The organism is Aeromonas sp. Marseille-Q7275 (genome assembly GCF_965119515.1).
The window spans coordinates 1-105,373 of the sequence record NZ_CBCPLW010000017.1; the positions used below are offsets into that span (position 1 = coordinate 1).

At 62.9% G+C, this 105,373-nt stretch carries 93 protein-coding genes, 3 pseudogenes and 1 riboswitch; of the genes and pseudogenes, 43 read left to right on the forward strand and 53 right to left on the reverse strand.

All coding sequences use genetic code 11. From position 1 onward, the window contains the following. Positions 1-81: 81 nt before the first annotated feature. On the reverse strand, positions 82-2,175 hold the full coding sequence (locus ACWPWQ_RS15580) for a TonB-dependent hemoglobin/transferrin/lactoferrin family receptor (RefSeq protein WP_429109331.1): 2,094 nt from the start codon (positions 2,173-2,175) through the stop codon (positions 82-84). A gap of 201 nt (positions 2,176-2,376) precedes the next feature. Between ACWPWQ_RS15580 and ACWPWQ_RS15585 the strand changes: the two genes are divergently transcribed. The 3 genes from ACWPWQ_RS15585 to ACWPWQ_RS15595 are packed head-to-tail and all read left to right on the forward strand — an operon-like array spanning position 2,377 to position 4,375. Continuing rightward, entirely contained in the window at positions 2,377-3,351 is a 975-nt protein-coding gene (locus tag ACWPWQ_RS15585; RefSeq protein ID WP_454010212.1) for a ChaN family lipoprotein, read from the forward strand. Positions 3,352-3,376: 25 nt separating this feature from the next. Continuing rightward, positions 3,377-3,931, forward strand: coding sequence for a cysteine hydrolase family protein (locus ACWPWQ_RS15590; RefSeq protein WP_139434982.1), 555 nt, complete (start codon positions 3,377-3,379; stop codon positions 3,929-3,931). Between the two features lie 39 nt (positions 3,932-3,970). Continuing rightward, positions 3,971-4,375: a hypothetical protein gene (locus ACWPWQ_RS15595; RefSeq protein WP_025328092.1), complete on the forward strand. Its 405-nt coding sequence runs from the start codon at positions 3,971-3,973 to the stop codon at positions 4,373-4,375. A gap of 70 nt (positions 4,376-4,445) precedes the next feature. Here the strand turns inward: ACWPWQ_RS15595 and hutZ are convergent, their stop codons facing one another. Continuing rightward, positions 4,446-5,003 carry a heme utilization protein HutZ gene (hutZ, locus tag ACWPWQ_RS15600; protein ID WP_005329149.1) on the reverse strand — a complete coding sequence of 186 codons (558 nt, stop codon included), beginning with the start codon at positions 5,001-5,003 and terminating at the stop codon, positions 4,446-4,448. After that, the gene (hutX, locus tag ACWPWQ_RS15605) at positions 5,000-5,512 is read right to left on the reverse strand and encodes a heme utilization cystosolic carrier protein HutX (protein WP_005329147.1); all 513 of its coding nucleotides are present in this window, start codon (positions 5,510-5,512) and stop codon (positions 5,000-5,002) included. The genes hutZ and hutX overlap by 4 nt, the downstream gene beginning before the upstream one ends. A gap of 168 nt (positions 5,513-5,680) precedes the next feature. Here hutX and ACWPWQ_RS15610 point away from each other — a divergent pair, with 168 nt between their 5' ends. From ACWPWQ_RS15610 to ACWPWQ_RS15620, 3 genes are read left to right on the forward strand one after another with little or no spacing between them, the layout of a single operon-like run. After that, positions 5,681-6,520, forward strand: a complete 840-nt coding sequence (locus ACWPWQ_RS15610) for a heme/hemin ABC transporter substrate-binding protein (RefSeq protein WP_265435972.1) — start codon at positions 5,681-5,683, stop codon at positions 6,518-6,520. Next, a complete protein-coding gene (locus ACWPWQ_RS15615; RefSeq protein WP_454010213.1) occupies positions 6,517-7,548 on the forward strand; it encodes a FecCD family ABC transporter permease in 1,032 nt (343 codons plus the stop codon). The genes ACWPWQ_RS15610 and ACWPWQ_RS15615 overlap by 4 nt, the downstream gene beginning before the upstream one ends. A gap of 15 nt (positions 7,549-7,563) precedes the next feature. Then, complete coding sequence (locus ACWPWQ_RS15620; protein WP_454010214.1) at positions 7,564-8,370, forward strand: heme ABC transporter ATP-binding protein; 807 nt, start codon at positions 7,564-7,566, stop codon at positions 8,368-8,370. A gap of 156 nt (positions 8,371-8,526) precedes the next feature. On the opposite strand, the gene ACWPWQ_RS15625 is transcribed toward ACWPWQ_RS15620, so the two are convergent. Next, entirely contained in the window at positions 8,527-9,135 is a 609-nt protein-coding gene (locus tag ACWPWQ_RS15625; RefSeq protein WP_454010215.1) for a YitT family protein, read from the reverse strand. Positions 9,136-9,448: 313 nt separating this feature from the next. Here ACWPWQ_RS15625 and ACWPWQ_RS15630 point away from each other — a divergent pair, with 313 nt between their 5' ends. Together ACWPWQ_RS15630 and ACWPWQ_RS15635 are read left to right on the forward strand one after the other, a co-directional pair. Continuing rightward, on the forward strand, positions 9,449-10,810 hold the full coding sequence (locus ACWPWQ_RS15630; protein WP_454010216.1) for a UDP-glucose dehydrogenase family protein: 1,362 nt from the start codon (positions 9,449-9,451) through the stop codon (positions 10,808-10,810). Next, positions 10,807-11,805 (forward strand): NAD-dependent epimerase, encoded by a 999-nt coding sequence (locus ACWPWQ_RS15635; RefSeq protein ID WP_454010217.1) that lies wholly within the window; start codon positions 10,807-10,809, stop codon positions 11,803-11,805. The genes ACWPWQ_RS15630 and ACWPWQ_RS15635 overlap by 4 nt, the downstream gene beginning before the upstream one ends. Positions 11,806-11,859: 54 nt before the next feature. Here the strand turns inward: ACWPWQ_RS15635 and ACWPWQ_RS15640 are convergent, their stop codons facing one another. The 3 genes from ACWPWQ_RS15640 to ACWPWQ_RS15650 form a co-directional block, all read right to left on the reverse strand. Next, positions 11,860-13,548 (reverse strand): ArnT family glycosyltransferase, encoded by a 1,689-nt coding sequence (locus ACWPWQ_RS15640; protein ID WP_454010218.1) that lies wholly within the window; start codon positions 13,546-13,548, stop codon positions 11,860-11,862. Beyond that, on the reverse strand, positions 13,538-13,936 hold the full coding sequence (locus ACWPWQ_RS15645) for a lipid-A-disaccharide synthase N-terminal domain-containing protein (protein ID WP_319917069.1): 399 nt from the start codon (positions 13,934-13,936) through the stop codon (positions 13,538-13,540). Before ACWPWQ_RS15645 ends, ACWPWQ_RS15640 begins: the two co-directional genes overlap by 11 nt. An 88-nt stretch (positions 13,937-14,024) precedes the next feature. Further along, positions 14,025-14,765 (reverse strand): glycosyltransferase, encoded by a 741-nt coding sequence (locus ACWPWQ_RS15650; protein ID WP_319917068.1) that lies wholly within the window; start codon positions 14,763-14,765, stop codon positions 14,025-14,027. Positions 14,766-15,123: 358 nt separating this feature from the next. Between ACWPWQ_RS15650 and ACWPWQ_RS15655 the strand changes: the two genes are divergently transcribed. The 4 genes from ACWPWQ_RS15655 (at position 15,124) to ACWPWQ_RS15670 (ending at position 20,040) form a co-directional block, all read left to right on the forward strand. Continuing rightward, positions 15,124-15,966 carry a lytic transglycosylase domain-containing protein gene (locus ACWPWQ_RS15655; protein WP_247627183.1) on the forward strand — a complete coding sequence of 281 codons (843 nt, stop codon included), beginning with the start codon at positions 15,124-15,126 and terminating at the stop codon, positions 15,964-15,966. A 319-nt stretch (positions 15,967-16,285) separates the two neighbouring features. Further along, positions 16,286-17,953 (forward strand): energy-dependent translational throttle protein EttA, encoded by a 1,668-nt coding sequence (ettA, locus tag ACWPWQ_RS15660; RefSeq protein WP_005329110.1) that lies wholly within the window; start codon positions 16,286-16,288, stop codon positions 17,951-17,953. A gap of 133 nt (positions 17,954-18,086) precedes the next feature. After that, a complete protein-coding gene (locus ACWPWQ_RS15665; protein ID WP_454010219.1) occupies positions 18,087-18,422 on the forward strand; it encodes a hypothetical protein in 336 nt (111 codons plus the stop codon). Positions 18,423-18,684: 262 nt separating this feature from the next. Beyond that, entirely contained in the window at positions 18,685-20,040 is a 1,356-nt protein-coding gene (locus ACWPWQ_RS15670; protein ID WP_171272518.1) for an NCS2 family permease, read from the forward strand. A 68-nt stretch (positions 20,041-20,108) separates the two neighbouring features. On the opposite strand, the gene djlA is transcribed toward ACWPWQ_RS15670, so the two are convergent. From djlA to ACWPWQ_RS15685, 3 genes are read right to left on the reverse strand one after another with little or no spacing between them, the layout of a single operon-like run. Next, positions 20,109-20,927 (reverse strand): co-chaperone DjlA, encoded by an 819-nt coding sequence (gene djlA, locus ACWPWQ_RS15675; protein ID WP_139435008.1) that lies wholly within the window; start codon positions 20,925-20,927, stop codon positions 20,109-20,111. A gap of 19 nt (positions 20,928-20,946) precedes the next feature. Then, positions 20,947-21,615 carry an N-acetylmuramate alpha-1-phosphate uridylyltransferase MurU gene (gene murU / locus ACWPWQ_RS15680; RefSeq protein ID WP_139435010.1) on the reverse strand — a complete coding sequence of 223 codons (669 nt, stop codon included), beginning with the start codon at positions 21,613-21,615 and terminating at the stop codon, positions 20,947-20,949. Continuing rightward, positions 21,612-22,640 carry an aminoglycoside phosphotransferase family protein gene (locus ACWPWQ_RS15685; protein WP_454010220.1) on the reverse strand — a complete coding sequence of 343 codons (1,029 nt, stop codon included), beginning with the start codon at positions 22,638-22,640 and terminating at the stop codon, positions 21,612-21,614. The genes murU and ACWPWQ_RS15685 overlap by 4 nt, the downstream gene beginning before the upstream one ends. A gap of 174 nt (positions 22,641-22,814) precedes the next feature. Here ACWPWQ_RS15685 and lptD point away from each other — a divergent pair, with 174 nt between their 5' ends. Genes lptD through ACWPWQ_RS15715 form a run of 6 tightly spaced genes read left to right on the forward strand, consistent with a single transcriptional unit; the run spans position 22,815 to position 29,589 of the window. Next, the gene (lptD, locus tag ACWPWQ_RS15690) at positions 22,815-25,247 is read left to right on the forward strand and encodes an LPS assembly protein LptD (protein WP_454010221.1); all 2,433 of its coding nucleotides are present in this window, start codon (positions 22,815-22,817) and stop codon (positions 25,245-25,247) included. Between the two features lie 30 nt (positions 25,248-25,277). Next, positions 25,278-26,570 (forward strand): peptidylprolyl isomerase SurA, encoded by a 1,293-nt coding sequence (gene surA, locus ACWPWQ_RS15695; RefSeq protein WP_139435016.1) that lies wholly within the window; start codon positions 25,278-25,280, stop codon positions 26,568-26,570. Positions 26,571-26,584: 14 nt separating this feature from the next. Continuing rightward, positions 26,585-27,580: a 4-hydroxythreonine-4-phosphate dehydrogenase PdxA gene (pdxA, locus tag ACWPWQ_RS15700; protein WP_454010222.1), complete on the forward strand. Its 996-nt coding sequence runs from the start codon at positions 26,585-26,587 to the stop codon at positions 27,578-27,580. Beyond that, positions 27,570-28,397 carry a 16S rRNA (adenine(1518)-N(6)/adenine(1519)-N(6))-dimethyltransferase RsmA gene (rsmA, locus tag ACWPWQ_RS15705; protein ID WP_162519146.1) on the forward strand — a complete coding sequence of 276 codons (828 nt, stop codon included), beginning with the start codon at positions 27,570-27,572 and terminating at the stop codon, positions 28,395-28,397. The genes pdxA and rsmA overlap by 11 nt, the downstream gene beginning before the upstream one ends. Positions 28,398-28,401: 4 nt before the next feature. Continuing rightward, positions 28,402-28,761 (forward strand): Co2+/Mg2+ efflux protein ApaG, encoded by a 360-nt coding sequence (gene apaG, locus ACWPWQ_RS15710; RefSeq protein WP_429109358.1) that lies wholly within the window; start codon positions 28,402-28,404, stop codon positions 28,759-28,761. A 6-nt stretch (positions 28,762-28,767) separates the two neighbouring features. Beyond that, complete coding sequence (locus ACWPWQ_RS15715; RefSeq protein ID WP_342058822.1) at positions 28,768-29,589, forward strand: symmetrical bis(5'-nucleosyl)-tetraphosphatase; 822 nt, start codon at positions 28,768-28,770, stop codon at positions 29,587-29,589. A 114-nt stretch (positions 29,590-29,703) separates the two neighbouring features. Here the strand turns inward: ACWPWQ_RS15715 and ACWPWQ_RS15720 are convergent, their stop codons facing one another. After that, positions 29,704-30,189: a 2TM domain-containing protein gene (locus ACWPWQ_RS15720; RefSeq protein ID WP_454010223.1), complete on the reverse strand. Its 486-nt coding sequence runs from the start codon at positions 30,187-30,189 to the stop codon at positions 29,704-29,706. Between the two features lie 170 nt (positions 30,190-30,359). Beyond that, entirely contained in the window at positions 30,360-31,349 is a 990-nt protein-coding gene (locus ACWPWQ_RS15725; protein ID WP_342058824.1) for a luciferase-like monooxygenase, read from the reverse strand. A gap of 232 nt (positions 31,350-31,581) precedes the next feature. Between ACWPWQ_RS15725 and ACWPWQ_RS15730 the strand changes: the two genes are divergently transcribed. Next, complete coding sequence (locus ACWPWQ_RS15730; RefSeq protein WP_454010224.1) at positions 31,582-34,467, forward strand: HD domain-containing phosphohydrolase; 2,886 nt, start codon at positions 31,582-31,584, stop codon at positions 34,465-34,467. 72 nt (positions 34,468-34,539) lie between these two features. Here ACWPWQ_RS15730 and ACWPWQ_RS15735 read toward each other — a convergent pair whose 3' ends face one another. The 4 genes from ACWPWQ_RS15735 to rplU all read right to left on the reverse strand — a co-directional run bounded on the left by ACWPWQ_RS15735 (position 34,540) and on the right by rplU (position 38,272). Further along, positions 34,540-35,910: a YjiH family protein gene (locus ACWPWQ_RS15735; protein ID WP_139435027.1), complete on the reverse strand. Its 1,371-nt coding sequence runs from the start codon at positions 35,908-35,910 to the stop codon at positions 34,540-34,542. Positions 35,911-36,278: 368 nt separating this feature from the next. Then, positions 36,279-37,484 (reverse strand): Obg family GTPase CgtA, encoded by a 1,206-nt coding sequence (gene cgtA / locus ACWPWQ_RS15740; RefSeq protein ID WP_025328121.1) that lies wholly within the window; start codon positions 37,482-37,484, stop codon positions 36,279-36,281. Between the two features lie 201 nt (positions 37,485-37,685). Further along, complete coding sequence (gene rpmA, locus ACWPWQ_RS15745) at positions 37,686-37,943, reverse strand: 50S ribosomal protein L27 (protein ID WP_005311678.1); 258 nt, start codon at positions 37,941-37,943, stop codon at positions 37,686-37,688. Between the two features lie 17 nt (positions 37,944-37,960). Further along, the gene (gene rplU, locus ACWPWQ_RS15750) at positions 37,961-38,272 is read right to left on the reverse strand and encodes a 50S ribosomal protein L21 (RefSeq protein ID WP_005304210.1); all 312 of its coding nucleotides are present in this window, start codon (positions 38,270-38,272) and stop codon (positions 37,961-37,963) included. Between the two features lie 242 nt (positions 38,273-38,514). Between rplU and ispB the strand changes: the two genes are divergently transcribed. Then, positions 38,515-39,486, forward strand: a complete 972-nt coding sequence (ispB, locus tag ACWPWQ_RS15755; protein WP_265435995.1) for an octaprenyl diphosphate synthase — start codon at positions 38,515-38,517, stop codon at positions 39,484-39,486. 90 nt (positions 39,487-39,576) lie between these two features. Here ispB and ACWPWQ_RS15760 read toward each other — a convergent pair whose 3' ends face one another. The 11 genes and pseudogenes from ACWPWQ_RS15760 to ACWPWQ_RS15810 all read right to left on the reverse strand — a co-directional run bounded on the left by ACWPWQ_RS15760 (position 39,577) and on the right by ACWPWQ_RS15810 (position 50,350). After that, positions 39,577-39,765 carry a DUF2065 domain-containing protein gene (locus ACWPWQ_RS15760; protein WP_025328123.1) on the reverse strand — a complete coding sequence of 63 codons (189 nt, stop codon included), beginning with the start codon at positions 39,763-39,765 and terminating at the stop codon, positions 39,577-39,579. Positions 39,766-39,849: 84 nt separating this feature from the next. Further along, positions 39,850-40,734, reverse strand: a complete 885-nt coding sequence (gene hflC / locus ACWPWQ_RS15765; protein ID WP_043130464.1) for a protease modulator HflC — start codon at positions 40,732-40,734, stop codon at positions 39,850-39,852. A 3-nt stretch (positions 40,735-40,737) separates the two neighbouring features. Next, positions 40,738-41,886 carry an FtsH protease activity modulator HflK gene (hflK, locus tag ACWPWQ_RS15770; protein ID WP_025328125.1) on the reverse strand — a complete coding sequence of 383 codons (1,149 nt, stop codon included), beginning with the start codon at positions 41,884-41,886 and terminating at the stop codon, positions 40,738-40,740. Positions 41,887-41,968: 82 nt separating this feature from the next. Then, complete coding sequence (gene hflX, locus ACWPWQ_RS15775) at positions 41,969-43,255, reverse strand: ribosome rescue GTPase HflX (protein WP_106885926.1); 1,287 nt, start codon at positions 43,253-43,255, stop codon at positions 41,969-41,971. Between the two features lie 63 nt (positions 43,256-43,318). After that, a complete protein-coding gene (gene hfq, locus ACWPWQ_RS15780; RefSeq protein WP_011704864.1) occupies positions 43,319-43,582 on the reverse strand; it encodes an RNA chaperone Hfq in 264 nt (87 codons plus the stop codon). Positions 43,583-43,654: 72 nt separating this feature from the next. Beyond that, positions 43,655-44,587 carry a tRNA (adenosine(37)-N6)-dimethylallyltransferase MiaA gene (gene miaA, locus ACWPWQ_RS15785; RefSeq protein ID WP_202047099.1) on the reverse strand — a complete coding sequence of 311 codons (933 nt, stop codon included), beginning with the start codon at positions 44,585-44,587 and terminating at the stop codon, positions 43,655-43,657. An 81-nt stretch (positions 44,588-44,668) separates the two neighbouring features. Continuing rightward, on the reverse strand, positions 44,669-46,540 hold the full coding sequence (mutL, locus tag ACWPWQ_RS15790) for a DNA mismatch repair endonuclease MutL (protein ID WP_454010225.1): 1,872 nt from the start codon (positions 46,538-46,540) through the stop codon (positions 44,669-44,671). Between the two features lie 3 nt (positions 46,541-46,543). Continuing rightward, positions 46,544-46,666, reverse strand: coding sequence for a hypothetical protein (locus tag ACWPWQ_RS15795; protein ID WP_265436001.1), 123 nt, complete (start codon positions 46,664-46,666; stop codon positions 46,544-46,546). Positions 46,667-46,832: 166 nt separating this feature from the next. Continuing rightward, a complete protein-coding gene (locus ACWPWQ_RS15800) occupies positions 46,833-48,368 on the reverse strand; it encodes an N-acetylmuramoyl-L-alanine amidase (RefSeq protein ID WP_319913039.1) in 1,536 nt (511 codons plus the stop codon). Then, entirely contained in the window at positions 48,359-48,832 is a 474-nt protein-coding gene (tsaE, locus tag ACWPWQ_RS15805; RefSeq protein WP_041206351.1) for a tRNA (adenosine(37)-N6)-threonylcarbamoyltransferase complex ATPase subunit type 1 TsaE, read from the reverse strand. Before tsaE ends, ACWPWQ_RS15800 begins: the two co-directional genes overlap by 10 nt. A 17-nt stretch (positions 48,833-48,849) precedes the next feature. Next, positions 48,850-50,350 (reverse strand): annotated as a pseudogene (locus ACWPWQ_RS15810) (NAD(P)H-hydrate dehydratase). A gap of 132 nt (positions 50,351-50,482) precedes the next feature. Between ACWPWQ_RS15810 and queG the strand changes: the two are divergent. Then, positions 50,483-51,637, forward strand: a complete 1,155-nt coding sequence (gene queG, locus ACWPWQ_RS15815; protein ID WP_454010226.1) for a tRNA epoxyqueuosine(34) reductase QueG — start codon at positions 50,483-50,485, stop codon at positions 51,635-51,637. 83 nt (positions 51,638-51,720) lie between these two features. Next, positions 51,721-52,464: a polyphosphate--glucose phosphotransferase gene (gene ppgK / locus ACWPWQ_RS15820; protein ID WP_139435042.1), complete on the forward strand. Its 744-nt coding sequence runs from the start codon at positions 51,721-51,723 to the stop codon at positions 52,462-52,464. 118 nt (positions 52,465-52,582) lie between these two features. Here the strand turns inward: ppgK and ACWPWQ_RS15825 are convergent, their stop codons facing one another. Beyond that, positions 52,583-53,038 (reverse strand): hypothetical protein, encoded by a 456-nt coding sequence (locus ACWPWQ_RS15825; protein ID WP_454010227.1) that lies wholly within the window; start codon positions 53,036-53,038, stop codon positions 52,583-52,585. A 482-nt stretch (positions 53,039-53,520) separates the two neighbouring features. Between ACWPWQ_RS15825 and metN the strand changes: the two genes are divergently transcribed. The 5 genes and pseudogenes from metN to ACWPWQ_RS15850 all read left to right on the forward strand — a co-directional run. Next, complete coding sequence (metN, locus tag ACWPWQ_RS15830) at positions 53,521-54,564, forward strand: methionine ABC transporter ATP-binding protein MetN (protein WP_139435046.1); 1,044 nt, start codon at positions 53,521-53,523, stop codon at positions 54,562-54,564. 58 nt (positions 54,565-54,622) lie between these two features. Further along, positions 54,623-55,276 carry a methionine ABC transporter permease gene (locus tag ACWPWQ_RS15835; RefSeq protein WP_025328136.1) on the forward strand — a complete coding sequence of 218 codons (654 nt, stop codon included), beginning with the start codon at positions 54,623-54,625 and terminating at the stop codon, positions 55,274-55,276. A gap of 26 nt (positions 55,277-55,302) precedes the next feature. Continuing rightward, a complete protein-coding gene (gene metQ, locus ACWPWQ_RS15840; RefSeq protein ID WP_005327312.1) occupies positions 55,303-56,103 on the forward strand; it encodes a methionine ABC transporter substrate-binding lipoprotein MetQ in 801 nt (266 codons plus the stop codon). A gap of 98 nt (positions 56,104-56,201) precedes the next feature. After that, positions 56,202-56,702: a transcription/translation regulatory transformer protein RfaH gene (gene rfaH, locus ACWPWQ_RS15845; protein ID WP_139435048.1), complete on the forward strand. Its 501-nt coding sequence runs from the start codon at positions 56,202-56,204 to the stop codon at positions 56,700-56,702. Positions 56,703-56,821: 119 nt separating this feature from the next. Continuing rightward, a pseudogene (locus ACWPWQ_RS15850) lies at positions 56,822-56,896 on the forward strand (transcription/translation regulatory transformer protein RfaH); the annotation flags it as partial. 148 nt (positions 56,897-57,044) lie between these two features. Here the strand turns inward: ACWPWQ_RS15850 and ACWPWQ_RS15855 are convergent. From ACWPWQ_RS15855 to arcB, 6 genes are all read right to left on the reverse strand, one after another. Continuing rightward, a complete protein-coding gene (locus ACWPWQ_RS15855) occupies positions 57,045-59,021 on the reverse strand; it encodes a methyl-accepting chemotaxis protein (protein WP_454010228.1) in 1,977 nt (658 codons plus the stop codon). A gap of 36 nt (positions 59,022-59,057) precedes the next feature. Further along, positions 59,058-60,269 carry an EAL domain-containing response regulator gene (locus ACWPWQ_RS15860; RefSeq protein ID WP_139435051.1) on the reverse strand — a complete coding sequence of 404 codons (1,212 nt, stop codon included), beginning with the start codon at positions 60,267-60,269 and terminating at the stop codon, positions 59,058-59,060. Continuing rightward, positions 60,262-64,515 (reverse strand): transporter substrate-binding domain-containing protein, encoded by a 4,254-nt coding sequence (locus tag ACWPWQ_RS15865; protein ID WP_454010229.1) that lies wholly within the window; start codon positions 64,513-64,515, stop codon positions 60,262-60,264. The genes ACWPWQ_RS15860 and ACWPWQ_RS15865 overlap by 8 nt, the downstream gene beginning before the upstream one ends. Positions 64,516-64,658: 143 nt before the next feature. After that, positions 64,659-64,862 carry a hypothetical protein gene (locus tag ACWPWQ_RS15870; protein WP_342059863.1) on the reverse strand — a complete coding sequence of 68 codons (204 nt, stop codon included), beginning with the start codon at positions 64,860-64,862 and terminating at the stop codon, positions 64,659-64,661. 291 nt (positions 64,863-65,153) lie between these two features. Continuing rightward, entirely contained in the window at positions 65,154-66,524 is a 1,371-nt protein-coding gene (gene dgt, locus ACWPWQ_RS15875; RefSeq protein ID WP_454010230.1) for a dGTPase, read from the reverse strand. A gap of 33 nt (positions 66,525-66,557) precedes the next feature. Beyond that, positions 66,558-68,870 carry an aerobic respiration two-component sensor histidine kinase ArcB gene (gene arcB, locus ACWPWQ_RS15880; RefSeq protein WP_319917047.1) on the reverse strand — a complete coding sequence of 771 codons (2,313 nt, stop codon included), beginning with the start codon at positions 68,868-68,870 and terminating at the stop codon, positions 66,558-66,560. 201 nt (positions 68,871-69,071) lie between these two features. Here arcB and ACWPWQ_RS15885 point away from each other — a divergent pair, with 201 nt between their 5' ends. Beyond that, positions 69,072-70,070: a DUF2860 family protein gene (locus ACWPWQ_RS15885; protein WP_454010231.1), complete on the forward strand. Its 999-nt coding sequence runs from the start codon at positions 69,072-69,074 to the stop codon at positions 70,068-70,070. A 68-nt stretch (positions 70,071-70,138) separates the two neighbouring features. Here ACWPWQ_RS15885 and ACWPWQ_RS15890 read toward each other — a convergent pair whose 3' ends face one another. The 4 genes from ACWPWQ_RS15890 to ACWPWQ_RS15905 all read right to left on the reverse strand — a co-directional run bounded on the left by ACWPWQ_RS15890 (position 70,139) and on the right by ACWPWQ_RS15905 (position 73,076). Then, a complete protein-coding gene (locus ACWPWQ_RS15890; RefSeq protein ID WP_202047112.1) occupies positions 70,139-70,834 on the reverse strand; it encodes a DUF3334 family protein in 696 nt (231 codons plus the stop codon). A gap of 118 nt (positions 70,835-70,952) precedes the next feature. Continuing rightward, positions 70,953-71,399: an HIT domain-containing protein gene (locus ACWPWQ_RS15895; RefSeq protein WP_454010232.1), complete on the reverse strand. Its 447-nt coding sequence runs from the start codon at positions 71,397-71,399 to the stop codon at positions 70,953-70,955. A gap of 70 nt (positions 71,400-71,469) precedes the next feature. After that, the gene (locus ACWPWQ_RS15900) at positions 71,470-72,099 is read right to left on the reverse strand and encodes a DUF2057 domain-containing protein (protein WP_454010233.1); all 630 of its coding nucleotides are present in this window, start codon (positions 72,097-72,099) and stop codon (positions 71,470-71,472) included. A 77-nt stretch (positions 72,100-72,176) separates the two neighbouring features. Further along, on the reverse strand, positions 72,177-73,076 hold the full coding sequence (locus tag ACWPWQ_RS15905; RefSeq protein WP_454010234.1) for a LysR family transcriptional regulator: 900 nt from the start codon (positions 73,074-73,076) through the stop codon (positions 72,177-72,179). Positions 73,077-73,174: 98 nt separating this feature from the next. Here ACWPWQ_RS15905 and ACWPWQ_RS15910 point away from each other — a divergent pair, with 98 nt between their 5' ends. Beyond that, positions 73,175-73,777, forward strand: coding sequence for a short chain dehydrogenase (locus ACWPWQ_RS15910; RefSeq protein WP_454010235.1), 603 nt, complete (start codon positions 73,175-73,177; stop codon positions 73,775-73,777). 128 nt (positions 73,778-73,905) lie between these two features. Here the strand turns inward: ACWPWQ_RS15910 and ACWPWQ_RS15915 are convergent, their stop codons facing one another. From ACWPWQ_RS15915 to dapA, 3 genes are all read right to left on the reverse strand, one after another. Beyond that, positions 73,906-75,009: a phosphoribosylaminoimidazolesuccinocarboxamide synthase gene (locus tag ACWPWQ_RS15915; protein ID WP_454010236.1), complete on the reverse strand. Its 1,104-nt coding sequence runs from the start codon at positions 75,007-75,009 to the stop codon at positions 73,906-73,908. A gap of 170 nt (positions 75,010-75,179) precedes the next feature. Then, positions 75,180-76,304 (reverse strand): outer membrane protein assembly factor BamC, encoded by a 1,125-nt coding sequence (gene bamC / locus ACWPWQ_RS15920; protein WP_025328152.1) that lies wholly within the window; start codon positions 76,302-76,304, stop codon positions 75,180-75,182. Beyond that, a complete protein-coding gene (gene dapA, locus ACWPWQ_RS15925; RefSeq protein WP_139435074.1) occupies positions 76,297-77,184 on the reverse strand; it encodes a 4-hydroxy-tetrahydrodipicolinate synthase in 888 nt (295 codons plus the stop codon). Before dapA ends, bamC begins: the two co-directional genes overlap by 8 nt. A 199-nt stretch (positions 77,185-77,383) precedes the next feature. Here dapA and ACWPWQ_RS15930 point away from each other — a divergent pair, with 199 nt between their 5' ends. From ACWPWQ_RS15930 to ACWPWQ_RS15940, 3 genes are all read left to right on the forward strand, one after another. After that, positions 77,384-77,917 carry a glycine cleavage system protein R gene (locus tag ACWPWQ_RS15930; RefSeq protein WP_025328154.1) on the forward strand — a complete coding sequence of 178 codons (534 nt, stop codon included), beginning with the start codon at positions 77,384-77,386 and terminating at the stop codon, positions 77,915-77,917. Positions 77,918-77,940: 23 nt separating this feature from the next. Continuing rightward, on the forward strand, positions 77,941-78,405 hold the full coding sequence (gene bcp, locus ACWPWQ_RS15935; protein WP_454010237.1) for a thioredoxin-dependent thiol peroxidase: 465 nt from the start codon (positions 77,941-77,943) through the stop codon (positions 78,403-78,405). 219 nt (positions 78,406-78,624) lie between these two features. Further along, positions 78,625-79,125, forward strand: a complete 501-nt coding sequence (locus ACWPWQ_RS15940) for a YfbU family protein (protein WP_005323826.1) — start codon at positions 78,625-78,627, stop codon at positions 79,123-79,125. 45 nt (positions 79,126-79,170) lie between these two features. On the opposite strand, the gene yfbV is transcribed toward ACWPWQ_RS15940, so the two are convergent. Further along, positions 79,171-79,611 carry a terminus macrodomain insulation protein YfbV gene (gene yfbV / locus ACWPWQ_RS15945; RefSeq protein ID WP_025328157.1) on the reverse strand — a complete coding sequence of 147 codons (441 nt, stop codon included), beginning with the start codon at positions 79,609-79,611 and terminating at the stop codon, positions 79,171-79,173. 302 nt (positions 79,612-79,913) lie between these two features. On the opposite strand from yfbV, the gene ACWPWQ_RS15950 reads away from it, so the two are divergent. Beyond that, on the forward strand, positions 79,914-81,116 hold the full coding sequence (locus ACWPWQ_RS15950; RefSeq protein WP_025328158.1) for an acetate kinase: 1,203 nt from the start codon (positions 79,914-79,916) through the stop codon (positions 81,114-81,116). A 69-nt stretch (positions 81,117-81,185) separates the two neighbouring features. Then, a complete protein-coding gene (gene pta, locus ACWPWQ_RS15955; protein ID WP_025328159.1) occupies positions 81,186-83,339 on the forward strand; it encodes a phosphate acetyltransferase in 2,154 nt (717 codons plus the stop codon). A gap of 640 nt (positions 83,340-83,979) precedes the next feature. Here pta and ilvN read toward each other — a convergent pair. The 6 genes from ilvN to ACWPWQ_RS15985 all read right to left on the reverse strand — a co-directional run bounded on the left by ilvN (position 83,980) and on the right by ACWPWQ_RS15985 (position 89,223). After that, positions 83,980-84,474: an acetolactate synthase small subunit gene (gene ilvN, locus ACWPWQ_RS15960; RefSeq protein ID WP_025328160.1), complete on the reverse strand. Its 495-nt coding sequence runs from the start codon at positions 84,472-84,474 to the stop codon at positions 83,980-83,982. 79 nt (positions 84,475-84,553) lie between these two features. Further along, positions 84,554-86,272, reverse strand: coding sequence for an acetolactate synthase 3 large subunit (locus tag ACWPWQ_RS15965; RefSeq protein WP_202047121.1), 1,719 nt, complete (start codon positions 86,270-86,272; stop codon positions 84,554-84,556). 389 nt (positions 86,273-86,661) lie between these two features. After that, entirely contained in the window at positions 86,662-86,814 is a 153-nt protein-coding gene (locus tag ACWPWQ_RS15970; protein WP_005323837.1) for a hypothetical protein, read from the reverse strand. 35 nt (positions 86,815-86,849) lie between these two features. Continuing rightward, positions 86,850-87,959, reverse strand: a complete 1,110-nt coding sequence (locus ACWPWQ_RS15975) for an MJ1255/VC2487 family glycosyltransferase (RefSeq protein WP_454010238.1) — start codon at positions 87,957-87,959, stop codon at positions 86,850-86,852. Beyond that, positions 87,956-88,459 carry a phosphatase PAP2 family protein gene (locus tag ACWPWQ_RS15980; RefSeq protein ID WP_265436349.1) on the reverse strand — a complete coding sequence of 168 codons (504 nt, stop codon included), beginning with the start codon at positions 88,457-88,459 and terminating at the stop codon, positions 87,956-87,958. The genes ACWPWQ_RS15975 and ACWPWQ_RS15980 overlap by 4 nt, the downstream gene beginning before the upstream one ends. 140 nt (positions 88,460-88,599) lie before the next feature. After that, on the reverse strand, positions 88,600-89,223 hold the full coding sequence (locus tag ACWPWQ_RS15985) for a TetR/AcrR family transcriptional regulator (protein WP_005323843.1): 624 nt from the start codon (positions 89,221-89,223) through the stop codon (positions 88,600-88,602). Positions 89,224-89,629: 406 nt separating this feature from the next. Here ACWPWQ_RS15985 and leuA point away from each other — a divergent pair, with 406 nt between their 5' ends. From leuA to ACWPWQ_RS16010, 5 genes are all read left to right on the forward strand, one after another. After that, positions 89,630-91,192, forward strand: coding sequence for a 2-isopropylmalate synthase (gene leuA, locus ACWPWQ_RS15990; RefSeq protein ID WP_005323845.1), 1,563 nt, complete (start codon positions 89,630-89,632; stop codon positions 91,190-91,192). 209 nt (positions 91,193-91,401) lie between these two features. Continuing rightward, on the forward strand, positions 91,402-92,487 hold the full coding sequence (gene leuB / locus ACWPWQ_RS15995; protein ID WP_454010239.1) for a 3-isopropylmalate dehydrogenase: 1,086 nt from the start codon (positions 91,402-91,404) through the stop codon (positions 92,485-92,487). A 32-nt stretch (positions 92,488-92,519) separates the two neighbouring features. Beyond that, entirely contained in the window at positions 92,520-93,917 is a 1,398-nt protein-coding gene (gene leuC / locus ACWPWQ_RS16000; RefSeq protein ID WP_454010240.1) for a 3-isopropylmalate dehydratase large subunit, read from the forward strand. A gap of 16 nt (positions 93,918-93,933) precedes the next feature. Further along, positions 93,934-94,533: a 3-isopropylmalate dehydratase small subunit gene (gene leuD, locus ACWPWQ_RS16005; protein ID WP_454010241.1), complete on the forward strand. Its 600-nt coding sequence runs from the start codon at positions 93,934-93,936 to the stop codon at positions 94,531-94,533. Positions 94,534-94,649: 116 nt separating this feature from the next. Next, positions 94,650-95,579: a transglutaminase domain-containing protein gene (locus ACWPWQ_RS16010; RefSeq protein ID WP_454010242.1), complete on the forward strand. Its 930-nt coding sequence runs from the start codon at positions 94,650-94,652 to the stop codon at positions 95,577-95,579. A gap of 104 nt (positions 95,580-95,683) precedes the next feature. Here the strand turns inward: ACWPWQ_RS16010 and ACWPWQ_RS16015 are convergent, their stop codons facing one another. After that, positions 95,684-95,974, reverse strand: a complete 291-nt coding sequence (locus ACWPWQ_RS16015; RefSeq protein ID WP_005323856.1) for a PilZ domain-containing protein — start codon at positions 95,972-95,974, stop codon at positions 95,684-95,686. A gap of 91 nt (positions 95,975-96,065) precedes the next feature. Next, positions 96,066-96,156: riboswitch (TPP riboswitch) on the forward strand. Between the two features lie 100 nt (positions 96,157-96,256). Between ACWPWQ_RS16015 and thiB the strand changes: the two genes are divergently transcribed. From thiB to ACWPWQ_RS16035, 4 genes and pseudogenes are all read left to right on the forward strand, one after another. After that, entirely contained in the window at positions 96,257-97,237 is a 981-nt protein-coding gene (gene thiB, locus ACWPWQ_RS16020; protein WP_265436344.1) for a thiamine ABC transporter substrate binding subunit, read from the forward strand. Further along, on the forward strand, positions 97,213-98,841 hold the full coding sequence (gene thiP / locus ACWPWQ_RS16025; RefSeq protein ID WP_454010243.1) for a thiamine/thiamine pyrophosphate ABC transporter permease: 1,629 nt from the start codon (positions 97,213-97,215) through the stop codon (positions 98,839-98,841). The genes thiB and thiP overlap by 25 nt, the downstream gene beginning before the upstream one ends. A 70-nt stretch (positions 98,842-98,911) precedes the next feature. Then, a complete protein-coding gene (gene thiQ / locus ACWPWQ_RS16030) occupies positions 98,912-99,619 on the forward strand; it encodes a thiamine ABC transporter ATP-binding protein (RefSeq protein WP_454010244.1) in 708 nt (235 codons plus the stop codon). A 40-nt stretch (positions 99,620-99,659) separates the two neighbouring features. Then, positions 99,660-99,800: pseudogene (locus ACWPWQ_RS16035) on the forward strand (thiamine ABC transporter ATP-binding protein); the annotation flags it as partial. Between the two features lie 247 nt (positions 99,801-100,047). On the opposite strand, the gene ACWPWQ_RS16040 reads toward ACWPWQ_RS16035, so the two are convergent. The 4 genes from ACWPWQ_RS16040 to ACWPWQ_RS16055 form a co-directional block, all read right to left on the reverse strand. Further along, on the reverse strand, positions 100,048-101,418 hold the full coding sequence (locus ACWPWQ_RS16040) for a PhoH family protein (protein WP_139435097.1): 1,371 nt from the start codon (positions 101,416-101,418) through the stop codon (positions 100,048-100,050). 220 nt (positions 101,419-101,638) lie between these two features. Next, positions 101,639-102,322, reverse strand: a complete 684-nt coding sequence (locus ACWPWQ_RS16045) for a TSCPD domain-containing protein (protein WP_247627224.1) — start codon at positions 102,320-102,322, stop codon at positions 101,639-101,641. A gap of 9 nt (positions 102,323-102,331) precedes the next feature. Continuing rightward, positions 102,332-104,479, reverse strand: coding sequence for an adenosylcobalamin-dependent ribonucleoside-diphosphate reductase (locus tag ACWPWQ_RS16050; RefSeq protein WP_454010245.1), 2,148 nt, complete (start codon positions 104,477-104,479; stop codon positions 102,332-102,334). 207 nt (positions 104,480-104,686) lie between these two features. After that, positions 104,687-105,136, reverse strand: a complete 450-nt coding sequence (locus ACWPWQ_RS16055) for a pullulanase (protein ID WP_025328176.1) — start codon at positions 105,134-105,136, stop codon at positions 104,687-104,689. Positions 105,137-105,373: the final 237 nt, after the last annotated feature.

Below are 105,373 nucleotides of genomic sequence, written 5' to 3' on the forward strand. Positions count from 1 at the left end.
TTCTTTTTGGGGCCGATTTGGGCCGCCAGACGCAGAGAAGGGGCCCAAGGGCCCCTTCATCATCATCGTCACTGGCAAGTATCAGAACACGTACTTGACCCTTGCGCTCAGGTTGCGACCCGGCTCGGTCTGGTTGCTGGTGTCTGAGCTCGCCGCAAGGCCCGTGATGCTCTCGTAGCTCACGTACTCCTTGTCAAACAGGTTGAAGACGCCGACGTTGAGCTGCAGATCCTGCATCGGCTTGAACTGGGCGTAGATATCCACCACGCCCCAGCCGGCACTCTTGATGTTGTCGTTGCCTCTGGCGTCCTTGCCCACCTTGTCCATGTCGTCGGCGAAGCGCAGGGCGGTGTTGATGTTCCAGTTCGGCTGCTCCAGACGCACCCCAAGGCTGCCGTTGAACGGGCTCAGGCTGTTGATGTAGTTGCCGTCGCCGTCCTTGCCCTCGATGTAGGCCAGGTTGCCCCAGACGTTCACCAGCTCATTCAGCCAGTAGTCCGCCTTGACCTCGGCCCCCTTGGTGGTCGCCTTGTCCAGGTTCTGGTACTGATAGATGGCGGTGCGCCCTTCTGTCCCCACGGCGGTCAGCTCGATGAAGTCGTCAAACTGGTTGTAGAAAGTCGCCACCTCGTAGCTGAAGCCGCCGCTGCTGCCGCGCACCCCGAGATCGATGCCGTCGCTGCTCTCGGGCTTGAGGTTAGGGTTCGGCTCGATGCGATAGCCGTAGGCCTGGTGGTTCAGGGTGGAGAAGGCGTTGTCATACATGGGCACCTTGAAGCCGTGGCTGTACTGGGCGAACAGGTTGGCCGCCTCGTGTGCCTTGAACACCAGCCCCAGCTTGGGAGAGAACTCCCCTTCGGAGATCTTCTGCATGTTCTCGCCGGTGTAGGCGGGATCCTCATCCGGGGTCATCTTGTAGTAGTCGTAACGGGCACCCGGGGTCAGCACCCAGCGCTCGCCAAACTTGATCTCGTCGAAGGCCCAGAGCGCGCTGCGCTCGCTGGTGGTGGATGGGAAGCTCAGCTCGCTGTAACCGACGAAGTCGCCCGGTACGGTCGGCGCCTTGAAACGGGTACGCTCGTTGTCGGTGTGCTCATACTCGACACCCCAGGCAAGGCGCTGGCTCTCCAGCGCCTTGCTGAACTTCACCTGGGCCCCCAGACTCTCCTGCTCGAAGCCGTTGTGATCCAGGGAGTTCTTGGTCACATAGGGGTTGCGCGGGTTGACCGGATACTTGGAGGAGGCGTACTGATCCAGAGTCTGCTTGGTGCGGGTGTAGTAAATCTTGCTGTCCACCCGATCCGCCCAAGGGGCGTTCAGGGCCAGGCCGTGATCCAGCACCAGGGAGAGGTTGTCGGTGTCTTTATCGGTGATCGGCTGATTGAAGACGGAGCCCGCCTTGGTCAGATCGATGGCATCCGGATCCTGCCCCTCGGTGAAGTAGTCGACCGTCAGCTTCAGGAACTGATCATCGGAGAGGTTCCACTTGCTCTTGAGCAGCACCGCCTGGCTGACGATGTCGAACTCGTCCTTGTCGCTGTCGTAGTTCTGGGTCACCCCGCCGTCGCGCCAGGTGTAGCGCAACAGGTTCTCGAACTCGCCGGTGCGCAGCGCCCCCGTGATGCCGGCCATCTTCTGGTGGCTGCTGGAGGCATAGCCGGTGGTCGCGTCCAGGTAGCTGTCCTTCCCCTTGAGGAAGTCGCCGGCATCCTTGGTGGTGATGGCGATGACGCCCCCCAGGGCATCGGAGCCGTAGGCTGCAGACGCCGGCCCCTTGGCCACTTCCACCTGCTTGATCATGTCGGTGTCGAAGTAGGTCTGGCCCACACCGCCATTCTTGTAGGCGTCGTTCTGGCGCACCCCGTCCTGCACCACCTTGACCCGGTTCTCGCTCATGCCGCGAATGGTGAAGGTCTGGGCATCCCCCGCCCCGCCCTGCACGCTCACGCCCGGCTCATAACGGAACAGATCGGCGACATTGCTGACGACCTGCTCTTCGATCTGCTCCGAGGTGATGACGGCGATGGGGCCGGAGACGTCTTCCAGCTTCTGCTCCATGCGGGAGCCGCTGACGACCATGACTTCATCCGTTTTCTTGTCTGCGGCGAAAGCAGGGGATACCAGCCCGGCCGCCACGGCGAGGGCAATCAGAGAGGGGGTGTTGTTGTGCGCCACTGCAAAGTCCTTATTGAGAATCATTATCAACCGAACGGCATCTTACCCAGCTCGCGACAAAGATCAATAATAAAGTGAATCATTCTCATTTTCTTTTACTTCTGAACGGTTTTACACTAGCGCCTCTTTTTTCCTGCTCGCCATGCTGCCATCGTATGGTGCTGTACCTTTGCCAATCTCTGCCTTTGTGAGTGAGATGCCATGACTCGACGACTCCCCCTGCTCGCCCTGCCCCTGCTGCTGGGCGCCTGTGCCACCCCGCCGCAGAGCCAGCCTCCCCAGACCCTCTATCACTACCAGCTTGGCGAGGGGACGGACGACAGGCCCCTCAGCCTCGCCCAGGCGGTGGACAAGGTCAGGGATGCCGACATAGTGCTGGTGGGCGAGCTTCACAGCCACCCGGCCGTGCACCTGTTGCAGGCAAACCTGCTGGCACAGCTTGCCGGCATGTCGCGCGTCGATGGCCGGGCCCTGGTGCTCTCCATGGAGCAGTTCACCCGCGCCGATCAACCGGTGCTGGATGCCTACCTGGCCGGGCGCATCGGCGAATCCACGCTGATCCGCGAGGGCCATGCCTGGCCCAACTACCCGAGCGACTACCGCCCCCTGGTGGAATTTGCCAAGGCGCAGCAGCTGACGGTGATCGCCGCCAATGCCCCCAAGCCGCTGGTGAGCTGTGTCGGTCAGGAAGGCCCCGAGTGGCTCGACAAGCTGCCTGCCAGCCGCCGCAGCCAGCTCGCCCGCGAGCTCACCCTGGGGGAGGATCCCTATCGCCAGAAGTTCATGGCCTCCATGCATCATGGGGATGCGGACGGCAATGCCCGCCGCTTCGCCGCCCAGACCAGCTGGGACGACACCATGGCCGAGAGCATGGTCGATTATCTCGAGCAGCATCCCGGCCGGCGCATCATGCACATCGCCGGCAACTTCCACGTGGAGGGGGGGCTGGGTATTGCGAGCCGCATCGCCAGCCGCAATCCGGCGCTGAGAGTCGCCCTGGTGGTGCCTGAGACTGGCTCCCAGGATGGCAAGGCCGCCCCCGGACGGAGTGCCGACGTGCGGGTGCACATAGCCCCCCTGCCGGAACGCTGGCTAAATGCAGCGGAAATGAAGCAAGATATGGGCGCGCTGCATCAATCCCGCAGCCGTGACTGCAGCCAGTGGCTGCAACCCTAATCTTCCAGGATACGGCGGGTAAAATATGGACGTGTTACTGATCATCGATGTGCAGCAAGGGGTCATGAAAGCGACCCATCACCAACAGCCACAGGTACTGGCCAACATCAACCGGGCCGCGGCCCATGTCAGACAGCATCATGGCCGGGTCATCTACATCCAGCATGACGAGCTGCCAGGGGGCGAGCTGGAGCCCGGTACCCCGGGCTGGCAACTGCACCCGGCCCTGCAACCCGCCAAGGGGGATAGCCGGGTACGCAAGACGGCGTGCGACAGCTTCCTCGAGACCGAGCTGGCCTTCCTGTTGGCCGAGCAGTCCGTCGACCGGCTGATCCTCTGTGGCAGCAACACCGATTTTTGCGTCGATACCACGGTACGCAGCGCCGCGGCCCATGGCTTTGAGGTGCTGGTGTTGCAGGATGGTCACACCACAGCCGATCGTCCCCACCTGAGCGCCGAGCAGATCATCGAGCACCACAACTGGATGTGGCAGCGTCTGGACCTGCCCGAGGGCAGACGCATAACCCTGCTCACCACGGATCAGCTGCTCGAGGCGGCTCAACCCGCGCTGGCGTGCTAATCTGCCTGCCTTGAAGTGATCACCTGATTGGAGTCTTGCGTGCGTCTATTCTCTGCCGTTGCCCTTGTGCTGTTGTTACCGGCGATCACGGCCTGCTCCGGAATGCCGGGCACCACGCCCGACGGCCCGGCCCCCCTGTTTCATACCAACATCAACGAAGAGGGAAGCAAGCGCTTCACCTTCGAAGCCGCGCCCCTCGACGTCCTGCCGAGTCGGTTGCAGGAGGATGACAGCCGGCTGAGCCGCAACAGCAAGAGCCTGCTGGAGCGCCGCGAGGCCCTGCAGGACGAGCAACTGACCGAGACGCTGGCGGCACGCAACTATTGCCGCACCGGCTACATAGTCCTCAGCCAGACCTCCTGGAAGATCCGGGGGGAGTGCAACGAGACCGCCACCCAGGCCGATCGCGACGCCTTCCCCAACAAGGCCTCCTGGCAGGAGTGATCCCGATTGGGGGACAGGTAACAAAACGGGCAGCCCAGGCTGCCCGTTTTTCATCTCATGACCCCGCGCCTCAGACAGGTGCGTCCGTCTCGCTGGTCAACTCGGCGCCGTTGTCGACGCGCTTGTGCCCTTCCACCAGATGGACGAAGTCCACCAGCTCGTCACCCGAGACCCGGAACGCCTGGCCGAAGCCCTTGACGAACAGTCCCTGCTCGGGCTTGAGGCGAAACAGCACGAAGTCCTTGAGGTTGGAGAGCCCTTTGACGATGTCGCCGAAACGCCCCTCCAGCGCCGCTATCGCCTTGCCCCAGCGCTCGTCATCCCGTGCCACCACCTCGGCCACGGCGTCAAAGGTGAGTCGCTTGCGGGCGAACAGTTCGCGGGCGCCGGTCTCGTCCTCGATCAGCATCAGGGAGACCTTGGGAACCTGTTGCAGGTTGCGGGCATGACGGGCTATCTCGGAGATCAGCACATAGTAGCCATCTTCCTGCAGCACGAAGGGGGCGTAGCTGGCATTGGGGTTGCCTTCGCCATCCACGGTCGCGAGCTGCAGGGTGCGGCAACCGTCACGAAATTCGCGGATCTCCGGTTGCAGACGGTTCTGCAGACGCTCCTGACGTTCACTCATGCTTTCACTTCCTCTTGATACTGGTGGCGCAGGGCCTTGAAACGCTCCACCTGGTCAGGCAGCAGCTGACGCTGCTCGTCACGGCCCAGGTAGATCTTGAAAATGCAGCGACCGCTGTGGCCGAAGAACTGGAAGGAGTGCCCCTCCTTGCCCATGAACAGCTTGCTGACCAGGGCAATGCCGACCACGTTGTCGAGCTTGAGGTGGCCATGCATCTCGCCGTCCCGACCCATCAGGTTGTAGTAGCCACGGGCCGTCTTGCCCTTGGGGAAGGGGGCCTTCACCTCGAAGATGGAGCCGTCGGACTCCACAATGGTGGTCACCTGACCCCAACTGGCCAGATCCGCCAGCAGGGCTTCGGCCTGATCGCTCGGCACCAGCGTCATCAGCTCGGCGGGCAGGTGGCGCACCACCTCCCACTCGCTGACGGCCAGCTCGGTGGCGATGCTGGAAGGATGGGCGCTGGGATCTTGTTCCAGCAGCGCATGAATGCGTTGTGCAATGCTCATCGGTTCTCCCTGGATGATCTGGCGATGGTACTCGGTCTCGCGGCGGATACTGTAATAAAGCAGCCCTCTTAACGCAATTGATAATCGCTTTCATTATCAGTGCATTTTTTTCACGAGCTTGATATTCTCGGCGGCAATCCCACTCTCATACACCCTTCGGAGGTTCGCATGGGCCGTCGTTTTGCCCTCGCACTCAGCCTGCTCGGCTGTTCAGCCCTTTCCCTGCCTGCTGTCGCGCAGGAACGTATCGTCAGCATAGGCCCAGCCACCACAGAGCTCATAATGGCCCTGGGGGGCGAGCAGAGCCTGATTGCCACCGACGTCAGCAGCCCTGAACCCAAGGGGCTGCCAAGAGTCGGCTACCACCGCGCCCTGGCTGCCGAAGGGATATTGAGCCTGGCTCCGACCCGACTGGTCGGCAGCGACGAGATGGGGCCGCCCCCGGCCTTGGACCAGCTGCGCCGGGCCGGCGTCGAGGTGACAGTGCTGCCGACGGCGCCCACCCTGGCCAACCTCAACGAGCGGATCGACGCCCTGGCCGGCTTGCTGGGCAATCAGGCCGCCGGCACCAGGCTGAAGGCCGAGATCGCCGTCCAGAGCGACAAGCTGGCGGCCCAGGCGAAACAGAACAAACCCCTCAGGGTCGCCTTCCTGCTGCTGCACAAGGGCCAGCCCACCAGCATCGCCGGCGGCAATACCACCGCCAGCGCCCTGGTGACCCTGGCTGGCGGCGTCAACCCGGTCGCCCGCTTGCACGACTACAAGCCCGTCTCCACCGAATCCCTGATCGAACTGCAGCCGGATCTGGTGCTGGTGAGCGGTCGTGACTGGCAGCAATACCAGAGCGTCGACAGCGTGCTGGCCCAGGTGCCGGCCCTGGCCGCCACGCCGGCAGGCAAGAACAGGGCCATCCACGCCATCGACGGTCACGCCCTGCAGGGGGGGCTCAGCCTGAGATCCTTGCAGCAGGCCAACCAGATAGCCCAGTGGATCAAGCAGGGTTCATGATGCGCCTGCCGCTGCCCTGGCTGCTCGCGCTCACCGGCTGCACGCTCGCCCTGCTGCTGGTCGGCTCCCTCGCCACCGGCCCCATGTCGCTCTCCTTCGGCGAGAGTCTGCAGGCCCTGTTTGCCGGCAAAGAGAGCGGGATAGAAGCACACAAGCTGCTGATAGTGCAGGAGATCCGCCTGCCACGCACCCTGCTGTGCATCGCCGTGGGGGGCATTCTCGGCCTCTGCGGCGCCGTGATGCAGGGGCTGTTTCGCAACCCCCTGGCCGACCCCGGCATCATAGGGGTCTCCGGTGGTGCGGCGCTCGGGGCCGCCCTGGCCATAGTGCTGCTGGCCCCCCTCGGCCAGCAGTTGCAGAGCCTGCTCGGCCTCGGTCTGCTGCCCCTGCTCGCCTTCCTCGGCGGGGCGCTCACCACCACCCTTGTCTACTTGCTGGGCACCCGTGAGGGGGGCACCTCGGTCACCGTCATGCTGCTGGCGGGCGTTGCCATCACGGCGCTGTCAGGGGCCGTGATCGGGCTCCTCACCTACCTCGCTGACGATCAGATGCTGCGTAACCTGAGCCTGTGGCAGATGGGCTCCCTGGCCGCCGGCAAGCCGGTGGATGTGGGGCTGGCTCTGCTGACCCTGGTCGCCCTGCTGTGGCTCTTCATGCGCGATGCCAACCCCCTCAACGCCCTGCTGCTGGGGGAAGGTGAGGCCCGTCATCTGGGGGTCAATGTGCAATGCCTCAAGCGGCGCCTCATCCTGCTCACTGCCGCCGGGGTCGGCGTGGCGGTGGCGGTGGCCGGCATGATCGGCTTCGTCGGCCTGGTGGTGCCGCACCTGGTGCGGCTGCTGGCCGGGCCCAATCACGTCAGGCTGCTGCCGCTCAGCGCCCTGCTCGGTGCCGCCCTGCTGCTGGGGGCCGACATGCTGGCCCGCACCCTGCTGGCACCGGCCGAGATGCCGGTGGGCATCATCACCGCCCTGCTGGGTGCCCCTTTCTTCATCTGGCTCTTGGTCAAGAGTCGCCAGACGCTGTAACAGGAGAACGCCACCTTGCCTGGATCCCCCTCCCCCCTGCTCGCCTGCCGCGGTCTCAACCTCACCCGGGGCAATCGCCTCATCCTGGACAACCTGGATCTCGACCTGCATGGGGGCAGCCTGACCGCCCTGCTCGGCCCGAACGGGGCGGGCAAGAGCTCGCTGCTCAAGTGCCTGACCGGCGAGCTGGCCTATGACGGCAGCATCTCCCTGTTCGGTCGCAAGCGGCAAGAGTGGGCCGGCGATGCCCTGGCCCACAGAGTCGGGGTGCTGCCCCAGAGCTCGTCCCTGAGCTTCCCCTTCCTGTGCGAGGAGGTGGTGGCCATGGGGCGACTGCCCCACAGCGAACCCGTCAGCCGCCGCGACCAGATAGTGCGGGCCGCCATGACCCATGCCGGCGTCGAGCACCTGGCCGGCCGCCTCTACCCCGGCCTCTCCGGCGGAGAGCGCCAGCGGGTGCAGTTCGCCCGGGTACTGGCCCAGATCTGGCAGGAGCCGTCACCGGAACGGCTGCCCGATCCCGAGCAGCCGCGACTGCTGCTGCTCGACGAGCCCACCTCGGCCCTCGATCTCAAGTACCAGCATCAGCTGCTCACCATGGCCCGCGCCCTGGCCGCCCGCAATACCGCCGTGCTGGTGGTGCTGCACGACCTCAACCTGGCGGCGCGCTACGCCGACCGGCTGGTGATGCTGGAGCAGGGCAGGCTGATGGCGGACGGCTCCCCGACAGAGGTGCTGACCCCCGAACTGATCGCCCGCCTCTACGACTACCCCGCCCAGGTGCTCCATCACCCTGAGACGGGACAGCCCATGGTGGTGTGATAACGAGCGCATCGCCCTCCCTTCCCGCGATTATCCCGTCCGGCTCCATCCATCACCCCGACACAAGGCAACCCATGGTGGTGTGGATCAAGTCAGGATCCCGAATAGCAAAAGAGCGCCATCAGGCGCTCTTTGGTTTGCAAAGTGGAGGGAGGCTCAGGCGATCTGGTAGCGGCCCGGCTTGTGATTGAGTGTCAACACCAGGTTACAGATGATGGCCGCGACCACGGAGAGCGCCAGCAGCCAGGGGGAGACCACGAAGAAGGAGGCGATGACGATGGCGCAATCCAGCCCCATTTGCAGCTTTCCAGCGCGGATGCCGAACTTGTCCTGAATAAACAGCGCCAGGATATTGAAGCCCCCCAGGCTCGCCTTGTGGCGGAACATGATGAGCAGCCCCATGCCGATCAGGGTGCCGCCGATCAGGGCCGCATAGACGGGCTCTATCTTGCCTATCTGCAGCACGGCGTTGAGGTGATCCGTCATGAAGGCGACGGTGGCCACGGCGGCGAAGGTGTTGAGGGTGAAGCGCGGCCCCATCCTGAGCCAGGCCAGGGCGTAGAACGGCAGGTTCATGGTGAAGAACAGCAGGCCGAAGCTCAGGCCGGTCACCTGCTGCAGCAGCAGTGCCAGCCCGGCGGTACCGCCGGTGAGCAGACCGACCTGATGAAACAGGAAGATGCCGAGGGATACAAAGCCTGCCGCAGTCAGCAGGGCGAGCACATCCTCATAGAGCGGATGGGCCGAGCGGGGGGTGTTGTCCATAACCTTATGTCCAGTAGCGAAGTGAGAAGAGTGTCTGAGACCCGATGAGGGGCGCGAGCCCCGTGAGTCGGGACTTCGTTATGGTCACAGTGTCCGTTTTGAGTGACCCGGATCACAAGTACGGGATCGCATGCGCCGAAATGGTGCGCGTCAGCGCCGCGTTACAACCCTTGCACCAAAATATGTCACGCCCTTCCCCTCCCAGGCTGAAGCCAGCCTGAAGCGCGTCTGAAAAACCCGGGCTATCTCGCTGCCAGCAGGCGGGAATCGTTCTAAAATGACCCCCTTGCCACAGGCTGCGGAGCGACAGCAGATGAGAGTCAGCGTATTCGGGATAGGTTATGTGGGGCTGGTTCAAGCCGCCGTGCTTGCCGAGATGGGTCACAGGGTAACCTGTGTGGACGTGGACGCCGCCAAGGTCGAGCGCCTCAAAGAGGGGATGATCCCCATCTTCGAGCCCGGTCTCGCCCCCCTGGTGCAGGCCAATCATCAGGCCGGTCGCCTGCACTTCACCACGGACGTGGCCGAGGGGGTGGCGTTCGCCGAGCTCATCTTCATCGCGGTCGGCACCCCGCCCGATGAAGACGGCTCGGCCGATCTGCAGCACGTGCTGGCGGTGGCCGACACCATAGGGCGGCTGATGCAAGGCGGCAAGGTGGTGGTCAACAAGAGCACGGTGCCGGTCGGCACAGCCAACCGGGTGCACCGTCATATCGCCGCCATCCTGCGCGATCGCGGGGTCGACTTGCCCCTCGAGGTGGTCTCCAACCCGGAGTTTCTCAAGGAGGGGGCCGCGGTGGCCGACTGCCTGCGACCTGATCGCATCATCATAGGCACAGACTCGGCCCACGCCCTCTCCCTGCTCGAAGAGCTCTATGCCCCCTTCAACCGCAACCGGGATCGCATCATCCAGATGGACGCCCGCAGCGCCGAGCTGACCAAGTACGCCGCCAACGCCATGCTGGCCACCAAGATCTCCTTCATGAACGAGATGGCCACCCTGGCGGAGAGGCTCGGGGCCGACATCGAAGCAGTGCGCAAGGGCATAGGCGCCGATCCGCGCATCGGCCATCACTTCATCTATCCCGGCTGCGGCTACGGCGGCTCCTGTTTCCCGAAAGACGTCAAGGCGCTGATCCACACCGCCGGCCAGATTGGCTGCGATGCCCCTTTGCTCCATGCGGTGGAGCGGGTCAACGACGGCCAGAAGCACAAGCTCATGGCGCGCCTGCAGCAGCACTTCGGTGCCGATCTCAGGGGGCGGACCTTCGCCCTCTGGGGCCTGGCCTTCAAGCCCAACACCGACGACATGCGTGAAGCCCCGAGCCGGGTGCTGATGGAGGCCATCTGGGCCGCCGGCGGCAAGGTGCAGGCGTTCGATCCCGAGGCCATGAGCGAGGCCCAGCGCCTCTACGGCCTGCGGGACGATCTGACCCTGTGCGGCACCCAGGAGGCCGCCCTCAAGGGGGCCGACGCCCTGCTCATCTGCACCGAATGGCAGCAGTTCCGCGCCCCGGACTTCGAGCTGCTGCGCCAAACCCTGAAGCAGGCCCTCATCATCGACGGCCGCAACCTCTATGATCCGGCCCGCCTGCGCCAGCGCGGCTTCATCTACTACGCCATAGGCCGGGGCGACAGCCTGACCGCCGGGCTATGCGAGGAGCAACGGCCATGAAATATCTGGTCACCGGCGCCGCCGGCTTCATCGGCTTTCATGTGGCGCAGAGGCTCTGCCGCGACGGCCATCAGGTGGTTGGCCTGGACAACCTCAACGACTACTACGAGGTGAGCCTGAAGGAGGCGCGGCTGGCACTGCTGCTGCCACTGCCCGCTTTTCGCTTCGAGCGCGGTGATCTCGCCGATCGCGCCGCTATGGCGGCGCTCTTTGCCCGCGAGCGGTTCGATCGGGTGATCCACCTGGGGGCCCAGGCCGGGGTGCGCTATTCGCTGGACAACCCCTTTGCGTACGCCGACAGCAATCTCAACGGCACCCTCACCGTCCTCGAGGGGTGCCGCCATCACGGGGTACAGCACCTGGTCTACGCCTCCTCCAGCTCGGTGTATGGCCTCAACGAGCAGATGCCGTTCAAGACCTCGGACGGGGTGGATCACCCCGTCTCCCTCTATGCCGCGAGCAAGAAGGCGAACGAGCTGATGGCCCACTCCTACTCCCACCTCTATGGGCTGCCCACCACGGGCCTGCGCTTCTTCACCGTCTACGGCCCCTGGGGTCGCCCCGACATGGCGCTGTTCAAGTTCGTGCGCGCCATCCTGAACGGCGAGCCCATCGACATCTACAACCAGGGCCAGCTCAGTCGGGACTTCACCCACATAGACGACATAGTGGAGGGGATAGTGCGGGTAGCGGACAGGCCCCCGCAGGGTGACCCGGACTGGCAGGGGGCGGCCGACGCCAGCCCGGCCCCCTACCGCCTCTTCAACATCGGCCATGGCAGCCCGGTGCGACTCATGGATTTCGTGGAGGCCATAGAGGCGGCGCTCGGCAAGCGGGCGATCCGCAACCTGCTGCCCATGCAGGCCGGGGACGTGCAGGCGACCTGGGCCGATACCGAATCCCTGTTCGATGCCACCGGCTATCGACCCCGCGTGGGCCTCAGAGAAGGGGTGGCGAGTTTCGTCGACTGGTACAGGGCCTACTACGGGGTCTGACCCGAACGCCTGAAATGAAGAGGGGCTGCAGTGGCAGCCCCTCTTGCTGGGGCCTCAGGGGCCAGGGGTATAGCGGAAGGGTTCGAGCCTGGGGGTCAGCCCCTGACATGCGGGCTTGAGGGCCTCAGCGCCTGCCAGCAGCCAGTCGGTGCGATGGCGGTTGCCGAGGTTTTCCATCTTCTCGGGCTCGAAACAGAGCACCATCAGATCCGCGCTGCCCAGCACATGGCGCCCGGGCCCGGCCGCCACCCAGGCCGCCGCCTCGCGAGCCTGCTCCCCGTCCCCCAGCAGGTAGGGGTAATGTTGCACGGGCTGCCGGGCGAACAGCAGGTGCTGCTCCTTGAAACCGGCCAGCAGCAGTTCATCCCCCGCGGGCACCTCCTGCTGTGCCCGCGCCATCACCCCCTGCGGCGTGCGCATGTCGTTGAGGCGCACGCAGATCCAGCAGGAGTAGAGCAGCCACCCCACCGCCAGCGAACAGAGTATGGCGCTGAGCGGCGCCCGGCGCAGCAGCACATTGACCAGCAGCAGCGCCGCCCCCAGCACCAGCAGGGGCAGCCAGGGGGCCGGTCCCAGCTCCCCCAGCCGGCTCGCCAGCTTGTCGCTGACGGCCAGCGCCCCCGCGCCGCCTACGCAGATGATCCCCAGCAACCAGCCGAGCCCGCCCAGCAGGCGGCCGGGCCAGACCCGCGCCAGCAGTGAACCTATGTAGGGGGCGGTCAGCAGTGCCAGGGCCGGGGTGCCCGGCGTGACATAGACGCCGCGCTTGCCCGGCGACAGGGAGAAGAAGAGCACCACCAGCACCAGATAACCGAGCAGCAATATGACGCGCTTGTCCTGCCCCTGGATGGCCTTGCGCCACGCCACCACCAGCCAGGGCAGCAGCAGGGAGAGGGGCAGCCAGAACGGCGGGATCACCGAGCTGAGGTAGTACCAGAAGGGTTTGACGTGATGCCAGGCATTCGCATAGCGGGTCACCGTCTGGCGCAGCAGTATGTTGTCTCTGTAGGCCTGCAGTACAGGATCCCCGCTCTGGGCCACCGCCGTCAGCATGGGCACCAGCCACAGCCCGATGGCCAGCAGCATGAACAGCGGCCCCGCCAGCGCCTTCAACCAGTCGACACGGGAAGCGACGCGGATCTGCTTCCAGTGGGTCCAGATTGCCGGGATCAGGATCAGCAGGGCCAGCAGCCCCACCCCCTTGGTGATGATGCCGAGCCCGGCGGCAAACCAGCCGAGCCAGTACCAGCGCCAGCCTCCCCCGCAGAGCAGGAAGCGCACGAAACCGTAGACCCCCAGCGTGATGAAGCAGGTCACCAGAGCGTCTATCTGGGCCGTCTTGGCCTGCAGGGTGAACTGGACGGTAAACAGCAGCAGCAGCCCGGCCATAAAGCCGACTTGTGCGCTCCACAGCCTGCGACCCAGATCCCACACCAGCGCTATGGTCAGCAGGCCCGCCAGCAGGGAGGGCAGCAGAAACGCCACCTTGATGGAGCCGGTCAGCAGATAGCCAAGGGCGATGCCCCACATAAACAGGGGGGGCTTGTCCGGGTAGATCTCACCGCCGCGCATGGGGAAGAGCCACTGCCCGCTCTCCACCATCTCCTTGGCGACCAGGGCGAAGCGCGGCTCGTCGGCGGGCCAGGGATCCCGCAGGCCGAGACCAGCCCCCAGCACTATCAGGGCGATCAGCAGCAGCCAGCCGAGGGAGGCCTGATTGAGCAGGAAGCGGTCATTTACCATGGTGGATCTCGTTGTCATCGACGGCCTTGCTATGGCGGATCTCGTTGTCCTCGACGAGCTTGTCCCGCTTCCAGCCCCTGTGCTGGATATCCAGGTAGAGGCTGTAGAGGGCGGTGAAGGTGGGGAAGAGATTCTGCAGCACGCCGACGGAGTCCTGCTTGGGGGAGAAAACGAAGTAGCTGAGGGTCATCAGGCTGCCGAGCACGCTCATGTACCAGAACAGGCGCGGGATGACGGGTTTGCCGGCCCGCTTGGAGGCCAGGAACTGCACCAGCCAGCGGCCGCCGAACATCAGCGCCCCCGTGTAGCCGATGAGCTTCCAGCCGGTGACATGCAGGCCGGTCCAGTCGAACCAGGTCAGCTCCATGGAGAGCAGGGCATCGATCATCGCAGCACTCCCGGGTACAACCCGCCGACATGCAGGGCAAGCTCATCCCTATCCAGCCAGATCGACGGCAACGAAAGCAGGGGCTCCATCACTCCAGCATCTCCCTGACTTCGACCACCTTGGATCGGCGCTGCAGCCACCAGACACCGACCACGTCCACCAGCCCGACCCAGAGCCGGTTCCAGACCCCGTACTTGGAGACACCCGCCTGCCGTGGCCTGTGGTTGACCGGCCAGGGGGACATGCGCCCGCCCTGGGCCTGGATCAGGGCAGGGATGTAACGGTGCATATGGTTGAAACCGGGCAGGCGCAGATACCAGTCGCGCCGCACCACCTTGAGACCGCAGCCGGTATCCGGGATGCCGTCCCGCAGCAACAGATCGCGAAAACCGTTGGCCAGCCTGGACGAGAGGCGCTTCACCCAGTCATCCCGGCGATTGACACGGTGACCGATGAGCCCCACTTGATTCTTGTCCGAGGCGAAGCGGCGCCTTGCCTCCTCCAGCATGGCGGGAATGTCGGCCGGATCGTTCTGGCCATCGCCATCGAGCACCACCAGCCAGTCGCCGCGCCCCTGGCGCACGCCGCTCAGCACCGCCATGCTCTGGCCGACGGCCCTGGCATGACGCACCACCCGCAGCGCGGGGAATTGCGCCTTCAGACCGCAGAGCAGGGCATAGCTGTCATCCTCGCTGCCATCGTCCACATAGATCAGCTCGTAGCTGTATTTCCCCGCCAGCGCGGCATCGATCTCGCCGATGAGGGGGGCCAGATTGTCCCGCTCATCCTTGGCGGGCACCACGACAGAGACATCGATCGAATCAACCATATGCGCTTCCCAATCATGACGAAGGATGCAATCGGTTCGACTGCGTCCCCCATTTCTATTTTATCGACAAGCTCGCTAACATCATGCAAATACAAGACGTTAGAGTGCAAGGCCGGCAGTTTATTGCCCCAGAAATAATAAATCTATCAATTTGAGTTGTGCCGCAAGCAGAGGGATTGATCGCGTACACCCCAGACTCCCCATCACACTCACCAGGAGCACCTTTTTTACTCTGCCAAAAGTTCCAGACCGTTTTCATCTCTGATGGCCTGACACATAACCAGATGTTCCATCCCCTGGCTGGCGCCCCCCCCATATCGGGCCTATATCTTCCGGATACTAATTCGAGGTATCCATCATGCAGAGACTCTGCACCTGGGGCTGGGGAGTCCTGCTGCTGCTTGCCACCTCCTCCCATGCCGACACCTTTCGCCAGGCCCCCAAGGCCATGAGCGCCTTGCGCCAGGGCGCCGCCATGGAGCAGAGCAACCCGCGGCGAGCCATAGCCCACTACTGCACCGCGGCCAGCCTGGGCAACCCGGAAGCCTACTATCGCATCGGCCGCCTGCTGGCTCGCGGGCCCCAGGGGATCCGCAGCCCCCGCCACGCCAACGCCTACCTCGCCATGGCCATGCGCCTTGGCAATCAGCAAGCGGCTCGCTACTACAACGAGCGGGTGGGCAACGCCCCCTTGGGCACCTGCGGCATCGGCGGGGGTGGAGGAGGCGCTCCCTGGGTTCGCCCCAGTACCCCCTTCGATCAGGATAGCTATCTGGCCCGCCAATCCCTCACCAAACAGAAGCTGGCCGTCATGATCCGCCAGGCCGCCCACCGTCACAAGGTCGACCCCCAGCTGGCGCTCGCCATCGCCATCGCCGAGTCCAATCTCAACAGCACAGCCGTCTCCCCCAAGCAGGCGCAAGGGGTCATGCAGCTCATTCCCGAGACCCAGGTGCGCTTCGGCGTGACCCGCCCCTTCGACGCCCAGCAGAACATCCGCGGCGCCATGATCTACCTGAAGTGGCTTGAGAAGCAGTTTGGCCCCGACTGGGTCAGGATCAGCGCCGCCTACAACGCCGGTGAACAGGCCGTGATACGCCATGGCGGCGTACCGCCCTACCAGGAGACCCAGGAGTATGTGCAGCGGGTGCTCTACTACTCGGGGCAGGACGCGGCCAAGAGCACCAGGCAGCCCCGCTGACCCCTGGCATAAGCTGCCCCCATGACTTCTCAAGGTCGGCTGATGAATCCTATCGAGCCAGAATTAAGGAAGTCTTAAGCCAGTTCGGCCCGAAACCCTGACCGGGCATCTGCCAGATGCCCGCCTCTTTTCACCCCTCTGCCGATGGGACTCCCTGCACTCCATGCTCCCCGGTTGTCTACTTTGCCGCCCTCTTCCCATTGGTTTACAATCGACGGGTTTTTTGGAACCGGGTCGGCCTCTGCCGACCAGGCCCCACCACGACGTCAGTTTGTTAATGCAAAGACATTAAACTGCTGAAAAGGAAGAGAATTAGCCAATGGCTCAATTTATTTACACCATGAACAGGGTCGGCAAGGTCGTGCCGCCCAAGCGTCATATTCTCAAGAACATCTCCCTCTCCTTCTTCCCGGGCGCCAAGATTGGCGTATTAGGCCTGAATGGAGCCGGTAAATCCACCCTGCTGCGCATCATGGCGGGGATCGACACCGAGATCGAAGGGGAAGCCCGTCCGCAGCCCGGCATCAAGATCGGCTACCTGCCCCAGGAGCCGAAGCTGGATCCGGAGCAGACGGTGCGCGAGGCGGTCGAAGAGGCGGTCGGCGAGGTGAAACGCGCCATGGCGCGCCTCGACGAGGTCTATGCGGCCTATGCCGATCCGGATGCGGATTTTGACAAGTTGGCCCGCGAGCAGGGCGAGCTGGAAGCCATCATCGCCGCCCAGGGTGGTCACAACATGGAGAACCAGCTGGAGCGCGCGGCCGACGCCCTGCGCCTGCCGGCCTGGGACGCCCAGATCAAGCACCTCTCCGGGGGTGAGCGCCGCCGGGTAGCCCTGTGCCGTCTGCTGCTGGAAAAGCCGGACATGCTGCTACTGGACGAACCGACCAACCACCTGGATGCGGAATCCGTGGCCTGGCTGGAGCGCTTCCTGCACGACTACGAGGGCACCGTCGTGGCCATCACCCACGACCGCTACTTCCTCGACAACGTGGCGGGCTGGATCCTGGAGCTGGACCGTGGCGAGGGTATCCCCTGGGAAGGCAACTACTCCTCCTGGCTGGAGCAAAAGGACGCCCGTCTGGCTCAGGAAGCCAGCTCGGAAGCGGCCCGTCGCAAGTCCATCGAGAAGGAACTGGAGTGGGTGCGTCAGAACCCGAAAGGCCGTCAGGCCAAGTCCAAGGCCCGTATGGCTCGCTTCGAGGAGCTCAACACCAACGACTACCAGAAGCGCAACGAGACCAACGAGCTGTTCATTCCGCCCGGACCCCGTCTCGGCGACAAGGTGGTGGAGGTGGCAAACCTCTGCAAGTCCTACGGTGACCGCCAGCTGATCGACGATCTCTCCTTCTCCATTCCGAAGGGGGCCATCGTCGGCATCATTGGCCCGAACGGCGCTGGTAAATCCACCCTGTTCCGCATGATGTCGGGTCAGGAGCAGCCGGACTCCGGCACCATCACCCTGGGCGATACCGTGGTGCTGGCCTCGGTGGACCAGTTCCGCGACAGCATGAACGACAAGAAGACGGTATTCGAGGAAGTCGCCGACGGCCAGGATATCCTGCGCATCGGCAACTACGAGTTCCCGAGCCGTGCCTACATAGGTCGCTTCAACTTCAAGGGCGCCGATCAGCAGAAGCGGGTCGGCGAGCTGTCCGGTGGTGAGCGCGGCCGTCTGCACCTGGCCAAGCTGCTGCAAACCGGCGGCAACGTCTTGCTGCTGGATGAACCAACCAACGATCTGGACATCGAAACCCTGCGCGCCCTCGAGAACGCCCTGCTGGAGTTCCCGGGTTGTGCCATGGTCATCTCCCACGATCGCTGGTTCCTCGACCGTATCGCCACCCACATCCTGGACTACCAGGACGAGGGCAAGATTGCCTTCTTCGAGGGCAACTTCACCGAATACGAAGAGTGGAAGAAGAAGACCTACGGCGCCGACGCCGTCCAGCCGCACCGCGCCAAGTACAAGCGCATCGCCAAGTAAGCGGACCGCCATGCAAGCGAAGTGATGCGTCGCCCCATCAGGGGGATTGCAACGTCACAAGGGGAGCCCGAGCTCCCCTTTCTTTTGCCTTTTCGCTTACACTCTTCCCGCTTCCCCCTACCGGCACTCACCGATGACCCAGACCAGCGCCCCCCCGAAGAGAGTCACCATCCAGATCCGGATCGAACCCGGCTGCCTGGGCCCGGATGGCAAGCGCCACATCGATACCTTCTGCACCGCGGCCAGCCGGATCTTTGCCGCCATCGAACCCGAGCGGGTGAACTGGGTGCTGCTCCCCCGTCATGACAAGCAGTTGCCCGAGCAGGCCTACTTTATCGACGGGCGCACCCTGAGCGAGGCACAGGCCGGCCTGCTGCTGCAGCGCATGGGGCTGACGCTCGCCACCTTGCAGGAGCACAGCGACGCCGTGCTGGCCCAGCTGGTGGAGCGCTACCTCAAGAGCCGCTGAGGGGCACCATGGCAACACAAGCCTCTATCGAACCTTGTTTTTGCACCTCGACGGGCAAACGTTTGAATTTTTACTCTATTGATTGATCCACCTCGCAGATCCGGGGTTTGTAAACGTCGCCGCCTGTGTAAAAATGTGCGCGCTGTCACGGTATCAGGACGAGTCTGGTCGCTCAGTCGCCAGAAACAGGGCAACCCAGCCCCCATGGATGGAGTTGACTGTTCGCCTGCTGCTTATTTCACGTCACCCATTGGAATCCAACATGAATCAACCACACAACGCCACAGAGCAGGCAGCCAACCCGGCCGCCGGGCAAGGATTGCTCGAGCGCCTGTTTGCCCTGAAAGGCCATGGCACCACGGCTCGCACCGAGGTCATCGCCGGCATCACCACCTTCCTGACCATGGTCTACATAGTGTTCGTCAACCCGCAGATCCTCTCTGCGGCGGGCATGGACACCCAGGCGGTGTTCGTCACTACCTGCCTCATCGCCGGCATCGGCAGCATTCTCATGGGGTTGCTGGCGAACTTGCCCATCGCCCTGGCCCCCGCCATGGGGCTGAATGCCTTCTTCGCCTTCGTGGTGGTGGCCGGCATGGGCTACTCCTGGCAGGTCGGCATGGGCACCATCTTCTGGGGCGCCTTAGGATTGCTGATCCTCACCCTGCTGCGGGTACGCTACTGGCTGATTGCCAACATCCCCCTCACCCTGCGGGTCGGTATCACAGCCGGCATAGGCCTGCTGATCGCCCTGCTCGGCCTGCACAACGCCGGCATAGTGGTGGCCAGCCCCGCTACCATGGTGACGGTGGGCAACCTCACCTCCCTGCCCTGCCTGCTGGGGCTGCTCGGCTTCTTCCTGATCTGCATCTTCTCCGCCCGCGGCGTGCACTCCGCCGTGCTGATCGCCATCGTGGTCACCACCACCCTGGGCTGGCTGTTTGGCGACGTGACCTTCAAAGGCTTCGTCTCTGTACCGCCGAGCATCACCCCCGTCTTCGGTCAGCTGGACCTGATGGGATCGCTGGACATCAGCCTCGCGGGGATCATCTTCTCCTTTATGCTGGTCAATCTGTTCGACTCTTCCGGCACCCTGATCGGCGTCACCAACCGCGCCAAGCTGGCGGATGACAAGGGCCACTTCCCGCGCATGAAGCAGGCGCTGGTGGTGGACAGCGTGAGCTCGGTCGGCGGCGCCTTTATGGGCACATCATCGGTCACCGCCTATATCGAGAGCAGCTCAGGGGTGGCCGTCGGCGGCCGTACCGGCCTGACCGCCATCGTGGTCGGCGTGCTGTTCCTGCTGGCGATCTTCTTCTCCCCGGTTGCCGCCATGGTGCCGGCCTATGCCGCCGCCGGCGCCCTTATCTACGTGGGAGTGCTGATGTGCTCCGAGCTGACCCGGGTGAAGTGGGAAGACCTGACCGAAGCGGTGCCGGCCTTCATGACAGCGGTGATGATGCCGTTCAGCTTCTCCATCACCGAGGGGATAGCCGTGGGCTTCATCTCCTACTGCGTGATGAAGGCGGGCACCGGCCGCTGGCGCGAGATCAACCCCTGCGTGCTGGTGGTGGCCCTGCTGTTCGTGCTCAAGTTCGTCTGGGTCGACAGCCACTAATCCCGGCTTTCGCATACAAAAATGCCCGTCATCGACGGGCATTTTTTATGGCTGGCAAAGGGCAGGGTTCAACGGATGCCGCGGGCCTCTCGGATCCACTCCCAGGCCTGCTGGATCTCCTGGGTCTTCTCCTTGGCCATCTCCATCATCTCGGGGGGCAACCCCTTGGCGGCCAGCTTGTCCGGGTGATGCTTGCTCATCTCCTTGCGATAGGCGCGCTTGATATCCTGATCGCTGTCGCTCTCGCTCACCCCCAGCAGCTGGTAGGCATCCTTGAGGCGATCCTGGGAAGGGGCCTCCTGCCGGTATTGCTGCCCTTGCCCACCCTGCTGCTGGCGGTGGAAGAAGTTCATCTGCGCCTCCGCCATCGCCAGGATCCGTGCCAGCTCGATACGGCTGAAGCCTAGCTCGTCCGCTATGGTCTGCAGGATGGCACGCTCGTTGGCCTCCACCTTGCCATCGGCAAAGGCGGCCTGCAGCTGCACCTCGAGGAAGAAACGCAGGATGTCGCGCTGCCCCAGGCTGGCGCGGCGGAACTCCGCCAGGGTTTCGCGCAGCGGAAAATCGCTCTCCTTGCCCTGGCGGAACGACTCCTGGGCCCGCACCCGCTGCTCGCCGGAGAGTCGCATCCTGTCCATCAGGCTGGAGGCGACCCGGATCTCGTGCTCGGTGACCTGACCGCTCGCCTTGGCGATGTGGCCCATGACGGCGAAGGTGGCGTGGAAGAAGACCGCCTGCTGCTGCTGGCTGGGAGCTCGCTGGAACGCCCCCCGAATGCCCATGCCCCGATCGAAGCGGTGGCCGATCCAGAGGCCGAGCAGGGCACCGAAGATGTTGCCGAGCAGAAAACCGAAGAAGGCGCCAAGCACCTTACCCCAAATACGCATGGTTCAAGACCTCGTGATGTTAATGAGTGCCGGCAAGCAGCTGGTCATCCAGCTCCCGCAGCCGATCGACTGTGCCTATGTCCCGCCACTCGCCGGTCAGCAGAGTGCCACCGACCCGGCCTTGTGCCATCCAGTCGCGCAGCAGGGGTGCCAGCTTGCGGGCACCGCAAGGCAGGGGGACAAAGGCCGCCGGGTGATAGAGGCCGACCCCGCTGAAGGTGAGGGCTGGCGCGTCCAGCACCCGGCCGTCTTGCAGGGAGAAATCCCCCTGAGGGTGCTGGGGCGGATTGGGTACCAGCCAGAGATGGGCCAGGTCCTCTCCCAGCGACTGGTTCACCAGAGCACCATAATCCGCATCAATCCAGGTATCGCCGTTGATCACCAAGAAGGGCTCCGCCCCCAGCAGTGGCAATGCCTGCACTATGCCGCCCGCGGTCTCGAGGGCACTCTCCTCCGCCGACCACAGGATCTCGACCCCGAACTGGCGGCCATCGCCGAGGGCCTCCACCAGCTTGTGACCGAGCCAGGCGTGGTTGATGACCAGCCGGGTCACCCCGGCCGCCTTGAGCTTCTCGATGTGGTGGACGATGAGGGGCTTGCCCCCCACCGCCAGCAGCGGCTTGGGCAGCAGGTCGGTGAGCGGGCGCATCCGCTCCCCGCGGCCCGCGGCCAGGATCATCGCCTTCATGACGGCTCCCCGGCACGCCGTGCCTCTGCCGCCCGGGCCAGGCCCGGCAGCACCACCTGCTGCAACCAGTCGCCGAAGCGGGCCAGCACAGGATGCTCGGCCCCATGTTGGTGGCACACGTCCACCACATAGCCCAGGGTACGGGGGATGTCCTTGAGGTAGCCGGACTTGCCGTCGCGATGGTAGAGACGGGTGAAGAGGCCAGCCGCCTTCAGGTGGCGCTGCATGCCGGTCAGGTCGGCGTGACGACGGAAGCTGGCATAATCGAGCCCGTCGAGCAGGCCTGCCCGGCTCAGGGTCTCAAAGCCATGGCTCATGCCCTGCTCGATCACCTCATCGGGCCAGCGCACGTAACAGTCTTTCAGCAGGGAGACCAGATCGTAGCTCAGCGGCCCGATGACCATGTCCTGGAAGTCGATGACGGCAAGCCGGCTGTCGTCCGGCGTATCACCACCGCACACCATCAGGTTGCGGCTGTGGAAGTCTCTGTGCATCACCCCCTGGGGCTGGGCCAGGTTGTTCTGCGTGAGGCAGGCGAACATCTCATCCAGCAGTTGCTGTTCTGTCTCGCCGAGACTCAGATGCAGGTGATGACCCAGCAGCCACTCGGGGAAGATGGCGTTCTCGCGGGCCATGAAGGCCTCGTCGAAGGGCTCGAGCTCGAGCGCCACCGATCCGAGCCGGGGCAGCAGTCCTATGGCCTTGCCATACCAGGCCAGCACGTTGTCATCGTTCAGGCAGCCGATAAGCTGGGTATCGCCAAGGTCACTGACCGCCAGCAGCCCCTGCTCATAGTCGACCCCCTTCACCTCGGGGGCCAGCAGCCCAACGCCGTGCAGGGCGGCGGCATTGCGAACGAATTCATGATTTTTTTCGGTTTTCGGATTAGCATCCACCCACACCAGGCCGCCACCACGGAAGTAGCGGCGGAAACTGGCGTCACCGGAAATAAGCGTCAACGAGAGGTTGGCATCACCGGTAATCCGGCGTGCCCATTGCAATAGCAGGGAAGCGCGATCGTGCATGAGTCGGGAACCAAATTGGAAAGCAGCACTTGGCTGTTAGCCCTGGCCGCAATAATGCTTTATCATTGCCGGCTAACATAAAGCAATGACATGCAATGTCAACTCGATGGATCCTGACATAAAATGCATGCCCTGAATCAACCGTTTTTACTACGGATTGCGCGAGCCCTTCACATGACAAAATGGACACTGGGGTCTTCTTATCCCATCGCCCTGACCATCAGCCTTGTTCCTGCCCTGAGTCCGTTCACGGTGCAGGCGGCGCCCCTCAATGCGCCACCGGCCACCGGGATCCTCAACAGCCTCTGCTATGACTATGTCCCCAAGGTCGAGAAACCCAGCGCGGATCAGGACGCCAATGCCCAGCCCGTCGAAGTGGATGCCGATCGCCTTGAGGCCAAGCAGGGTGGCACCGCCGTCTATGAAGGTGACGTCAAGGTGCGTCAGGGCGTGCGCAAATTTGACTCCGACTATGCCCAGCTCGATCAGAAGAGCCGGGACGTCATCGCCATCGGCAACATCTATTACAACGATGGCCAGATTACTGTCACCAGCGACAAGACCCTCAAATCCAACCTGGACACCAAGAACTCCGAGCTGGAAGAGGGCAAGTATCAGGTGCATGGTTCACCGGTGCGCGGCTTCGCCGAAAAAGTCACCATGACCAACAACAACCAGAACATCACCCTGGAGGGGGCCCAGTACACCACCTGCCCACCGGGTCAGGAGGCCTGGACCCTGAAGGCCGGCAGCATCGACATCGATCAGTCCGAGGTGTTCGGGGAAGCCTGGAACGCCAGCCTCTGGCTCTATGACTATCCGGTCTTCTATTTCCCCTATATCAACTTCCCCATCAAGGATGAGCGCAAGACGGGCCTGCTCTACCCGGGCTATACCCAAAGCTCCAAGAACGGCATGGACATCACCCAGCCGTTCTACTGGAACATAGCGCCGAACTACGATGCCACCATCACCTCCCGCTTCATGGACAGACGGGGCCTTATGGAGCAGGTCGAGTTCCGCTACATGCCGGACCCGGCCCACGTGGGCAGCCTCTATTTCGAAAACCTGGCGGATGACAAGCAGTACGACGAGACGGACAGCCTCAACGATTACCTGTCCGATGGGCATCGCTACCTGCTGAACGCCCGCCACACCTCCATGTTCATGGACAACGCCCTGCGGGTGTCGGTGGACTACACCAAGGTGCGGGATCGGGACTACAACTACTTCAACGACTTCTCCCCCAAGGTGGGGACCCAGGTCGACAACCAGTTGCAGCAGTCCCTCACGGCCGGCTACTTCCAGCAGAACTGGAACCTCAATGCCGAGGTGCGCACCTACCAGATCCTGCTGGCCAGTGCCCAGCAGCCCCACGAGCTGATGCCGCGCATCAACCACAACTACTACCACCAGGGCAGCTGGTACGATCTGGCCTGGAGCACAGAGCTGACCAACTTCGGCTACAACAACGACCAGGCTATCCAGCAGAACCAGGGGGAGGCCTATACCGGCACCCGGGTCTACACGGCGCCCACCCTGACCATACCGCTCATCGACGAAGCCGGCTACTTCCTCGACAGCCAGTACAAGCTGATGTACACCCGTTACGATCAGACGGTGCCGGATGACATGAGCAGCACCTTCACCAACCGATTCACGCCTCAGGGTGGGGGGGATGTCACCCTGGAAGAGGGTATCATCACCCGGGTGCTGCCTTCGTTTCGCCTCAAGGGCGGCATGACCTTCGAGCGCAACCAGCAGTGGTTCGGCGAAGGGGCCAGCCAGACCCTGGAGCCCGAGTTCCAGTACCTCTATGTGCCCTACAAGGATCAGGACAACATCGGGGTCTACGACTCCACCACCATGCGTCAGGACTACTACAGCCTGTTCAGCGACCGCCGCTTCGCCGGCCTGGATCGCATCAGCGACTCCAACCGGCTCTCGGTCGGCGTCACCACCCGTATCTATGATCCGGCCGGAGATGAACGAATTCGGCTGGCCGTTGCCCAAGCCTTCGACTTCGTGGCGCCCAGGGTCAAACTCTACTCCAGCGACGAGCTGAGCACCAATACCCGCTCCCCGCTCTCATTCGAGGGTGACGCCAAGATCAACGAGCAGTGGTATGCCCATGCCGGGGCACAATATGATCTGGAGCAGCGTCAGATAAGCTCCTCCAACAGCGCCCTGGAGTACCGCCACGAGAAGCTGATCAGCCAGTTGAGCCACCGCTTCGTGCGGGACGCCAACTACGACCTGGATCGCAAGGGCGAGGTGACGGATCTCAACCAGATCGGCCTGCTGTTGACCACACCGCTCAACGATCAGTGGCACCTCTATGGCGGCTACTATCAGGAGCTCGATCAGAACGTCAAAGTTGACCGCAAGGTGGGTCTGAAATATGACTCCTGCTGCTGGAGCATCAACTTCAACCTGGAGTGGGTCAATACGCCGGACAACGTGAACCTGGCCCCGACGTCCGAGCGCAGCCTCGGCATTCAATTTGAAATGAAAGGATTGGGTAGCGTGGGTACCGGCTCCAAGGGCACCTCCCTTGACACCGAAGCACTGCCTTACATTCGTCCGTTTAACCTGCGAGACCAATAACGGGTCTGGCAAACGCCTTGAGAGATGGATATGAAGAAGACGTTGATTTCCCTGCTGACCGCAGGCCTGTTTGGAGTCATGAGCCAGGGCGCCCTCGCCGCGCCCGAGCTGGTGGACAAGGTGCTTGCCGTGGTCAACAAGGACGTGGTGCTGGCCAGTCAGCAGGAAGCCCTGGTGCAGAAGGTGAAGGCTTCCGCACAGGAGAGCGGCCAATCCCTGCCCGATGACGTCACCCTGCGCAAGCAGGCGCTGGATCGTCTGATCCAGGAGAGCCTGCAGCTGCAGCTGGCGGATCGCCAGGGGCTCAAGATCAGTGATACCCAGCTGGAGCAGGCCATCCAGAGCATAGCCGCCGACAACAAGATGAACCTGGAGCAGCTGCGTGCCCAGCTCGAACGGGAAGGGCTGACCTATGCCCAGTACCGGGAAGAGGTGCGCCGCGAGATCCTGATGAACGAGGTACGCCGCAGCCAGGTTCGCCGCCGCATCAACATCTCCGAGCAGGAGGTGAAGCAGGTGGTCGAGGCCCTGAGCAAGCAGGGCCAGCAACAGACCGAATACCACGTCGGTCACATCCAGGTTGCCCTGCCTGACAACCCCAATGCCGAGCAGCTCAACGCCGCCAAGGCCAAGATAGAGCGCATCCTTGCCGCCCTGAAGGAAGGGGCGGACTTCCGCAAGCTGGCCATCGCCGAGAGCAACGGCCCCAAGGCCCTGGAAGGGGGTGACTGGGGCTGGATGAGCCCGCAGGAGATGCCGACCCTGATGTCCGAGGCGGTACAGGGCGCCGGCAAGGGCGATATCGTCGGCCCGCTGCGCTCCGGCGCCGGTCTGCACATCATCAAGATCTTCGACACCAAGGGTCAGCAGCAAGTGATGCAGACCGAGGTGAAGGCCCGCCACATCCTGATCAAGCCCTCCATCATCCTCTCCGAGGAGAAGGCCAAGGGGACTCTGGACGGCATCTTGCACGACATCAAGAGCGGCAAGGCGAGCTTTGCCAGCATGGCGGAGAAGTACTCCGAGGATCCGGGCTCTGCGGTGCAGGGTGGCGAGCTGGGCTGGTCTGATCCCAACGTCTATGTGCCTGAGTTCCGCGACATGGTCAACCGCCTGCAACCGGGCCAGATCAGCGAGCCCTTCCGCACCAGCCACGGCTGGCACATAGTGCAGCTGGAAGATCGCCGCAGCCAGGATGCCACCGGCAAGGCCCAGGAACAGCGCGCCTATCAGCTCATCTTCAACCGCCGCTTCACCGAAGAGTCCCAGGCCTGGCTGGATGAGCTGCGCGACGAAGCCTACATCCAGATCGAACCCAATTAATGGGCGACGAGCAGATGAACAGCCATCGTCTTGCCATCACGCCGGGTGAGCCCGCCGGCATAGGCCCGGATCTGGTGCTGCAGATAGCCCAGCGGGACTGGCCGCACCAGCTGGTGGTGATTGCCGACCCGGCGCTGCTGCGCGAGCGCGCCGCCCTGCTGGGACTGCCCATCGAGCTGGAACCCTATGATGCCGCTGCCCCCGTGAGGGGTCAGCGGGCGGGAACCCTGACGGTCTGTCCCGTCCCCCTCGGCGCCCCCGTGGTGCCGGGCGAGCTCGACGAGGGCAATGGCGCCTATGTGCTGGCCACCCTGCAGCGCGCCTGCGACGGCAACCTGAGCGGCGAATTCGCCGCCGTGGTGACAGGCCCGGTGCACAAGGGGATCATCAACCAGGCGGGCGTCTCGTTCAGCGGCCACACCGAATTCTTCGCCCAGCAGTCAGACACCACCGACGTGGTGATGCTGCTGGCCACCGAAGGGTTGCGGGTGGCGCTGGCGACCACCCACATTCCCCTCGCCTACGTGGCCATGGCCATCACGCAGGAGCGTCTTGCCAAGGTGATCCGCATCCTGGATGCGGATCTCAAGGGCAAGTTCGGCATAGCACACCCCAGAATTTACGTCTGCGGCCTCAACCCCCATGCCGGGGAAGGGGGCCATCTCGGCCGTGAAGAGATCGACGTGATCGAACCCGCCCTGGCCAGTCTGCGCCAGGAAGGGATAGATCTGGTCGGCCCCTTGCCGGCCGACACCCTGTTCCAGGAGAAATACCTCAAGGATGCGGATGCGGTACTCGCCATGTACCACGACCAGGGGCTGCCGGTGCTCAAATACAAGGGCTTTGGCAACTCGGTCAACATCACCCTCGGACTTCCATTCATCCGTACTTCGGTGGATCACGGCACAGCGCTGGATCTGGCAGGCAAGGGCCTGGCAGACTCGGGCAGCCTGGTCACCGCGATTAACCACGCCATCCAGATGGTAGAGAAAAAAAGATATGAGCAGTAAGGTGCAGAGCAACAAGGTGCACATGGGCCACACGGCCCGTAAGCGTTTCGGTCAGAACTTCTTGCACGACCGTTATGTGATCGACCAGATCGTCGCCGCCATCAATCCGCAACCGGGTCAGAACCTGGTGGAAATCGGCCCGGGTCTGGCGGCGCTGACCGAACCGGTCGCCTCCCAGATGGACAAGATGACGGTGGTCGAGCTTGACCGGGATCTGGCGGCTCGCCTGCGCGAGCACCCGACCCTCAAGGAGAAGCTGACGGTGATCGAGGCCGATGCCATGCGCTTCGACTTCGGCACCCTGATGGGAGAAGGCAAACCGCCCCTGCGCATCTTCGGCAACCTGCCCTACAACATCTCCACCCCGCTCATCTTCCACCTGTGCGAGTTCGCCGACCGGGTGGAGGACATGCACTTCATGCTGCAAAAGGAAGTGGTACTGCGTCTGGCCGCCGGTCCCGGCAGCAAGGCCTATGGCCGCCTGAGCGTGATGACCCAGTACTACTGCCAGGTGGTGCCCGTGCTGGAAGTGGGCCCCGGCGCCTTCAAGCCAGCCCCCAAGGTCGACTCGGCCGTGGTGCGCCTCATCCCGCACAAGAACCCGACCATAGTCGCGAAAGACATCCGCTGCCTGAGCCGGGTCTGCACCGAGGGCTTCGGCCAGCGTCGCAAGACCATCCGCAACAGCTTCTCCAACTTCATCACCGACGCTCAGCTGACCGAGCTTGGCATCGATGGCAACCTGCGCCCGGAGAACCTCTCCCTCGAGCAGTTCGTCATGATAGCCAACTGGCTGGCCGATCAGCAGCAGGCCTGATCCCATGGCATCCCGGATAGTGGTTCGCCCGCACCCCAGCTATGTGGCGGGCACCGAGGATCCCTACCATTTTCTCTATCTCATCGAGATAGAGAATCTGGGGCCGGGCAAGGTGCAGCTGCTGCATCGGCGCTGGCTCATCACGGATGCCAATGGCAAGATGCTGGAAGTGGAAGGTCCCGGGGTCGTGGGCGAGCAGCCCTTCATCGCCCCCGGCGAGACCTTCACCTATCAGAGTGGCGTTCCCCTCCCCACCCCCTTCGGCGTGATGGAAGGCAGTTACACCCTGCAAGACGAATCGGGGCAGCAGTTTGAGGCCCCCATAGCCCCCTTCACACTGGCCGTTCCCAACATTATCAACTGAGGTTTCATGGCGAATTGTTTCGTCGGTGATATCCAGGGCTGCTACGACGATCTGCGCCGTCTGCTGGATCTTGCCGAATTCGACCCCGACAACGACACCCTCTGGCTGTGCGGCGATCTGGTCGCCCGCGGGCCGGACTCTCTCAACACCCTGCGCTTCGTCAAGTCACTGGGAAACCGCGCCGTGACCGTGCTCGGCAACCACGACCTGCACCTGCTGGCGGTGGCTCATGGGGTCGCCCCCCTCAAGAAGAAAGACAAGCTGCAGGCCCTGATGGAAGCCCCGGATCGGGACGAGCTGCTGGAGTGGCTGCGCCATCGCCCCCTGCTGGCGGAGCACCCGGATCTCCCCATCATGATGATCCATGCCGGTCTCTCTCCGGCCTGGGATGCCCACACGGCACGCAGCTGTGCCCGCGAGGTGGAGACGCTGCTGCGCGGCGATCAGTACAGCTGGCTGCTGCACAACATGTATGGCGATCAGCCCGATAGCTGGGACGAAAATCTGCTGGGGATAGAGCGCTACCGCTACATCATCAACACCTTCACCCGGATGCGCTTCTGCTACTTCGATGGCCGGCTCGACTTCAAGTGCAAGAAGGGGCCCACGGAGTCCACTCCCGGTCTGCGTCCCTGGTTCGAGCAGCGCGAGCACCATGTGGACGATCCCATACTGGTGTTCGGCCACTGGGCGGCCCTGATGGGCGCCACCGGCAAAGATGACATCAAGGGGCTGGACACCGGCTGCGTCTGGGGCAACAGCCTCACCCTGTGGCGCTACGAGGACGATGCCCTGATAGCGACCCCCTGCCCTGCCTATGCCAAGTGAGTATTACGCCCAGGCAGCGACCCCAGTCTCACTGATGCCAGTCAGTCATCAGGAAGAGCGGATATAAAACGGGCCCGGCATTGTCGGGCCCGTTTTATGGGGTGAGGTCGTGGCTTACAGCTTGCGCCCCAGCCGTTTCTCGACCTGGCGCCGCTCCCAGTCTGGCCCGAACAGCTTGAATGGCTGGAACAGGCTGATGGCGTGGGAAGCCAGCCCCAGCCCCCAGCCCAGCATGGGCCACCAGGCCCAGATATAGTCCGGGTTGCTCAGGTAGTTGATGACAAACAGCCCCCCTATCACCAGCACATAGCTGATGAGGTGGCCATAGAAGCCCTTGAGCCCCTCGACGAACTTCATCGCCTCCCGCTCATCCCTGGCCACATGCACTGTCCCCTGACTGTCGGTCTCGTTCCCTTTCATCTCGCTCTCCTGCAGTTGAGTCACATCGAGCTCAAAGACGGCAGCCAGGGCCTTGAGGGATTCCAGTCCGGGCTGCTGGCCCTGCTCGATCCGCTGTATGGTGCGGACACTCAAGCCAGTCAGGGTCGCCAACTGATCCTGGGACCAACCCCGCTGCAATCTCAACTTCCTGACGATCATCTTGGACTCCTTGTGGTGATTGACGGGGCCAGCATAGGGCTGGCACGGCGAGAGGTGACACGACAGAGGGCCGACACAAACCTGACTATCGTTTCAAATCAAAGACTTGAAATATGAACAGGAGGTTCACCCCGGTGCGGACACACAAGCTGGTGTGCCCGCACAGGCCGTCACAGGCTCCGCATCAGCTCGGCGGCGATCTCGAAGGAGCGCAGTCTGGCCTGATGATCGACGATGGGACCGTTGAACATCAGCTCGTCGGCCCCGGTTTCGGCCAGCAAGGCCTTGAGGCCGTGACGCACCTGATCCGGATCCCCCACCAGGGAGCGGGCCAGGGTCTGCTCCATCGCCATCAGCTCCCGGGGTGACCACGCCTCTCCCAGGCTCTGCACCGGCAGCGGCAGCTTGCCAGCATCCCCCCGGTAGAGGCGCAGGAACTGCTGCTGGAGCGTGGTGAACAGGAAGCGGGCCTCCCGGGTCGTGTCGGCGGCGATCAGGTTGATGCAGACCACCGCATAAGGCTTGGGCCAGCGCGCGGAAGGGCGGAACTGGGTGCGGTAGATCTCGAGTGCCTGCAACAGCAGGCCGGGGGCAAAGTGGGAGGCAAAGCCGAACGGCAGCCCCATGGCGGCCGCCAGCTGGGCACTGTAGAGGCTGGAGCCCAGCAGCCAGATCGGCACGTGCAGCCCCTGGCCGGGCACCGCCTGCACGGCGCCCACCTCGTCACCGAAGTAACCCATCAGCTCGCGCACGTCCGCAGGAAAGTCATCCACCTCGCCGCTGCGCTGGCGGCGCAGCGCCTGCATGGTGCGCTGATCGGTACCGGGTGCACGGCCAAGACCGAGATCGATGCGATCCGGGTAGAGAGAGGCGAGGGTGCCGAACTGTTCGGCGATCACCAGGGGGGAGTGGTTCGGCAGCATGATGCCGCCGGCCCCCAGCCGCAGAGTGCTGGTGGCACCGGCCAGATGGCCGATGAGCACCGAGGTGGCGGCACTGGCGATCCCCGGCATGTTGTGATGCTCCGCCAGCCAGTAGCGGTGGTAGCCCCAGCGCTCGGCATGCCGGGCCAGATCCTGCGAATGACGAAACGACTCGGCCGGCTGGCTTCCTTCGGGGACGGGCACCAGATCCAGGACGGAATAGGGGATGGCAGACATGGGACACTCCATTGATTCACAGGCGATTCACCAGTGGAGCAATGTAGCACGAGATATCTGAATGAATCACCTGACCAGGCTGCCGGGACCCGCGCCATGCAGCTCGCGGCAAGGGGAACGCCAGAAGATAAGGGCCCCCGTTCTGGCCCCCGCCTCCTATGCTTTTTGTCATCTTGCGAGCACACTGTTAGCAGATCATCGCGGGGAGCGCCCGCAGGACAAGGACAGGTCCATGACAAAAGCAAGCCTCGGCAGCAAGCCCTTTTACGTGCACATTGCCACCCTCTTCATACTGCTGTTCTCCGTGCTGGGGGGCGCCCTCATCATGCTGCAGTTTCAACAGGGCATGCAGCAGGGGCTGGAGCACGAACGGCAAAACTTCCAGCAGTACAGGGAGCAGCTGGCGCTCGCCATCAAGCTGAACCAGCGCCCGGCCCGCATGTCGCTCAGCCTGTTGCGCAGTGGCCAGCTGGCCGCCATGACCAGCCTGGAGTCCCGCCTCGGCTACCTGCCCCAGCTGGCCGAGGTGCTGGCCAACAGCGCCAGCTATGGCGCCATCTATGCCGGTTACGAGAACGGCGACTTCTTCCTGGTGCGCAAGCTGACCGAGCGGGCCAGGGGGTTGCTGGACAGCCCCCCTCCCGGGAGCCACCTGCTGGTGCAGAGCCTGAGCCAGGGCCGGGGAGAGTTTCTCTATTTCAACCAGCGCCTGCGGCTGCTGGAGCGGCGGCCCATGCCGGACTACCAGTTCGATCCCCGCGACCGCGGCTGGTACAAGGAGGCCCGCTGGGGCACCGGCATCATAGTGACCCACCCCTATCTCTTCTTCACCACCAAGGAGCCGGGCATGACGCTGGCGGTGGAGAGCGACGATCGCCGGGCTGTGATAGGGCTGGATGCCGGCGTGGAGGGGCTCTCCTCCCTCATCGGCGAGCTGCCCCTGCCGAGCCACTGCCAGCTGGTGATGTTCGACGAATTCGGAACCCTGCTGGCCACGGATCCCGAGCAGCTGCCCAGTTTCGAACAGCTGAGCCGCCTGCCCATGCTGTCTGCGCTCAAGCACCCCATACTGGCCAGGTTGCAACAGGAGATGGCCTCCAGGCCCGCCCTGCTGCACGAGCCGGCCGAGCTGACGCTGGACGATGGCAATGGCCGTGACTGGCTGGTCAACCTCTCCTCCCTCGACGAGGACTCCCCCTTCTACCTGGCCCTGCTGGTCCCGGCGGACGCGCTCACCGCACCGGCCCGCCACGACGCCCTGCGCAACCTGGCCTGGGCATGTGCCGGTCTGCTGCTGCTGCTGCCCGTCATCTGGCTGGTAGCGCGGCGCACCGCCGCCCCCTTGCTGGCGCTGACGCAAGAGGCCGAGCGGATCCAGCACTTCGACTTCGGCGAGAGCGAGCGGCCCGACTCGGCGATCCGCGAGATCGACGATCTCGCCCGGGCCATGTCCAGCATGCGGCTGACCCTGGGCAACTTCATGAGCATGGGTCTGGCGCTGACGGCCGAGCACCGCTTCGATTCCCTGCTCAGCCGCATACTGCACGAGACGGTGGCGGCGGCCCAGGCGGAGGGCGGTTGCCTCTATCTGGCCCAGGACAGGCAGATGAAGGCTGTTCAGGCCATCTGGCAACGGCAGCCCCTGGATTGTGAGCGGGTGCAGTGGCAGGAGTCCCTGCTCGGCGGCCTCTACCATAGCGAGCGGCTCAGCCTGCCCCTCAACGCCGAGCAGTGGTCGCACTACCTCGCCGACTGGGGCCCCTTCCCCGGCCCCCGCCAGCTGCTGGCCGAGCCCCTCTACAATCACCGCCAGGAGTTGATCGGCTGCCTGTTGCTGATCCTGCCGGACTGCGCACCACGGGAGCTGGCGTCACGCATCAGCCTCATCGAGGCGCTGGCGGGCATGTCAGCCTCCGCCATCGAGAATCAGCGCCTGCTGGAGGAGCAAAAGCAGTTGCTGGAGGCCTTCATCGAGCTCATCGCCGGCGCCATCGACGCCAAGAGCCCCTACACCGGAGGCCACTGCCAGCGCGTGCCCGAACTGACCCGCATGCTGACGGAGGCGGCCTGCGCCCAGCAGCAAGGCCCCTTTGGCGACTTCACCCTCAGCGACGAGGAGTGGGAGGCCATCCATATCGCGAGCTGGCTGCACGACTGCGGCAAGGTCACCACACCTGAGTTCGTGGTGGACAAGGCCACCAAGCTGGAGACCATCTACGACAGGATCCACGAGATCCGCACCCGTTTCGAGGTGCTCAAGCGCGACGCCCATATAGAGGCGCTGGCGGCCCGGCTGCCCGCCTCCGATCGGCAGGCAGCCCTCGAGGCCGTGACCCCGATCTGGCAGATGCTGGATCAGGAGTTCGCCTTCGTCGCCGAGTGCAACCTGGGGGGCGAGTGGATGGCACCGGAAAAACTGGCACGGCTCGATGCCATCGCCAGCCGCACCTGGCTGCGCACCCTGGATGATCGCCTCGGCGTCAGCCCGGAGGAGCTCAGGCGCCATCCCGGGGAGGCGGTGCCGCTACCCTGCCGCGAGCCACTGCTGGCCGACAAGCCGGTGCACCTGATTCCCCGCCCCGCCCACGACAACCTGGCCAGGCACAATCCCTGGGGCTTCAAGGTGCGGGTGCCCACCCATCTCTACAACCGGGGAGAGCGCTACAACCTCGCCATCGGCCGTGGCACCCTCACCGAGGAGGAGCGCTACAAGATCAACGATCACATCATCCAGACTATCCGCATGCTGGAACGACTCCCCTTCCCCCGTCACCTGCGCAAGGTGCCGGAGATCGCAGGGGGCCATCACGAGCGGATGGACGGCACCGGCTACCCGCGCCAGCTGCTGGGTGAGCAGATGAGCATTCCCGCCCGCATCATGGCCATCGCCGACATCTTCGAGGCCCTGACCGCGAGCGATCGTCCCTACAAGTCGGGCAAGACGGTCTCCCAGTCCCTGACCATCATGCAGAGGATGGTGCAGGAGCAGCATATAGACCCGGCCCTGTTCTCCCTCTTCCTCGACAGCGGCGTCTGGCGGGACTATGCCCTGCGCTTCCTCACCCCCGAGCAGCTGGACGAGGCGGCCTGCCAGGCCCTGCTGGCGGAGCCGCGCTAGCCGCGATTCCCCGGGCGCCCATAAAAAAACGGTCAACCGAGGTTGACCGTTTTTTCATCTCCAGGCTGCCCCTTAGAACAGCAGGTGCGCCACACCGGCGATCACCGGCAGTGTCACCAGGGTGCGCAGCAGGAAGATGACGAACAGCTCCCACAGCTTGACCGGGATCTTGCTGCCCAGCAGCAGGGCGCCCACTTCCGACATATAGATGAGCTGGGTCACCGACATGGCGGCGATCACGAAGCGGGTGATGTCGCTCTCTATGGTCGAGGCCAGCACCGCCGGGATGAACATGTCGGCGAAGCCCACCATGATGGTTTTGGACGCCGCCTCGGCCTCCGGCAGTTGCAGCAACTCCAGCAAGGGGACGAAGGGGGCGCCCAGCCAGTTGAAGATGGGGGTGTGCTCCGCCAGCATCAGGGCACAGGTCCCGATCGCCATCACCACCGGCAGCACGCCAAACACCATGTCCAGGGCGTTCTTCACCCCTTCCCGCGCCACGGCGCCGAGATCAGTCATGCTGTCGGCCTTGGCCAGGGCACGCTGATAGCCATAGCTCAGCACGCTGTGCTGATGAGGGATCGCCTCCTGCTTGCGGCACAGGGGAGTGCCGTCGCTGTAGACATCCTTCTTCCAGGAGAGCGGGGGCAGGCGCGGCACCACTATGGCGGCGACCACACCGGCCAGGCAGACAGTCAGGTAGAAGGGGACGAACATGTGCTCCAGCTTCACCTGGGAGATCACCACCAGACAGAAGGTGATGGAGACGGCGGAGAAGGTGGTGCCGATGACGGCGGCTTCACGCTGGGTGTAGAACTTGCCCTCGTACTGCTTGCTGGTAAGCAGGATGCCGACGCTGCCATCCCCGAGCCAGGAGGCGAAGCAATCCACGGCGGAGCGACCCGGCAGGCGGAACACAGGGCGCATGATGCGGGTCATCATGGTGCCGACGAACTCCAGCAGGCCGAAGTCCAGCAGCAGCGGCAGCAGCAAGCCGGCGAAGATGAAGACGGAGAACAGCACCGGCAGCAGATCGTGCAGCACCAGGCCGCCGGTCGCCCCGGAACGCAGCACCTCGGGACCGGCCTCGAAGAAGGTCAGCAGCACGAAGAGGCCCCCCAGCACCCGCACGCAGGCCCAGAAGGGGGAAACGTTGAACAGGCTGTTGAGGAAGGGGCGTCTCACCAGGATCGCCGGCTTGAACAACCAGGCGATCAAGGTCATCAGCATGGTAGTGGTAATGATGGCGCTGACCATGGCCACCAGATAGTCGGCGAACACCGTCTGTACCAGCTTCGCCAGCACGGCGACAGGGATTGTGACATTGCCGTCATAGATGACGGGGGTCATGAACAGCAGGATCCCGATGAGCGACGGGATCAAAAACATCAGCACATTGCGGCGAGTATGGATCGCCGGTGCCTGCAGGGTCTTTTCCAACATGATAGACAGCCTTAAATGTGACTTTTCCTTCAGCCAGGCCGCCTGCATATTCATGCCCTCGCCCGGCAAACGGGCGCAAGAATAACCCAAAAAACTGCACAAACAAGCTTTTAATGGATTATTTCAAGCATAAATATTTTATCAGGCAAACCATCCATAAGAACAAACCAAAACAGTCATGCATATCAATTCAATTCAACAGGTTAGCATAATGTTTCATACAGGTTACGTTCAGGGGCGCAGTATAATCAGTTGCGGTTGGCAGGCAATAAGTGGCATGAGAAATATATCTATAAGGTGATCCCGTCGATCCTCCCATAAAAAAACCGGAGCCTGTCGGGGCTCCGGTCTTGTCACGAAAGAGAGTCTCAGTCGCGGACGTAGATCACTTCGACGCCGTCGTCATCTTCGTCATCCCAGTCGTCGTCATCGTCCAGCGCCTCATCGAAGGCCTTGGAGGCTGCCAGGGCTTCCGCCTCGGCCTGGGCCAGCTGGTTCTTGTGGTAGTCGTCCCACTTGAACTCGACCTTCTCGATGGCGGCCTTGGCATCGGCTTCCAGCTGACGGGGCATGGTGTCCAGCAGATCCAGGATGTCGTAGCATACCTTCTTGGTGCCTTCCTTGCTGATGGCAGTGATGGCATAGACAGGGCCTTCGTGGTTCAGGGCTGCCTTGACTCTGTCCATCACTTCCTGGGCTTCTTCTTCCAGGATCAGATCCATCTTATTGAATACCAGCCAGCGCGGTTTGCCCGCCAGCTCGGGGCTGTACTTCTCCAGCTCCCGGACGATGGTCACGGCATTCTCGGCCGGATCGGAACCGTCAACCGGGCAGATATCCACCAGGTGGATCAGCACGCGGCAACGCTCCAGGTGCTTGAGGAAGCGGATACCGAGGCCGGCGCCTTCGGCGGCACCCTCGATCAGACCCGGGATATCGGCGATGACGAAGGAGCGGGAGTTCTCCCCACGCACCACACCCAGGTTCGGCACCAGGGTAGTGAAGGGGTAGTCGGCCACTTTCGGGCGGGCGGCAGAGACGGCGCGAATGAAGGTGGACTTGCCCGCGTTGGGCAGACCCAGCATGCCGACGTCAGCCAGCAGCAGCAGCTCCAGCTTCAGGGTGCGCACTTCACCCGGGGTGCCGTTGCTCTTCTGATAGGGGGCGCGGTTGACCGAGCTCTTGAAGCGGGTGTTGCCAAGGCCGTGGAAACCGCCCTTGGCGACCAGCAGCTTCTGGCCGTGGGTGGTCAGATCCCCCAGCAGTTCACCGGTATCCTCATCGCTGGCGCGGGTGCCGACCGGGACGCGCAGGGTACGATCCTTGCCGCGACGACCGGTACAGTTGGCGCTCTGGCCGTTCTCGCCACGCTCGGCGGCATGGAAACGCTCGAAACGGTAGTCGATCAGGGTGTTCAGGTTCTCGTCGGCGATCAGATAGACATCACCGCCGTCACCACCGTCACCGCCGTCCGGACCACCGTTCGGGATGTACTTTTCACGGCGAAAGCTCACACAACCGTTACCACCGTCACCGGCATCGACTCGAATCTGGACTTCATCAACAAACTTCATAGGTAACCGTCACCTTAATTCGAAAAACCGATACGCAATTATAGTGGTACAGACCCCTGCGGGCGATACGCATCTTGCCAATCATGCCCGTCAGAGCCAAAGTCAGCTGCGTTCCGTTTTTTCGTCAACGACATCAGGAAAGACGTCAGAAAAACAAAAGCCCCGCCTGTTGGCGGGGCTTCGGATCCTTGCGGTCCGTAATTACTCAGCAACGATGCTGACGTACTTACGATTCAGCGGACCTTTAACTTCGAACAGGATCTTGCCAGTCGCTTTCGCGTACAGGGTGTGATCGGTTCCCAGGCCAACGTTGGTGCCAGCGTGGAACTTGGTGCCACGTTGACGAACGATGATGCTGCCTGCCAGAACTGTTTCGCCGCCGAAACGCTTAACGCCAAGGCGTTTAGCTTCAGAATCGCGACCGTTGCGGGATGAACCGCCAGCTTTTTTATGTGCCATTTATCGGACTCCTCTAATTAAGCGCTGATGCCAGTGATTTTGACTTCAGTGAACCACTGACGGTGGCCCGCTTGCTTACGATGGTGCTTACGACGACGGAACTTGACGATAGTCACTTTCTCGCCACGGCCGTGAGCCACAACTTCAGCTACAACCTTGCCACCTTCAACGAAAGGAGCACCTACTTTAAAAGTGTCGCCTGCAGCAACCATCAGAACTTCGTTGAAGTCGATGGTAGCGCCAGTCTCAACGTTCAGCTTTTCCAGACGAACGATTTGACCTTCGGCCACACGGTGTTGTTTTCCGCCGCTTTGGAATACCGCGTACATTTGATTAACTCCGTAAAGGCGTGTCTTTTGCTCAAGGCCAGACACGCGCAAAAACCTATAACAATGGGCGGGCATTCTACGCAGAACGATTTGCCTAGGCAAGGCCAATTTAGCAAAAAGTTTATTTTGTGCGCATATCTGCCGCCGTGAATAAACGCTTAACTGTAACCCATTGTGAAATCGTGTAGAATCCCCGCCATTGCTAAAAACGCAGTAATTGCTGCCGTCACGTTACGAGACTTATGGACCAACAGACTATCCGTGCGCTCTGTGCCGCCGACATGACGGCGGTCAATGAACTGATCCTGGCCCGGCTCCAGTCCGATGTCAGCCTGATCAACCAGCTGGGTTTCTACATTGTCAGTGCAGGCGGAAAACGGATGCGCCCCATGCTGACGGTAATGGCAGCCCGCGCACTGGGGTACCAGGGTCAGGACCATCTCAAGCTCGCCGCCATCATCGAATTCATTCATACCTCTACCCTGCTGCACGACGACGTGGTCGATGAATCCGACCTGCGCCGCGGCCGGGAGACCGCCAATGCGCTGTTCGGCAACGCCGCCAGCGTCCTGGTCGGTGACTATCTCTACAGCCGCTCCTTCCAGATGATGAGCGAGCTCTCCAACTTGCGGGTGATGGAGATCCTGTCGGATGCCACCAATACCATCGCCGAGGGGGAAGTGCTGCAGTTGATGAACTGCAACGATCCGGACACCACGGAAGAGAGCTACATGACGGTCATCTACTGCAAGACCGCGAAGCTGTTTGAAGCCGCCACCCGCCTCGCCGCCGTGCTGACCCATCAGCCCGAGCCCGTCGAGCAGGCCATGACCGACTACGGCAAGTATTTGGGCACCGCCTTCCAGATCATCGACGACGTCATGGACTACTGCTCCCAGAGCGACGAGATGGGCAAGAACGTCGGCGACGACCTGGCCGAAGGCAAGCCCACCCTGCCGCTGCTGCGCGCCATGGCCGTGGGCACCCCGGAAGAGCGTCAGCTCATCCGCGACGCCATCGAGCACCGCAACGGCATGGAGCATCTCGAGCGCATCCTGGCCATCCTGGATCGCACCGGCGCCCTGGAGTACTCCCGCATGCGGGCCCGGGAAGAGGCCGACAAGGCCATTGCCGCCCTCGCCATCCTGCCGGACTCCCAGCACAGGCAGGCGCTGGAGACCCTGGCCCAGATGGCGGTACAGCGCAGCGCCTGAGCCTGCGTGTCAGCATCCAAAAAAAAGAGGCCATAGGCCTCTTTTTTTGGTCTGCGCCTTGCTCTCAGGCGTCAGCGCTCTCTTGAGCGCTCAATGGGCCAGCGCCCAAAGGATGACGGCACCCGCCACCACCAGGCAACCGCCGATGCGCCGCAGCTGCTCCGGCGGCTGATCGCTCATCAGTCTCAGCATCTGTTGCCAGGCCCTCGGCGCCAGCAAGGGGCCCAGCCCCTCGAACAGCAGCAACAGCCCCACTCCCATCAAGATGGCTGTCAGCATGACTCCTCCTGCCCCCTGGGCCTTGTCTCATCAAGCAAAAGGGCCTGAATCATCAGGCCCTTTGGGTTATGGCGCTATGCCTGCTTACTGCTTGTCACCGTGAGGCGACTTGAGGTAGCGGAAGAACTCGCTGTCAGGCTTGAGGACCATGAGGTCGTTGCCGCCGGCGAAGCTCTTGCGATAGGCCTCCATGCTGCGCACGAAGCTGAAGAACTCGGGGTCCTTCTTGTAGCTGTCGGCATAGATCTTGGCGGCTTCGGCATCCCCTTCACCACGCAGCTGACGCGCATTACTCTCGGCGTCGGCGATCATGACGGTGACCTTGCGGTCGATGTCGGCACGCAGGATCTCGGCCTGCTCGCGGCCCTGGGAGCGGTGCTCACGGGCGACTGCAGTCCGCTCGGCACGCATCCGCTGATAGATGGAGCTGGAGACTTCCACCGGCAGGTTGATCTGCTTGATGCGCACATCCACCACCTTGATGCCGAGCTCGGAGGAGCGCGCCATCTTCATCAGGGCATCTTCCATCACGGTACTGCGCTCGCCGGAGACGATGTCCTTGATGGTGCGGTTACCGATCTCGGAACGCAGACCGTTGTTGATCTTGCGCTTGAGCAGGTCTTCGGCCTGGATCTTGTTGCCACCACCGGTCGCCAGGTAGTACTTGGAGAAGTCCTCGATCTTCCACTTCACGTAGGAGTCGATGATGAGGTCTTTCTTCTCGGAGGTGACGAAGCGATCCGCCTGGCCTTCCAGAGTCTGGATGCGGGCATCCATCTTGCGTACCTGATCGATGAGCGGCACCTTGAAGTGCAGGCCCGGCTCATAGAGACGCGGCTCGCCGGAGTCAACCCGCTTCACCTTGCCAAACTGCACCACTATTCCCTTCTGCCCTTCATCGACGATAAAGACGGAAGAGAAGCAGACCATGGCGGCCACAGCGATGACACCAATAGCTAGCTTTTTCATCTATCAGTTTCTCCCTGTGCTGAAACGGTCACCGCCACGGAGCGGGGTCGGAGTGGAGTTGGCCCCTTCGTTGGACGGCTGGGCCGGCTCCACCGCAGGTGTGCCCGCCGGACGCGCCGGTTGCACGGCATTCGCCTTGCCGGACAGCTTGTCGAGCGGCAGGTAGATCATGCTGTTGTTGCCAGCAGGCATGTCGACCAGCACCTTGTTGGCTTGCTGATAGAGCTCTTCCATGGTTTCCAGGTAGATACGCTCACGAGTCAACTCGGGGGCGGACTGGTACTGGGGCAGCAGCTCGTTGAAGCGCGCGACTTCACCCTTGGCCTTCAGCACGATCTGGGACTTGTAGCCTTCGGCTTCCTGTTCCAGACGCTTGACCTGACCACGGGCCTTGGGCTCGACTTCACGGGCATAGGCTTCCGCTTCACGGATGAAGCGCTGCTCATCTTCCTGGGCGGAGATGGCGTCATCGAAGGCGTCCTTCACCTCTTCCGGCGGACGCGCCGGCAGGAAGTTGACGTCGACGATCTGCAGACCCATCTGGTAGGGCTCAATGATGCCATCGATCACCTGCCAGGTCTCCTGACGGACTTTTTCCCGACCCGTGGTCAGGACATCATCCATCTTGGTATGACCCACCACGTAGCGCAGGGCGCTGTCGGTGGCCTGGCTCAGACTCTCGTCGGCATTGGTGACGCTGAACAGATACTGCTCGGGATCGACCACGCGGTACTGCACGTCCATCTCGACCCGGACCACGTTCTCGTCCTGGGTCAGCATGAAGCCGGAGGCAGGCAGGGAGCGCACCGATTCCACATCCACCGGGATCACCCGATCGATGAAGGTCGGTTTCCAGCGCAGGCCCGGATCCACGTTGTGGGAGTACTCCCCAAAACGCAGCACCACGCCCCGCTCGGCTTCGCGAATGGTGTAGAAGCCGCTGACGACCCACACCACCACGGCCACCACCAGGGCGATGGAGAGGCCAAACTTGCCCACATCACCACCGGATTTGCCACCACCGAACAGGCCACCGAAACGACGGCTCACCTTGCGCAGCATTTCATCCAGATCAGGGGGTCCCTGATTCTTGCCGTTGTTCCCCCAAGGGTCACGGTCTTTGCCGTTGTTACCAGGCTCATTCCAAGCCATCAGCGTCTCCATTAATACATGCGGATGGATATCATCTCTATCGGGCCATCAACCGTTGACGAAGCCTGTCTTCATCGCCGGATCAATGCCTGATAAAGCGTTGTAAACTCTCACCTTCTTGTTTCATGAGGCGGTTCCAGTCGGCAAGCTGCAAGCGTACCTCCAGGACAAAATCCCCCTCCTCGCTGAAACCTTCCTGCTCGATGCCTTTCAGTCGATAGAGCGCACTGCGCAATCTCGCGGCCGAGGGCGGCAACTGCAGGGTGTGATGGACCATGGATCCGGCCAGCAGTTCGGTCAGGGCCTGGAACAGGTATTCACTGCCTTCACCCGTCTGGGCCGACAGCCAGACTCGCTGCGGGCGCCCTTCGTCATCCCGCTCCAGACCGGCCGGACGATCGGCCAGCTTGTCGATCTTGTTGCAGATCATCAGCTGGGGGCGGTCGTCCGCTTCGATCTCGGCCAGGACTGTCTGCACCGAATCGACATTCTCCTGCATCTGCTCATCGGCACAGTCCACGACGTGCAGCAGCAGGTCCGCTTCGCGGGTCTCCTGCAGCGTCGCCTTGAAGGCCGCGACCAGATCATGGGGCAAGTGCCGAATAAATCCAACTGTATCCGCCAGGATCACATCACCCACATCCTGGATCACCAATTTACGCAGGGTGGGATCCAGGGTTGCGAACAATTGGTCGGCAGCATACACGCTGGCATCTGTAAGTTGGTTGAACAAAGTGGACTTTCCGGCGTTGGTGTAGCCCACCAGCGACACGGTCGGCACCTCGTTGCGGTTGCGGGCGCGACGACCCTGCTCCCGCTGCTTCGCCACCTTGTCGAGCCGGCGCAGAATCGCCTTGATGCGCTCTCGCAGCAGGCGTCGGTCGGTCTCAAGCTGGGTTTCACCCGGGCCGCGCAGACCTATCCCGCCCTTCTGACGTTCGAGGTGGGTCCAGCCTCGCACCAGGCGAGTAGAAAGATGGCGCAATTGGGCCAGTTCGACCTGCAACTTGCCTTCGTGGGTACGGGCGCGCTGGGCGAAGATATCGAGGATGAGGCCTGTCCTGTCCACCACACGGCACTGGAACAGACGCTCCAGGTTGCGTTCCTGGGCAGGGGTCAGGGCATGGTTGAAGATGACCACGTCCGCGCCCAGCATCTGGACCTGGGACGCGATCTCTTCCGCCTTGCCGCTGCCGACAAAATACTTGGCACTGGGCGCGCTGCGACTGGTGGTGATCACCCCCAGCGCATTGACCCCGGCCGAGCTCACCAGCATCTTGAGCTCGTCCAGATCCTCCCGCTCACCCTCATCGCTGAAGTTGACATGTACCAGAACGGCCTGTTCACCAGCTTCGTAACGGTCAAACAAGCGCTTGCTCCTTGACAGGTATCATGATGATTCTGAGTTGGCGAGTGGGCTCGCCGCGGGATATCACGCCTCGGCTTCACCCTGCTCTTCACCGGCGGCGCCCGGGGCGTGCTGGTGATGGTTGACGGCACGGGCTGGCACCACGGTGGAAATGGCGTGCTTGTAGACCATCTGGCTCACGGTGTTCTTCAGCAAAATGACAAACTGGTCAAACGATTCGATCTGACCCTGCAGTTTGATGCCGTTCACCAAATAGATAGAAACAGGAATCCGCTCACGGCGCAGCGCATTCAAAAACGGGTCTTGGAGAGATTGCCCCTTAGCCATCTTTCTTTTCCTTATAGTTTGTTGTTTTTAAACACCGGATATCAATATAACAACCTGATTATACAGGGAGTGTCAAGCCGCACCAGCACGGGCGACCACCCTGGCCACATTGCCAGACTCACCAGATTCCAACCAGGTCAGGTCGGGCCAGCCACGCAACCAGGTCATCTGACGCTTGGCCAGCTGACGGGTGGCCACGATGCCACGATAACGCATCTCATCATATCCCACTTCCCCTGCCAGGTAGTCCCACATTTGGCGGTAGCCAACGCAACGGATAGCTGGCAGATCCGGGTGAAGATCACCCCGCTCATAGAGCGCCCTGACCTCCTGTTCGAACTCCCCTTGCAGCATCTTGTCAAAACGCAGCTCGATGCGCTGATGCAGCACGGCGCGATCGCTCGGCGCGATGGCAAACTGGTGCACCCGGTAGGGCAAGCCTTCCCCCTGCACCTGGGTCAGTTCGGTCAGCGTCTTGCCGCTGATGCGGTAGACCTCCAGCGCCCGGCTGAGCCGCTGCGGGTCGTTGGGGTGGATGCGGGCGCCGGCCACAGGATCGATGCGCACCAGCTCGTCGTGCAGGGCTTGCCAGCCGAGGCGGGCGGCCTCTGCCTCAATCTCGGCGCGAATGGCCGGATCGGCGGAGGGCAACGGAGAGAGCCCCTCCAGCAGCGCCTTGAAGTAGAGCATGGTGCCCCCCACCAGCAGCGGGATGCGGCCGCGGTCGGCGATCTCTTTCATCTCCCGCAGGGCATCACGGCAGAAATCCGCCGCCGAATAGCTCATGGCCGGATCCAGGATGTCGATCAGGCGATGCGGAGCCTGGGCCAGCTCGGCGGCAGTGGGCTTGGCGGTGCCTATGTCCATGCCGCGATAGATGAGCGCGGAGTCCACGCTGATGATGTCGCAGGGCAGGGCCTGGCACAGAGCGATGGCGAGATCCGTCTTGCCGGAGGCCGTCGGCCCCATCAGAAAAATTGCAGTCGGCAAGTCAGCCACTTTCATGTTCCTCTGGCACGGTCGCCTCGTCGGGAGGCGTACCATGCAAATAGCTATCAATGAATGGAAGCGGTCAGCCCCGGCGACTCAATCGCCTTGTGCAAACCCCTCCAGCACGGCCGCCAACGACAGAGGGCGCACCATGCGAATGTCTGCCAGTTGGTCACTGAAATCGGTCACAAGTTCCGTCAGCAGCCGGCTGGCCGTTGAAAAATCATATATTTTCTCGGTGCTTATCCCCTGCTCCACCAGCCACTGGCATAGTACTTCAGCCTGCTGGCCGGCATCACTGTCAGATCCGCTCTCGACCAATTGCAGCAATTCGGGTAAGAGACGCACCAGATCGGTCTGGCGCAGCAAGGCGGGCACCCTGGTCAGGATCATGGTGTCGCGCCCCCCGCTTTTCAACTCCAGCCCCATGCGTTTGAGCAAACGTTCCTGCTCCTGAGCCAGCGCGATCAGGTTCTTTGGCAACTTGAAGGAGACCGGCAGCAGCAGGGGTTGCGCCGCCAGCCCCTGCCCCCAGGTCTCCAGCAGCCAGTGGCGCAGCAGCACCCGCTCGGCCCGCACCAGGGAGAGCAGCGCCAGTTGTCCCTCCCGCTCGATCAGCAGATAGGCCTGCTCCACCAGGGTCAGGGCGCGAGTCCCCTGGGGCGACGGACCGGCCGGGGTGACGGGGGCGGTCTGGGGCGCCTCTCCCGCTACCGGCAGGGTGGTGAGCAGGGCGCCCATGCCGCGCATCGCCTCCCGGCTGGGGGGCTCGGGGAGCTGATAGTTGCCCGCGCGGCCAGCACCTTCGCGCACGGCGCCGCCATCCCGCGTCTGGACAGGGGCTCTATAGCTGTGCTCGGCACCGTACCACTCGGGGCGCGGCGCCTGGCCTGGATACTCTATCTGCGGGCTGGTCGGCAGCTCGACCAGGGTCTCGGCGAGCGGCTCGTCCTGCTCGCCGGCTCCCGCCCCTTCCCGGCGCAGGGCGGTAAAGAGCGCCTGGAAGATGAAGTCGTGAATGAGCCGCGCCTGATGGAAACGCACCTCGTGCTTGGCGGGATGGACGTTCACATCCACCTGACGGGGATCCAGCTCTATGTAGAGCACATAGGCGGCGAAGCTGCCGGCGGGCAGCAGCTCGTCATAGGCCTGGCGAATGGCGTGGTTGATGAGCTTGTCGCGCATCATGCGGCCATTCACATAGGTGTATTGCAGATCGTTTTGCGGTCTGGCTCCTGCGGGCAGTGCCAGCCAGCCCCACAGGCGCACGTCGCTGTGCTCGCTCTCCACCGCCAGCGCGTGGTGCATGAAGGGGGTGCCGCAGACGGCGGCGAGGCGGCGCTCCTGCTCAGGCACCGTATTGGCGGCCTTGTACTGGCGCACCACCTTGCCGTTGTGGCGCAGGATCAGGGTGATGTCGAAGCGGGAGAGCGCGATGCGGCGCACCAGCTCGTCGATGTGGGCAAACTCGGTCTTCTCGCTGCGCATGAACTTGCGCCGCGCCGGGGTGTTGAAGAAGAGGTCCACCACCTCCACCGTGGTGCCCACCGGGTGGGCGGCCGGCTTGACGGTGACACTCATCTCGCGCCCTTCGGCCTGCGCCTGCCAGGCTTCGGACTGCTCAGCGGTGCGGGAGGTGAAGGTGAGACGGGAGACGGAGCTGATGGAGGCGAGCGCCTCGCCGCGAAAGCCGAGGCTGTTGATCCCTTCCAGATCATCCAGGGTCGCCACCTTGGAGGTGGCGTGCCGCGACAGCGCCAGCACCAGCTCGTCCCTGGCGACGCCGCTGCCGTTGTCACGGATGCGGATCAGCTTGGCGCCCCCCTTGTCGATGTCGATCTCGACCCGGTCGGCCCCCGCATCCAGGCTGTTTTCCACCAGCTCCTTCACCACAGAAGAGGGCCGCTCCACCACCTCGCCGGCAGCAATCTGGTTGGCCAGAATGGGAGGCAATATACGGATCGGCATCACTTACTCCTGAATTTCAATCTTGCGGATGATGAGCCCCTTAACCACCCAGAAGGGCAGCGCCACCACCTCTTCGCCAACCGGAATCTGGTTGGCCAGAACGGGAGGCAATATACGGATCGGCATGGCTTACTCCTGATGGTTTCGCTTGCGGGTCAAGACACGTTCAACACGGGGACGGGCCGCACCACCGCACCTTCGCCAGCAACCATTCGGTTGGCCAGCGTGGCGAAGGCCTGGCCTGAGCGCCAATCCGGACGCCCCTCGGCCCTGCCTCGCCAGCTCCCGCGCGTCAGTTTTGGGGGATATAGAGCACCTGCCCTATCTGGATATCCCGTGACTTGAGCTTGTTGATCTCCACCAGCCGCGCCTGGCTCACGCCGTGCTTCTCGGCGAGGCGGGAGAGGCTCTGGCCTCGGGTGACCACGTGGCGGATCATCCTGGACTTGTCGTTGCTCTGCACGCTTGCGACCGGCACGCTCGGCTCCTTGGCCGCCACCTTGTAGGGTTTTATCACCCCGGCACCTGAGGCGCTGCCGACGCTGCTGACCGGGGCGCCGCCATCGCTGCTGCGGCTCGGCACTGTCGCCGGCATGCGGTTGGTCACCTGCTGCCGGGGCGCGGGGGCGACCGCCGCCTTTTTCGCCGCTGGCTGACTGGCGCTGGCCACTTGCTGCCCCTTGCCCGTCATCATGGGTCCCTTGGTCGGGTGGCTGCGATAATAGCTGCGGATCCCCTCGAAGATGGCGCGGGCAAGTTGATCCTGGTAGCTGGCGGTGGCCAGCAGCTTCTCTTCCGCATGGTTGGAGATGAAGCCGGTTTCCACCAATACCGAGGGAATGTCCGGCGCCTTGAGCACCGCCAGACTGGCGTGTTCCGGCGCCTTCTTGTGCAGCCGGGCCACCCGTCCCATGGAGCGCAGTATCTGGCGGCTCACCTCATAGCCCTCGGCACGGGACTTGTCCATGGAGAGATCGAGGAAGGTCTGCGCCAGATAGGGATTGGGGTCGGATTCGGCCAACACCTTGCCTACCCCGCCCAGCAGTTCCCCCTGCTTCTCCTGCTTCTCCAGCCAGCTGCCCATCTCGCGGTTGGCGCGATTGGTCGACAGCACCCAGACCGAGGCGCCGCGCGGCGTGGAGTTGTGGAAGCTGTCCGCATGCACGGACACCAGCAGATCCGCCTTGGCCTTGCGGGCGATTTCCGAGCGCTTGTTGAGGTCGACGAAGTAGTCACCACGACGAGTCATCACGGCGCGCATGCCCGGCTCGCGGTCGATCAGCGCCGCCAGCTTCTGGGACACCGACAGGGTCACCCGCTTCTCGTAGGTGCGGCGCGGGCCTATGGAGCCGGGATCTTCCCCCCCATGGCCCGGATCGATGGCGATGACGATGGCCTTGCCCTGGCCGCCGACGGGAGCGGGCTGCGCCGTGGCGCCGCCTTTCTCTTCATAGGGCAGATCGATCACCAGGCGATGGCCGTAGGGGCCGGCCGGTGCCAGCGGGAACACCACCGGCTTGATGGAGGAGCTGAGATCCAGCACCAGACGCATGCTGCCCTTTTCAAGGGGCGTGCTCTCGCGGATCTTGCGCACCAGCTCGCTCTTGTTCTCGATGCGAGCCAGGTTGGCGGCGTTGCTCGCCCCCTTGAGATCGATCACCAGGCGGCTCGGGCCGCTCAGGGTGAAGTAGTTGAAATTGGGGGCACTGCTCATGTCGAGCACCACCCGGGTGTTATCCGGCGATGGCCAGACCCGCACACTCTTGAGCTGGTTCGCCCAGGAGGGTAAGGCCATCAGGGAGAGGGCAATAACAAGGATCAAGCGCACTGAGATGACAACCGTTCCAGAATGGCTTCGCCAATAGCAGTGCGGGCCGCAATCAGGGCCTCGCGCTGCTCGTTCACATACGTCAGGGTAATCTCGAGATCGGGGGACGGCAGCCAGCCCTCCCCTTTCTCCGGCCACTCCACCAGACAGAGGGTGTCGGCGCCGAAATAGTCCCGAATGCCCATGAATTCCAGCTCTTCCGGATCCGCCAGTCGATAGAGATCGAAGTGATAGACCTGCCAGTCGGCCAGTTCATAGGGCTCCACCAGGGTATAGGTCGGACTCTTGACCTTACCTTGATGGCCAAGCCCTTGCACCCAGCCTCGGGTCAGGGTGGTCTTGCCGGCCCCAAGGGCGCCGTGCAGAAATACGGTAGTGGCCTGCTGGCACGCCTGCGCCAGACGGCCACCCAGTGCCACAGTTGCTGCCTCGTCCGGCAGTGTCATCATCAAGGTTTTTGCCATGTTCTTCTTGTTACTTGTTACGGTGTCGGATTGACCAGACGGCGGATCCAGGGCAGCAGATCCGATGCCAACATGCCCCGCTCACCCTCGGCGGCGGCCAGGTCGGCGGCCTCTGCGTGGATCACTGCCCCCAGTCGCGCGGCCATGCCGGCAGACCAGCCCTGGGCCAGGAGGGCGGCGATTATACCAGATAACAGATCCCCCATGCCGCCACTGGCCATGCCGGGATTGCCTTCGTCGCAGAGGCTGATGCACTGGCCATCGCAGATAAGCGAGCCCGCCCCCTTGAGCAGCACGACGCCGCCGTATCGCTGCTGCAGCCGCGACACGGCGGCGAAACGATCCGCCTCGACCTCGGCGACGGCGCACCCCAGCAGGCGGGCCGCCTCCCCGGGGTGGGGCGTGAGCACCCAATTATCCTGATGACGGGGTGCCTGCGCCAGCCAATTCAATCCATCGGCGTCCAATACCAGGGGCCCGCTGGCGCTGAGGTGGTGTTCGAACTGGGCCCTTCCCCACTCATCCTGACCGAGCCCGGGCCCCAGCACGCGCACCGTGGCCCACCCCTCGTCCGTCCCGGCCGGGCATCCCATCAGCTCTGGCTGCACCAGGCTGGCGGGGAAGAGTCCGGGTGCTGGCACAGTCGCACCAGACCCGCCCCCGCCCGCAGGCAGGCCTGCCCTGCCAGCAGTATGGCCCCTGCATCCCCAGGTTGCCCCCCACCAGCAGCACCCTGCCGTGCTTGCCCTTGTGAGCCGAGCGGGGACGGGGGGTGAGCAGACTCTTTAGGCGGGGATAATCCAGGCGCTCGGCGGCGGGCACCAGGCCGGCCTCGGGCACCACCCCGAGGGGATCCCAGTCGAGCTGGCCGACGCCGTCCACCCCGTCGGCGGTGAGCATGCCCTGCTTGATGCCGATGAAGCTGAGGGTGCGGGTGGCGTGCACCAGGGCCCCCATGGCGCGGCCGGTGTCGGCATTGAGCCCGGAGGGGAGGTCCACCGCCAGAACCGGGGCATTCAAGCCATTGATTGTTGCGACGATCTTTGTCATTGGCGAGGAGAGGGGGAGCTGGACACCGGTGCCGAGCAGTGCATCTATCACCAGATCCGGCGCAGGGAGCGAGGCCCCCTCGAGCGCATCGGCCATCATCACCTCCCCCCCCGCCGCCAGCCACTCGTCGGCGGCCCGCCTGGCGTCCCCTCTGAGCAGGCCTGGCGCCCGGGCGGCTATCACCAGAGGCTCGAGACCGAGTCGACGGGCGAGACGGGCCAGCACATAGCCATCCCCCCCGTTGTTGCCCGGGCCGACGAAGATCCACCAGTGGTGACTCTGGGGCCAGTGATGGCGGGCATAGCTGCACAGGGCGGCACCGGCCCGCTCCATCAGGGCGTAGAGGGCTTGCCCCTCACGCTCGGCCCAGCGCTGCTCCATCTTGCGGATCTGTTCGGCCCGCCACAGGGGCTGTGCTAGACTGATGCCTTGTTTTTTGCCGATAGCGTCCTCGATACCCTCTACCATGACGGCTCCCCACCTTCATCATCCACTGGCCCGGCACCTGGCCTGGCATATGGCGTGCCATGACGGCACACGGCCCTCGTCACGCTCGGTGCCACGGGCGCCATGCCGCTGCCAGCAGGCAGGTGAGGCACAATGACGGCCGCCGAACTCGCGCAACTGGCCCACGATATCAAGCTCTGGGCACGGGAGCTAGGATTTGACCAGGTCGGCATCACGGACACGGGTCTCGCCCTCGAGGAGCCCAGGTTGCAGGCCTGGCTGGATGCGGGTCATCACGGCACCATGGATTACATGGCGCGCCACGGCATGATGCGGGCCCGGCCCCACGAGCTGCTGCCGGGCACCCTGCGGGTGCTGTCGGTGCGGATGAACTATCTCCCCTTCGAGGCGGGCTTTGCCGCCACTCTGCGCGATCCGACCCTGGGCTACATCAGCCGCTATGCCCTGGGGCGCGACTACCACAAGGTGCTGCGCAACCGGCTCAAGCAGCTGGGGGAGCGCATCGAGCAGCGCTGCCAGGCGCTGTTGCCATCCACGCAGGAAACCCCGGGGGAGTGGCGCCCCTTCGTTGACTCCGCCCCCATACTGGAGCGCCCCCTGGCGGCCAAGGCTGGGCTGGGCTGGGTGGGCAAGCACTCGCTGCTGCTCAACGAGTCGGCCGGCTCCTTCTTCTTTCTCGGGGAGCTGCTGGTCAGCCTGCCGCTGCCCGTCGATGCCCCGGTGGAAAAAGAGCAGTGCGGCAAGTGCGTGGCCTGCATCAACATCTGTCCGACCGGCGCCATTATAGCCCCTTACGTGGTGGACGGGCGGCGCTGCATCTCCTATCTCACCATAGAGAACGACGGCCCCATCCCGGAAGAGTTCAGGCCGCTGATGGGCAACCGCATCTACGGCTGTGACGACTGCCAGCTCATCTGCCCCTGGAACCGCTATGCGGATGCGAGCCCAGAGCCCGACTTCAGCCCGCGCCCCAACCTGCACCGCCCCCCCCTGCTCGACCTGTGGCAGTGGTCGGAGGCGGCATTTTTGAAGCACACCGAAGGCAGCCCCATTCGCCGCATCGGCTATCAGCGCTGGCGCCGCAACCTGGCGGTGGCGCTGGGCAACGGCCCGGCCAGCAGCGATGCCATGGCGGCCCTGCAGCAGGCGCTTCCCGGCGCCGAGCCCATGGTGGCCGAACACATCGAGTGGGCGCTGGCGACCCTGGCAGCACGCCAGGAGAAGGAGAACAAGAAGACCCGTTTGCTGATCCGCTGCATCGAAAAAGGCCTGCCGGATCACGCATAAGCGATCTGGCCCTTGCCGGATGACAGCACTTTTTTCATGCTCTGCCGACCATTGACCATAGGCACAATAAAAGGAAGATTCGGATGCAGATGTTGGGAGTAGATATTGGCGGCTCCGGGATCAAGGGCTGCCTGGTGGACACCGAGACTGGCGAACTGATTGGCGAGCGCCACCGCATCGCCACGCCGCAACCGGCCACCCCGGCCGCCGTGGCGCACACCCTCAAGGCGCTGGTCGAGCATTTCCAGTGGAAGGGCCCCGTGGGGTGCGGCTTCCCCGCCACCATCCACAACGGCATCGCCAAGAATGCCTCCAACATCGACAAGAGCTGGATCGAGACCGACGCCGCCCACCTGTTCGCCGACGTGACCGGCCTGCCCTGCCACGTGCTCAACGACGCCGACGCGGCCGGGCTGGCCGAGATGCGCTTCGGCACGGGCCGGGATCGCAAGGGGGTCATCATCCTCATCACTGTGGGCACCGGCATCGGCACCGCCGTGTTCGTCAACGGCCAGCTGCTGCCGAACACCGAGCTGGGCCACCTCATCCTGGAAGGCATGGTGGCGGAGCACTACTGCTCGGATGCGGTGCGCAAGCGCGAGGATCTCTCCTGGAACCGCTGGGGCAAACGCTTCAACAAGTATCTGGCCCGCCTCGAGTTCCTCTTCTCCCCCGATCTCTTCATCCTGGGAGGCGGCAGCGCCGCCAAGCTCGACAAGTTCATCGACCGGATCGAGACCCGGGCCCCCCTGGTGGCGGCGGCCAACCTCAACCAGGCCGGCATCATAGGGGCCGCCCTCTACGGTGCGGCCCGGCAAGAGGGCTGACCCTCCCCGACAACGCCGCAAGAGGCCCGAGCCGGGCCTCTGCCATGGCGCCCTAGAGATCGTCGAGCCGATGGGCTCCGTGCACCAACCGGGTCAGCCGGGCCTCTGCCATGGCGCGCTAGAGATCGTCGAGCCGATGGGCTCCGTGCACCAGCCGGGTCAGCCGGGATTGCGCCATGGACGCCAGGGAGCTCAGCAGCGCGGCCGTGTCCGGCGTGGGGCACTCCCGGGCCAGGCGCCCCAGTTCGCCAACGAGTTTCTCCTCCTGCCGCGACACCAGGGCCACTATCTCCTCGGGCTGGGCACCGGCGTGCAGAGCCAGACGCTGGCAATCGGCCAGCAGATCCACACCAAACCCCTGATCCAGCCAGGTCTCCTTGACCCCGCTCCCCATCTGCTCCCGATAGTCGTGCAGGTGGGCCGCCGCCGCGTCCTCCCGCCCTTGCAGATAGGCCAGCAACATCCGGCTGCGCTCCCCATCCACCTGGGGGATCAGGCGCCCGTAACTGCGCCCCTGCTGCTGATGCAGTTGTTCGAGGTAAAGCATCAGGTCCTTGATCTGTTGAAATCGCATCTCTGCCTCCTCTTGCCGTCCACCTCCTGCCAGTATAAAAAAACGCCGCGCCCTCCCCGGATAAAAGCGGTCGTTTTTTGTTCTACATCAAAGGGATGGGAAAGAAAAAGAAGAAAACGAGGAGAAAGGGGCAAAGAGATTTCTCCCTGTCATGCTGGCAACTGGCCGCCAGCGCCCAGGGAGAGGTCGTGACAAAACGGGGGAATCATCGAGTTAAGGAGAATTATCCAGGTTATATTCGGACGAGTGATTTCAAATCAGAATCTAATATTGAAGCCGTCGGTTTACCCCTCTTTCCTTAGTCAGCGAGCGGGAATCCTTATCCATTTTTTAGACGTCTAGACGTAGAAACATGCGTTGACACAGCCATCCGGACATCTTAGCATCATCCTCCATGATGGCAGAGCAACCCAGTGAAACCTCTGCCCAATTCACCCGCCTGTAGCGCCCTGTGCTTTAAGGCTGTTAGCACGGAAGAATCCATGATTAAGTTGATCGGTCTCAACAAAGTCTACGGTAAAGGCAGTGACGCCGTGCACGCCCTGCGTGACGTGAGCCTGCATGTGCCACAAGGCAAGATCTTCGGCGTGATCGGCGCCTCAGGTGCCGGCAAGAGCACCCTGATCCGCTGCGTCAATCTGCTGGAGCGCCCCACAGAGGGCCAGGTCATCGTCGACGGCCAGGATCTCGTGGCCCTGAGCGAACGGGATCTGACCCAGGCTCGCCGCCAGATCGGCATGATCTTCCAGCACTTCAACCTGCTGGCCTCCCGCACCGTGTTCGCCAACATCGCCTTCCCGCTGGAGCTGGCGGGCTGGAGCAAGGCACAGATCCAGACACGGGTAGACGAACTGCTGGCCCTGGTCGGGCTGGAAGCCCGTGCCCACGCCTATCCGTCCGAGCTCTCCGGCGGCCAGAAGCAGCGCGTCGCCATCGCCCGCGCCCTGGCTCCGGCCCCCAAGGTACTGCTGTGCGACGAGGCCACCTCGGCCCTCGACCCCCAGACCACCCGATCCATCCTGAGCCTGCTCAAGGAGATCAACGTCAAGCTGGGGCTCACCATACTGCTCATCACCCACGAGATGGACGTGGTGAAGGGGATCTGTGACGAAGTGGCCATCATCAGCGACGGTCGCCTGATCGAGCAGGGAGAAGTGGCCTGGTTCTTCAGCAACGCCAAGACCCAGCTGGCCCGTGACTTCATCCACTCCACCATCCACCTGGAAGTGCCCCAGGAGTACCAGGACAGGATGAGCAGCGAGCGGGTGGCCAACAGCTATCCCCTGGTGAAGCTCGGCTTCACCGGTGCCACCGTCGATTCGCCGCTTATCTCCGAGGTGAGCCGCCGTTTCAACATCGACATCAGCATACTGAGCGCAGACATCGAATACGCCGGTGGCGTCAAGTTCGGCTTCCTGCTGGCGGAGCTGTTCGGGGATGAGGCCCAGTGCGAGGCCACCCAGCAGTTCTTCATCGACAACCACATTCAGCTGGAGGTAATGGGCTATGTCCGAAGCAATGACTAATCTGCTGCGCCCAATCCTCGGCGACTCAGCCATCTTATCCAGCTGGAGGTAATGACTCATGTCCGAAGCCATGATTAATCTGCTCATCACAGCCCTCGGCGACACCCTGATCATGGTGTTTGCCTCCGCCCTGTTCGGCTGCCTGCTCGGCCTGCCGCTCGGCGTGGCACTGCACGTGACCAAGGCGGGCCAGATCCTGGCCAACCCGCTGCTGAACAAGATCCTCGGCATCATCGTCAACGTCGGCCGCTCCGTGCCCTTCATCATACTGCTGGTGGCCATCATTCCGCTGACCCGGCTGATCGTCGGCACCAGCATAGGCACCATAGCCGCCATAGTGCCGCTGACCGTGGGCTGCATCCCCTTCATCGCCCGTCTGGTGGAAGGGGCCCTGATGGAAGTGCCGGACGGCCTGCTCGAAGCCGCCAAGGCCATGGGTGCCAAACCCTTGCAAATCATTGCCAAGGTGCTGCTGCCCGAGGCCCTGCCCGGGATCCTCAACAGCATCATCATCACCCTCGTCACGCTGGTTAACTACTCCGCCATGGCCGGTGCCATCGGGGGGGGCGGCCTGGGCGATGTGGGTATTCGCTACGGCTACCAGCGCTTCGACCCTACCGTCATGCTGGTCACCGTGGTCATTCTGGTGGTACTGGTTCAACTCATCCAGAGCGCGGGTGAGCGCCTGGTCAAACAATGTGATCATCGTTAATCGTCGATTTCTGACAGGAGGTTTTTATGAAATTGGGCATTAAATCCGCTGCGGCTGCGCTGCTGGCAACTCTGGTACTGGTCGGCTGCGGTCAGAAGGAAGAGAGCAAGACCCTGAAAGTCGGTGCCATCGCCGGCCCCGAGACCGAACTGGTCGAGACCGCGGCCAAGGTGGCCAAGGAGAAATACGGCCTGACCGTCGAGATCGTCACCTTCTCCGACTACGTCACCCCGAACGTGGCACTGAACGACGGCAGCGTCGACGTCAACGCCTTCCAGCACAAGCCCTACCTGGATGCCCAGATCCGTGATCGCGGCTTCAAGCTGGTGCCGGTTGGCAACACCTTCGTCTACCCGATCGCCGGTTACTCCAAGAAGATCAAGGCCCTGTCCGAGCTGAAAGACGGTGCCCAGATCGCGGTGCCGAACGATCCGACCAACCTGGGTCGCTCCCTGATCCTGCTGGAGAAGCAGGGCCTGCTGAAGCTGAAGGAAGGCGCCGGTCTGGAAGCGACCGTGCTGGACATCGCCAGCAACCCGCGCAACTTCAAGATCGTCGAGCTGGAAGCCGCTCAGCTGCCCCGCTCCCTGGAAGATGTTGATCTCTCCATCATCAACAACACCTTCGCCGGTCAGATTGGCCTGACCCCGACCGAGAACGGCCTCTTCGTCGAAGACAAGGAGTCCCCCTACGTCAACCTGATCGTTGCCCGCGAAAACAACAAGGACGACGAGAAGGTCAAGGAGTTCGTCCAGGCCTTCCAGACCGACGAGGTCTACAAGAAGGGGACCGAGCTGTTCAAGGGCGGTCTGGTGAAAGGTTGGTAACCACTCACTCTGTAAAAAAGGCCACGTCAAGCGTGGCCTTTTTTTTTGCCCCCGTTATCATAGCCAGAAGCACGGCAACACGAAAAAACAGAACAACAATGAAGAAATGGTATCTGGCCTACTGCAAACCCAAGGAAGAGGCCCGCGCCCGCGCCCATCTGGCGGCTCAAGGCGTCGAATCCTATTACCCCATGGTGGAAGTGGAGAAGCTGCGGCGTGGCAAACGGGTCCCGCAGCGTGAACCCATGTTCCCCAACTACCTGTTCATCTACGTGGATCTGGAAGTGGTGACCCCGGTCACCCTGAAGTCCACCCGCGGCATCAGCCGCATCATTCACTTCGGCAAGGAGTGGAGCCCCGTCAGCAGCCAGCTGATCTACCGGCTGATGAGCCGGGACGACAGCGACGAGGCACGCGCCAGCTATGCCCGCCTGCCGACGCAAGGGGACAAGGTATTGATCGAATCCGGCCCCCTGGCCGGGTTCGAGGCCATCTATCTGGAGCCGGATGGGGAGAAGCGGGCCATCCTGCTGGTCAGCCTGCTCAACCAGGAGACCAGCAGCAGCTTCGACAACCAGGCCTTCCGACGTCTGGACTGAGCCGGCAGCGAGAAGCGCCCCATGCCTGCTGACCTGCCTGCTCAACCAGGAGACCGGCAGCAGCGTCGACCACCGGGCCTTCCGGCGGCTGGACTGAGTCGGCAGCGAGAAGCGCCCTATGCCTGCTGGTCAGTCTGCTCAACCAGGAGACCAGCAGCAGCTTCGACAACCAGGCCTTTCGGCGGCTGGACTGAGTTGGCAGCGAGAAGCGCCCTATGCCTGCTGGTCAGCTTGCTCAATCAGGCAACCGGCAGCAGCGTCGACCACCGGGCCTCTCGATATCAGGAATGAAAACAAGCGGGGCAGGCCCATAGGCCCGCTTGGCTGTCACCCCTGCCCTGCTCAGGCATCCAGCTCGAAGCGGCTGATGGCCGCGGTCAGCTGGCCCGTCTCCCGGGTCAGCCGGGCGGCGATCAACTCTCCCTGCTGGCTGTGTTCGCTGGACTGGTGGCTGAGTCCGGCGATCTCCTCCACCGTGCCCGCCACCTCCTGGGCCACCCTGGACTGCTGCTCGGTCGCGGTGGCGATGGCGGCGAGCTGGCCGCAGAGATCCTGCACCAGCGCCGACATGGCTGCCAGGGTCTCGGTGGCCGAGGCCACGGCCCCCCTGCCCTGCTCCACCAGCAGGGTGCCGCTGCCCACGGTATCCGCGGTCTGCCGGGTCTGCTGCTGTATGCTGGCGATGGTCTGGTTGATCTCCGCCGTCGACTGGCTGGTGCGGCTGGCCAGCTGGCGCACCTCGTCCGCCACCACGGCGAATCCCCGCCCCTGCTCCCCGGCGCGCGCCGCCTCTATGGCGGCATTGAGCGCCAGCAGGTTGGTCTGCTCGGCTATGGTGGCGATCACCTCGGTGACACGGCCCACCTGCTCGCTCTGGCTGCTGAGCAGCGTCATCGCCTGATTGGCCTGGGTGATCATGGCGGCAATCTGCGCCATGGTGCTCCCCATGCGGGCGAGGGCCTGCTCCCCCTGCCTGGCCTGCTGCTCGGTCTGCCGCGCGGCGCCAGCCGCATCTGCGATGTTGCCCGCTACCTCCCGGGTGCTGGCGGACATCTGCTCTATGGCGGCCGCGACCGTATCCAGCCGCTGATTCTGACTCGCCAGATCGTCCACTATGGCATTGGTGGTCTGGCCCACCTCGCGGCCGGCCCCTTCCACCTGCGCCACCGCCCCCTGGATCTCCCCCACCAGCTGGCGCAGCTGGCTCGACATCCGGTTGATGGAGCCGGTCAGCCCGCCCAGCTCGTCCTGGCGCAGCACCGGCAGGGGCGCACTCGGCAGGCGGCCATCGGCGACCTGCCCGGCACGGTTCACCAGGCTGGCGATGTCGCGGGTCAGGCGGCGGCTGAACAGCAGGGCCACCAGGGTGCCGAGCAGGATGACGCTGGTGGTCGCCAGCAGCAGGGTGCGGTGGATGGCCTGACTGGCACCGGCCAGCTTGCCCGCTATCTTGTCCACTTTTCCCCGGGTCTGGGTCACCTGATTCGCCAGCTGATCGGCGAGCCGGGTCAACGCAGGTTCTATGTCGGTGGCCATCAGGTGGTTGGCCTGATCCCAGTCCGGCGCCTGCCGCCTGGCGATCACCTGCCCCACCAGCTCGGCAAAGGGTGCTGACATCTCCTCGAAGAGCGTCCACAACCCCTTCTGCGCCTCGGTGAAGTTGGCCTGCTGCTGTTTCAGCTCGGCCACCCGCTGCAGATGGAACTGGTAGTAGTCCTGGTACTTGTCGCGATACTCCTTGTCCCCCGAGATGAGGAAGTCCCGCAGGGCGGAGAGGGCATTGGCCAGCCCGTTGTAGGCATCCCCCACCTGCTTGAGCAGCAGGCGGCGATCGCCGGGCAGTGCCTCCTGGGGGGTCGCCACCTCTTCGTTGGCGATGGATTGCAGCTGATCGAGGGCCGCCTCCGCCAGGGGGCCTGCCTCCAGCAGCATCAGGGTGTGGGCCGGCAGGTTGTCTTCGGTATGGGCCAGGGCCCACACCTTCTCCTGCGCCCCCTTGAAGCTCTTGAGGGACCGGGTCAGGTCAGGCGTGAATCCCTGCTGCTCTATGGCTCGCCAGGCCTGCTCCCACTCCTGCTTGATGCGCGCACCTTGCGCCGGATCCTTGCCGAGGATGAGGTAGGCCCGCAGGGAGGAGACGGTGGCGATCAGGGCCTTCTGGCTCGCCTCGTCCCGTTGCAGGGCGGGTAGGGCCTGGGCCAGCAAGGCCTCCTGGGAGGCTTCAATCCGGCCTAGCTGATGGTAGACAAGGGCGGAGGAGAGAATGATGAGCAGGTTGATAAAACAGAAGCTCAACAACAGCTTGCTTGATATTTTCATGACCATCCTTGTGTCGCAGGGGCATCCTGCCCTTGATTAGCGCCCGATCAATGCGGGCAATCGTTCGCGCCAGGTGTCATGCCAGACGAGCAACTCCTCGCGTGGCATGGGGCGTGCGGAGAAGAATCCCTGGCACTGATCGCACCCCAGTCTGGCCAGCAGCAGCCAGGTGGCCTCGTCCTCGACCCCCTCTGCCACCGATTTTAACCCCAACTTGCGCGCCAGTTCGATACTGGATTCGATGATGGCGAGGCGGGAGGGATCTTCATAGCAGCGATCGACGAAGGATCTGTCCAGCTTCAGCTCGGTGAACGGCAGCAGGGCGAGCTGCTGCATGGAGGAGTAGCCGGTGCCGAAGTCGTCGATGGAGAGGCCGAAGCCGTGCATCCGCAAGCGGGTCAGCACCTCCAGGGACTTGCCGAGATCCTTGACGAAGGCGCTCTCTGTCACTTCCAGGGTGATGAGCTCGGGGTTGATGCTCCAGCGCTGGCAGTGATTGAGCAGGGTATTGCACAGATCCCCCTCGATCAGCGACGTGGTGGAGAGGTTCATCGACAGGTTCAGGGAGAGCCCCGTCTTCTCCCACAGGTGGCCGTCGCGCAGTGACTTGCCGATGATCACCTCGGTCAGGGGATCCATGAGCCCGTTGTGCTCCGCCAGCGGGATGAAGCGGGCCGGCGAGATGAGCCCATACTCGGGGTGCTGCCAGCGGGCGAGCGCCTCCATGCCGACCCACTGACCGTTTTCAAAGCTCACCTTGGGCTGATACCAGGGCAGCAGCTGGTCCTGCTCCAGGGCCCGGCACAGCTCATCCAGACTCAGGCTGTGGCCGTCCTCCTCCTGGCTGCGCGCCTGCTGGGGCTGCCAGGCGCCGATCAACTGGGCGATCTGCTGATGGCTGGCGGGTTTGTCGATGCGCCCCAGCACCTGCAGGCCGTAGGCACGACTCATGCGCAGCACGGCGTCCACCACATCGTCCTCCAGCGCGCTGCACAGCACTATGCCGCCGCGAAAGCCGCCGAGGGAGAGGCGACGCAGCAGGGCCATGCCATCCATGCCCGGCATCCGCAGATCGCAGAACAGGATGTCGACCTGGTGGTGCTGGCACTGAGTCAGCGCCTCCTCCCCGTCCTGGGCTTCCAGCAGGTTGCCGTAGCCAAGCCCGCGGATCTGGTGCATCAGGGCCTTGCGCTGGAAGTTGTGATCCTCCACCACCATGATCGCCAACTCATGCCGTGCACTATTCATCGAGCCATAACTCCATTTCACCTCTGATAGAGTCCATCAATGCCTGTACCGTCTGGACCAGCTCGTCGAGCCTGTCCAGTTGCTTCAACCTGGCCGCCGCCTCCAGCTGGGCGGCCTCGGTCGCCAATGCCTGCTGCCCCACCATGCGGGCGGCCCCCTTGATGCGATGCGCCGTCTCCACCAGCGCCTGGGTATCCTGCCGGGCCAGGGCCTGCATCATGTCTTCGCCATCCTGGCGGTTGGCCTCCAGATATTCGCTGGCCATGCTGCGCGCCACCCCCTCGTCACCAAACAGGGTCAGCCAGCATATTCCCGGAGCCTGAACCTCTGCTTGCCGGGGGGCTACTGCCTCCTGTTGCGGGCTGGCCGCCGGTAGCCAGCGAGCCAGGGTCTGGCGCAGGGTTTCCAGGCTGTAGGGCTTGAACAGCATGTCGTTCATGCCGGCCTCCCGCATCTGCTGGCTGGCCTCCTCAGAGGTGTCGGCGGTGACGCCTATGATGGGCGACTCGTCACCGGCCGCCCGCAGGGTGCGCGCCAGGGTATAGCCATCCATCACCGGCATGTGGCAGTCGGTGAGCAGCAGGGCGAACTGCTGCCCTTGCCAGGCGCGCAGCGCCTTCTCCCCATCATCCACCACCTCGGGCTCTATGCCGAGGATGGCGAGCTGGCGGGTCAGCAGCGCGCGGTTGACGGGATGATCGTCCGCCACCAGCACCCTGCCCCTGAGTCGCTCGCCTTCCATCTGCATCGGCTGGCTCGACCGCTCGCTCGACAGCTGGCGGCAGGTCTCCAGCAGCAGATCCGGGTAGATGGGGGACTGGCCGATCCGCCACCAGGCGTCACTGCCCATGCGGCCACGCAATGCCTCATGGGGGGAGAGTACTATGCCCTTGAGGGAAGATTGCTGCAAATGCTGCAACCAGCCACTGCCAAGGGCCTGCTCCAGGCGGCTCTCCTGCGCCAGCAGGCAGCCCTCAAGGGGATGACGCCACTGCTCGGCGCTCATGGGGTGGAGCGTGGCGCCGAGCTGTTCCATCACGGCTTGCAGCACCTCGTCCTCCCCGAACCACCACCAGTGCTGACCCGCCAGCGGCGGAGCATCCCAGCGGCACTCGGCCAGGGGGATGGCGAAGGTCACTGTGGTGCCGACCCCCGCCTCGCTCTCCAGCACCAGGCTTCCCCCCATCTTCAGGGTCAGCTGATGGCAGATGGCGAGCCCGAGCCCGGTGCCGCCAAAACGCCGGGTGATGTCGGACTCCACCTGCTTGAACGGGGTGAACAGATTGACCTGCTTATCCCGGGCTATGCCGATCCCCGTATCCCGCACCGTCAAGGTCAGCCGATGGGCCTGATAGCCCACCTGGATGGCAATCTCCCCCGCCTCGGTGAACTTCACCGCGTTGTTCAGCAGATTGGAGATCACCTGACCCACGCGCACCGCGTCCAGGCTGGCCTGATCCGGCACCTCCTGTCCCCACGCCAGTGTCACGTTGAGCCCCTTGCCATAGGCCAGGGTGGCATGACCCCGGATGACGTCGCAGATGACAGAGGTCAACCGGCAGGGATGGGGATTGAGTTGCAACTGCCCCGCCTCCATCTTGGAGAAGTCCAGGATGTCGTTCACCAGATAGAGCAGGTGATTGGTGGAGGTCGAGATGTTGCGCAGCATGTAGCGCTGATCGTCATCAAGGGCGCTCATCTGCAGCAGCTCCAGCATGCCGTGCATGCCGGAGATGGGGGTGCGCAACTCGTGGCTCATGGTGGCGAGGAACCGGCTGCGCACCTGGGTCGCCTCCTCCGCCACCCGCCTGGCCTCGCGCAGCTCCAGCTCCTGGCGCTTGAGCTTGGTGATGTCCTGCACCACGCCGTTCAGGATGACCCCCTCCAGCCCCTCCTGTCGCACGAAGTGGCCCCGGATCTGCAGGTAGCCCGCTTGTCCCTGACGCCTGATCTCCACCTCGAGATCCAGCGGCTGCATGGTCAGGGCATGGCGCTCCACCGTGGTCACGAAGTCATGCAGGGCTTGCCCCGTCAGCCCCAGCAGGGTGTCGTCGGCCGCCTCGGACCCCATCATCTCCTTGAGCCCCTGAGAGGTGTAGAGGAAGCTGCCGTTGCCCGGCCCCAGCCAGTGATACTGATAGACCAGTCCCGGCATGCTGTCGGTGATCTGGGTCAGCCGGGTCTGCGCCTCCTGCGCCGCGGAACGCGCCTGCCTCAGTTCGGTGACGTCGGTCAGTACGGTCAGGATCCCGAGCCGCTTGCCGTCGGGACCGACGAACAGCCGCTTGGTGTAGATCATCTGATGCTCGGCACCGTCGGCGAGCCGGATCTCGCCGCGGCCGTGCAGCTCCTCGCCGCTCTCCCAGACCCTGGCGTCCTCCTCGATCACCCTGGCCCGAATGGCCTCCGGCAGCCTGTCCTTGAGCAAGCGCTCATAGGAGCCGCTCAGGTTCTCGCCCCCCAGGAACATCTGCCGGTATGCCAGGTTGGTCATCGCGATTTCATAGCGCTCATTGGTCAGCACCACCTGGTTGGGCAGGGCATCCAGCATCATCTGGACGAACACCAGCTGCTCTTCGAGCCGGCGCTCCGCCTCCCGCCGCTGACTGATCTGGCGGCGCAGGGTCCGGTTCCAGCCCACGAACAGCAGCAGGAAGAGCAGAAAGATCCCCCCGCCCAGGGAGGACCAGAGCAGCACTTTGCGCGGATCCAGCCCCGTCTGTATGGTCAGGGAGAGCCACTTCTTCTCCAGGGCAACCAGCTCCTCCGGGGGGATGGAGAGCAGCACCTTGGTCAGGATCTGCTGCAGCATGGGATCCTGCAGGTGGGCCGCCATGGCGACGGGAACCCGCAACTCGCTGCCGGAGAAGACCACCTGATAGCGATCGCTGAAGCCCCGCTGCAACGACTGCTCCAGGGTGGTCATGCTCATCAGCACATAGTCCACCTTCTGCTGATCCAGCAGCGGCAGCAGCTCGGGATCGCTTGCGACCGTCACGGCCTCGGCTCCCACCTCGCTCAGCAGGGATTTCTCCACCGAGCCCCCCACCATGCCCACCCTGTATCCCTTCAGCTCCCTGGGGCTGGTCAGCTCCGCCATGCCCTGCCTGCCCACTATCACCCGGTTGAGAGAGACGTAATTGGGCGTAAAGCGGGCAAACTGCTGGCGCTCCATGGTCGGGGTCATGGCCGGGATGAGGTCCAGCTGGCGAGCCTGAAACAGCTCCAGGGTCTGGGCCCAGCTGCGGGTCTGCACCAGGGTGAACTGCAGGCCGGCGCGCTGGTTCAACATCGCCAGCAGATCGGCTACCAGCCCCTTGAGCCGCCCCTTGTCGTCTATCTCGCTCATCCCGGGCCAATTTGGGGCTATCCCGTACTTGAGCACAGGGTGCTGCTGCAGCCACGCCTGCTCCGGCGCGCTGAAGACGACCTCCTTGCTGCCCTTCACCAGCTCATAGTCAACTATGCCCCCCGCCTCCAGGATGCGGCGGCGCTCGCCGGGCGAGATGTCATCCAGCGCCCGCTCGAGCAGCCCCTGCAGGGGCTCGTTGCCCGGCGCCACCGCCATGGCGAGGGAGGTATCCCTCATCCAGTCCACCGTGGTCAGCGTCATGCCCGCCATGGCCTGCAGGCGGCTCAACATGGGCAGCTCGGCCAGATAGGCGTCCGCCTTCCCCTCCTTGAGCATGAAGATCGCCTCATCCCGGCTGTCCACCGTCACCAGGTTCGAGATGCCAAGGCGCAGCAGCTCATCGCAGGCGCTGACACCGAAGACGCAGACCCAGCGCACCCCGTAGGCCTCCTCCAGAGAGAGGCTCTCCCGCCCCCCGGTCAGCAGCACGGCGCGGGGCAACGCCATCAGCTCCGAGGTAAACAGCATCCGCAGCTTGCGGATCGGGCTGGGGGCCACGCCGATCACCATGTCAATCTTGCCGTCCAGCAAGGCCTGCTGGACCGCCGTATTGTTGGCATAGGTGCGATAACGCAACTCGAGGCCCAGGCTGCCCGCAATCTGCGAGGCAAAGGCATCCAGGGGGCCGGTGAAGTTACCCCGGCCATCGGTATAGATATAGGGGGGCCAGGCCGTCGCCGGCATGCCGACCACCAGCTCATGGTGGGTGAAGAGCCATTGCTGCCCGGATGGCGCGAGGGCGCTCCTGTCCAGCAGCGTCTCGACCGCCGTCGCCCCCTGGCTACAGCAGGCCAGCCAGCACAACAGGATGAGGCGATAACAGCGGCAAAGCATAGGTGACTCCCGTATGGATAGGAGGGGGATCATAATGTGTCTGGCTCAATGTGCGACAACAAAATTGAGAGAATGCTCATCAGCAAAGAAAAATGGCAGGCCCAGGCCTGCCATCCAGGAGTCGGGGGCCAAGGCCCCTCGCCTCAGGTTATTCGATTCCCGAGTCGGAAACCGGTTTGAAACTCCCGCTCACGGACATGAGCGACCTGCACATTTTGCCCTTCCAGCCCGATGTCCTTGAGCAGGGCGGGAGAGAGATGCAGATAGCTGACGCGACGCTCCAGCCGGGTGATCCGTTTTTGAACCAGGGTTTCGACGCGGCGCAGCAGGGCGAGTTCGATAGACATAATATTCTCCAGTTGAACGTGCGGTTCTCCCGGAGAGAGGCATCACCCTGCGGGACAACCGCGGGTGATGAAAAAGCAGGTGTTACCTGTTCCCTCCACGCGGTAAATAAAGAGCACGAGTCTTCGCGCTGCCATTGCAGCGATCGAACGCAACGTTGAACATGGAATGTTGCATGATCGTCTCCTTACCGTGTGAAAGTTGAACAAGTTGCCACAGTCTAAAAAAACACCGAATTTTACGCAATATCACCCCCACCCATATGGGTGGAATGCGGCCACAACCGGCCCCGGTCAAATCCCGGACAACAGCCTGAACTCCTCAAGCGCATAGGTATCCGTCATGCCGCTGACATAGTCGAGCAGCAGCCGCACCCTGTAGTACCACTCCTGCTCGGCGCCATTGTCAAAGCGCGGATCCCGGCTGGCCACCGCCAGCCGGTAGGCCTTGAGGTGGCGGGCCGACAACCGGTGGAACAGCCGCCGGGCGAAGAAGAGCTCGCTCCCGCCGTTGCCCGCCAGCAGTCGCTCGAACTGGGCGGCGGGCAGGGCCAGCAGGCAGGCGTAGGTGGAGAGCACCCCGCGCAGGGCGGCATAGCCCTCCAGCTCCAGCGCCTCGACCTCGGGGCGCATGAAGACCTGCTCCCTCGCCACCCCCTTGAGCACATCCAGCACCCGGGCCGCCGGGGCCTGACCGTGCAGCAGCGCCCTGGGGTAGGCCCCGCTCAGTATGGCCTCGTGGTCGCTCACATAGGTGTGGGCCGCAAGCGCCACCAGATCCCGGGTCAGATGCTGGCGAAAATGGGGGAAGAAGCCCCGACCGGAGGCGAGCGCCTCCTCGAGCAGGCTGGCCATGTAGTCCCCCTCATCGGCACTGCGCAGCGCCGCCAGCAACTCCCCCTGGGTGAGGATGCGCCTGTCCACCGCGTCCTCCAGATCGGCGATGCAGTAGGAGATATCGTCCGCCGCCTCCATGATGTAGACCAGCGGATGCCGGCACCCCGGCGCCAGCCCCAGACTCTGGCCAAGGGCGCGATAGAGGGGTTGCTCGCTGAAGAAGATGCCGCGCTTGCTGGTCCAGCCATGGTGCTGGCCATAGCCCTGGGGACTGTGCAGCAGGGGCTGCTGCGGGTATTTGCACAGGGCCGCCAGCTGGCCCAGGGTGAGGTTCATCTCGTGCAGGCTGTGCACCAGCCGCAGGCTCTGGGCATTGCCGTCAAACACCAGCAGGTCCTGGCGAAGCTCGGCCCACTGCGGGCTCGGCAGCTGATCATGGGCGCTGGCGAACAGCTCATCCAGCGACTGTGCCAGCCACTGGCTCATCACCTGCTCGCCGAAGTGGCCGAACGGCGGGTTGCCGACGTCGTGCAGCAGGCAAGCCATCTCCACCAGGTTGATGAAGGCCCCTTCGCAGACGGTGCCCGCCGGCAGGGCCGCCAGGATGCGCCGGCTGATCTGGCGACCCGTCTCCTGCACCTCCAGGGAGTGGGTGAGACGGCTGCGCACCGAGGCCTTCACATCGAGCGGGAAGACCTGGGTCTTCTGCTGCAGACGGCGCACCGGCGCCGCCTGCACTATGCGGGCGCGATCCTGCTCGGTCGCCTCCAGCAGCTCCTCACTGCCCCAGTGGTGAATGCGCGCCGGGGTAATCAGACTGTCATACATGGTGCGGCTCCTTGCCTGCGACGTCCGTCAGGTTTATGACAACAACCAGCGCCGCAAGCGGGCGATGTCGCCGGGATATTCACGACGCAGCGTCTCAATCCAGTCCTCCACGTTCTCCCACCAGGCGGGGTGATCCGGGCTCTGGATAAGCTGGGCCGTCTGCTGCAGGCGGCGCAGGCCGATGGAACCCGCCGCCCCTTTTATCTTGTGCGCCTCCTCCACCACGCCGGCCTGATCCCTGGCAATCATGTTGGAATCGAGCACCGCCATGTAGTCCGGCATCATCTTCTCGAACAGATCCACGCTGGAGATCAGCACCGGCTTGCCGACCGTGCTGGCGTAGTCGGTGAGGAAGGGCAAGTCCAGCAGCGCATCCTGGTTGCCCGCGTCCGCCTGATCAAAGGCCTCGTCGTCGGCCAGATCCGCAAACAGGTGGCCTATCACCTCCCGCACCGCCTTGGAGCCGAGCGGCTTGTTGATCACATCCTGCATGCCGTGATCCCGGTAGTACTGGCGATCGCCGGTGGCATTGGCAGTGAGCGCCACCATGGGGGGCAGGCTGTCGCCGTAACGGGCCAGCAGCTGGGCCGCCACGTCGAAACCGGTCATGTCCGGCAGCTGGATGTCCAGCAGGATGAGGTCGAAGTCATCCGGGTTGGCCATGGCCAGCGCCTGGGTGCCGTCCCGCGCCACCTGCACCTGATGGCCGAGCTTGTTCAGCAGGGCGCAGGCGACGGTGACGTTCAGCTCCACGTCCTCCACCAGCAGGATGTCGAGGGAGGGCATCTCGGGCTCAGACGAGGTCGCCTGCGGCTCGACGCAGTCCACCTCCAGCTCGGCGGTGAAGCAGGCGCCTTCCCCCGGGTCGCTGTCCACATAGAGTTGGCCGCCCATGGCCTGCACCAGCTGGCGGGAGACCGCGAGACCGATGCCGGTGCCGGTGGCGTGCTTCTTGCCCTGCACCTGGTAGTACATGGCGAAGATCTTCTCCTGCTGGGCGCGCGGAATGCCGACCCCGGTGTCTTCCACCTCGAAGTGCAGGGCCAGCTTGCCCGGCTCATCGGCGGCGTGGGCGAGGCAGCGCACCGTCACCCCCCCCTCGTCGGTGAACTTGACCGCATTGCCCACCAGGTTCCACAGCACCTGGCGCAGCCGGGTGCCGTCCGCCATCACGAACTGCGGCATGTCGCCATCCCGGTCGAAGTGCAGGTAGAGCCCCTTCTGCTCCGCCTGGATGCGCGACAGCATCTCCAGCTCGTCGAGGAAGGCGGGCAGGTCCATGGGGGCAGGAGCTATCTCGAGGCGGCGGCGATCGAGCTTGTCGAGATCGATGATGTCATTGAAGATGTTGCCGAGCGTCACCGCGCTCAGGTGGATGGTCTTGAGCTGCTGCTGCCGCTTGGCATCGAGCGGCGTGTCCATCAGCATGCGGCTCAGGCCGACGATGCCGTTCAAGGGGGTGCGCAGCTCGTGGCTGATGGTGGAGATGAAGGTGGTCTTGTCCCGGCTCGCCTTCTCCAGCTTGTCCTGATACTGCTTGCGCTCTGTGATGTCGCGGCCAAAACCGAGCAGGCCGAGCCGCTTGCCGAAGCGGTCGAAGAAGGGCACCTTGCGCAGCTCGAAGTAGGCCTTGCGGCCATCGGGGTACTCCAGCCACTGCTCGTAGGTGAGGGGCTCGTTGCTGGCGAAGACCTGCTTGTCGGTCTCCACCACCTTGTTGGCGATCTCCTGCTTGTAGACATCGAACGGGGTCAGCCCGATGAGCTCGGCCTCCACCTTGCCGGTCAGCTCCTCCATGGCGCGGTTGCAGCCGGAGAACTGCTCGTCCTCGTTGCGGTAGTAGACCAGATCCGGGGAGCAGTCGATGAAGGAGCGCAACAGGGCGGTGCGCTCCCCCAGGTGCAGCTGGGCCTTCTCCCGCTGGAACACCTCGTTCTCCAGATCCTCTATGGCTTGCTGGCGCAGGGTCTCGGCCCGGTTGGTCTCGGCGATCTGGGCATTGAGGCGGCTGATGTTCTCCTGCAGCTGGCTGTTGAGCTCAAGGTCGCGCTCGCGCATGTCCTGCAGCTTGCGCACCATGCGGGTCAGCCGCTGGCGGGAGTCCTCCAGCTGATCCACCACGATGGAGAGGAAATAGACGGCCCAGGGGGTCACCAGCAGGCCGAAGAAGACAGAGCGCACCAGGTCGACTATGTCCACGGTGCCGCGCAGAAACAGGGTCACCCCCATCTGGATGGAGACCGCCAGCACTATGATGGCGGTCGCCAGGAACATGCTGAAGCGCACCAGTCCCAGCTTGGTCATCAGGTCGACATAGTATTGCGCCCAGGATTTGATTTGCTTCATCTCGTTGTTTTCTCCCCGTTATTGCGCAAACAGAATACCAGTACGGCGCCCTGAACTCTTGCCCGTTGCACCTTAAATTATTGATTAACGTCACACTCCGACTGGGGTAGCATGCCCGCCTGAGTCAGTCAGCTCCGGTTCAGCAAAGGATCCCGAGCCGCACTGCCACCCTTGTCATCCCTTGTGTCAGGAGCACACCCCATGCGCAATCATGTCCTGTTGAGTCTTGGTCTGCTAGCCGCCAATGCCGCCCACGCCGATCTTGGCGAGATCCCCAGAGAGTCCGGCTGGTCCGGTTTCCTGCTCGGCGGGGTCAATGTGGTCAGTCACGAGTCCAACTTCTATGCCGGCGATGACAGCAACAGCCGCATCCATGATCTCGGCTCTCCCGACAGCGAGAGCGGCCTGACCCCCCTCATCAACGCCGACATCCGCTACACCTTCGCCGACACCCGCACCCAGGTGTTCCTCGGCAACCTGATCCAGGATGCGGTGCGCTTCGACTTCACCCAGCAGCTGGGCCTGCGCCAGGAGATGGGCGACAAGGGCATAGTCGCCACCTCCCTGGTGTTCAACGCCATGCCGGTGGAGCTGTGGAGCGATCCCTTCGCCACCGGGGTGGATCGCAGCGCCACCGACGTGAAGTCGAAAGGGGTGCGCTTTGCCTGGGACAAGATCTGGGGCAGCCAGTTCTACGGCAGCCTCACCACCCGGGAAGTGGACCTGGACGAGGAGCGCAGCGGTCAGCAGTATGACCAGGCCCACGGCACAAACTATGCCGCCATGCTGAATCGCAACGGCAAGGTGCACGACATGGAACTCTCCTACCAGTTCCACTTCGGCGGCAACCAGTTGCTGGAGCCGGCGATCCTCTACAAGCAGGCCAGGCTGGATGGCAGCGCCGAGAGCTTCGACAACACAGGGGTGCAGCTCACTTACGCCAAGCGGGGCCCGCAATGGTCCATCGTCAGCAACCTCTATGCCGGCAAGCGCAACTATGACGAGGCGAATCCCCTGTTCGGCCGGCGTGCCGATGCAGACGAGTTCGCCATCAACGGCACCTTCTTCTGGCACAACCTGTTCGGGGTCAAGGCCCTGGCCGCGACCTTCACCGCCGCCTACTCCGGGGCCGACTCCGACATCGACTTCTACGATACCCAGGCCACCCGCTTCAGCACCGGCCTGCTGTACAACTTCTAAGTCGAGCCCTGTCGTAAACAGCGAGGCCACCCCAGGGGTGGCCTCGTTTTTTTCGCTTCCTGACGGCCTTAGATCCCGAGGGAGTCCAGCAGATCGTCGTGCTCGTTGCTCGCCGGCGCGACCGCCTGGGCCGGCTTGGTCGCCGCCAGCTTGGCCTGGGCGATCAGCTCGTCCGGATCGACCTCCTCCTGCACACCGCCATCGTGGATCCGGATAAACTCTGTCCTGTCCATGGCCAGCTCCAGATAGAAGATGTTGTTGCTGGCGGTGAAGAAGGTGACCCTGCGGGTCTCGGGGTTGTCGAGGTTGGTGTCGACGCTCAGCATCACCTGCTTGTTGAGGGCCAGCATCTTGGGCTGGTTCTGAGTGATGTGGGTCTGCAGCTCGCGCCCCACCTTGCCGGTGAAGCTGCCGACGATCTGGTTCATCAGCTCGCCCATGACGTTGCTCACCTCATCCGAGGTGTGGGAGATGGCGAGATCCTCCTTGGAGAGCCCCATGCTGAGCATGTAGCTCTGGTAGAGCTCCATGGCCGCGGCGGCGGAGAAGTTGATCACCACCAGCCCGGAGAAGCCCCCATCGAACAGCACGAAGCAGCCGATGTCCGGCTTGAGGCAGGTCTTGCTGATCCGTTGCACCATGCCGGAGAAGCGCACCTGGGTCTGGGTCGCCGCACTCAATACGCTCGTCACCGAATTGCACAGGCTCAGCAGCACGTCCTCTGTGGTCAATACGGCATCATCCTCGGATCTTGTCACTATCATGGAACCTTCCTGCTGATCGAAAAAATAGGCTTGTCTGTCTCACCGCCCATGTCATCACGCGCGCGTCCGATACGCTAACGGATTGCGTGATCCCGGTGTTGAAACCGCGAGCCGCCTCTCACTTGACCGTATTGTCAGTCAGAAACGGCTGGAATCCACCCAGGGTGGCCAACCGGGCTCGCCAGTTATCGGCCTGCTGTCGCAAATCTTTTGCCTGATAGGGGATAGCGGGGTGAGCTCCCCAGATGGGACCGGGCCAGGCGGCATCCGAGCTGAAGCGGGCGACATGGTGCAGGTGCAGCTGGGGCACCAGGTTGCCGAGCGCCGCCACGTTGATCTTGTCCGGATTGAGCGCGTGCTCCATCAGGGTGGCGACGGCGCAGGACTCCTGCATCAGCTGTTGCTGCTGCGCGGGAGCCAGGTGGTGGATTTCCCGCAGTCCGGCGACCCTGGGCACCAGGATGAGCCAGGGATACTGGCTGTCTTTGGCCAGCAGCACGCGGCAAAGGGGGAGATCCCCGAGTATCTGGGTATCCGCCTGCAGGCGGGGATGCAATTCAAACATGGGGCCTCGCTGGTCAACATGGGCACGTCAGGAGATGAGTGTGCCCACGTTACTGCAACGGGGGGCAAACTTAAAGCCGGGGCACGGCCCAACCGATGAAGCGCTTGCGAAGTTCGGGGTCCGCCCGCAGGAAGAGTTGCTGCAACTGCCCCTCCAGCTCGCTGGCGGGTACTGACGGGGCCTGGACCGCTGCCGTGGTCGCCATCGCGCCGGTCGCCAGCACCGCCTTGCCCGTGCCGCGGTTGTACTCCATCAGCCTGGCGTGCCAGTCCATGCCGATCTGCATGCCGTTGACCACCAGGGCCTCCTGCTGCACCTGCAGGGGCTTGTCCCCCGCCAGCAGGCTCACGACCGGCGCCTTGGCGTAGCGCTCCATGCCTTTCTCGTCGGTGGGCACCGCGGCCTGCAGGCGCACCGACTGGCCGCTGGCCTCATAGCGGATCACCTGGGGCTCGGAGCGGATCTGGCGATCGTTGTCGCTGCTGTTGCGACTCGGGATCACACCCTCATAGCGCACCAGCAACTGCTGCGCCCCGTCGGCCAGCACCCCATGCCGCTCGTCCTGCACCTTGCCGTCGCTCACCGCCAGGATCTGGAAATCCCCGGGGACCTCGACCCTGACCTCGGCCTGCACTGAGCTGACACACGACAAGCCGGCACACAGCAACATGACCCCAACCCAACCCTGATGACCCTTCATTCCCGTCTCTCTCTGCTCGCTATGATGGGCGCAGGCTAGCAGCCGAAGATGACAGAAAAATAACGCGCGCCAGCCTCTCAGAGCAGGTAGTGGGGCCGCTCGGCAAACCACTGGGCCAGCACCTGCTTGAACAGCCGGATCTTGCGCGGCACCCGGCGCTGCTGAGCATGGAGCACATGCAGCGGGTGCAGGCCGGTCTGCCACTCCGTCAGCACGGCCACCAGCTCGCCCCTGGCCAGGCTCGTCTCCACCAGCATCAGCGGACACTTGGCAAACCCCATGCCCGAGCGGGCCAGCTGCAGCAGGGTGCTGTAGTGGTTGGCCCGCACCTTGCCCTGCACCAGGATGTGGGCCTCCTCCCCTGCCTTGCGAAAATGCCACTGCTCCCAGGCCGGGTTGTGCCCCTGGAGCAGGCAGGGGCGCCCGCCCAGCTCATAGGGGGTGGCAGGGAGCCCCTCTCGGGCCAGCAGGGTCGGGCTCGCCACCACCACGTCTTTCAACTGCCCGAGGGGCAGCGCCACCAGGTTGTCCGGCACCTGATCCATGGCGCGCAGGGCGATGTCATTATCCCCCTGGCTCATGTCGATCATGGCGTTGGTGAAGTTGAGCTCCACCTCGACCCCTGGGCAGAGCTCGGCGAAGCGCGCCAGCAGCTCGCTCACCATGGCATCCCCCGTGCTGACCGGGCAGGTGAAGCGCAGGCGACCGCTGTCCTCCTCGGTCAGGGCCTGGATGTCCTGCTCCGCCTGGCGGGCCAGGGCGGCTATCTGCCCAGCCTGCACATAGAGGGTCCTGCCCGCCTCGGTCAGGCTGAGGCGGCGGGTGGTGCGCTGCAACAGTTGCGCATTGAGGGCGGACTCCAGGGCGCTGACATGGCGGCTCAGCATCCCCTTGCTCACCCCCAATGCATCGGCGGCGGCGGAGAAACTGCCGCGCTGCACCACCTCGTAGAAACTGCTCAGATGGGCGATCTCCATCCATTAGCTCCAATATGGAAACAATGGGTTTATCTTAAGCGCTTTTTCTCCCTTTTCATCCAGCTATCATCAACACATCCCAACCAGGAGTGATAGAGATGAAGATTGTGATTGTAGGTGCCTCCGGCACCATAGGTTCCGCCGTCAGCGAGTTGCTTGCCAGAGACCACCAGGTGATCCGGGTCGGCCACAGCCGGGGGGATGCCACCGTCGACATGACGGATGGCGCCTCCATCGCCGCCCTGTTTGCGGGCATAGGCCGGTTCGATGCCCTGGTGGTCGCCAGCGGCAGCGTCGCCTTCGCCCCCTTCCCCGAGATGACCGACGAGCAGTGGCAGCTGGGGATCCAGAGCAAGCTGATGGGGCAGATCAACCTGACCCGAGCCGCCATTCCCCATCTGAATGACAAAGGCTCCATCACCCTCATCAGCGGCATACTGAGCGAGGAGCCCATCAACTGGGGGGTGAGCGCGACCACCATCAATGGCGCCATAGAGCACTTCGTGAAGGGGGCCGCCTGCGAGCTGCCGAGGGGCCTGCGCATCAACGTGGTGAGCCCCACCGTGCTGGAAGAGTCCATGGACAAGTACGCCGACTTCTTCCCCGGCTTCGTGCCCGTGCCCGCCGCCCGGGTGGCCCAGGCCTACAAGAAGTCGGTGCTGGGGGTGCAGAGCGGCCAGATCTTCCGGGTCAATGGCTGAGGCCACCCTCCCCCACTGCCAGACGCCAATAAAAACGGGCCCCATCATGGGGCCCGTCTGTTTGTCTGCTTGCTGCCTTCACCACCGGCAAACGTTTGTGCACCGGTGGCAAAAAAAAGCGGTCAGCCTCAGTCGATCAGACCGTACTGCTCGCGCAGCACCTCGATGATCTCCTGCTTGGGATTGGCACTGCGCACCAGCTTGTGACCGATGACCTTCTCGGCGATCCCCACGTAGGTATGGGAGATGTCCATCATCACCTCTGTGGGCAGCTTGTTGTCCCGGGCCAGGGCGAAGCGTTCCGGCATGCGGTTCTTGTTGAGCAGAATGTCCGGATCCGGGAAGTGGTTCAGCAGCCACTGGCGGAAGCCCTCTTTGGACTTCTCGACGATCTCGCCATTGCGCAGGGCGGCGCCGTCCCAGATGCGGGAGCTGTCGGGGGTGCCCACTTCGTCCATGTAGATGAGCTTCTCGCGACCGGCGGCATCCTGGACATAGCCAAACTCGAACTTGGTGTCGACGAAGATCTGATCGAGCGCGGCCAGGGCCTCGCTGATGACGTTGAAACCCTCCTTGAGCAGCGTTTCATAGCGATCGATGTCCGCCGGGGAGCGGAAGCCGAAGGCCTGATGGTGGCGCGCTATGTCGGCACGGGAGACGTTGACGTCGTCCGCTTCCGGCACACCATCCAACCCCTTGAGGATCCCCTTGGTGGAGGGGGTGATGAGGATCTCGGGCAGCTTCTGATCCTTCTTCAGCCCTTCCGGCAACGTGATGCCGCAGAACTCCCGCTCGCCGTCCTTGTAGGCACGCCACATGGAGCCGGTGATGTACTGGCGGGCGATGGCTTCGATCATCACGGGGCGGGCCTTTTGCACTATCCAGACGAAGGGGTGCGGTATGTCCAGGATGTGGCTGTCCGCCAACCCCTTCTCCTTGAACAGCTTGAACCAGTGGCTGGAGATGGCATTGAGTGCAGCCCCCTTGCCCGGCACGCCGTTCAAGCCATCCACACCCTGCCAGATGCAGTCGAAGGCCGAGATGCGGTCGCTGATCACCATGAGGGCGAGGGGCGTATCGGCCGGCACATCATAGCCTTTCTCTCTTATGAGCCGGGCACTGTCTGCGGGGGTCAACCAGTAGACGCTGCGCACTTTGCCGGAATGGACAGGTTTATCGGTACGGATCGGTAAATCGTCATTCACCGCCAATACTTGATCTGCAAGACTCATGGCTAATAACACTTCCTGTTGTGGGACTGACAAGACAGGCGCATCAGGCTCCTGTCTACGTGGGATTCATTCAAGCGAAGCAGCGCCAGGCCTCTCTGCCGGGGCAGGCTCCCAAGAGGGCCCTCTGCGCGAACTCCACATAACAAAACAGGGGCACCAGGCCCCTGTTTCTATTCTGCTTTAGCGGCCTGATCGGCCACGCCTTTGGCAAAGGCCTCGGACAGGCTGATATACATCTGGGAGATGACACCGGATGCGACCGGCTTCTTGTCCTTGTCGAACAGGGTGATGGAGGTCTTGCCCCCGGCCATCTCGCCCAGCTGGAAGCGGTACTGGTCTTCCTCCAGCTTGAACGGCTCGGCCCCCTTGGCCTGCCAGAACTCGGCATTGGGCTCGTCATACTCGACGTCGATCCAGCCCAGGGACTGCTGGGTATCCTTGATGGTGAAACCGTAGGCCGGCAGCACCTGGTTGAGACGGCGCCAGACCTGCTCGAAGGAACCATCGGCAATCCAGGCACTCAGCTCGTTGTTGTCCAGACCCAGCTCCAGGCCCATGCCATCGGTGGACTTGTGCTGTTCGCGGGCCTTGAGCTGCTTGTCGTAGTAGAGAGAGAACTGGTTCAGCGCCCGGGTCGCATAGCGCTGGGCATCGGCCGGGGTCAGCACTGTGCTGGTCTCGCCGTCTATGGTCTCTTCATGCTCCAGCACCCGCACCGACATGTTGACGGCATGACGCTGCTGGTCGTTGCTGAGGGTGAACTGGTAGCGTTGACGGATGCGGAAGTCGTCATCCTCCTCCGCCCAGCCATCGAGGGCGGCGGAGTTGTCAAACCAGCCGGTCTGCAACACGCCGGCCTGCTGATCCAGCTTCTCCGTGGTGACCTTGTGCTGGGCCAGGAAGTTCATCAGGAAGGCCCAGGTATCGCGCTCCACGCTCTGACTGGTGCTCAGGGCATAGAAGGCCAGGGTAGGTTCGCTGGCCTTGGCCACCACCTGACTGCCAGGGACCACTGTCAGCAGCTGGGCTGGCGGACGCACGTCCACCTTGGCGCCGATGGCACCTTCGCGGCTGCTCTCCGGCAGGGCCGGAATGTCGAAATTACTGTTAAAGGCGGGGGTACTCAACCCGGCGGGCACGAGGAAGGCGCGACCTTCGAGGCGGCTCTCTTCATACTCGAAGCCACGGTTGGCCATCTTGCGATCCTGGGGTGAGCTACAGGCTGCCAACACGGCAACAGTCGCGACACTCAGCACCAGGCGCACTGCATTTCCCTTTCCATTTGCTTTAAACACTCGCCATCAACTCCGCAGTCGTCAGTGCTCGCGCCATCGCCTGTTCCCCCTCGGGGGTGAGGTCGGTCAGTGGCAGGCGCAAGGTCGCCGTCGCCATCAATCCCAGGCGGGCACAGGCCCACTTCACCGGGATGGGACTCGGTTCGCAGAACAGAGTCTGATGCAACGGCATCAATCGATTGTTGATGTCATGAGCCTGCCCGGCATCACCGGCCAGCGCAGCACGACACATGTCGGCCATCTGGGGCGCCGCAATATTGGTGGTGACCGAAATGACGCCATCGCCCCCTTGCAGCATAAAATCACATCCGCTGGCATCATCGCCACTATAAAGCGCGAAATCCGGCCCGCACAACTCGCGCAGCAGCGGGGTGCGGCTCAAATCACCCGTCGCTTCTTTCAAACCGATAATGCCGGGAACCTTGGCCAGACGAGCCACGGTCTCCGGTTTGAGATCGCAGCAGGTGCGACCGGGCACATTATAGAGAATTTGAGGCAGACCACTAGCCTCGGCGATCGCACAATAGTGACGATAGAGACCTTCCTGGGTGGGTTTGTTGTAATAAGGGGTCACAGAGAGGCCCGCCACCACGCCGGTCTGGGCGAAACGCCGGGAGAGAGCGATGGCATGAGCTGTGTTGTTGGAGCCGCAGCCCGCGATGACCGGAATGCGGCCGGCGGCGAACTCGACGGTTTTTTCCACGACGGCGATATGTTCCTGCTCGCTCAGGGTGACCGACTCTCCCGTGGTGCCCACCGCGACTATGGCACTGGTGCCGGCACCGACATGATACTCAACCAGGGCCGCCAGACTGGTCCAATCGATCTCACCCGAGGCCAGCATGGGGGTAACGAGCGCAACAATACTACCGCGTAACATGGATATTTCTCCCGATTTTCAGGGGCGTAATGGTAAAGCTGCCCCTTTTGAAAAACAAGGGAGGCAAGGGACAAGCCGTGTTACCATCCGCCACAAAACGTATGGATGCACGAGGGCAGGAGAGAGCCCGGAGCAGGGCGTCATGCCCGTCAGGCGCTCGCTCTCACCGCATTCGCAATAAATGGACGAGAGACGATTTATGACTCACTACCTGGTCGTAACGGCCATCGGCACGGACAGGCCTGGCATCGTCAATGAGGTTACCCGTCACGTCAGTGGCTGCGGTTGCAACATTGTCGACAGCCGTCTTGGCATCTTCGGCAACGAATTCACCTTCATCATGCTGTTGTCCGGTGACTGGAACAGCCTGATGCAGCTTGAGATAAGCCTCCCCCTGCGCAGCCAGGAGTGGGATCTCATCACCATGATGAAGCGCACCGAGCGCCACCACTCCCTGCAATATGACATCAGCGCCAGCGCCGAGGTGCTGATCCGGGATCAGCCGGGCATCGTAAGCCAGTGCACCCAGTTCTTCAGCGATCACGGCTGGGATATCCAGGCCATGCAGACCGTCACCCTCGAGCAGCAACCCTTCAACCTGCTCAAGGCCAATTTCCAGCTCAATCAGGCCAAGCAGGGGGAGGCGGCGGACTCGAAGACGGCCTTCGCCGATTTCTGTCGTGAACTGGGTGCCGAGTCATTCGAGTTCATCGTCAATCACAAATACGCCTGACGGCGTTTATCCGAGGAGACCCCATGCAGCCACTACAAGTTGGTACTCAGGCCCCCGATTTTTCCCTCTCCGATCAGGATGGTCAGCAGGTCAGCCTGTCCTCCCTGCGGGGCAAGAAGGTGCTCATCTATTTCTATCCCAAGGCGATGACCCCGGGCTGCACCACCCAGGCCTGCGGCCTGCGCGACGTCAATGCCGAGCTGGCCGCACTCAATGTGGTGGTGCTCGGCATCAGTCCGGATCCGGCCAAGCGCCTGAAAAAATTCGAGGAGCGCGACAACCTGAACTTCCGGCTGCTGGCCGATGAGGATCATGCGGTCGCCGATGCCTTTGGCGTCTGGGGCCCGAAGAAGTTCATGGGCAAGGAGTATGACGGCATCCATCGACTGAGCTTCCTCATCAATGAGGAGGGCAAGGTGGCCCATCGCTTCGACAAGTTCAAGACCAGCGATCACCATCAGGTGGTGCTCGACCTCGTCAAGGGCTGACCCCCGCAAGTTCAAACACGACAACAGGGCCTGCAGATGCAGGCCCTGATCATTTGCCCCCTGTTCTGCCGCGCAAGAGCCGGGAATCTCCAGCCAACAGCAGCGCCCCTATTGCGCCCTCCTCCCCGTTTTTCTCGCCAACCTCCCCTATCAGATCAAAAAATTCATCCTGGATATGGGTTAACGTGGCCCCAGATTCATTTTCCAGCGAGACAGCCCATGAACATGAGCCATACCGAACGCCTGATCCTGAGCAATCAGTACGAGATCCTGGCCAAACTCAATCCGGAGAAGGCGGCGTTTTACCAGCGGGCCAGCACCATAGTCGAACGTGGCTACTGCCTGCAGATCCTCGAGCTGGAGAAGAGCTTCGGCCACCTGGATCTCGCCACCTGCCAGGAGGTGCTGGATACCCTGGAGCTGCACCACGCGCTGGCCATCTCCTGGGGCAACCTCGACGCCGGTACCCGGGCCGAGGTGAACGAGAGTCGCCTGGCCTTCAACGGCTACAGCCGCAGCCAGGAGCGGGAACTGGCGGATTATGTCTGCTTCCTGCTGGAGGTGGACAAGCGCTTCCCCGAGCTGCCCTGCCCCTGCGACGAGCTCTCCAGCGACATCGCCATGCGCGACAAGTACCAGCGCATGCTGGCGGCCTGGCGTCAGTGCCCCCGTCAGTACAAGCTCTCCATCCAGGAGATCAGCAAGGTGCTGGCCGCCTGAATGTGAAAAAGGCGCCTGATGGCGCCTTTTGCTCCCCTGCCGGGGTTATTCGTAGAGGAAGGATTTGTCCAGCTGTTTGAAGGCGGCGTTGAGGGTATCGGCCAGCTCCTCGTAACGGGGGCGGGCCACCAGCTGACGATGACCCCCCTGCTCGTTCATCTTGCCGTTGATCTCCCGATACCAGTTGGCGAGGGAAGGCGGAAGGCGGGTATCGGCACGCTGGCCGAGCCAGTAATAGCCTTGCAGCGGCAGACTGAGCAGGAACAACACTGAGGCCATGACGGAGGGCCAGTAGTGCAGCTCGCCGAACTGGAACTGCAGCATGACGCTGAGCACGGCGAGGGCCGGGATGACCCTGAGGGCGAACTCGGTGGCCTTGATCACCCGATTCTCCGGGAACATGGAATTAAGCTCGGGACGGCGCGGCCAAAGAGTCATATAATGACGGCCTTGCTGTAATTTAGTTCCAAAAATGTTCATGCTCATACTACCTCCGAGCTCTTTTTGAACGTATTAACGGCAAAACCTCGACAATATTTGAGAGGCAATAACAAAGGTTGAGGATGACTTTGTTATTTTTCAACAATCAGGTTATCCTTTGTACGCCCAATTTTTACGCCAGTGGTTTGCTGCTGGCCTGTCAGGGACGTCAGAATTCCGGGTCTTGTATCACTATACAAGGGGCAAGCAACAGATTGCCAACCCTCATAAGGATAAGTTGATAGTTTTTGGGCGCACCGCGTCCGGCGCATCCTCCAACCCAACCCAATCTGCGATAGGATTTATTCATGAGTAAGCTGGTTCTTGTTCTTAACTGTGGCAGCTCGTCCCTGAAGTTTGCTGTCATTGACGCAACCACCGGTGATGATCTGCTGTCCGGCCTGGCCGAGTGCTTCAACCTCGACGACGCCCGCATCAAGTGGAAGCTCAACGGCGAAAAGGGCAGCGCCGATCTGGGTGCCGGTGCCGCTCACCAGGAAGCGCTGGACTACATCGTCCACAAGATCCTGCCGCTCAACCCTGAACTGTCCAAGAACCTGATTGCCATCGGCCACCGCGTGGTACACGGCGGCGAGCAATTCACTTCTTCCGTGCGGATCTGCAAAGACGTGATCGCCGGTATCGAAGCCGCCATTCCTTACGCTCCGCTGCACAACCCGGCTCACCTGATCGGCATCCGTGCCGCCCTCAAGGTCTTCCCTGAGCTGGCCGAGAAGAACGTCGCCGTGTTCGACACCGCGTTCCACCAGACCATGCCGGAAGAAGCCTTCCTGTACGCCCTGCCGTACAAGCTCTACAAAGAGAACGGCATCCGTCGCTACGGCGCCCACGGCACCAGCCACTACTACATCAGCCTGGAAGCCGCCAAGCAGCTGAACAAGCCGGTTGAAGAGCTCAACATCATCAACTGCCACCTGGGCAACGGCGGCTCCGTCTGCGCCATCAAGAACGGCAAGTCCGTCGACACCTCCATGGGTCTGACCCCGCTGGAAGGCCTGGTGATGGGTACCCGTTCCGGTGACATCGATCCGGCCATCATCTTCTTCCTGCACGACAAGCTGGGCATGAGCGTCGCCGAGATCAACACCATGCTGACCAAGGAATCCGGCCTGCAGGGTCTGACCGAAGTCACCTCCGACTGCCGTTTCGTTGAAGACAACTACGACAGCAAGGAAGAAGCCAAGCGCGCCATGGACGTGTACTGCTACCGTCTGGCCAAGTACATCGGTGCCTACGCCGCCGCCATGGACGGTCGTCTGGATGCCGTGGTCTTCACCGGTGGCATCGGCGAGAACTCCGCCCCGATCCGTGAGATCACCCTGAACAAGCTGGGCCTGCTGGGCTTTGACGTCGACCACGACGCCAACCTGAAGGCGCGCTTCGGCAAGGGTGGCGAGATCACCAAGGCTGGCTCCACCAAAGCCCTGGTTATCCCGACCAACGAAGAGTGGGTCATCGCCCACGACGCGCTGGAACTGGTCGGCGCATAAATTAGCTGTAGAGCAAGGCCGCCCCAGGGCGGCCTTTTCCTGATCCCAAAAATGAACAAGGGGTAATAAGTGGCACGCACTATTATGCTCATCCCGGTCGGCACTGGTGTCGGCGTAACTTCCGTGAGCCTTGGCGTCGTTCGCGCCATGGAACGTCACGGTGTCAATGTCAGCTTCTTCAAACCGGTTGCCCAGCCGCGTCCGGGTGAAACCGGTACCGAGCGCTCCACCGCCGTGATCCGCGCCGCCGCCAACATCAACCCGCCCGAGCCGTTCGCCCTCTCCTACGCCGAGAACATGATCACCTCCAGCAACACCGATATCCTGCTGGAAGAGATCGTGGCCCGCTTCGAAGAGCACGTGAAGACCAGCGGTGCCGAAGTGGTGGTGATCGAAGGCCTGGTGCCGACCGACAAGCAACCCTTTGCCAACAAGCTGAACTACGACGTCGCCAAGGCGCTGGATGCCGACATGGTGTTCGTGACCCATCCGGGCAACGACTCCAGCCAGAAGCTCAAAGAGCGCATCGAGCTGGCCTGCTCCAACTTCGGTGGCGTCAGCAACCCACGCATCGTGGGCTGCGTCATCAACAAGGTGGGGGCACCGGTTGACGAGCACGGCGTGACCCGCCCCGATCTGACCGAGATGTTCGAGGCGCACCACCACACCTCCGACACCGCCCACAACCTGGAAGTGCTGCAGGTGTTCGGCAAGAGCCCGCTGCGCATCCTCGGCTGCATCCCCTGGAACACCCAGCTGATCGCCCCGCGTGCCAAGGATCTCGCCAAGCACCTGGCCGCCAAGATCCTGCACAAGGGTGAGCTGGACAGCCGTCGCCTGCAGACCGTGACCTTCTGTGCCCGCTCCATCCACAACATGATCGAGCACTTCCGTCCGGGCAGCCTGCTGGTGACCTCAGGCGACCGCTCCGACGTCATCGTCTCCGCCTGCCTCTCCGCCATGAACGGCGTCAAGCTGGGTGCCCTGCTGCTGACCGGCAACTACCACCCTGAGCCGCAAGTCATCGCCCTGTGCCAACAGGCCATGGCTACCGGCCTGCCGATCATGATCACCGGCACCAACACCTGGCAGACCGCCGTCAGCCTGCAGAACTTCAACGTCGACATCCCGGAAGATGACCGCGAGCGTATCGAGCTGGTGCAGGACTATGTGGCTGGCCACATCGACAAGCACTGGATCGAGTCTCTCTCTGCCAAGTCCACCCGCTCCCGTCGCCTGAGCCCGCCGGCGTTCCGCTATCAGCTGACCGAGCTGGCCCGTCAGGCCAACAAGCGCGTCGTGCTGCCGGAAGGGGAAGAGCCGCGGACCATCAAGGCTGCCGCCATCTGTGCCGAGCGTGGCATCGCCCGTCCGGTGCTGCTGGGCAACCCGGAAGAGATCCGTCGCGTCGCCGAACAGCAGGGTGTGGTACTGACCGATCGCGTCGAGATCATCGACCCGCTGGAAGTGCGCGAGCGCTATGTGCCGCGTCTGGTCGAGCTGCGCAAGAACAAGGGCATGACCGAAGTGGTCGCCCGCGAACAGCTGGAAGACAACGTGGTGCTGGGCACCATGATGCTGGAGCGTGGCGAAGTGGACGGCCTGGTTTCCGGCGCCGTGCACACCACAGCCAACACCATTCGTCCGCCGATGCAGATCATCAAGACTGCCCCGGGCTCGTCCCTCATCTCCTCCATCTTCTTCATGCTGCTGCCTGATCAGGTGCTGGTGTACGGTGACTGCGCCATCAACCCGGATCCGAGCGCCGAACAGCTGGCCGAGATCGCCATCCAGTCCGCCGACTCCGCTGCCGCCTTCGGCATCGAGCCGCGCGTCGCCATGATCTCCTACTCCACCGGTACCTCTGGCGCCGGCGCGGACGTCGAGAAGGTGCGCGAAGCGACCGAGCTGGCCAAGGCCAAGCGTCCCGACCTCATCATCGACGGCCCGCTGCAGTACGACGCGGCCATCATGGAGAACGTGGCCAAGTCCAAGGCACCGAACTCACCGGTCGCGGGTAAAGCCACCGTGTTCGTGTTCCCGGATCTGAACACCGGCAACACCACCTACAAGGCGGTACAGCGCTCCGCCGAGCTGGTCTCCATCGGCCCCATGCTGCAAGGCATGCGCAAGCCGGTCAACGACCTGTCCCGTGGCGCCCTGGTAGACGACATCGTCTACACCATCGCCCTGACCGGTATCCAGGCAGCCCAGGCCGAGTAATATCGCCCGCGCTGACCCTGTGAAAAACCCGCCTTCCGGCGGGTTTTTTTATGGCGGCGAGATGTTGATCCACAAGATCAAATCAGGATCCTGAGCAGATCCCCCGAGCTGACGCTGGGGCTCATCTGGCAAGGCGCCGGCGATAAGCAAACACTCACACCCGCGCAGGGGGATTGCACAATTGCGATCCAGTCAGGATCAAATCAGAATATCCCTTTAAGATCAGCAGACTAACGCCAGACACACCGCTAATCTACAGAGTTTTCCACAGCTTTTGTGGATAGTTTACCGATCATTTGAAAGAAAATGACAGTTCCGGTCAGCACTTCTCCCCCCTCGAGCGACCATGAGAAAGGGGCTCCGAAGAGCCCCTTTGGACAGGTTACCAGCCCCTGATATCAGGGACGCAGGGACTTGTCCGCCCGGGAGATGCCGCAAACAGCTTGAGGCGCACCACTCTGCCAAATCACAAAAGGGCTCCGAAGAGCCCTTGAACAACCATTTCCACGTCCAATCGCATCAGGGACGCAGGGACTTGTCCGCACGAGAGATGCCGCAGACAGCTTGAGGCGCACCACCCGGCCAAATTACAAAAGGGCTCCGAAGAGCCCTTGAACAACCATGTCCACGTCCGGCCGCATCAGGGACGCAGGGACTTGTCCGCCCGGGAGATGCCGCAGACACCGGAGCGCACCACTTCGATGATCTCGTTGGTCTGGGCGGCAGTCTTGATGAAGGCGTCCAGCTTCTCGCTGGTGCCCACCAGCTGCACTGTGTACTGCTCGGGGGTGACATCGACGATCTGGCCACGGAAGATATCCGCCAGCCGTTTCAGCTCGTCGCGGGCACCACCGGCGGCGCGCGCCTTGACTAGGGCGATCTCCCGCTCGATGTGTTCCCCTTCGCTCAAATCGCACACCTTGAGCACGTCCACCAGCTTGTGCAGCTGCTTCTGGATCTGCTCCAGCACCCGCTCGTCACCCATGGTGACAATGGTCATGCGCGACAGGGTGGGATCCTCGGTGGGGGCCACCGTCAGGGTCTCTATGTTGTAGCCGCGCTGGGAGAAGAGGCCCACCACACGGCTCAGGGCGCCAGATTCGTTCTCCAGCAGAACGGAAATTATATGTCTCATGATGTTTCCCCCGCCTTGCTCAGCCACATCTCATCGATGGCGGGCTCCACCAGTACGACCGAAATGATATGTCCCATCGTCAGGTCCTCTCCGTCTTGCTCAGCCACATCTCGTCCATGGCTCCAAACTTGATCTGCATCGGATAGACGTGTTCGTCCGGGTCGACCGAGATATCCATGAACACCAGCCGATCCTTCATGGCGAACGCCTTCTCCATGGCGCTCTCCAGCTCGGCGGGATCGCTCACCGCGATGCCGACGTGGCCATAGGCTTCCGCCAGCTTGACGAAGTCCGGCAGGGATTCCATGTAGGAGTGGCTGTGACGGCCGCCGTAGAACATCTTCTGCCACTGCTTGACCATGCCGAGGGCGCGGTTGTTGATGGAGATGATCTTGATGGGCACCCCGTACTGCATGCAGGTGGAGAGCTCCTGGATGTTCATCTGCACAGAGCCGTCGCCGGTGACGCAGCAGACCACGGCATCCGGGTTGGCAAACTGGGCCCCCATGGCGGCCGGAATGCCGAAGCCCATGGTGCCGAGACCACCGGAGTTGATCCACTGGCGCGGCTTGGCAAACGGGTAGTAGAGGGCGGCAAACATCTGGTGCTGACCCACGTCGGAGGCGACGAAGGCCTCCCCCTTGGTCACCTTGTAGAGCGCCTCGATGACCTGCTGCGGTTTGATCAGGGTGGGGTGGGTCTCGTAGGCCAGGCAGTTGCGGGAGCGCCACTGATCAATCTGGCTCCACCAGTCCGCCAGTGCCTGCTTGTCGTTGTCGAAGCCGCACTCGCGGATCACTTCCAGCATCTGCTCCAGCACGGTTTCCACCGAGCCGACGATGGGCACATGGGCCTGCACCGTCTTGGAGATGGAGGTGGGGTCTATGTCGATGTGGACTATGGTGGCGTTGGGGCAGAACTTGCTCACGTTGTTGGTGACGCGGTCATCGAAGCGGGCACCCACTGCGAAGATGAGATCCGCGTTGTGCATGCTCTTGTTCGCTTCGAAGGTGCCGTGCATGCCGAGCATGCCGATGAATTGCGGGTGGGTGCCGCTGAAGGCTCCCAGCCCCATGAGGGTGGTGGTCACCGGCAGGTTCAGCAGCTCCGCCAGCTTGGTCACCAGATGATCCGCATTGGCATTGATGGCGCCGCCACCCACGTACATGACCGGACGGCTCGCCTCGGTCAGCAGCTTGGCAGCCCGCTTGATCTGGCCCTTGTGTCCGGCCTTGGTCGGATTGTAGGAGCGCAGGGAAACGGACTCGGGATACTGGTAGGGGAATTTCTCTTTCGGGTTCTGCACGTCCTTGGGCAAGTCCACCACCACGGGCCCCGGGCGGCCACTGGCGGCAATGTAGTAGGCCTTCTTGATGGCGTCGGGAATGTCGCTGGCCTTCTTGCACAGGAAGCTGTGCTTCACCACAGGGCGGGAGATGCCGATCATGTCGGTCTCCTGGAACGCGTCCTCCCCTATCATGCTGGTCGGCACCTGACCGGACAGGATCACCAGGGGGATCGAGTCCATGTAGGCGGTGGCGATGCCGGTGATGCAGTTGGTGGCGCCGGGACCCGAGGTCACCAGCACAGTGCCCACCTTGCCGGTGGAGCGGGCGTAACCGTCCGCCATGTGCACCGCGGCCTGCTCGTGCCGCACCAGGACATGCTCCATCTTGCCGTTTTCGAAGAGAGCGTCATAGATGTCGAGCACTGAGCCACCAGGGTAGCCGAAAACGTGTTCCACTCCCTGATCTTCCAGCGCTCTAACCACCATCTGGGCGCCTGATAACATCTCCATGATAAAGCCCTCCAGGCTTTGCTCCGTTAAGCGAAAGCTACCGACAGTCCGCTGCTTCCCGGCAGCGCCGATCCGTCTCTTGTTGTTGTCTGCATCCAGACCAGGCGAGTTCGGAGCCGTCGATAGTAGAAAAATAGGTTTTTTCCATCATTCACCCGAAAAGCGGGTGAAAAACCAACTTAACCCGCTTGTGAACGCTTGTCCACGGCTTTGTCTGACCAGAACAGTCATAAATTTCAAACAGCTATTAACATTCAGTGACTTGGTCACCAGACCGGAAACAAAGCGGGGGGTATGGGGGAGAAACTAGCGGATCATGCTGCCAATCCGGGCCGGGATGGAAATAAATGGCCCGCCCCCAGAGGGCGGGCCGTCAAAACCAACGCGTCTCAGTGCTCGTCTTCCGGCTCCGCCAGCCAGATCTGCTGATCCGGATCCGTCTCTTCGCAGACCGAGATGCTGACCCCCATGTCGAGCAGCTCATGCAGGGTGAGATTGTCTGCCAGGGTCATGGTGTCGCCGTTTTCATTGGTAAAGCGCATGGTGTCCGTCCTCTCCTTGGTGGGATCAACTCAGTCTAGTCAAAGGCGCTGAGTTGCGATAACCAGGGACGGGCCAATGTCGGGTTGCCCGCCAGTTCGCTGAGGCGATCGCACACCTCCTCCGGGAAGAGGGTCCTGGCCCACAGGCGGCGGGAGAGAGACTCACTATCTTCCTCGGCACCGGCCAGCAGCCAGTCGGCCAGCGCCCCCGCCACGTCGGGGTAATGCACTCTGCCGGGTGCCGGCGCCTCCAGCCAGCTCCGCACCGCATTGGCATCCAGCGTCTCCATCAACTGGGCGAGCCCCATCAACTCCAGGGTCCTGCCGTTGGTCAGCTGCTCGAACTGGCCGCCGAGCGGCTTGACCAACAGCTTCTTGCCCAGAGACAGCGCCTCCGAGGCCAGTTCAAACCCTGCATTGCTGATGACGCCCCGGCAACCGGCCAGCGCCAGCTTGAACCCCTCCCGGGCCGCAGGCTCGAAGCGGATGTTGCGCCATTGACTGGCCTTGCTAAGGCCGGGGTGAAAGCAGACGAAGCGCTGCTGGCCAAAGCGCGACAGCAGCGCAGCTATCTGCTCTGTCTGCTCGAATGGCAGATAGACCAGGATCTGCTGGTTGTCCGGGACCGGGGTCATGAGATCTATGATGGGGGGCAGCAGCGGCTGACCGAAGTGGAACCAGTGCAACCCCAGAGCGCGGCTCACCGGGGCGAAGTGGCGCATCAGCTGGCGGTTGAAGCCACTCTCTCCCCAGCGCGGAATGGGCCAGTCAAAGCTGGCCTGATGGCTGATGGTCAGACTCGGTTTTTGCCAGCGCCGGGCGGCATGGGCACTGAGTGGCTCAAAATCGCTGATCACCAGATCGTAATCCCGGCAGTCCAGCGCCCGCATGTCCTGCCAGAAGCGCAGGGGGGAGAGTCCCTTGAGGGTACGCCAGCCCGAGATGCGGCCCTGATGGCTGACGAAACTGATGCCGGGGAAGGTGCGGTACTCCCCGAACTCCCCCATCTCGAAGTAACCGTCGGCGGCGCGACCGCTGAACAGGTAGTCGACCTCTATCCCCCTGCCCTTCAATGCGCGCGCCAGAGTCCTGCTGCGACTGATATGACCGTTGCCGGTCCCCTGTACCCCGAACAGTATCCTCATCCCTGGCTCCAGCCGAGCGCCCACAGGGCGCAGCCACCCCCGAGCAGGGCGCCGGCCACCAGATCGCTCAGATAGTGCACCCCGAGCAGCAGCCGCGACGCCCCGACCAATATGGCCCAGAGAAACAGCAGGGGCGCCCAGAGCGGAAAACTTGCCGCCAGCACGGTGGCCATCAGGAAGGCGGCGGCGGTATGGCCGGAGGGCAGGCTGTAGCGATCGGAGGGGGTGATGAAGACCGGCAAGCCCACGGGGCGCTGGCGTCTCAGGGCATTCTTGAGCAGCAGATAGAGCGGCAGCTCGGCGGCAAAGGCCAGCAGGGCGACTTGCACCAGGTCCCGCTGCGCCTCCCCCTGCCACCAGAGCAGGGCGGCCAGCACGGCGTAGAGGGGACCGTCACCGGTGCGGGAGACGAGCCGGCTGATCCTGGCCTGCGGCCCGTTGTAGGGATGGAGCAGGCAGACGCGGCACACCCGCAGGTCCCATTGCTGGATCTTGTTCATCACGCCTCCTGCTCTTGAGTCTTGCCTGCAGACTAGGGCGGCGGAGTGACACTTGGTTGAAGGAGAGATAACAGATTTGTGACATGCGCCATGCAAAAAAGGGCCATGCGGCCCTTTTTTCAGTTTTTACCCGGGAAGACTCAGTTCAGGGAACCGCGCAGGCCGTTCTCCATCAACTGGCAATTGTGGGCCGCCAACCGGCTCATGAAGCTCTCGTCCACCGTCAGGCCGAACACCTGTTCGTAGAGATCCTTCATCACGAAGGGCTGCCACATCATGCTGAGGAAGGAGATCTTCAGCATCTCGGGATCCAGGTTGTCACCCAGCTGGCCATTGGAGCGCATGGACTCGAGCAGGGCATCGAACTGGGGCAGTTGACGCTCCAGCAGACGATTCAATACAAAATCCCGCCCCGGACTCTTCTCGGTTGATAATGCGCTGGAGATGGCGGAAGTCAGCTCGCTGTTCGGTGCCATCACCTGATAGTAGGTATTGAGCAGATCGGTCAGGCTGCGGTTGCTGCTCTCGTCATGCCAGGCCTGATCCAGCGGCTCGGCCACATCCCCCAGCACCGCCTTGTAGAGGCCCTCTTTGCTGCCGAAGTAGTAGTGGATCATCGCCAGATTGGAGCCAGCCAGCTCGGCGATCTCGCGGGTCGTCACCTTGCTGTAGGGGGTGTTGAGAAAACGTTCGCGTGCGGCGGCGAGCAGCTTGTCGCGAATGTCGGAACGTCCGACCGGACGGCCAGGTCTGCGTTTTTCCATGGAATACCTCAGATAATTCAGCAAGGGCTGATAAGTCGATCTGATTGTGCGGGTGATCGAGTACAGCAGGAACGACCAGATAATCAGGCATGAACCGAATATGGGACAAGGAAATTTGCACTCCTTTACAATCCGATTAAATAACACAGTGAATTGAACCTGTCCTTTCGAGTTGACACAGCATAAAAATCTCGATATTGGTAGTAGCGTTATCGACTGGAAGGATTGAGTCATCATGTATATTGCCGCTCCGCTACTACTGCTCTCCCTAATCGCGACTCCTCGCGCGGGATCCTTGTAGCCGGGCTAAGGCATAGCCGGAATTTACAAAAACCCGTGCACCCCGCACGGGTTTTTTTATGCCAATGCAGGATGCACGCACCGAACTTAGGAAGAGGGAAGTCACATGTCAGATCGAGTCATCATATTCGATACCACCTTGCGTGATGGCGAGCAGGCGCTGTCGGCCAGCTTGACGGTCAAGGAGAAGCTGCAGATTGCCCAGGCGCTGGAACGACTCGGTGTCGACATCATGGAAGTGGGCTTCCCTGTCTCCTCCCCCGGTGATTTTCAATCGGTGCAGACCATAGCCCGTCACATCAAGAACAGCCGGGTCTGCGCCCTCGCCCGCGCCCTGCCCAAGGACATCGATGCCGCCGGCGAAGCCTTGCGGGTCGCCGAAGCCTTCCGCATCCACACCTTTATCTCCACCTCCTCCATCCACGTCGAAAGCAAACTGAAAAAGAGCTTCGAAGACGTGCTGGAGATGGGGGTCGGCGCCATCAAGCACGCCCTGCGCTACACAGACGATGTGGAGTTCTCCTGCGAGGATGCGGGCCGCACGCCGATTGACAACCTCTGCCGCATGGTGGAGGCCGCCATCAAGGCAGGTGCCCGCACCATCAACATCCCGGATACCGTGGGCTACACGGTGCCGACCGAATTCTCCGGCATCATCCAGACCCTGTTCAACCGGGTGCCGAACATCGACCAGGCCATCATCTCGGTGCACTGCCACGACGATCTGGGCCTCTCGGTGGCGAACTCCATCGGTGCCGTACAGATGGGGGCCCGCCAGATCGAGTGCACCATCAACGGCATCGGCGAGCGGGCGGGCAACTGCTCCCTGGAAGAGGTGGCGATGATCCTGAAAACCCGCGCCGACCTGCTCGGGGTGCACACCAACATCCGTCACAACGAGATCCACCGCACCAGCACGTTGGTCAGTCAGCTGTGCAACATGCCGGTGCAGCCGAACAAGGCCATCGTCGGGGCCAACGCCTTCTCCCACAGCTCCGGCATTCATCAGGACGGCGTGCTCAAGGCCAAGAACACCTACGAAATCATCACTCCCGAGAGCATCGGCCTCACCCAGAACAACCTCAACATGACCTCCCGCTCCGGCCGCCACGTCATCAAGCACCGCATGGAGAGCATGGGCTACGCCGAGAGCAGCTACGATCTCGACCACCTCTACGGCAAGTTCCTGGTCCTGGCCGACAAGAAGGGGCAGGTGTTCGATTACGATCTCGAGGCGCTGGCCTTCTTCAGCCAGATCCACGAGGAGCCCGAGCACTTCAAGCTGGAGTACCTCGGGGTGCAGAGCGGCAGCTCTGTGCTGGCCACCGCCTCGGTCAAGCTCAAGGTGGGTCAGGATCTGATCTGCGAAGCGGCCACCGGCAACGGCCCTGTGGATGCTGTCTACCAGTGCATCAACCGTATCACCGGCTACGAGATCCGCATCGACAAGTACGAGCTCAAGGGCAAGGGGGAAGGCAAGAATGCCCTCGGCCAGGTCGACATAGTCGCCGAATACAAGGGCCGCAAATTCCATGGCATGGGGCTGGCCACCGACATCATCGAATCCTCGGCCCAGGCCCTGGTCCATGTCATCAACAGCATCTGGCGTGCCGATCAGGTCGCCGAGCAGATGGAACGCAATAACAACATCAAATCGGAAACCGTCTGAACAGCGTGTGATCGACTCACTGAGCAGATGGAACTCAAGACAACATCAGGACGGGGACAGTCTGAACAGGCATAGGCTCGCAGTATCGGGTCACTGGGCAGATGGAACTCAAGACAACATCAGAACGGAGACAGTCTGAACAGGTATAGGATCGCAGTATCGGGTCACTGGGCAGATGGAACTCAAGACAACATCAGGACGGAGAGAGTATGAGCAGTTATCGGATCGCAGTATTGCCGGGGGACGGCATTGGCCCGGAAGTGATGGCAGAGGCCATCAAGGTACTGGAAAAGGTGCAGACCAAATTCGGCTTCTCCCTCGACTATGATCGCCACGACGTGGGTGGCATCGCCATCGACAACCACGGCACCCCGCTGCCCCAAAGCACCATAGCGGGCTGCGAAGCGGCCGATGCCGTGCTGTTTGGCTCGGTGGGCGGCCCCAAGTGGGAGCACCTGCCACCGAACGATCAGCCGGAGCGCGGCGCACTGCTGCCCCTGCGCGCCCACTTCAAGCTGTTCTGCAACCTGCGCCCGGCCCGTATCTACACCGGCCTGGAGCAGTTCTCCCCCCTGCGTGCCGACATCTCGGATCGCGGCTTTGACATCGCCTGCGTGCGGGAGCTGACCGGTGGCATCTACTTCGGCCAGCCCAAGGGGCGCGAAGGGGAAGGTGCGAACGAGAAAGCATTCGACACCGAGGTGTATCACCGCTTCGAGATCGAGCGCATCGCCAAGATAGCGTTCGAATCCGCCCGGGTGCGCCGCAGCAAAGTGACTTCCATCGACAAGGCCAACGTGCTCGCCTCCTCCATCCTGTGGCGCGAGGTGGTGACCCAGGTTGCCAAGGGTTATCCCGACGTCGAACTGAACCATATGTACATCGACAACGCCACCATGCAGCTCATCAAGGATCCGTCCCAGTTCGACGTGCTGCTCTGCTCCAACCTGTTCGGCGACATCCTCTCCGACGAGTGCGCCATGATCACCGGCTCCATGGGGCTGCTCCCTTCAGCCAGCCTGAACGAATCCGGCTTCGGTCTGTTCGAGCCGGCCGGTGGCTCGGCCCCGGACATCGCCGGCAAGGGCATTGCGAACCCCATCGCCCAGATCCTCTCAGCCGCCCTGATGCTGCGCTACAGCCTGGGCCAGGAAGCCGCCGCCCAGGCCATAGAGCAGGCCGTGGCCCAGGCCCTGGCCGAGGGTTACTTCACCGCCGATCTGCATCAGGGTAACGCACAGCACCCGGTGCAAAGTACCGCCGAGATGGGCAGCCAGATAGCCGCACGGATCTGAGCCACGCAGCACATAACAAGGAATACAGAGCAATGTCCAAGACCCTCTATCAGAAAGTGTTCGACGCCCACGTGGTCCGGGAAGTGGAAGGGGAAACCCCCCTCATCTACATCGACCGCCATCTGGTGCACGAAGTGACCAGCCCCCAGGCGTTCGACGGCCTGCGCGCCATGAAACGCCCGCTGCGCCGCCCGGATCTGACCTGGGCCACCATGGATCACAACGTCTCCACCACCACCAAGGACATCGCCGCCTCCGGCGAGATGGCCCGCATCCAGATGGAGACCCTGGCAGCCAACTGCAAGGAGTTCGGGGTCCGTCTCTACGATCTGAACCACAAATACCAGGGCATAGTCCACGTGATGGGCCCCGAGCTCGGCATCACATTGCCCGGCACCACCATAGTCTGCGGCGACTCCCACACCGCTACTCACGGCGCCTTCGGGTCGCTCGCGTTTGGCATCGGCACTTCCGAAGTGGAACACGTGATGGCGACCCAGACCCTGAAGCAGGGCCGGGCCAAGACCATGCGTATCTCTGTCAATGGCAAGCTGAGCGATGGCATCAGCGCGAAAGACGTGGTGCTGGCCATCATAGGCAAGGTCGGCGCTGCCGGCGGCACCGGTTACGTGGTGGAGTTCGCAGGCGATGCCATCAGGGGTCTCTCCATGGAAGGGCGCATGACGGTGTGCAACATGGCCATTGAGCTCGGCGCCAAGGCGGGAATGATAGCCCCGGATCAGACCACCATCGACTACATCCGCGGCAAGGTATTCGCCCCCACCGGCGAGGCGCTGGAGCAGGCCATCGCCCATTGGCAAACCCTCAAGAGCGACGAGGGCGCGACCTTCGATGCCGAAGTGGTGCTGGACGCCGCCGCCATCGCCCCTCAGGTGACCTGGGGCACCAACCCGGGTCAGGTGATCGCCGTCAATGAACCCATTCCGGCGCCGGAATCCTTCAGCGATCTGATGGAGCAGCAGTCCGCCCGCAAGGCGCTTGCCTACATGGACTTGCAGCCGGGCCAGAAGCTCTGTGACGTCACCATCGACAAGGTGTTCATCGGCTCCTGCACCAACAGCCGCATCGAGGATCTGCGCGCCGCCGCCGCCATCGCCCGTGGCCGTAAGGTGGCCGCCGGGGTACAGGCCCTGGTGGTGCCAGGCTCCGAGCAGGTGAAGGCCCAGGCAGAGGCCGAGGGGCTGGACAAGATCTTCCTCGAGGCTGGCTTTGAGTGGCGCCTGCCCGGCTGCTCCATGTGTCTGGCCATGAACAACGACCGGCTGCAACCGGGGGAGCGCTGCGCCTCCACCAGCAACCGCAACTTCGAAGGGCGTCAGGGCCGTGCCGGCCGCACCCATCTGGTGAGCCCGGCCATGGCCGCCGCCGCCGCCGTCACCGGCCGTTTCGCCGATATTCGCGCGCTGTAATTACGAGGAGAACAAGATGACAGGCTTCAAGCAACACAAAGGGATCGTCGTCCCCCTCGACAGCGCCAACGTCGACACCGACGCCATCATTCCGAAGCAGTTCCTGCAGAAGGTAAACCGCATCGGTTTTGGCAAGCACCTGTTCCACGACTGGCGCTTCCTTGACGATGCAGGGGTGCAGCCCAACCCCGAGTTCGTGCTGAACCAGCCGCAATTCGCCGGTGCAAGTATCCTGCTGGCCCGGGAGAACTTCGGCTGCGGCTCTAGCCGCGAGCACGCCCCCTGGGCGCTGGCGGACTACGGCTTCAAGACCATCATTGCCCCGAGCTTTGCCGACATCTTCTACGGCAACGCCATCAACAACGGCATGGTGCCGGTACGCCTGAAAGAAGAAGAGGTCGAGGCCCTGTTCCAACTGGTTGCCGCCCAGCCGGGTATCGAGCTCGACGTGGATCTGGAGGCGAACCAGGTGCGCGCCGGCGCGCTCACGTTCGGCTTCGAGATCGACGAGTTCCGCCGCTACTGCCTGCTCAACGGGCTGGATGCCATCGGCCTGACCCTGCAGCACGAAGCCGCCATCAGCGCCTTCGAGGCGAAGCAGCCGAGCTGGATTTGACCCATCAGGTGCCATAAAACGAGTAGAATCAACAGGGAGCCCAGGCTCCCTGTTTTATTGTCAGGCCAGACTACACGCATGGCCGGCCACTTCTGCATGCCCGACGGGACACCTGAATGAAGATGACGATCGCCCTCCCCCTGCTCTGCGGCCTCTGGCTGGCGCTGCCGGTCTGCGCCGGGCAGACCTATTTCAACAGCAACGGCGGCCAGCTCAACGTCGGCTGGCAGGACAGGGATGGCAAGACCCAGCAACTCAGCTACCGGCTGGAGGCGGGCAAGCTGCCGCCGCTCATCGCCTATCGCCCGGCCAGGATGCAGGAGGAGGTGCTGCAGAGCTTGCTGCGGCAGGCGGAGCTTGAATTCCCCGAGGTGCAGTTCTCCCTCTCTCGCCCCAGCCTCGCCCTCAGCCTCAAGAGCCGCAACGCCGACAAGGCCAGGGAAGCCTCGCTATGGGTCAAGCCGGAGCAGGCCAGACTGGAGGCCGAGTGGCTCAAGCGGCACTACTTCCAGCCCTTCACTCCGCCCGATGGCGCCCCCGCCATCAAGCAGGATCATGTGCGCATCGCCCTGGAGAGCCGCGCCGAACTGGCGCCCCTGGCCGAGCAGCTCAAGCAGGAGGGCGCCACGGAGACAGAGGCGCGCCAGAAGACGGTGGCCCATATGCTCGACTTCATCCAGGCCATCCCCTATCAGCTGCTCGACAGCCAGTCGGGGCGCTCTGGCAAGGGCTTTCTGAGCCCGCGCCAGGTGCTGGAGCAGAACCGGGGGGATTGCGACAGCAAGGTGACCCTGATGGCGGCCCTGCTGGCCCAGCGCTTTCCCGAGCTGAAGCAGGCCATGGTGTTCGTGCCGGGCCATGCCCTGCTGGGGGTGGCGCTGCCGGCCGGCCCGGGTCAGGCGACCCTGAGCTGGCAAGGGGAGACCTATCTGCTGCTGGAACCGAGCGGCCCAGCCCAGCTCCCCATGGGCCAGCTCGCCCCCACCAGCAAGACGCTGGTCGACAGCAAGCAGTTGAGCGTCCAACCCGTGCTGGCCAGCAACTGAGCCGCACCCGGAGCGGCGATCCGGGCGGGAAGGCAAGGTTGGCCCGGGCCGAAAATGCATCGACCAGCCGGTGGCTGGTCGATGAAACAGGGTGGCGTGCGAACTCAGGTCAGAGGCAGGAACTCCAGCGCCAGCAAGAGCCCGCCCTCCTCCTCCAGCACCCGCACTATGCGGGCCTGGGCCTCGAAGGGGGGCAGCAGGTTGCTGCTGGTGGCCAGGCTCACCCGGATGGGTTGGGCCAGATCAAACCCGTGTTCGTTCACCTCGACCCCCATGCCATTGGCGCTGAGATCCCGGCAGACTCCCTCAAGCACCTGCTGGTGCTGGAACAGGGTGACAGGGGCGTTGATGACCATGCGCTGGAAGGCACGTCTTTCCTTGGTGCTGGTGATCACTGGGGGCATCCTCCTTGGTGGTGGCTCGCACGGCGCGGCCCGTGAAACATAGTGCTGGCCTCCCCCAAAGAAGGTCAATACAATGCGGTTCGTTGCTCAAACGGGGTGCGGTTTACCGCTGAGATTATACCCGTGAACCTGATCCAGATAATGCTGGCGGAGGAATTTGAGGCATGGCGCGCGTTTTTTGCGCCCTCATCCGCTGGCCCTCACCACAAGAGAGGTGCCATTGATGAGCAGACCCCTGCCCATGGCACCTCAGTACCCACAGGAGTGCCATTGATGAAGACCCTGCTGCTGCTCGCGACCGGCCTGCTCTCTGCCCAGGCATTTGCCGCCGACACCCTCACCGTCTACACCTACGGCTCCTTCGCCGCCGAATGGGGCCCGGGTCCCAAGATCAAGCAGGCCTTCGAGAAGGAGTGCGGCTGTACCCTCAATCTGGTGGCCCTGGAAGACGGTGTCGCCATCCTCAACCGGCTGCGGCTGGAAGGCCAGCACAGCAAGGCAGACCTGGTGCTGGGGCTGGACGATGCCCTGGTCAGCGAGGCCAAGCAGAGCGGCCTGTTCGCCCCCCATCACACCAGACTCGACGCCCTCAAGGTGCCGGGTGGCTGGCAGGATGACACCTTCGTCCCCTATGACTACGGCTACTTCGCCTTCGTCTACGACAAGGACAAACTCAAGCAGCCCCCCAAGAGCCTGAAAGAGCTGGTGGAACGCCAGGATCTCAAGGTGATCTATCAGGATCCCCGCACCTCCACCCCGGGCCAGGGGCTGATGCTCTGGATGAAGTCTGTCTATGGCGATCAGGCCCCCGCCGCCTGGGAACAGCTGGCCAAAAAGACGGTCACCGTCACCAAGGGCTGGTCCGAGGCCTATGGCATGTTCCTCGACGGCGAGGCGGACATGGTGCTCTCCTATACCAGCTCCCCCGCCTATCACCTGATCGCCGAGAACAAGCCCCAGTACCGGGCGGCCGCCTTCGCAGAGGGGCATTACCGTCAGGTGGAAGTGGCCGCCAAGCTGAAAAACGCTGCCCAGGACAAGCTGGCGGACCAGTTCCTGCAGTTCATGGTCAGCCCCGCCTTCCAGCAGGAGATCCCTGCCGGCAACTGGATGTACCCGGTGATCGACCAGCCGCTTCCCAAGGGCTTCGAGCAGATGATCACGGTCGCCAAGCCGCTGAGTTTCACCTCTGATGACGTGGCCGCCAATCGCAAGAACTGGATCCGCGAATGGCTGCAAGCCGTCACCCAGTGAACGCAGGCTCCCGTCCCCTCTGGTGGCTGCCGGGCAGTGCAGCCACCCTGCTGATCCTGCTGTTGTCCCTCGGGCCGCTCGCGGCCCTGCTGTGGCAGGCGGGCACCTTGTCTCCCCGCACCCTGCTGGCCGATCCCTATCTGCGCCATGTGCTGGGCTTCAGCTTAGGACAAGCCCTGCTCTCCACCCTGCTGAGCTTAGGTGTAGCCATCCCGGTGGCCCGTGCCCTGGCGCGGCGCCGCTTCTCCGGCAGGGCCTTGCTGCTCAAGCTGTTCGGCCTCTCCCTGGTGCTGCCCGTCATCATCGCCATCTTCGGCATGGTCGCGGTGCATGGCCGCCAGGGCTGGCTGCCGCAGCTGCTGCGCGCCCTGGGGCTGGATCCCGGCAACTACCTGTACGGCCTGTTCGGCATACTGCTGGCCCATGTGTTCTTCAACATGCCGCTGGCGGCGCGCCTCATACTGCAGAGCATAGAGAGCGTCCCCGAGACCTCCTGGCGCCTCGCCAGCCAGCTCGGCATGCGCTCATCCCACATCTTCCGGCTGCTGGAGTGGCCGCTCATCCGCGGCATACTGCCGGGGCTCGCCAGCCTCATCTTCATGCTCTGCTTCACCAGCTTCACCACAGTGCTGGCGCTGGGCGGCGGCCCCAAGTCCACCACCCTGGAAGTGGCCGTCTATCAGGCTCTTCGCTTTGACTTCGATCTCGCCACCGCGGGCGGACTGGCGCTGGTACAGCTGCTGCTGACCGTCGCCCTGCTCCTGCTGCAACACAGGCTGCAGACCACCCCGGCCAGCCGTCTCACCAGCCGCCGCCCCTGCCTGAGGCCGGATCGCCATCAGCCGGGGACAGGCCTGGTGGATGCCGTGGCGCTCTGCACCGGGCTCGCCATCTTCCTGCCGCCCCTGCTGGCCATAGTCGTGGCCGGTTTCAACCCCGGCCTGCTGACGGCGCTGGCATCCCCCCAGCTATGGCAGGCGGGCGGCCAGTCCCTGGCCATCGCCCTGGCGGCCGGGTCGCTGGCGACCCTGCTCGGCGCCGGTCTGCTGCTCACCAGCCGCCACCTGAGGGTGCGCGGGCGCAAGCGGCGGGCCGCCGCCCTGTGGGAGGCCAGCGGCTCCATGATCCTGATGATCCCGGCAGTGGTGCTCTCCACCGGTCTCTTCATCATGTTCATGCCCTTTGTCGACGTCTTTGCCCTGGGCACCTGGCTGGTGGTGCTGGTCAACGCCCTGATGGCGCTGCCCTATGTGCTGCGTACCCTCAGCGCCCCCATGCAGCTGGTGGTGCGTCAGTACGACCGGCTGGCGGACAGCCTTGGGGTGCGCGGTCTGCATCGCCTGCGACTGGTGGAGTGGCCTCTGCTGCGCCGCCCGCTGGCGCTCGCCATGGCGCTCTCCATGATATTGTCCCTCGGGGATCTCGGCGCCATCGCCATGTTCGGCAGCCAGGCCCTCACCACCTTGCCCTGGCTGCTCTATCAGCAACTCGGCAGCTACCGGCTGACCGAGGCGGCCGCCACCGCCCTGCTGCTGCTCACGCTCTGTTTCTCCCTGTTCTGGCTGGTTGAGCGGGGTCTTGGAGGAAAAAATGGCGAGCATTGAGGTACAAACCCTGCGCTACCGTTTCTGCGGCTGTTCTGGCTGGTCGAACGGACTCTTTGAGAGGAAAAAAATGCTGAACATCGATGAACTGGTCACCAGCTACCCGGATTGGCGCGTCAGCTTCAGCGCCACCCTGCCCAGAGGGGAAATCACCGCCCTGATAGGGCCGAGCGGTGCCGGTAAGTCCACCCTGCTCGGCATGATCGCCGGCTTCGTGCCGGTGGAGTCCGGCCGTCTCAGTTTCGATGGTGTCGATCTGCTGCCGCTCGGCCCCGCCGAGCGGCCGGTGACCACACTGTTTCAGGATCACAACCTCTTCCTGCATCTGTCGGTGTTCGACAACATCGCCATCGGCATGCACCCTGGCCTGCGCCTGAGCGAGGCCCAGCGCGAGCAGGTGAAACAGGGGGCAGAGCGGGTCGGCCTTGGGGACATGCTGAGCCGCCTGCCGGAGCAGCTCTCCGGCGGCCAGCAACAGCGGGTGGGGCTGGCCCGCGCCCTGGTGCGGGGAAAACCCCTGCTGCTGCTGGATGAGCCCTTCTCGGCCCTGGATCCCGCCCTGCGCCGGGAGATGCTGGCCGAGGTGGCCCGCCTCGCCTGCGAGCAGGGCATCACTGTGCTCATGGTGTCCCACAACCCGGAAGATGCCCAACTGATCGCCGATCAGGTGCTGTTCGTGGACGAGGGCCGCATCGCCCTGCAGGGCAAACCCGACATACTGCAGAACAGCGAACACCCCGGGCTGCTGCGTTACCTTGGTCGCGCTCTATCTCCATAGTGGATGGCCAACAAGCTGATGGTCTCCCCCTGGCATAACCCCGGAAGATGCCCAGCTGATCGCCGATCAGGTGCTGTTCGTGGACGAAGGCCGCATCGCCCTGCAGGGCAAACCGGACATACTGCAAGACAGCGAACACCCCGGGCTGCTGCGCTACCTTGGTCGCGCTCTATCTCCATAGTGGATGGCCAACAAGCTGATGGTCTCCCCCTGGCATAACCCCGGAAGATGCCCAGCTGATCGCCGATCAGGTGTTGTTCGTGGACGAGGGGCGCATCGCCCTGCAGGGTAAACCAGACATACTGCAGAACAGCGAGCACCCCGGGCTGCTGCGCTACCTTGGCCGTACACAAGGGCAATGACGGCAACGGGATCAAAAAAAGGGAAGCCGTCCGGCTTCCCCTTTCTCATGCAGAGATTGCGTTAAATCAGAGATTTTCCTCGGCGAACGAAGCCAGCCGGCTGCGAACCACGCCGTTCAGGAAGATGTTGGCACTGCCGTCGAAGTCCTTGAAACGCTCGACTATGTAGGTCAGACCCGAGGTCACCGGGCTCAGGTAGTTGGAGTCTATCTGGGCCAGGTTGCCGGAGCAGACGATCTTGGTCCCCTCGCCGCAGCGGGTGATGATGGTCTTGATCTGGGAGGCGGTCAGGTTCTGGCACTCGTCCAGCAGCACGAAGGTGTTCTGGATGCTGCGCCCGCGCATGAAGTTGACCGATTTGAACTGGATGTTGGCCTTCTCCATGATGTAGCTGAGGGACCCGCTCATGTTCTCGTCCTGCTTGTGCAGCACCTCCAGGGTGTCGGTCACCGCCGCCAGCCAGGGCATCATCTTCTCCTCCTCGGTGCCGGGCAGGAAGCCGATGCTCTCGGCAATCTCCGGGGTGTTGCGGGTGACGATCACCTTCTCGTAGATCCCCTTCTCGATCACCAACTCCAGGGCCGCCGCCATGGCGAGCAGGGTCTTGCCGCAGCCCGCCGGGCCGGTCAGGATCACCAGATCGATGTGCGGATCCAGCAGGGCGTCCAGCGCCATGCCCTGATAGATGTTCTTGGGATGCACCCCCCAGGCCTTGCGTGACATCAGCCGCTCGCGGCCCAGATCCTTGAGGCGGATCTTGTTGCCGTCGTGGCTCAGCACCCTGGCTGCAAAGAAGTTCTCCTCGTCCAGCAGGTACTGGTTGACGTGCACCCCCTCCAGCAGGTTCGAGTCGATCACGTGAACTGTGTCGCGGCCATGGGTCTCGCTGTCGCACTCGCCAACCCGCTCCCAGAAGCTGCCTGGCACCACCTGGAAGCCCTTGGCCAGCAGGCGGATGTCGTCGATCAGCTGGTCGCTGCGATAATCCTCCACGTGGGCAAGGCCCGCCCCCTTGGCCTTGAGGCGCATGTTGATGTCCTTGGTCACCAGCACCACCTGGCGTTTCATCTCGTGCTTTTGCAGGTAGAGGGCCGCGTTGATGATGCGGTTGTCCGCCTCCTTGTCGGTGAACACCTCGGCATCCTGGGGCAGATGGTGATCGCTGAAGATGGAGATGCGACCGCTCGCCTCGCCGGCCAGCGCCACCCCTTGCACTATCTGCTCCGGGGTCGCATCGCGGAACACGTCTTCCAGGGCTCGGATGGCGATACGGGCATCACGGCTGACGTCCTTCTGGCGATCCTTGATGTTGTCGAGCTCTTCGAGCACCGTCATGGGGATGAGCACGTCGTGCTCTTTGAAGGAGTAGATGGCGAGGGGTTCGTGAAGCAGAACGTTGGTATCCAGGATAAACAGCTTTCGGTCCGTGTTGTCCATAAGCATCCTCCTTGGCACTGAAGGTGCCACGTGTGTGAATCTCAGATGTCATTGAAACCACACGGCCGTGACAGTTTTATTACCCCTCACGCTACGCCCGAATTTACCGGTGTGCAACATTTCCCTTGTCCGTCCTAACTGACTGTATATAAAGCAATCAATAAACAAGACCGGCCCACAGGCCGGTCTTTTAAGCTGATTTATGCCCCTGTTGGCCCCATTAGCCACACTTGGAATCGCCGCAGTTGAGGCAGGTCATGCAACCATCCTTCTGCACCAGCGCCTTGGTGTGGCACTTGTAGCAGAGCGCCGCACTGGCCGGGAAGCCGCTGCCTGACTGCTGGGCGTCAGCCTCCTGTTCGGCCTGGATCTGTGCCTGTTTCTCGGCCAGAAACGCCTGCTGGTGCTCATCCAGCCCGGTGGCCTTGAGCATGCCGATCTCGGTGAGATGGGTCTCGATCACGTTGCCAATTTCGGCGATGAGCGACGGCACATACTTGCCCTTGTTCCAGTAGCCCCCCTTGGGATCGAACACGGAACGCAGCTCCTCCACCAGGAAGGTGACATCCCCGCCCTTGCGAAACACCGCCGAGATGATGCGGGTCAGCGCCACTATCCACTGGTAGTGTTCCAGGCTCTTGGAGTTGATGAAGATCTCGAACGGACGGCGCGTCTCGTGGACTGTGCCCTCGTTGAGAATGATGTCGTTGATGGTGATGAACAGCGAGTGCTCGGAGACATGCTCCGGCGTCTTCAGCTTGTAGGTGGTGCCCATCAGCCGCTCCGGACGCAGCACAGTCTCGTGCATGTGTACCACGTCATCCTGGGGAGCCGGTGCTTCTTGCGGCTCATCCCGGGTTTTCACCTTGTAGGCGACGATTTTCCTGTCGATCTTCTTGACCATAATCTGTTCTCAGAATTTACCGTAATAGCCTTCTTTCAAGGCGTCGTAGAGGTTTGCGGCGGTGTGCAGCTCGCCATCGTATTCGATCTCTTCGTTCCCCTTCACCGTGATGACGGAACCATCCTCCAGAGTGAACTCGTAATGAGTGTTCTCCAGATCCTTCTCCTTCACCAGCACCCCCTGGAAGGCCTCCGGGTTGAAGCGGAAGGTGGTGCAGCCCTTGAGGCCGGAGTCCGAGGCATACATGTAGATGTCCTTGAACTGCTCGAACAGGAAGTCGGTCGGTACGTTGGCGGTCTTGGAGATGGACGAATCTATCCAGCGCTGGGCCGCCGCCTGGATATCCACGTGCTGGGCCGGGCTGATGTCGTCGGCGGTGATGAAGTAATCCGGCAGACGGCAGGCCTCATCCTCGGTGTAGGGCATGGCGCCGGCGTTGACGAGCTCGCGATAGGCCAGCAGCTCGAAGGAGTAGACATCCACGCTCTCCTTGCTCTTCTTGCCCGCCTTGATGACGTTGCGGCTGTAGTGATGGGCGAAGCTCGGCTCTATGCCGTTGCTGGCGTTGTTGGCCAGCGATAGAGAGATGGTGCCGGTCGGCGCTATGCTGCTGTGGTGGGTGAAACGCCCGCCCACCTCGGCCAGCGCGGCCACCAGGGCGGGATCCACCTCGGCCACCTGTTGCATGTAGCGGCTGTAGCGTGCATGCAGCACCTTGCCCTTCACCTTGTCGCCGAGCTTGATGCCATCGGCCGCCATCTCGGGGCGCAGCCGCAGCATCTTGCCGGTCACCTCGAACTCCTCCTCCATGATAGGAGCCGGGCCCTTCTCCTTCGCCAGCGCCAGGGACTCCTGCCAGCCGGTCATCGCCAGCTCCTGGGAGACCTGCTCGGTGAAGGCGACCGAAGCGGCAGAGCCATACTTTATCTGCAGCATGGTGAGGGTCGATCCCAGGCCGAGGAAGCCCATGCCGTGGCGGCGCTTGGCGGTGATCTCTTCGCGCTGCTTGGGCAAAGGCAGCTGGTTGATCTCCACCACGTTGTCCAGCATGCGGGTGAAGATGGCCACCACCTTGCGAAACGCGGGCCAGTCGAAGGCGGCCCGCTCGGTGAAGGGCTCGCGCACAAACTTGGTCAGATTGACCGATCCCAGCAGGCAGGCGCCATAGGGGGGCAAGGGCTGCTCACCGCAGGGGTTGGTGGCGCGGATCTCCTCGCAGAACCAGTTGTTGTTCATCTGGTTCACTTTGTCGATCAGGATGAAACCGGGCTCCGCATAGTCATAGGTGGAGGTCATGATGACGTTCCACAGCTTGCGGGCAGGCAGGGTCTTGTAGACCTTGCAGGCCACCTGCCCCAGCGCGTTGATCACCACTCCCTCCTTGTTCGGCCAGTCCGCCCAGATCACCTGCTCGGGATCGTCCAGGGCAATGCCGTCCTGCTCCACCTCCTTGGCGGTGTAGGGGAAGATGAGCCGCCAGGGCGCATCCTCTTTCACCGCCTTGACGAACTCTTCGGTGATGAGCAGGGAGAGGTTGAACTGGCGCAGGCGACCATCTTCCCGCTTGGCCTGGATGAACTCGATCACGTCGGGGTGGCGGATATCCATGGTGCCCATCTGGGCGCCACGACGGCCACCCGCCGACGAGACGGTGAAACACATCTTGTCGTAGATATCCATGAAGGAGAGCGGGCCCGAGGTATAGGCCCCGGCGCCGGAGACGAAGGCACCGCGCGGACGCAGGGTCGAGAAGTCATAGCCGATGCCGCAGCCCGCCTTCAGGGTCAGGCCGGCCTCGTGCACCTTGCCGAGAATGTCATCCATCGAATCTTCGATGGTGCCGGAGACGGTGCAGTTGATGGTCGAGGTGGCCGGCTTGTGCTCGAAGGCCCCTGCATTGGAGGTGATACGACCCGCCGGGATGGCGCCATTGCGCAGGGCCCACAGGAAGGGCTCATACCAGGCATCGGGCTCGCTCTCCTGGGCCGCCAGCGCCCGGGCAACCCGCTGATAGGTCTCATCTATGGTGCCGTCGATGGGCGCCCCATCCTTGCTCTTGAGGCGATACTTGCTGTCCCAGATCTCGAGGGAGGTTTCCTGCATGGGGATGAGGGCAGAGTTGGGTCCACTCTCCAGAACAGGGTTGGATTTAGCCATTTTCAAGCCACCTTATGTGAATGCAACAACGTCATGATAGAGTCAAAAACACAACCAATAGGTTTAATATCAACCATATAGCACTATATATAGTATCTCTCTCACGGGGCGCCGATTCTATCCTAAAAAAATGCCCCGGCCAGCAGATATTTGGGCCAGGGCATTTAACCGGTTCATTTCCCGATGAATTTAACGGGAGGGGGAATCTCAGGGCTTCTTGACGTACACGCTCGGCGTCTCACCCGCCATATTCAGATAGAACTCGTAGACACCGTCGGCATCCGGCGAGAACTTCATGTCCTCATACTTGGAGCAGGGATTGACCGGCACAGGCTCTCCGCCCAGCACGGCGACGCCGTCACTCGGACTCTTGTAGCCGAAGTTGGTGCCACAGCTCCAGCCGGAATCGGCGAACTTGAACTTGTAGGGAGCCCACTCTTTCTTGAGCGTTCCCTTGGCCATGTAGAGCTTGTCGGCCACCTTGACCACCTTGCTCTCATCGGTCGCCATCCAGTCGTTCATCTCCCCCCGCAGGTAGATGGACTTGCCACCGAAGTCGCTGTTGTCTGCCGCCTGCTCTGCACCGCCATTGGATGCGCAACCGCCTAATACCAGGGTTCCCGCCGCCAGCATCATCGTTACTGTTCTCTTGAACATGTGTCCATTCCTCAGATTATTGTGATTCCTTGGCCCATCGAACGTGGGCAGACGAATTAAAGCAGAGCAGGCATCACAAGAAAGGTAGAGTCATCACATTCTGTGCTTTTTATATCCAGCACGTCGCGCCGATGGATAAATATCGAACAGAAAAGGGGAGAGGGTTTGGGAGAGGAGGGAGCTCATCGTCAAACTGCAGGAGTGTTAACGCTCAATTATCAGTCAACGCACTGATTT

Bases quoted from the DNA above. Each gene is read 5' to 3' on its own strand.
- hutZ (WP_005329149.1), bottom strand. From the start codon at position 5,003: ATGAGTGAACGTCAGGAGCGTCTGCAGAACCGTCTGCAACCGGAGATC.
- rplU (WP_005304210.1), bottom strand. From the start codon at position 38,272: ATGTACGCGGTATTCCAAAGCGGCGGAAAACAACACCGTGTGGCCGAA.
- ACWPWQ_RS15965 (WP_202047121.1), bottom strand. From the start codon at position 86,272: ATGGAGATGTTATCAGGCGCCCAGATGGTGGTTAGAGCGCTGGAAGAT.
- ACWPWQ_RS16045 (WP_247627224.1), bottom strand. From the start codon at position 102,322: ATGGTCAAGAAGATCGACAGGAAAATCGTCGCCTACAAGGTGAAAACC.
- ACWPWQ_RS15905 (WP_454010234.1), bottom strand. From the start codon at position 73,076: ATGGAGATCGCCCATCTGAGCAGTTTCTACGAGGTGGTGCAGCGCGGC.
- ACWPWQ_RS15645 (WP_319917069.1), bottom strand. From the start codon at position 13,936: ATGATCGATGCCCTGCTCTCCATGGAGCTGACCTGGTTCGACTGGACC.
- ACWPWQ_RS16010 (WP_454010242.1), top strand. From the start codon at position 94,650: ATGAAGATGACGATCGCCCTCCCCCTGCTCTGCGGCCTCTGGCTGGCG.
- ACWPWQ_RS15760 (WP_025328123.1), bottom strand. From the start codon at position 39,765: ATGCTGACAGCCATCTTGATGGGAGTGGGGCTGTTGCTGCTGTTCGAG.
- ettA (WP_005329110.1), top strand. From the start codon at position 16,286: ATGGCTCAATTTATTTACACCATGAACAGGGTCGGCAAGGTCGTGCCG.
- mutL (WP_454010225.1), bottom strand. From the start codon at position 46,540: ATGCCGATCCGTATATTGCCTCCCATTCTGGCCAACCAGATTGCTGCC.
- metQ (WP_005327312.1), top strand. From the start codon at position 55,303: ATGAAATTGGGCATTAAATCCGCTGCGGCTGCGCTGCTGGCAACTCTG.
- ACWPWQ_RS15985 (WP_005323843.1), bottom strand. From the start codon at position 89,223: ATGGAAAAACGCAGACCTGGCCGTCCGGTCGGACGTTCCGACATTCGC.
- rpmA (WP_005311678.1), bottom strand. From the start codon at position 37,943: ATGGCACATAAAAAAGCTGGCGGTTCATCCCGCAACGGTCGCGATTCT.
- yfbV (WP_025328157.1), bottom strand. From the start codon at position 79,611: ATGAGCATGAACATTTTTGGAACTAAATTACAGCAAGGCCGTCATTAT.
- lptD (WP_454010221.1), top strand. From the start codon at position 22,815: ATGACAAAATGGACACTGGGGTCTTCTTATCCCATCGCCCTGACCATC.
- ACWPWQ_RS15685 (WP_454010220.1), bottom strand. From the start codon at position 22,640: ATGCACGATCGCGCTTCCCTGCTATTGCAATGGGCACGCCGGATTACC.
- ACWPWQ_RS15895 (WP_454010232.1), bottom strand. From the start codon at position 71,399: ATGTTTGAATTGCATCCCCGCCTGCAGGCGGATACCCAGATACTCGGG.
- ACWPWQ_RS15870 (WP_342059863.1), bottom strand. From the start codon at position 64,862: ATGTCTATCGAACTCGCCCTGCTGCGCCGCGTCGAAACCCTGGTTCAA.
- ACWPWQ_RS15885 (WP_454010231.1), top strand. From the start codon at position 69,072: ATGCGCAATCATGTCCTGTTGAGTCTTGGTCTGCTAGCCGCCAATGCC.
- ACWPWQ_RS15655 (WP_247627183.1), top strand. From the start codon at position 15,124: ATGCAGAGACTCTGCACCTGGGGCTGGGGAGTCCTGCTGCTGCTTGCC.
- ilvN (WP_025328160.1), bottom strand. From the start codon at position 84,474: ATGAGACATATAATTTCCGTTCTGCTGGAGAACGAATCTGGCGCCCTG.
- ACWPWQ_RS15665 (WP_454010219.1), top strand. From the start codon at position 18,087: ATGACCCAGACCAGCGCCCCCCCGAAGAGAGTCACCATCCAGATCCGG.
- tsaE (WP_041206351.1), bottom strand. From the start codon at position 48,832: ATGGCAAAAACCTTGATGATGACACTGCCGGACGAGGCAGCAACTGTG.
- leuC (WP_454010240.1), top strand. From the start codon at position 92,520: ATGTCCAAGACCCTCTATCAGAAAGTGTTCGACGCCCACGTGGTCCGG.
- ACWPWQ_RS15795 (WP_265436001.1), bottom strand. From the start codon at position 46,666: ATGCCGATCCGTATATTGCCTCCCGTTCTGGCCAACCAGATTCCGGTT.
- hflC (WP_043130464.1), bottom strand. From the start codon at position 40,734: ATGAAAAAGCTAGCTATTGGTGTCATCGCTGTGGCCGCCATGGTCTGC.
- metN (WP_139435046.1), top strand. From the start codon at position 53,521: ATGATTAAGTTGATCGGTCTCAACAAAGTCTACGGTAAAGGCAGTGAC.
- ACWPWQ_RS15900 (WP_454010233.1), bottom strand. From the start codon at position 72,099: ATGAAGGGTCATCAGGGTTGGGTTGGGGTCATGTTGCTGTGTGCCGGC.
- ACWPWQ_RS15930 (WP_025328154.1), top strand. From the start codon at position 77,384: ATGACTCACTACCTGGTCGTAACGGCCATCGGCACGGACAGGCCTGGC.
- ACWPWQ_RS15650 (WP_319917068.1), bottom strand. From the start codon at position 14,765: ATGGTTGATTCGATCGATGTCTCTGTCGTGGTGCCCGCCAAGGATGAG.
- ACWPWQ_RS15970 (WP_005323837.1), bottom strand. From the start codon at position 86,814: ATGCGCTTTACCAATGAAAACGGCGACACCATGACCCTGGCAGACAAT.
- ACWPWQ_RS15730 (WP_454010224.1), top strand. From the start codon at position 31,582: ATGACAAAAGCAAGCCTCGGCAGCAAGCCCTTTTACGTGCACATTGCC.
- ACWPWQ_RS15825 (WP_454010227.1), bottom strand. From the start codon at position 53,038: ATGCGATTTCAACAGATCAAGGACCTGATGCTTTACCTCGAACAACTG.
- leuB (WP_454010239.1), top strand. From the start codon at position 91,402: ATGAGCAGTTATCGGATCGCAGTATTGCCGGGGGACGGCATTGGCCCG.
- ACWPWQ_RS15950 (WP_025328158.1), top strand. From the start codon at position 79,914: ATGAGTAAGCTGGTTCTTGTTCTTAACTGTGGCAGCTCGTCCCTGAAG.
- arcB (WP_319917047.1), bottom strand. From the start codon at position 68,870: ATGAAGCAAATCAAATCCTGGGCGCAATACTATGTCGACCTGATGACC.
- ACWPWQ_RS16050 (WP_454010245.1), bottom strand. From the start codon at position 104,479: ATGGCTAAATCCAACCCTGTTCTGGAGAGTGGACCCAACTCTGCCCTC.
- murU (WP_139435010.1), bottom strand. From the start codon at position 21,615: ATGAAGGCGATGATCCTGGCCGCGGGCCGCGGGGAGCGGATGCGCCCG.
- dapA (WP_139435074.1), bottom strand. From the start codon at position 77,184: ATGTTACGCGGTAGTATTGTTGCGCTCGTTACCCCCATGCTGGCCTCG.
- thiP (WP_454010243.1), top strand. From the start codon at position 97,213: ATGGCTGCAAGCCGTCACCCAGTGAACGCAGGCTCCCGTCCCCTCTGG.
- ACWPWQ_RS15975 (WP_454010238.1), bottom strand. From the start codon at position 87,959: ATGAGGATACTGTTCGGGGTACAGGGGACCGGCAACGGTCATATCAGT.
- ACWPWQ_RS15915 (WP_454010236.1), bottom strand. From the start codon at position 75,009: ATGAGTCTTGCAGATCAAGTATTGGCGGTGAATGACGATTTACCGATC.
- thiQ (WP_454010244.1), top strand. From the start codon at position 98,912: ATGCTGAACATCGATGAACTGGTCACCAGCTACCCGGATTGGCGCGTC.
- cgtA (WP_025328121.1), bottom strand. From the start codon at position 37,484: ATGAAGTTTGTTGATGAAGTCCAGATTCGAGTCGATGCCGGTGACGGT.
- ACWPWQ_RS15835 (WP_025328136.1), top strand. From the start codon at position 54,623: ATGTCCGAAGCCATGATTAATCTGCTCATCACAGCCCTCGGCGACACC.
- ACWPWQ_RS15855 (WP_454010228.1), bottom strand. From the start codon at position 59,021: ATGAAAATATCAAGCAAGCTGTTGTTGAGCTTCTGTTTTATCAACCTG.
- thiB (WP_265436344.1), top strand. From the start codon at position 96,257: ATGAAGACCCTGCTGCTGCTCGCGACCGGCCTGCTCTCTGCCCAGGCA.
- apaG (WP_429109358.1), top strand. From the start codon at position 28,402: ATGGCATCCCGGATAGTGGTTCGCCCGCACCCCAGCTATGTGGCGGGC.
- djlA (WP_139435008.1), bottom strand. From the start codon at position 20,927: ATGCGTATTTGGGGTAAGGTGCTTGGCGCCTTCTTCGGTTTTCTGCTC.
- ACWPWQ_RS15590 (WP_139434982.1), top strand. From the start codon at position 3,377: ATGGACGTGTTACTGATCATCGATGTGCAGCAAGGGGTCATGAAAGCG.
- ACWPWQ_RS15940 (WP_005323826.1), top strand. From the start codon at position 78,625: ATGAACATGAGCCATACCGAACGCCTGATCCTGAGCAATCAGTACGAG.
- ACWPWQ_RS15725 (WP_342058824.1), bottom strand. From the start codon at position 31,349: ATGTCTGCCATCCCCTATTCCGTCCTGGATCTGGTGCCCGTCCCCGAA.
- hfq (WP_011704864.1), bottom strand. From the start codon at position 43,582: ATGGCTAAGGGGCAATCTCTCCAAGACCCGTTTTTGAATGCGCTGCGC.
- ACWPWQ_RS15625 (WP_454010215.1), bottom strand. From the start codon at position 9,135: ATGGACAACACCCCCCGCTCGGCCCATCCGCTCTATGAGGATGTGCTC.
- leuD (WP_454010241.1), top strand. From the start codon at position 93,934: ATGACAGGCTTCAAGCAACACAAAGGGATCGTCGTCCCCCTCGACAGC.
- dgt (WP_454010230.1), bottom strand. From the start codon at position 66,524: ATGTATGACAGTCTGATTACCCCGGCGCGCATTCACCACTGGGGCAGT.
- ACWPWQ_RS15635 (WP_454010217.1), top strand. From the start codon at position 10,807: ATGAAATATCTGGTCACCGGCGCCGCCGGCTTCATCGGCTTTCATGTG.
- pdxA (WP_454010222.1), top strand. From the start codon at position 26,585: ATGAACAGCCATCGTCTTGCCATCACGCCGGGTGAGCCCGCCGGCATA.
- ACWPWQ_RS15670 (WP_171272518.1), top strand. From the start codon at position 18,685: ATGAATCAACCACACAACGCCACAGAGCAGGCAGCCAACCCGGCCGCC.
- hflK (WP_025328125.1), bottom strand. From the start codon at position 41,886: ATGGCTTGGAATGAGCCTGGTAACAACGGCAAAGACCGTGACCCTTGG.
- ACWPWQ_RS15715 (WP_342058822.1), top strand. From the start codon at position 28,768: ATGGCGAATTGTTTCGTCGGTGATATCCAGGGCTGCTACGACGATCTG.
- queG (WP_454010226.1), top strand. From the start codon at position 50,483: ATGACGGCCGCCGAACTCGCGCAACTGGCCCACGATATCAAGCTCTGG.
- rfaH (WP_139435048.1), top strand. From the start codon at position 56,202: ATGAAGAAATGGTATCTGGCCTACTGCAAACCCAAGGAAGAGGCCCGC.
- ACWPWQ_RS16055 (WP_025328176.1), bottom strand. From the start codon at position 105,136: ATGTTCAAGAGAACAGTAACGATGATGCTGGCGGCGGGAACCCTGGTA.
- miaA (WP_202047099.1), bottom strand. From the start codon at position 44,587: ATGAAAGTGGCTGACTTGCCGACTGCAATTTTTCTGATGGGGCCGACG.
- rsmA (WP_162519146.1), top strand. From the start codon at position 27,570: ATGAGCAGTAAGGTGCAGAGCAACAAGGTGCACATGGGCCACACGGCC.
- ppgK (WP_139435042.1), top strand. From the start codon at position 51,721: ATGCAGATGTTGGGAGTAGATATTGGCGGCTCCGGGATCAAGGGCTGC.
- ACWPWQ_RS15585 (WP_454010212.1), top strand. From the start codon at position 2,377: ATGACTCGACGACTCCCCCTGCTCGCCCTGCCCCTGCTGCTGGGCGCC.
- ACWPWQ_RS15610 (WP_265435972.1), top strand. From the start codon at position 5,681: ATGGGCCGTCGTTTTGCCCTCGCACTCAGCCTGCTCGGCTGTTCAGCC.
- ACWPWQ_RS15615 (WP_454010213.1), top strand. From the start codon at position 6,517: ATGATGCGCCTGCCGCTGCCCTGGCTGCTCGCGCTCACCGGCTGCACG.
- ACWPWQ_RS15910 (WP_454010235.1), top strand. From the start codon at position 73,175: ATGAAGATTGTGATTGTAGGTGCCTCCGGCACCATAGGTTCCGCCGTC.
- ACWPWQ_RS15735 (WP_139435027.1), bottom strand. From the start codon at position 35,910: ATGTTGGAAAAGACCCTGCAGGCACCGGCGATCCATACTCGCCGCAAT.
- leuA (WP_005323845.1), top strand. From the start codon at position 89,630: ATGTCAGATCGAGTCATCATATTCGATACCACCTTGCGTGATGGCGAG.
- ACWPWQ_RS15860 (WP_139435051.1), bottom strand. From the start codon at position 60,269: ATGAATAGTGCACGGCATGAGTTGGCGATCATGGTGGTGGAGGATCAC.
- ACWPWQ_RS15865 (WP_454010229.1), bottom strand. From the start codon at position 64,515: ATGCTTTGCCGCTGTTATCGCCTCATCCTGTTGTGCTGGCTGGCCTGC.
- hutX (WP_005329147.1), bottom strand. From the start codon at position 5,512: ATGAGCATTGCACAACGCATTCATGCGCTGCTGGAACAAGATCCCAGC.
- ispB (WP_265435995.1), top strand. From the start codon at position 38,515: ATGGACCAACAGACTATCCGTGCGCTCTGTGCCGCCGACATGACGGCG.
- ACWPWQ_RS15630 (WP_454010216.1), top strand. From the start codon at position 9,449: ATGAGAGTCAGCGTATTCGGGATAGGTTATGTGGGGCTGGTTCAAGCC.
- ACWPWQ_RS15890 (WP_202047112.1), bottom strand. From the start codon at position 70,834: ATGATAGTGACAAGATCCGAGGATGATGCCGTATTGACCACAGAGGAC.
- ACWPWQ_RS16040 (WP_139435097.1), bottom strand. From the start codon at position 101,418: ATGGACAACACGGACCGAAAGCTGTTTATCCTGGATACCAACGTTCTG.
- surA (WP_139435016.1), top strand. From the start codon at position 25,278: ATGAAGAAGACGTTGATTTCCCTGCTGACCGCAGGCCTGTTTGGAGTC.
- ACWPWQ_RS15720 (WP_454010223.1), bottom strand. From the start codon at position 30,189: ATGATCGTCAGGAAGTTGAGATTGCAGCGGGGTTGGTCCCAGGATCAG.
- ACWPWQ_RS15980 (WP_265436349.1), bottom strand. From the start codon at position 88,459: ATGAACAAGATCCAGCAATGGGACCTGCGGGTGTGCCGCGTCTGCCTG.
- bcp (WP_454010237.1), top strand. From the start codon at position 77,941: ATGCAGCCACTACAAGTTGGTACTCAGGCCCCCGATTTTTCCCTCTCC.
- ACWPWQ_RS15640 (WP_454010218.1), bottom strand. From the start codon at position 13,548: ATGGTAAATGACCGCTTCCTGCTCAATCAGGCCTCCCTCGGCTGGCTG.